The organism is Bacillus cereus group sp. N12 (assembly GCF_016483575.1).
Classification (GTDB): Bacteria; Bacillota; Bacilli; order Bacillales; family Bacillaceae_G; genus Bacillus_A; species Bacillus_A toyonensis.
The window spans coordinates 1-115,343 of the sequence record NZ_JAEHBO010000004.1; the positions used below are offsets into that span (position 1 = coordinate 1).

Below are 115,343 nucleotides of genomic sequence, written 5' to 3' on the forward strand. Positions count from 1 at the left end.
GGAACTGTTGGACCCCCGGGGCCTACTGGGCCTACCGGCATAACTGGAGCTACCGGACCTTCTGGTGGACCTCCAGGACCTACTGGACCTACCGGCATAACTGGAGCTACTGGACCTTCTGGTGGACCTCCAGGACCTACTGGACCTTCCGGTTTGCCAGGAACTGTTGGACCCCCGGGGCCTACTGGGCCTACCGGCATAACTGGAGCTACCGGACCTTCTGGTGGACCTCCAGGGCCTACTGGACCTACCGGCATAACTGGAGCTACTGGACCTTCTGGTGGACCTCCAGGACCTACTGGACCTACCGGCATAACTGGAGCAACTGGACCTACCGGACTTACAGTATCCGGGTTATCTCATTATGCTTATGTTTTCAATACAGCAGCTCAAGTTGTTGCCTTAGAAGCACCTATTCTTTTTAATTCACATGGTAGAATGACATCTGGTTTTACTCATACGCTGGGAACTTCTCAATTAATGGTTCTTAATGCAGGAGATTATAAAATTTCTTTTTCTGTATCAGGAGTTGAGCCTAATCAATTCACACTTTTTTTAAATGGTGCTCCGGTTACCAGCGCAGTTTATGGATCAGGTGCAGGGACTCAACCAAACAACGGCCAAACAATCCTCGCTTTAGCTGCAGGTGATATTATTACCCTTAATAATCATACTTCCGCTGCTGCGGTTACTTTGCAGACTTTAGCAGGTGGAACACAAACAAATATAAATGCTTCGATTGTAATTGAAAAATTAAATTAATTTAATCATTTATTTCTTGAAACTCTGGCAGTAAATAACCTAGAGTGGATTCTTTTTTAACAAGCAGTTAGCTTTTGCTAGCTGCTCTTTTAATTAAAATAACGATTTTGTTCAATTTTTCGATACATTTATGAAACATTCATGTGTTATCTTCAGTAAGTCCTTTTAAAAACAGAAAGATTTATTATGTAAAGGGCCCTAGTCCCCTCTAGGGCTTTTTTACATTCAAATAAAGATTTTGTTTTACTTTTGCTTGCTACCCTTCTCTTGTATAAACGCACCTTTTTTACATACAATATTAAAATCCAAGTAATCCTCTTTTAGGACGGTACTAATATGAACAAGACATTAAAATATATTTTAATCTTCTTTTGTGCGGTGTTTTATATTACGATTATTGGCTATATTGTTTATCTAAACTTTGTTTAAGAGCATTTTATTCCTCCAAGCAAGAAATCTAAGATCGAACATAAGCATTTATAATTAGGCATAAGGAGCGCTCTACAAGGCGCGCTTTAGCTTTAAAATAAGAATTTTGTTTAATTACTATTAACGTTTTAGATTTCTTTGAATACATTAATATCAAAAGAAATTCTATATGGTGCCCTGGTCCAGTTACCTTGAATTTCTTGCAGACCTTGTGTGAAGAATCCGTTTATAACAAACGGGTTCTTTTATTTTGGGTTATAAAATAACTATTTTGTTTAGTTTTCTAGTAACTCTGGATTAAGAAAGATATTCCCAATCACTGTTACTGATAAAATACTTTCATCAATTGGCCAATTTTCACCGTCACCATTTACACTGGCACAAATTCCAATCTGGCCATCTCGTTCTTTGCTACCAATTGACTCTACAACCCATCTATTTTCTGAGGTCTCTATAATATCGCCTTCGTAAATTTTTGTTCCTTTTGAATCATTCTGGCCAATAAATTGAAGCATGTTTAACTCCTTTAATTCTCTGCCCCAATATTCATTAGTTTTGGGATTTTTAATGTGTATAATTTCATTATCGAAATTAATGTTTAAAACATCACACATCACTTTTCTGTGTTTGTCATATGCACGGAACTTAATCATCTCAATACCCTCCCAAATAACGCTTTGGTTAAAATTCATTTGTTTTTATTGGCAAAATACAAGAACACTTCTACCATTTCCTTAATGTTCTCTTCGATGTTGCCTTCAGCATTATTTATATAAGCTAAAGCTTCTGTTTGTGGTCCTGTGCCATCTCCATTGGCTACAAGATTGTCATAAGGAACTCCGTATTCATCTATCATCGTTATTATTTCATGATGTAAATCTCTTGCCTTGCTATTATACTTATCAAACTGTCTTAATTTTTGTTTCAGTGCGTAAGCTATGGTCTTCATCTTTTCACCTACTTTTGTATAAAATTCAAATTTTATTAAAGTAACTGTGTTTTCCGTTCTTCCATACGAATTACTTTTCCACTTTGATATACAAATGATTGTTCGCCAAATCCACCTTGAGGTGGTTCTATTAGTTGGACCTGACCATTTTTAACAACATATATTCCGTTTATTTTCAAATCTATTTCAGCTGTCATTTCTACAAGATTTTCTTTTCTAATCCCCACCAAAATCACTCCCATATGTTATAATTACTTTGTCGAAGTAAGTTGAGAGTGATCTCAGCTTTTTTTATTTGTCTATAGATATTGGACAACATTTTCTGGAACAAATGATTGTTCAAGTGATAGATGGAGCCGTATTGGAATCGGCTTTTTTTCATCCCGTGCTCGCTTACACATTTCTTCTGCTTCTTCCCAATCAAACTTTTTATCCTCCACTCGCTTATAACGCCAAATCCCAATTGTATAATCCTCAAATAATTCGTAACGTTCATCAGGCGCTGTCGTTGGTTTTAATTCATCAATCGCTTTGGCTTGACGTGGTATTTGCACAATCACATCTGCATACCGTAATTTTGAATTCAAACGGTGAATATGAGCTTTCTTAGGATCAAATGATACAACCGGTTCCACGTCAAAAATTGTTAATTGCTTTGGCATTGTTTTTCCCCTCCAATACCTGCAAGCTTGCAATTAAGATTCCTTCAAGCTGCGTTAACGTTAGTTGATCTAATGTTTGTCCGTTAATTTCAGCTAATCCTAATCCCAATAGTTTACGAATGATTGCTAGTTTTCTACGTTCTACTTCCTGACGTAGCAACATAATCAAGCCTCCTGTTGTTGAATGAACTTTTTCTCTAAATTTACAAACTTACTAAATTCTTTAATGAATGCTAGTTCTACAACACCAACCGGGCCATTCCTCTGTTTCGCTAAAATAATTTCCGTTATATTTTTATTTTCTGTCTCGCGGTCATAGTAATCTTCACGGTATAAGAATGCTATTAAATCTGCATCTTGCTCAATTTGACCATTCTCACGTAAATCTGATAGCAAAGGTCTCTTATCTTGCCTACTTTCTACAGCACGACTTAACTGTGATAATGCAACTACACATATATTTAATTCTCTGGCCATCAGTTTTAACTTACGGCTAATCTCACCAATCTCTTGCATGCGGTTCCCTCTATGCTTTGAATCTCCCACAATAAGCTGCAAATAATCAATTGCGATTAACACCTTTTTATCAGGGTACTTACGTTTTAGTTTCCTAGCCTTTGCGTAAATCTCTTGCATTGTTACATTTGCTTTATCGTAAATTTCTAATGGCAAATCATTAATTAATCCCATCGCTTGACTAATCTTTTCCCAATCCTTTAAATTACATAGCTTCTTAGGATTTTTTAATTTCGTAGCATCTATATTTCCGGTACTTGAAATCATACGTTTAAGCAACTGCTCTTCTCCCATCTCTAGTGAAAAGATTCCTGTTGCTGTATGGGCACTTGCTGCATGAAAAGCGACGTTTAATACAAATGCTGTTTTCCCCATTGAAGGCCGGGCACCAACAATAATTAAATCGCCTTCTTGTAATCCTGCTGTCATTCTGTTCAAGTCGTCATAACCAGTTGGTATACCGGTTAAATCTCCTACATCGATTTGCATGTTCTTATACAAATCAACTAGGGTTTCCTTTAAATTAAATTCATCTGAATAACCTGTTTCCTCAATGGCGCTTAACTCATCAATCGAAGTACTAATAGCGCTCATATCTCTTTCTTGCTGAAGACGATTATATAAATTACCAGCAACCTCTTGAGCATGTCTCATTTTCCAAGCTTCGATAATTAAACCTTCGTGATACGAAAAGTTTTTCGTCGTTGGAACAACTTCAGTTAAGTTTACAAAGAACGCAATACCACCAATTTGATTCATAAAACTGTCTTCAAATTTCCCCATGAGAGCAACAAGATCTACTGGCACTTCAGCATCCTCCAGCTCTCTCATTGCCTTGAAAATCACTTGGTGCGTTGGTAAAGAAAACTGTTTTACCTTTAGCTGACAATCTTTAATTAAATCACCTTCTTGGATAATGCTACCTAAAACACTTTGTTCAGCTTCTACGTTACGAATCATATCGTTACTCATTGGGCCAACCACGCATTCTGTTGGTTAAGTACTGCAAGTTCTTCTTCTGTTGCAATGTTCTGCTCCCATGCTTGTTGCTGCTGTATTACGTTTTTAGTAGCTTCCGATAAGCCTTTTTGTTGATAAGGTGCTTGTGTCTGTTGCTTCGCTTTTGTTAATCGCTGAGTACGAAATGCTTTATCAGCTGCCTCAACGTCCATTATTGTTTTCAATCCCTTAAGATGCCAATCTCTTAAAATCGTATTTACGTAATTCATGTTTCTTGTATTCTTCTCTAAAGCAATCTCCATAGCCTTAATAACTAGCTCTGCATTTAAATCATCTATCCATGCATGAATACCATCTGCAATAAAAGGTGTAATCAGTCCGAAGTTTTGTTCGTAAAAAGAAATCGGATTAACCTCAACAACTTCTTCTGCGCTTGTGCGTTCTTCTTGTTGTTGTTCTTTTTCTTTTTCTTTTTCTTCTTCTTTTTCCTTGCTAGGGTCTTGGAAGCCCCTTATAAGCCCCTCCAAACGGACTGATAAATACTCCTTAATACGAGGGATTTTGAAATCTTGTTCACGTTCTAATTGCAAACATGTTTCATAGAAATCAACTAAGAAATCCTGGTCCTTCACAGATTGAATCTCTTTTAAGACGCACTTTTCAATGTTTACATTTTTAATTGGATTAAACTTTAACCAGTTTATTAAGAACAGCTCTTTTGTTTTTTGGTTGTAATTAATTTTTCCGTACTCAGCAAAACGTTCTAATAGCTTCATAACAGTTTCACGATTGTATCCTGTATCATTTTCAATAATACGAAGTGGAAGCTCATAGATTCCTGATTGAGACGTCTTACTGTTTGTCATCAAATATAAGTAGAAATACTTCTCCTCCGGTGTAAGATCTAAAACAAATGAATCCTGCCAAAATGAAACATGTACTGGTCTATAAACTGCCATATTATTCATCCTCCCGTTTACATATCGCGAATCCGTCCTCTACACGTAATAAGCGATAATTCTTGTATCCTGTTTTGAGATATTGTTTTACTAAGTAAATTAGGTGTTGCTTGTTGAAACACTTTAGGGTTCAGCAACACTCTATGTAATGACTTGTCTAAAAGCATGCAACACCCCCCGTTGTTATACGAATGCTAATTTGATATAATTAATCCTAAGATCTTTGCAAGACCATTTATCTATCACTCTGCCAAGTGATAGACTTTTTTATTTTCTACGTGTTACTAGTGATGCACTAACTCCTCTTGCTCTTAAATCTTTAATCACTACACGATAACTCATAGATGCCTCATGTTCTTCTTTTGTATCACGAAGCATTTTAAATTCTTTCATACATCGCTCCAGTTCTTCTTCCCAGCGATTTGATTCTTCAGTTGATTCTGCATGAAACATGTTATGAACGCATGCAACCATACAATTATGAAGTTTATCCGCAAACGAAAAGTCTCCCGGAAGAACTAGATCATGAAGACAATCGTATTTATCGTTCATGAATTACATCTCCTTTCTGATCATAACGACAAGCACAGTGCTTTTCTAATTTTTATAAAAATATTAAAAATCTATTATTTTGGTATATTTTAAATTTAATGGTATAAACTACAAATGCATTAACTTTCCCAAAAAATTAATATAATGATATAATTATTTTGTAAAATATATTGTCAGCTACTGTTCTAGGCGGTAGCTTTTTCTTTTGCCCATTTATGTTTCAAAATGAATGATGCTTCGATAATTTTGATTCGAATCCCCAACAATTTCTTCTCTTGCTTTAACTCAACTGTTTTTAAATTCTCATTAAGTAATTCTGCTATTTTAATTTCACCAGTTAGTTTTGCATCATAGCGAATTAATTCCTTATATTCTCTTAGACTCGGTTTCTTATAATCTACTGTCATTTTCCTTCCTCCTTTACAGCACCTTTGTTAAGGTCATTAAACTATCTACCGATTGAATAATAACGTTTTCTGCCATAGCCTTTTGCAACCAATTTCTTTGTATTTGTTCCATAATGCCAAAATGAACTTGTTCAAGAGCTTGTACTACGCATTGAGTAGCTTGGATTGTATCGAAGATTTCTTTTGCATGAACTGTGTATTCATGTTTCTTCTTTTCATCCAACCTCCATGACCTGGTTGCAACTTGTAAGTTCATGATTTCCTTCGCTGCCGCAATCCCCTCTTCAGCTTGTTTAATGTAGTTCATCAATTGTAGATTTACATCTTGAGTTAAACGTGGATCTGTAGGCGGTAACCCAACCCCATAAATATGTTTAATCGCTTGTTGATTCAACTTTGCTCCTGTTGCATGACACCAATCCATCGCAAGTTCAAATTCTGGTTTAGAAAGTCCAGATTCAATACGGGTTAATCTTTCATGTGTAATACCAAGGTACTTAGATAACCCTTTCTTCGTTTTCAGCTGAACATTATCACAACATTCTCTAGCATTCTGTAATAATTCCCCTATTGCTGAATTGCAGTATATGCTTGTTCCCATATCTGTTCGCCTCCATATTTAGTTTTCAAATGGTTACAATGAATTTAGTACATATGTAACTTGTCTATTATTCATGTAAAAAGAGAGGAACTATTCCTCAATGTTTTCTTTCACTTGTATTTCTTTGATGATGGCCCAACCAGCCTTGTAATATGCTTGACGGATTTTATCGATATCCTTTTGTGATTTTGGCTCAGGAGCCACAACATGGACTTTCGTTTTTCCAAACTCATAAGTCGCCGCATATTCTTCTTGTTGGCTCATGGTGTCACCCCTTGAAGTCCTTTTTATATGTTTATGCGACGAATCTGCTGGTACTGCCATGTTAGTTGATGGCATTTTCCCACCCTCTTTCATTAATCAGATCTTTTTTTATTAATGTACCAATACTTAAATCTTTATCACCCCAAAACTTTGCAAACTGAATAGCGAGTAGGTAAAAAAATATCTTCTTTTCTCTTCCCGTATAGCTTGGCTATTTGATCAGCTCTCTCTGTACTAATTTGCCGCTGTCCATTTTCAATTTGTGATAGATAGCCACCTGAAATACCCAAATTCCTTGCAGCTTCTTCAATACTAATCCCCAATTCTATGCGGATTTCTTTTGGACCACCCATTTCATTATCACCGCCTTAAACTTTGCACTTTGTGTTGTTACCAAAAATATACTACGCATATCGCAAAGTGTCAACGCGTTTTGCAAAGTTTTTGCCAATTCATTTCAATTTTTGCACTTTGCAAAGTATAATTAAACTTAGAAGATGAATAGGAGGATTCCTATGATTGGAGAGAACTTACGCAAATTAAGAAAAAAAAATAACCTAACTATGAAAGAGTTAGGTCAAAAATTAAACCTTGCTGAATCGACAATATCAGGTTATGAAAATGGGAACAGAAAACCTGATTATGATACTTTAAATAAGTTTGCAGATTTCTTTGAGGTTTCAACTGACTATCTTTTAGGTAGAAATGTTACTCAAAAAGACATTGATACCTATAATCCCCTATTAGACCCTGAGCTAGGCATATGGTTCAAAGACATTAAAGATGCTTCTCCTGAAAAACAGGAAGAACTTAAACTATTTTGGGATTTTATTAAAGATAAAGAAAAAAATCGTAAAATTGGGGATAAACAGCGTTAATTGAATAGGGTATATAGTAAATGCGTATTTTTTGCGCAATTCATTGACTATAGTTAATGAATTGCAAATTAAGTTGTAATAAATAATTTACAACTTAATTTGCAATTCTACTTCTAAATTCATCATCTATATAAATACATCAATTTATTTTCTTTTAAACTAGTAACCCCTACGCTTATTGCGTTTTTTTATTTGCATTATCATGGTTAATAATCCCTGAACTACATAATTTTAGTTTTCTATTTATTATTCTATCTATAATCTATTTCTCTGATTAATTTTTTGTAAATTCTTAATATAAAATCATTACACTTTACCAAAAGAAAGGATGAAATAAATGAGCATTTTTCAAACGACAAAACCATTAATTCAAGGGAACCCCAATCTATATTCACCACAAATCGATGCTTATCAAGCAGCCATTTCACATTATGAAGAGTTCTCAGACTTCAAATATAGGGAAAGCTTAATTGTAATGCCTACTGGCTCTGGAAAAACTGGTGTTATGGCGATGCTACCTTTTGGATTAAGTAACGGACGGGTTTTAATTATCACTCCTGGGAAAATTGTCCGAAAAACCGTATTCAAAGAATTTGACTCAATTACAAATCCAGAAGATACATTTTGGTATAAAAGAAAAGTTATTCTTGATAGAAGTAAATTCCCAAAAAGTTACTTATATCAAGGGTTTAACAGTAAAGATGAAGAAGCTAAACAACAAACCCTAAGAAAATTAAACCTTTCAAATATTGTAATTACCAATATCCATAAGATTATTGGTAGTAGTGAAGACGTTAATTTAAAAGAGCTAGTAGATTCTAATTTTTTTGACATGATTATTATCGACGAAGCACATCATGCTGCAGCTGATATGTGGCAAAAAACTTTAGATTATTTTAACGCATCAAAAATTATTAAACTAACTGCTACACCCTTCCGTAGTGATAATTTAAAAATCTCTACTCATGAATATGATCCAATTTTTGAATACACTTTAGCTGAAGCGATTGAAGATGGTTTACTAAAAAATGTTGTAAAAGCCGAAGGAATACCTGGGAAATTAAACTTTCATGATCCGAAAAGTGGTCAGAATTACTCATTAGAAGAAGCTAAAAGAAAACTAGGAAATGACTGGGTTAATAGAACAATTGCAATGGATGAAGCATGCTCTAAACAAGTAATTAATCACACAAAAGAGATTTTAGAGCTAAAAAGAAAAAGCTATCCAAAACATCAAGTCTTAGCAATTACATGTAATGATGAACACGCTCAATTAGTTACAAATTGGTTTGAAGATTGTGGCCTTTCATGCACTTATGTAAGTAGTAGATTATCTCCAGAACAAATAGAAATTCGCTTAAATGATTTTGCAAATGGCCAATATGACGTTATGGTGAGTATCCAAATGTTAGGCGAAGGCTACGATAATCCTAATATTTCTATAGTATCTATTTTCAGACCATTTAAAACACTCTCTCCTTACGCACAAGCTATAGGTCGTGGCTTAAGAAGAATTCATGGACAAGAACACAATACTGTAAATAATTTCTGTAATGTCGTGTATCATCAGGAACTTGGACTTGAAAAACTGTGGTATTACTACAAATCACAAGAAGAATATGGTGAAAAATTAAAAAAACAAGTTGAAGAAATTTCACAACAATTGTCTTTTGCCTTTGATGAAATAGGTTTTATAGAAAAAGAAACAGTACTCGGAAAAATTCATTCTGCTGATCTAGACCCAAATCCTATTACTGTCCAAATTGGATCGGTAAGTTCATATTCATCTAACGGATTAGGTGCACAAGATTCATTTACAACAAATGGATATGAACAATTTAAACATGCTACCTATAATTTGATTATTGAGGAACAGCAACTACTCCAAGAAAAAATCGAGAAAATAAATGATATGAAACGTGATGGTTTAATTGATAAAGATCAAGCAAATCTTCTTATTCAAAATCTAGAATCAACAACTCAAGAACAACATAATAGATCATTTGATGAATACCAAAAATTAATATTATCCGAAACAATTCGTAAAGATTTTACAACATGGATGCACTCAAAATTGGATTCTTTTTTCAGAACATCCGTTCTAGAAAAAGAAGGATTTGAGCTACACGAGAAAGAAAATAGTATTGATAATGACCGTATAAATAATATAGGATATATTGTAAGAAACTTTAAACAAGGATTATATAGTACAACAAAAAAACATTTCAGCTCATATTTACCTGAAGATTTTGCAGTTGCAAAAAAACGTTTCTTAGAAAAATTAGACTACTACTTTAGCCAATACGGTCAAAAATAGTACTAGGAGGAATCCGAAATGATACAATGTAATACAGAAAGGAGCCTTATTTATCAAGGTATGCACTATCTTGATTTAATAGCTAGCAATATTAAAAAAGGCGGAAAACTACTCGATGTATCTTATCAAACAGGTACAAACGGGTACCTGACTGTTAATATCACAACTAGTTATGTTGAGGGTTTAACCAAAACCGTTGAAGAACTAATTTATAAAGATGATTTACTTATCACTTGGAAACTAATAACTTCCCATGATGTTTACACCATCTTTTCTCGAAAAACCTTAAATGAGTATCTTACAAAATTAAACACACATGAGTTATGTGTCTCTTAAACAAAATTCAATTTGTTTAAATATCAAAAAAAGAAAAGTCTTTTCCAGACTTTTCTTTTTTTGATATAATTAGAACTTACGTTCGTATTTTATCTATGGAGTGATATAATATGCATAAAACAAAGCCTTACTACACAACACAAATTGAAGATTCCATCAAAAAATTATATCAATCAGTTTCTATTTTTTTACCTGAAGAGATAGATATGGTAAGGATTTCCGAAAAATTAAATGTTTGGTTACATTTTGCGCCTTTCGGAAGTCGTGCTATATACAGAAATGATTTACCAAGTATTATTATTGATAGTCGAAAATCATTTCACCATCAATGGGAAGATTTTGGACATGAACTTTGTCATATTCTATTTCATGCAGGTAATCAACTACATATACCGAAAACTTTTATAGATTACCAAGAAGCAAAAGCACAAAATTTCATGTTGCAATTTTGTGTACCAACTTTTATGTTAAGAAAAATAGATTTCCCTGGTACAAGAATGGAAGCAATTTACCTGATTGCAAAGACCTTTAATGTATCATTTGAAATCGCACATAAACGCTTATTACATTATGAAAATCAATTATTAGCTAGCCATTTACAAAAAGGATTTTCTAGTGCATGTCTAACTACACCCTAAGTCTATTTAATCCCCTTTTACTTACATAACAATATAGAGGTTCTCAAAAAGCAGTTGATAACAATTAAAGGAATAGAAACTCTACTATTAGAAAACTTTTTCAGTAATTATTTACTTCTTTCTATAAATTACAGTTCGTATAATTTTATAAATGAGGAGGTTTCTATATTATGAAAACTGCAATCTACCTAAGAAAATCGCGTGCCGATCTTGAAGCCGAAGCACGTGGCGAAGGCGAAACGTTAGCAAAGCACCGCTCTACCCTGCTGAAAATTGCCAAGGAAATGAACTTAAATATTTTATCTGTCCGTGAGGAAATCGTTTCTGGTGAGAGCTTAGTGAAACGGCCTGAGATGTTAGCACTGCTTGAAGAAATTGAAGATAACAAATATGATGTTGTTCTTTGTATGGATATGGATCGTTTAGGTCGTGGTGGTATGAAAGAGCAAGGAATCATTTTAGAGACGTTTAAACGCTCGAATACGAAGATTATGACACCTAGGAAGACTTATGACCTTAATGACGAGTGGGACGAAGAATACAGCGAATTTGAAGCGTTTATGGCTCGTAAGGAGTTAAAGATTATTACGCGTCGTATGCAACGAGGTCGTGTTGCTAGTGTAGAGGCTGGTAATTACCTTGGTACACATGCACCATTCGGATATGATATACACCGTTTAAATAAACGAGAGCGTACTTTAACAATTAATTCAGAAGAAGCCTCTGTTGTAAGAATGATATTTGATTGGTACGCAAATGAGGATATGGGTGCGAATGCAATTAGAAGCAAGTTAAATGACCTTGGCTACAAAAGTAAGTTAGGTAATGAATGGAATCCTTATAGCATCTTGGATATATTAAAAAACAATGTGTACATCGGAAAAGTAACGTGGCAAAAACGAAAAGAAGTAAAACGTCCTGATGCTGTAAAACGTAGCTGTGCAAGACAAGATAAATCAGATTGGATTATCGCTGATGGAAAACATGAGCCTATCATACCCGAAAGTTTGTTTGAGCAAGTACAAGAAAAATTAAATTCAAGGTATCACGTTCCTTACAATACGAATGGAATTAAAAATCCACTAGCTGGTATTATTAAATGTAGTAAATGTGGTTATAGTATGGTCCAACGTTATCCGAAGAACCGAAAAGAAACAATGGATTGTAAGCATCGCGGTTGCGAAAACAAATCAAGCTATACTGAATTAATCGAGAAGCGTTTACTTGAGGCTTTAAAAGAATGGTATATCAATTATAAAGCTGATTTTGAAAAACATAAGCAAGATGACAAGTTAAAAGAAACACAAGTTATTCAAATGAATGAAGCTGCGTTACGTAAACTTGAAAAAGAATTAGTGGATGTCCAAAAACAAAAAAGTAATTTACATGATTTATTAGAACGTGGCGTTTACACAGTCGATATGTTTTTAGAACGCTCGAATGTAGTTTCCGATCGTATTACTGAAATTACTTCCACGATGGAAAACTTAAAGAAAGAAATTAAAATCGAAATTAAGAAGGAAAAAGTTAAGAAAGATACAATACCTCAAGTGGAGCATGTTCTTGATCTGTACTTTAAAACAGATGATCCCAAAAAGAAAAACAGCCTCCTAAAGTCGGTTTTAGAAAAGGCTGTTTATAAGAAAGAAAAGTGGCAAAGGCTCGATGATTTCGAACTTGTGCTTTACCCTAAGCTCCCTCAAGATGGCGACATATAAGCGTTTATGCTTTGTCGTCACCTTGTTGGTGTAATTAGATTTACCCCGTTTAATCCTAAAGCATCATTCGTCGAAACCGCCAATACGACAGGCTTACCATTTCTCAGCGTCGCTTTTGCTGCCATTAATACTGGAGAATCTGTCATTGCATTTGCAAATTTACTCATCGAATTTCCTGTTAGTGGTGCAATTACCATACAGTCTAATGGAATTTTAGGTCCTAGCGGTTCTGCGCCAACGATTGAATTAATTGCTTTAAATCCTGTTGTTTCTTCAATCTTTTTAATCCACTCTGCTCCCTCACCAAATCTCGTATTTGTTGATTGAACAGTGTAAGAAACAACGGGACGTACTTCTGCTCCCTCAGCAATTAATTTCTCTAAATGAGGCATCACTTCTTCATACGTACAATGTGAACCTGTAAAACCAAATCCAATTCTTTTCCCTTTTAAATTCATTCCCCATTCTCCTTTCTTGCTATTACGTCTTCTGCTAATAACTGAGAAAGAACGTTCGCTAAAATTTGTCCTGCTGTTTTCGGAGCAACAATCCCTGGCAATCCAGGTGCTAATAGCGCTTTAACTCCTCTTTTTTCTGCGTATCTAAAGTCGGTACCACCTGGTTTAGAAGCTAAATCAATTACTAACGTATGAGCTGGCATTTTTGAAATAACATTCGCTGTCACAACGAGATGTGGAATTGTGTTAATCACAATATCCATATTTCCTACTTCTTTCTCAATGTTTTGCATATGAAAAGGAGAAAACATCATCTCTGTAATACGTGCAATATGTTCCGATCGTCTTGCTCCAACTTTGACGTGGGCTCCTAATGATTGAAATGCTCTGGCAACACTCATCCCTGTTCTACCAAATCCTAAAACCATTACATTGGACCCATGAATTGTATAGTCGGTATGTTGAATTACCATCATTAATGTGCCTTCTACAGTCGGAATAGAATTGTAGATTGCCACATCATCACGATCAAATAATTTAACAAGTTTTCGGTTTGTAGTAGATACGAGATTTTCCAAGAAAGGCGTACCAATACCTGAATATATAGTAAAGTGTTCTGGTGTATTTTCAATTTGTTCTTTCGTTATAGAAACTTTTTCATTTGAAAAAATAGTATCTACTTCTCCTTTGGCATTTGTACCTGCAACTGGCAAAATGATTGCATCTACAGAAGTAAAATCTAAATTTTGTATACTTTCTTTTGCTGCCCCTGTGAAGCCATGATCCAACTGATCAAACCCTATCAATGAAAGTTTCGCATCCAATTCAACTAGTTTACGAATTACTTCTAGCTGCCTTGCATCTCCTCCTATGACAGCAATATGCATCTCAGTCAACATTCCCTAATTCACCTTCTTTTTCTGTCATTTATAAGAAAAGTGCCTACTTTTTCTTTTTCCTCCACATCATATGTAATGTACGAGTTTGAGGTGATTGAAAAACAAAAAGCACATATGATTTATCAGCTTTATATATACAAAAAAAAGACGGCCGAAATGGCCATCTTTCACTCCGAATTTGAATGGTCAGATATATCACAAAGTATCATGTCATGCCCCACTTTCTTAATATCTCTCCATTCCACCCTTACCTCTTGTTGTCCTTTTTTAAAACCTCCCCATTTTGTAACAGGTATGATAAGCGCTTGTATTTGTCCATCGCTCTCATTAATTTCTAAATCTAGATGCCCTAAAATCCCCATTTTTTCCGCTCTTTCTAAATCTACAATTTCTTTACCATTTAATTCACTTAATCGCATACACTCTCCCCCTACCGAATTTTCAATTTAAGTTATCCATTATTAGTACCTATTCTGTATGTCTAAAAAAAATAACCGTATCTCATTTAAAAGAGATACGGTTATTTTCGAGTACATCACAAAAATCAATTATAGTTTTATTCCTTTTGGAAGTTTTCCATCTGGACTAATAAGTGCAGCAGAGAATTCATCCGTAAACATATTGCGGATTAACTCATCTACATTTTGTTTTGTTACAGTGTTTACACTTTCAATAATCTCATCAAGTGAACGATGCTTACGAAGCAGCAATTCATTTTTACCGTTACGGCTCATACGACTATTCGTACTTTCTAAACTTAACATTAAGTTTCCTTTTAATTGCTCTTTACTATTCATAAGCTCTTTTTCTGTAATACCTGTATTTTTCAATGTTTCTAGTGTTTCTTGCATCGTTTCATACAGTGTATCTAATTGTTGGCTACCTGTTCCACCGTACAGTGTTAACATACCTGTATCTTCATAAGAAGAGTGGTAAGAAAATACCGAGTAAGCTAACCCACGTTGCTCACGTACTTCTTGGAATAAACGGCTACTCATACTACCGCCTAAAACGTTATTTAATACGATTAAGTTATAAATATCTTCGTGTCCCATTTGTAAGCCTTTATATCCTAAACATAAATGAGCTTGTTCTGTTTCTTTTTTACGTGCTACCTTATTAAAATGGAAAATTGGGCTATGTACTTGTTCACGGTTTGTTGTTCCTTCATAACTACCGAAATATTGCTCTACTGTTTGTAAAAATGCTTCATCAATATTTCCTGCAACTGAAACAACTACATTTTCAGGTGTATAATGATCTTTTATATATTGACGTAGTGTATCACCTGTAAACGTATCAAGCGTTTCTTCTGTTCCTAAAATAGGATATCCAAGCGGATGCGTTTCATATGTCGCTTTCGTTAACATATCATGCACAATATCATCTGGAGCGTCTTCGTACATTTTAATTTCTTCACATACGACATTCTTCTCTTTTTTCAGTTCTTCCTCATCAAATGTTGAATTAAAGAACATATCTGCTAAAACATCTAAAGCATATTTAGCATGCTCATCTAACACTTTTGCATAGTAACATGTATATTCTTTTGAAGTAAAAGCATTTACTTGCCCACCAATGCTATCAAATGATTCCGCAATTTCGCGCGCACTACGTGTTTCCGTCCCTTTAAAGAACATATGCTCTAAAAAGTGGGAAATCCCGTTATTTTTTTCATTTTCATTTCTTGATCCTGCATGGATCCAAATACCAATCGCAACCGATCTTACAGTTGGTATGTTCTCCATAACTATTCTTACACCATTTTTACAAGTATATTTTTTAATCAAAAACTTTCCTCCTACTACCAGTTTCTCTAAATTAACGCTATTATTTAATGATAACAAGTTTAAGGATGAATGTCATGCAAATGTATTTAATCCACACGTTTTTCATCCAGTAATTCTGTTATATTCCCCACTCTATATCCTTGTTCCTTCAATTTTGTAATCATTGTATCTAATGCTTCTGCTGTAGATGAAGTAGGATGCATTAATACAATGGCACCTGAATGTATTTTTCTCATTACTCTCTGCAATAATACGTCTGGCTCTGGTCGCTTCCAATCAATTGTATCTACTGTCCACATAATCGTTCCCATTTGGAAATCATCTGCAATTTGTACGACTTCATCTCGAAAACTTCCACTAGGCGGGGCAAACCATCTTACTTTTTGATTGGTGGCTGCTTCTATCATTCGATTTGTTTTTTGTAACTGTTCTCGTATTTCATCAGACGATAATGTTTTCATATTAGGATGTGTGTAAGAGTGATTTCCAACTTCTTGATTTGCATCGACAATCATTTTTGCAAATCGTAAATTTTCTTTCACCCAACGTCCTTCCAAAAAGAAAGTTGCCTTCACATCATGTTTTTTCAATATCTCTAATATACGAGGCAAATACTCATTTCCCCATGCCACATTTATTGTTAATCCAACCATCTTTTTATTTGGATGTCCCCTGTAAATTGGGGCTGGTGATAAATCTGCTAAATGGACACTCGGTGATACTTCCTTGAATTCAAGATGTTTTTGATCAAATTTCTTTAGCTTCTTCATATTGTTATAGGATGCTTCAATATCGACTTGTCTTCCATTATATCCAGGTGTTGCTTTCCATATCTTATCAATGATCGCATTTTGAGGTGCAATCTCATATTGTTTTGCATGTTTTTGAATTTCTTCATACAAGTTATCCTGTGCAAAAACGGAATAAGAGCCTAAACTGACATATAAAAAAAATACACATATGTATGCCAATATACGAACTTTCATATAAACCCTCCCATTAACTAAATAAAAAATATTTTTCTTCTTATCTTTGTTAATTTGAGCGTTATAATGAAAACTATACCTATACTGACATAAAAATATGTGTACATCATGTTTTTTACATAACAAAAAAGCCAGTTGAACTGGCTTTTACTTATTGCTGCTCTTGTTTGTTTTCTTCTTTAGCAGCTTCTTTTTCTTGCTCTTCTTTTAGCAATACTTTTCTAGATAGATTTACGCGACCTTGCTTGTCAATCTCGATAACTTTAACTGTAATTACATCACCGATTTTCACAACGTCTTCTACTTTACCTACACGCTCAAGTGCAAGTTCAGAAATGTGAACTAATCCATCTTTACCGCTGAATAATTCAACGAAAGCACCGAATTTCTCAACACGTTTCACTTTTCCTTCGTAGATTTCACCTACTTGTACTTCGCGAACAATATCTTCGATAATTTTCTTAGCTTTGTCATTCATTTCTTGATTTATTGAAGAAATAAATACTGTACCATCTTGCTCGATGTCAATTTTAACTCCAGTTTCTTCAATAATTTTATTAATTTGTTTACCGCTCGGTCCAATAACGTCACGGATTTTATCTGGATTAATTGTCATTGTAATAATCTTTGGAGCGTAAGCTGATAATTCAGTACGTGGCTCTGCAATAACAGATAGCATATGATTTAGAATGTGCACACGACCAACTTTCGCTTGTTGTAATGCCTCTTCTAAAATTTCACGAGATAAACCATCGATTTTAATGTCCATTTGCAGTGCAGTTACACCTTGTGCTGTACCTGCTACTTTAAAGTCCATATCACCTAAATGATCTTCCATACCTTGAATATCAGATAAAATTGTGTAATGCTCACCAGATTTAACTAGACCCATTGCAATACCAGCAACTGGAGCTTTAAGTGGAACACCAGCATCCATCATTGCTAAAGTACTACCACAAATACTTGCCTGTGAAGTAGAACCATTTGATTCTAACACTTCAGATACAAGACGTACTGTATATGGGAAATCTTTTTCAGATGGAATTACAGGCTCAAGAGCACGTTCTCCTAGTGCACCGTGACCAATTTCACGACGACCTGGTCCACGCATCGGTCTTGTTTCACCAACACTAAACGATGGGAAATTGTAATGGTGCATGAATCTTTTTGATTCTTCTACACCAAGACCATCTAAAATTTGCACATCGCCTAAAGCGCCTAATGTACAAATACTTAATGCTTGTGTTTGTCCACGTGTGAATAAACCAGAACCGTGTGTACGAGATAAAATACCAACCTCTGATGCTAAAGGACGAATTTCATCACCTTTACGGCCATCTGGGCGGATTTTTTCAACTGTAATAAGACGACGTACTTCTTCTTTTACAATTTTATATAAAATCTCATTTACTTGTCCTAATGTGTCAGCGTCAGCTTCCTCAGCTTCGTAATGCTCAATTACACGCTTTTTCACTACGTTGATTGCATCTTCACGTGCATGTTTCTCATGTACTTGAATTGCAGAATGCATATCCTTCTCAGCCATCTCACGTACAGCTTGGTTAAGATCAGCATCAACTTCATATAGTTTTATTTCTAATTTCGCTTTACCTACAGCTTGTACAATCTCTTCTTGGAATGCAATTAGACGTTTAATTTCGTCATGTCCAAACATAATTGCTTCTAACATTGTTTCCTCAGGTACTTGATCTGCTCCTGCTTCAACCATGTTAATTGCATCTTTTGTACCAGCTACAACAAGGTGAATATCACTTTGTTCTTGCTGTTCTACTGTTGGATTAATAACGAATTCGCCATTAATACGACCAACTGTTGCACCAGCGATTGGACCTTCAAATGGAATATCTGAAATCGATAACGCTAATGAAGAACCAAGCATAGCTGCCATTTCAGAAGAACAATCTTGATCAACACTCATTACAATGCTGACAACTTGTACTTCGTTACGGAAACCATCTGCGAAAAGCGGACGAATTGGACGGTCGATTAAACGACTTGCCAAAATTGCTTTTTCACTTGGACGACCTTCACGTTTAATAAAACCGCCTGGAATTTTTCCGACTGCATATAAACGCTCTTCATAGTTTACTGTAAGTGGGAAGAAATCTACATTTTTAGCCTCTTTTGATGCAGTTGCTGTAGATAGAACCGCTGTATCGCCATATCTTACTAATACTGCCCCATTCGCTTGTTTTGCAAGCTGACCAGTTTCAACTGTTAGCTGGCGACCAGCTAAATCTATCGAGAAGACTTGCTTTTCTTGACTCATTTAAGTACCCCTCTCAATTTAAAGTATTCAATTCTTCTATGTAAATGGATAGTATATCACAATATTCTACCTCTAGTATTGCCGAAAATTAAGTAAGCTATAAAGCGTAGAAGATATATTTTTACCTAACAAAAAAGCGGGAATATTCCCGCTTCTTTGACTATCGACGTAAGCCAAGCTTTGTGATTAATTCACGGTAACGTGTGATATCGCTATTACGAAGGTAAGTTAGTAAGTTACGACGTTTACCAACCATCTTTAATAGACCACGACGTGAATGATGATCTTTCTTGTGAGTACGTAAGTGCTCGTTTAGAGTGTTAATTTGCTCCGTTAGGACAGCAATTTGAACCTCTGGAGAACCAGTATCAGTCTCATGAGTTCTAAATTGTGCAATGATTTCATTTTTACGTTCTTGTGTTAAAGCCATCCTATTTCACCTCCTATTAATTAAACCCCCAATTACCGAGCAAGCGTCGGTGAGTCGCAATGCCAAGCAATGGTTGTCATAAAGTACATAACATAGAATACTACTTTTCATTTGAAAAAGCAAGTATATTCTTTTCACTCGCAAAATATTCTTGTGCTGTTTTCTTATCTTTTGCGATTTGTTCAACTAGCTCATCAATACCATTGAATTTCTTCTCTTCTCTTATACGCATATGCCACTCAACTGTAACACTTTGATCATATATGTCTTTGTTGAATTCAAATAAGTGTACTTCAATAGATAATTGACGCTCATTTTCTTTAAAAGTTGGTTTATATCCAATATTACATACACCATCGTACCATTCATCGTGAACTTTTAATCTCACTGCATAAACACCTACAGGTGGCAATAAATACTCATCACTTAAACCTACATTAGCGGTTGGAAAACCAATTTGTCGTCCACGTTTATCGCCATGTACAACCGTTCCTCCCACTGTATAGGCTCTACCTAAAATAGATGGAATTTGTTCCATTTCACCATTTCGAATTAACTTTCGTAATGCTGTAGAACTTACCTTCTCTTCTTGAAATTCAACTTTTTCAATCACAGTTTGTGTAAACTCCCCTCTTGCATGAAATGGTAAAGTCTCCATCTTCCCTTTTCCTAAACGTCCATATGAATAATCAAACCCTGCTACTACATGCTTTACATTTAAACCAATAATATAATCATCTACAAATTGCTGTGGCAATAAACCTGCAAACGATTCATCAAATTTAATAACATATAATATATCGATTCCTAAGTTTTCGACTATTTTTTCTTTATCACGCATCGGTGTAATATACTCCACATGCGCTTCCTTTTTCCCTAAAATAACAGATGGATGGGGATGAAATGTCATAACTGCACTTTTATATCCGCGTTCATCCGCTATTTGTTTCGCAGTTCGAATCACACACTGATGCCCTAAATGAATGCCATCAAAAAATCCTAATGCCATTACAGTAGGTGGTAATTCTAATTTATTTTGTTCATGTGGATGAGTTAAATGAATAAGTTTCACGCTTGAATTCACCTTTTTCTGTAATAATCCTTCCAATAATTCATTATAGCTTTAGTTCTTGATTATTCACAAGTACTTTCATTGGCTTTAGCATACCAGGGTGTTTTGGATGATGCTCATAAATCGCTAAGCAACGGTCATTTTTATCAAATACTGTAATGAATGGTGCTGTTATTTCTAATTCATTCTTTAAGAACATACCATTTTTTATTTTTTCTGCTTGCTTTTCATCTACAACCATTTTTGGGAATTTACTTAACGCTTCATCAATTGAAATGAAGATAGACTCTACTGTTCCATTTTGCACGTTTTCTTCAATTTCTTCAAATGATATGCAATCTTCTAGTAAAAATTCACCAGATGCCGTTCTTACAAGATGGGACATGTGTGATGGAAAACCTAGTTTTTCACCAATCATTACTGCTAGCGTTCTTACATATGTCCCTTTACTACACGTTACACGGAAACGGAATGAAATGTTTTCCCCTTCAAACATTTCACGGTCATCAAGTAATACGAATTCATGAATTGTAATGGTACGAACTGGACGTTCAACTTCTTGTCCCGCTCTTGCATATTCATATAATTTTTTTCCGTTAACTTTTACAGCTGAAAACATTGGAGGCGTTTGTTCAATCGTACCTGTTAATGCTGCGAGAACTCCTTCTACTTCCTTACGAGTAATACTACGATCTACATTTGTCGTTTCAACAACTTCACCAGAAGCATCTTCAGTTGTTGTTGAAAATCCTAATGTTACTTCACCTTCATATGTTTTTGTTTCACTCGTTAAAAACTGTGCAATCTTCGTTGCTCGTCCAACACAAATCGGTAATACCCCTGTTACATCTGGATCTAATGTTCCCGTATGACCAATTCGTTTCTCACGTAATATCTTTCTTAATTTAAATACACAATCATGTGATGTCATGCCTTTTGGCTTATGTAATAATACTACACCTTCCATATATGTTCACCTCATCATAATTCTTTCATAATAATTATCCAAACTTATTTTTCATTGAAAAAATGGATAGACAAATGTCTATCCATTATTCTTCACGTTTACCGTCTTTATTAATTTCATGTAAAAGTGTATCAATTCGATGACCATATCCAATAGACTCATCAAATTCGAAAGAAATTTCCGGTGTTTTACGAAGACGAATACGTTGGCCGATTTCTGAACGAATGAAGCCTTTTGCCTTCGCTAAACCTTTTAATGTACTTTCTTTCTGTTCATCGTCACCTAAAACAGAAATATACACTTTAGCGATTTGTAAATCTCCACTCACTTGCACATCTGTTACTGTAACAAATCCGACACGTGGATCTTTAATTTTACGACTGATAATGTCGCCTAATTCTTTTTTCATTTGCTCGCCTACACGGTTTGCACGTAATTTCATAACTCTTCACCTCATTCAGTACCATTCCAATTGTGTTATCGTACGTTCAATTTCAGGAAATGAATCGATGTACTCAAGTACACGATTCATTTCTTTTTCACAGATAACACGATTTGAGGATACGGAAACAATTGCAATTTCTGTACGTTGCCATACATCTTGATGCCCTACTTCTGAAACAGCTACGTTATAACGCTGCTTCACACGAGTGAGCACCCTTTGCAAAATTGCTCGTTTCTCTTTTAAAGAATGCACATCGTAAATCATACACTCGAATGAGAGTGAAGCGATAATCATCGCTTCACTTCTTCCATAATGTATGCTTCAATGATGTCCCCTTCTTTAAGATCATTATATCTCTCAATTGTAATACCACACTCATAGTTTTGTGCAACTTCTTTTACGTCGTCTTTGAAACGTTTTAACGTATCAAGTTGTCCTTCGAAGATTACTACGCCATCACGGATAATACGAACGCCACTATCACGTGTGATTTTACCGTCTATTACGTAACAACCTGCAATTGTTCCAACTTTTGTTACTTTGAACGTTTGGCGTACTTCCGCTTGACCGATTACTTTTTCTTCGAATTCTGGATCCAGCATCCCTTGCATTGCTGATTCGATTTCTTCTATTACTTTATAGATAATACGGTGTAAACGAACATCAACGTTCTCTAATTCAGCTGTACGCTTCGCATTCACATCAGGGCGTACGTTAAATCCAATTACAATTGCATTAGATGCAGAAGCTAAAATAATATCAGATTCTGTAATCGCACCTACACCAGTGTGAATGATTTTTACTTTTACGCCTTCAACATCGATCTTACGAAGTGATGCAGCCATTGCTTCAACAGAACCTTGTACGTCTGCTTTCACAATTAAGTTAATTTCTTTTACATCTCCCTCTTGGATTTGTTGGAATAAATCTTCAAGGCTTAATTTAGATTTTTCACCACGTTGAGCAACTAACGCTTCTTGTGCACGTGATTCACCGATTTGACGAGCTTTCTTCTCATCAGCGAATGCCATGAAACGATCTCCCGCTTGTGGTACTTCATTTAAACCTGTAATTTCAACAGGAGTTGATGGACCAGCAACTTTTACTCGACGACCAATATCACTTACCATTGCACGAACACGACCGAATGATGTTCCAACAACAATTGGATCTCCAACTCGAAGTGTACCGTTTTGAACAAGTAATGTCGCGATAGTTCCTTTACCTTTATCAAGCTGCGCTTCAATTACAGTACCAGTTGCATAGCGATTTGGATTTGCTTTATATTCTTCTACTTCACTCACAAGAAGAATCATTTCTAGCAAGTTGTCAATTCCCTCGCCTTGAATTGCAGAGATTGGTACGAAAATTGTGTCTCCGCCCCATGCTTCTGGAACCAATTCATATTCTGTTAATTCTTGCATTACGCGATCAGGATTTGCCGCTGGTTTATCCATTTTATTCACAGCAACAATAATTGGTACTCCAGCTGCTTTCGCATGGCTAATTGCTTCCACTGTTTGTGGCATAACACCGTCATCAGCTGCAACAACAAGAATTGTAATATCCGTTACTTGTGCCCCACGAGCACGCATCGTTGTAAATGCTGCGTGACCAGGCGTATCTAAGAATGTAATTTTCTTATCGTTTACTTCAACTTGGTATGCACCAATATGCTGAGTAATCCCACCAGCTTCGCCAGCAGTTACTTTTGAATTACGAATAGAGTCAAGTAAAGTTGTTTTACCATGGTCAACGTGTCCCATAATTGTAACAACAGCTGGACGCTCTTTTAAGTTTTCTTCATCATCTTGCTCATCGATGAATGTTTCGAATTCAGTTTCACTTACAACTACTTCTTCTTCTACTTCAATACCGTAATCAGTAGCAATTAACTCAATTGTATCTTTATCTAAGTCTTGGTTAATTGTTGCCATAATTCCTAGCATGAAGAGCTTCTTAATAATTTCAGACGGCTCTTTGCTTAATTTTTTAGCAAGCTCACCCACTGTAAGGCTTCCAGAGAAAGTAATTTTATCTGGTGTTTCTACAATTTGCGTTTGTTGTCTTCCAGCAAAGTTATCTTGACGCTTGTCTTCGTTATCTTTGCCTTTTTTCTTCTTCTTATTACTGTTCTTTTTACTGCGAACAACTTTCTCTTCTACTTCAAACTCATCTGCAACAGAAGGTTTTTCTTCTTGGTACTCATTATCTAATTTGTTTACTACTTCATCGTCTAACATTGTCATATGATTCGAAACCTCGATATTCATTTCTTTTAGTTTTGTCATAAGATCTTTACTTGAGATATTATGTTGTTTTGCATATTCATGCACTCGAATTTTACTCATACCTTCACCCCCGGTAATTTGTATCGAGCATGCTACGCAGCTTTTTCGCAAAGCCTTCATCTAACACAGCTACAACGACTCGCTCATCTCTCCCAATCGCATGCCCTAATTGTTGTCGATTTTCGACCTTTCTCATTGGTACGTTGTAATACGTCGTTTTATCCGTCATGCGTTTTGTTGTATTCACTGACGCATCTTCAGATAGCAACACAAGCTTTGCTTTGCCACTTCGTACTTCTTTTAAAACAAGTTCTTCACCCGAAATAATTTTCCGAGCCCGGTTTGCTAGTCCTAAAAACGATTTCCAATCGGACACTTATTTCGACTCCTTCTCAACAAGCTCAAGAAGCTCTTCGTATAGAGAACCGTCGATTTTCGCTTTTAGATGATGTTCCAAAACATTTTTCTTTTGAGCTTGAAGAATACTTTCTTTATCTTTCGATAAATAAGCACCTCGTCCTGATTTCTTTCCAGTTAAATCAATGGACACTTCTCCCTCTTTGGAACGAACAATGCGAACGAGCTCTCGTTTTGATTTCATTTCTTGCGTTGCAACACATTTTCGTAACGGAACTTTTCGATTGCTCATACTCAACACCTCTATTCGATTTCGTCTTCAACTGAATCGAATCCGAATGCGATTACGCTATCTTCTTCTGTTACAATACCTAGTTGTTTCGCATCAGACTCACTCTTAATATCAATTTTCCAACCTGTTAATTTAGCTGCAAGACGCGCGTTTTGTCCACGCTTACCGATAGCTAATGAAAGTTGGTGGTCTGGAACAACAACAGTTGTTGCTTTTTCTTCTTCATCTACAAGTACTTTAACAACTTGTGATGGGCTTAAAGCATTTGCAACATATTCTACTGGATCATTTGACCAGCGAACGATGTCAATCTTTTCACCTTTTAATTCATCTACAATGCGTTGTACACGTTGTCCTTTCGGTCCTACACAAGAGCCTACTGGATCAACATCAATGTTCTCTGCATGTACAGAAATTTTAGAACGATCGCCTGCTTCACGTGCCACAGAACGAATTTCAACAGTTCCATCATAAATCTCAGGAACTTCCATTTCGAATAAACGTTTTAAAAGACCAGGATGTGTACGTGATACGTAAATTTGTGGTCCCTTCGTTGTTTTTTCTACTTTCGTAATGAATACGCGAATGCGATCATGTGGTTTGTATTGTTCGTTTGGCATTTGCTCACTTACAGGTAATAAAGCTTCTACTTTCCCTAAGCTTACATAGATGAAACGAGCATCTTGACGTTGTACAATACCAACCATGATGTCTTCTTCACGGTCACTAAACTCCGAGTAAATAACACCACGCTCTGCTTCACGCACTCGTTGTGTTACAACCTGTTTTGCAGTTTGTGCTGCAATGCGGCCGAAATCTTTTGGTGTTACTTCAATTTCTAGTACGTCACCATCTTGATAGTTTGGATTAATTTGTCTTGCTTCTTCAACAGAAATTTCAAGACGTGGATCAAACACATTATCAACAACGTCTTTACGTGCTAAAACTTGAATTGTTCCCACTTCTGGGTTAAAGCTCACACGAACGTTTTGTGCTTGGTTAAAATTGCGTTTATAAGCAGAGATTAATGCTGCTTCAATCGCATCAATAATAATATCTTTGCTAATTCCTTTTTCTGACTCTAATACGAGCAAGGCATCTAACAACTCAGTGCTCATGAAGATCCCCCTTCTAACTAAAACGTAACAGCAAGTCGCGCATTTGCAACTTTATCCATTGGAATTTGGATTTCTTTTTTACGTGTTTTAATTGTTAATAATAGTGTAATTGTAGTACCATCGTAGGAAAGTAGCTTTCCTTCAAACATTTTTTCACCATCAATCGGCTCATATGTTTTAATTGCCACTTGTTTTCCTACCGCTTGCTGGAAGTCTTTCTCTTTCTTTAATGGGCGTTCTGCTCCAGGAGATGATACATCCAAAAAGTAAAGATGAGGAATTGGATCCTCTTTATCTAAAGCTTCGCTTAAACGTTCACTTACCGCACCGCATTCTTCAATGTCGACTCCCTTTTCAGAATCGATGAATACGCGTAAGAACCAGTCCTGTCCTTCTTTCACATACTCTACATCTACAAGTTCAAGATTTAACTCTTCAACGATCGGCTGCGCAAATGCTTCTACAACTTCTGTGACTTTCTTATCCATAAACAGCCTCCTTCCTGCCGCCATGTACCATTTACAAGAAAAGATTCCGTCCATAAAAACGGTCTATCTTATTCTTTCTCGTTAGCTAACAAAAGCCCCTGCCGTTAAGCAGGGAATATCTGTCTTAGTATTACCAAATTTAAGAAGTAAAACTTGTAACAAAATATGTATATACGACAGAAATTTCTTACCTCTCTACATCAATAAAACGTAGATAGTAACACGAAAGAGTGGGTTTCCCCACTCTTTTTTTCACACAATATACATGACATGGTTATCTCGGTTAATAGTATACCATAGCAAATACTGATTTGCAAAGACTTTTCCTACCTGCTAGAACAGTGATAATTGGTTTTGATCAGGTAGATCACCTAAGCAACCTTGACTATCTAAATACTCAATAATCGTTTTAGAAACCTTACTGCGCTGCTGTAAATCTTCTTTTGATAAGAAATCTCCATTTTTACGAGCTTCTACGATACTTAAAGCTGCGTTTGTACCAAGACCAGGCACCGCATTAAATGGAGGAATTAATGAGTCTCCATCAATAATGAATTCTGTTGCATGCGAGCGATATAAATCAACCTTTTGGAATGAGTATCCACGCTCACACATTTCAAGTGTCATTTCTAGTACCGTTAATAAACTCTTCTCTTTCGGCGCTGCATCTAATCCTTTTTGCGCAATTTCATCAATCTTTACACGTATTGATGCTGAACCTTTTGCCATCGCCTCTACATCAAAGTCATCTGCACGAACCGTAAAGTATGCCGCATAGAATAAAAGTGCAAAATGTACTTTAAAATATGCGATACGTACAGCCATAAGTACGTAAGCAGCCGCATGGGCTTTAGGGAACATGTATTTAATCTTCTTACATGAATCAATATACCAACCTGGTACATTATTACTTTTCATGTCCTCTTCCCATTCTTCCGGTACACCTTTACCTTTACGAACCGACTCCATAATTTTGAAGGCTAGTGATGGATCTAAACCTTGATAGATTAAATATACCATGATGTCATCACGACAACCGATAACTTCACTCAGCGTACATGTACCGTTATAAATTAACTCGTTTGCATTACCGAGCCATACGTCCGTACCATGTGATAGTCCAGAGATTTGGACTAACTCTGAGAATGTCGTTGGTTTTGTCTCTTCTAACATTTGTCTTACGAATTTCGTACCGAATTCCGGTATACCAAGTGTACCTGTTTTACAGTTAATTTGTTCTTCCGTTACTCCTAATGATTCCGGACCTGAGAAAATTTTCATTACTTCCGGATCATCTGTTGGGATTGTTTTCGGATCAATACCACTTAAATCTTGTAACATACGAATAACTGTCGGATCATCGTGTCCTAGTATATCAAGTTTCAATAAATTATCATGAATTGAGTGGAAATCAAAGTGTGTCGTTCTCCACTCAGCCCCTATTGAATCTGCCGGATACTGTATTGGTGAGAAATCAAAGATGTCCATGTAATCTGGCACAACGATAATACCACCTGGATGCTGTCCAGTTGTACGTTTTACACCGGTACACCCTGCTACTAAGCGGTCAATTTCTGCATTTCGTATCGTTAAATTATGATCATTTGCATAACCTTTTACATATCCATAAGCCGTTTTTTCTGCAACTGTACCAATCGTTCCTGCACGATATACATAATCTTCACCGAACAGTATTTTCGTATAGTTATGGGCACGTGGTTGGTATTCGCCGGAGAAGTTCAAATCGATATCGGGTACCTTATCTCCTTTAAATCCAAGGAACGTTTCGAACGGAATATCATGTCCATCTTTTACATATGAAACATTACATGTTGGACATTCTTTATCTGGTAAATCAAAACCAGAACCTACCGAGCCGTCATTAAAGAATTCTGATTGCTTACACTTCGGACATACATAATGTGGTGGTAATGGATTTACTTCTGTAATTTCCATCATCGTTGCAACGAATGATGAACCTACAGATCCACGCGAACCTACTAAATATCCGTCTACTAACGATTTTTTCACCAGCTTATGTGAAATTAAATAAATTACAGCAAATCCATGTCCGATAATACTTTTTAATTCTTTTTCCAATCGGGCTTCTACGATTTCTGGTAGCTCTTCCCCATAAATGCTACGCGCCATTTTATAACTCATATCACGCGTTTCATCATCAGCACCTTCAATTTTCGGTGTGTATAAATCATCTTTTACTGGATGAACATCACCAATTAATGACGCAACCTTTTGTGTATTCGTTACTACAATTTCTTTCGCTTTGTCTTCACCTAAAAATGAAAAACACTCTAACATCTCATCTGTTGTACGGAAATGTACCGGCGGTAATGAATGTCGATTTAACGGATTTGCTCCGCCCTGCGAACTCACTAAAATTTTACGATACATAGCATCCTCTTGATCTAAATAATGCACGTTCCCTGTAGCGACAACCGGTTTATCTAACGTCTCACCCAGTTTTACTAAGTTAGAAATAATTGTTTTTAATTGTCCTTCATCTCGAACAAGTTCACGTTCTACTAAATGACGTAACACCTCTGGAGGCATTACTTCAATGTAATCATAGAATTGCGCAATTTCTTCTACTTCTTCAGGTGCTTTTTGCATCATTGCCTCAAACACTTCACCTTTATCACAAGCCGTTCCTACTAAAATTCCTTCACGATATTTTTTTAATAGTGACCTTGGTACACGTGGCACACGGTAAAAATAATTCAGGTGAGAATATGAAACAAGTTTATATAAATTTTTCAATCCAACATCTGATGTAGCAAGTAATGTCATATGACTTGGACGCCCACGTTTATACGCATCCCCTTGTCCCATACTATCATTTAATTGATCATGATATTCAAATCCCTTTTCAATTACATCTTTTAGCATTTTCACAAGTAAGTATCCCGTTGCTTCAGTATCATAAATCGCACGGTGATGTTGCGTTAATTCAATATCAAGCTTTTTACACATCGTATTTAATCGATGGTTTTTCATTTCCGGGAATAAGAACCGCGCAAGTTCTAACGTATCAATAACAGGGTTATTCGTTTTTGCTAGCCCTGCCTTTTTAAAACCTACGTTAATAAAGCCCATATCAAAGCTTGCGTTATGAGCAACAAGTGTATGGTCACCCATCCATTCCTCAAACTTTTTAAACACTTCGTCCACTTCTGGTGCATCAGTTAACATATCATCTGTAATACCTGTTAATTCAATAATCGTCGCAGATAATGGTTGATGCGGATTTGCGAAAGATTCAAAACGATCAATGATTTCGCCACCTTTTATCTTTACGGCAGCTAACTCAATGACTGTATCGTATACAGCTGATAAACCTGTCGTCTCAACGTCGAAAACAACATACGTTTCCTCTGCAAGTAAACGATGCGCTTCGTTATATGCGATCGGTACACCATCATTAACTAAATTTGCCTCTACACCGTATATAACTTTAACCCCAGCCTTTTTACCCGCAGAGTATGCTTCCGGGAAAGACTGAGCAACAGCATGGTCTGTAACTGCAATAGCCTCATGTCCCCATTTACCAGCTTGAGCAACAAGCCTAGAGACAGGCGTAACAGCGTCCATTTGACTCATTGGGGTATGAAGGTGAAGCTCTACACGTTTTTCACCTTCTGGCGCCTTATCTTTACGAGATGGTCCTGTTATTTCATTAATATCGTTTGCAATCATTACTAAATCTCGAACGAATGTATCATTTTGAACAGAACCACGTGCTTTCACCCACATTCCTTTTCTCAAGGATTGCAGCATTGGAATATCTTCTTTGTCACGCGAAAACATTTTGATCATAATAGAATCCGTATAGTCCGTTATTTTTAAAGTTAATAACGTACGCCCACTACGAAGCTCTTTTGTTTCTACATGGAATACATACCCTTGAACCGTTTTTCTTCGTTCTTCATCTTGAATTTCTCGCATCGGTGTAATCTCTTCATCTGGTTTAATAAGATATCCGAGTACAACCGGTCCTTCATGCACAACGCTACTTTCTTCAGCTTGCTTCTTCGCCATTTCTTCCATAGCTTGTATTACACGCTCACGGTCTTCTTGCTGAGTTTGCTCACGAAACTTTTGCATTTCTTCTGCATTTTGCTTTATATGTGTGTCTAACTGAAAACGTGGGAATCCAAAAGCTTCGTATTGATCACCTACTGGTTTCGTAACATTTTTCTTTAAAGCAGTAGATTCTAACTCGTTATTCACATTTATTAACAACTTCACTCCATTTACCTGAGGTAGTTGCTTCTTTAAGTAAGCAAACATAGGTGAAAATGTAATTCGCTCCGTACAAAGCGGCCAATATGCCTTCACTTCTTCTTCTGTAAATTGTTTATTCTCTGCTTGTAATGCAAATGTTGTTCTTGCAATATGAGAAAATGATTGCTTAAGCTTCACTTCTAGCAATTCATATAATTCTGTCGGCAAAATACGTGGCACTTGTAAGTCAAAATGCCAACCTTTATTCGCTTTATCAATAACTAGCTTTTCAATACCACCGCCCTGTAAATATTGATTTATAAGGTCTTCTGGTATTTGCAACTGCTGGAGCAAAATTTGAAATCGCTCTTGTTGTTCATTTGTTAATGACATAAGCACTCTCCTTCCATTTGCTATTATAAATTGAAACGTACTACAAAGAAAGATGTCTCCCTTCTTCTTTTACAAAATACGTTTACAAAGAAAGAGAAGGTACCTCATTACGAGGTACCTCTTCTTATTTTAAAATATTAGCAATATATGTTTGAAGTTCTTCTACTTTCACTTCTTCAGACTCGCCTGTAGCACGTACTTTCACTTCTACAATACCTTCATCTGCTTTTTTACCAACCGTAACGCGAACTGGAAGGCCAAATAAATCTGCATCTGCAAATTTAACACCTGCACGTTCTGCACGATCATCTAGTAATACTTCATATCCTTGCTCTTGTAATGAGTTGTAAATATTTTCACCCATTTCACGTTGTGCATCAGATTTCATATTTACTGGAATTACATGCACATGGAACGGTGCTACAGCTTTTGGCCAAACTAAGCCGTTCTCATCATTAAACTGCTCTGCAATTGCTGCCACTGTACGAGATACACCGATACCGTAACAACCCATAATAAGTGCTTGTGTTTTCCCGTTTTCATCTAGGAATGTTGCGTTCATCGCTTCACTATAGCGAGTTCCTAATTTAAATACATGACCAACTTCAATTCCGCGTGCGAAAAGAATTGTTCCGTTTCCATCTGGAGATTGGTCTCCTTCTTGGATGAAGCGTAAATCTGTATATTGACTTACTTTAAAGTCACGTTCTGGATTTACATTTACATAATGGAACCCTTCTTCATTCGCTCCTGAACATCCGTTTACAATTGATGCTACAGCATGGTCAGCAATAATTTCGATATCACCTGTTACACCAATCGGTCCTAATGAACCAACTTCACAATTTAATAATTCTTTTACTTCTTCATGAGAAGCAAGCTCAACAACTGAAGCGCCGTATACATTTTTCACTTTTACATCGTTTACTTCATGATCACCACGAACAAGTACAACTACTAATTTCTCGTCTACTTTAAATACCATAGACTTAATACACTGTTCTGCTTCAATGTTTAAGAATGCAGATACTTCTTCAATTGCTTTTTGATCTGGCGTTGCTACTTTTTCAAGTGCCTTTTCTGCTTCGTCACTCTTCGTATACGTAGCTACAACAGGAGCCATTTCGATGTTCGCTGCATAATTGGATGTATCCGAGTATGCAATAGTATCTTCACCAACATCAGATAATACCATAAATTCATGTGTATCTTTTCCGCCCATTGCTCCAGAGTCAGCAATAACCGCACGGAAATTTAAGCCACAACGAGCAAAAATGTTAGAGTATGCTTTATATAAGCGATCATACACTTCATCTAAGCTCTCCTGCGTAGCGTGGAAAGAATAGGCATCTTTCATTAGAAACTCTCTTCCACGTAATAAACCGAAACGAGGTCTTTGTTCGTCACGGAACTTTGTTTGAATTTGGTATAGCGTTAACGGTAATTTTTTATATGATTTTACTTCATCACGTACAAGATCAGTAATTACTTCTTCATGTGTCGCTCCTAAAGCAAATTCACGAGCGTTACGATCTTTCATACGCATTAATTCAGATCCGTAAGAATACCAACGGCCTGATTCTTGCCATAATTCTGCAGCTTGCATCGCTGGCATTAATAATTCTACAGCTCCTGCGCGTTCCATTTCTTCTCGAACGATACGTTCTACTTTGTGTAGTACTTTTAAACCAAATGGTAGAAAACTATAAATACCAGAAGCATTTTGACGCATAAAACCTGCGCGAAGTAATAATTGATGACTCTTAATTTCAGCATCAGCTGGAACTTCACGTAATGTAGGACTGAATACCATACTTTGTTTCATTTATTCGCACCTCTTCATTTTACTCTTACACGCAGTAAAACCCCTCACCTCGGGTTAGGTGAGGGATTTTATTCTACGAGCTCTATTTCATTATAAGTTTCACTTTATTTTACAAGAAAAACTTACGAATGTCATTCCATGTTACAACTAACATTAGTAACATTAATAATGCAAAACCAATAAAGTGGACCATTCCTTCTTTTTGACGGTCAATCGGTTTTCCTCGTAACGCTTCGATTAAGAAGAAGAATAAACGTCCACCGTCTAAAGCAGGGACTGGTAATAGATTAAATAAACCAAGGTTTATACTTAAAACTGCCGCTAAACTTAGCACACGCGTAAATCCATAATCTACGACTTGATCTGTTAGATTATAAATTCCTACTGGACCTGACAACTCATTAATAGAAAATTGACCAGTTACTAATTTCACAAGAGACTCAAAAATTAGTTTCGTCCATTCGTACGTTTGTTCAAATCCTGATTTAATCGAACCCATCACTGTTTTCTCTACAGGAGAGTAAACACCAATTCTACCAACTTCTTCTTTACCTTCTTTATCGAGTGTTGGAGTTACTTTTACATTAAGCTGTTCATTATCACGCTTTACTTGTAACGTAATTTCTTTATTCGGGTTTTCACGTACAATGGCAACAACATCTTTCCATGTACTTGTACTTTTCCCATCAATTGCTTGAATTGTATCGTTTTCTTTTAATCCAGCTTGCTGCGCTGCACTATTTTCCATTATTTTTCCGACCATTGGTTTGTCAATGGGAACCCCTTGTACAAATCCAAGAATCACAAAAATAACAAATGCTAAAATGAAGTTCATTGCAGGACCCGCAAAGATTGTTAAAGCACGTTGACCCAATTTTTTAGAGCCAAATTGCCTGTTATACGGAGCAATTTGAATTTCTTCTCCAGCAGTAATGATACGAGCCTTTTCATTCACTCGGAATGTTTGAAGCTCTTCCTCATACTCTTCATAGCCTGAAATCGTTAGATTATGCTCTAAATCGGCTTGTTCGACTTCAATAACACGAACATTTGGATATTTTTCATATCCATCAAAAACTAATTTCACAGCTTCATCTTTTTCATTTAGCACAAGGCCAACCTTTTTCCCTGGCTTTAACTCAACTGTGTCCGCATCCTCGCCAGCCATTCTTACATAGCCACCAAGGGGCAGTAATCGAATCGTATACACCGTTTCATTCTTTTCAAATGAGAATATTTTCGGACCAAAACCAATCGCAAACTCGCGGCATAAAATGCCTGCTCTTTTCGCGAAATATAGATGCCCTAGCTCATGGAAAAATACGAGTGCACCGAAAATTAATATAAAGGCAATCGCTGTATTCAATTCCATAACCACCTTTGCTAAATTTGTTCCATCACAAACCGTCTTGTGGCTGCATCAATTTCCAGAATTTCCTCTAAGCTCGGACGTGCAATGACATTGTGATGGTTCATTGCTTTTTCAATGAGGTCTTCCACTGTTAAGAAACCAATTCTCTTTTGTAAAAAAGCTTCAACAGCTACTTCATTTGCAGCGTTCATTACAGCTGGCATACTTTCACCTGTTTTCCCAGCCTCATACGCAAAACGTAGACAACGGAAACGTTCTTGGTTCATTTTTTCAAAATGCAATGTTCCCATTTCCCATAAGTTTAACTGTTTTGTATCTGAAAGAGGTAATCTATCAGGATATGTAAGCGCGTATTGAATTGGTACTCTCATATCAGGTGAGCCAAGCTGCGCCATTACACTACGATCTTCAAATTCAACCATAGAATGAATAATACTTTCTTTATGTAAAACAACATCAATTTGCTCATAAGGGATACCAAAAAGCCAATGTGCTTCAATTACTTCTAGTCCCTTATTCATCATTGTAGCAGAATCAATTGTAATTTTCGAACCCATTGACCAGTTTGGATGTCGAAGCGCATCTTCTACGGTCACATGATGCAATTCATCTCTCGTTTTATCACGGAAACTTCCACCAGAAGCCGTTATAATGAGTCGAGAAATTCTTTTTTCATTTTCACCATTCAAGCATTGAAAAATAGCTGAATGTTCACTATCTACCGGAAGTAACGAAACATTATGTTTTCGCGCCGCTTCCATTACTAGATGCCCTGCAGTTACTAACGTTTCTTTATTTGCAATTCCAATTGTTTTTTTCGCCTCAATTGCACGAAGTGTTGGTAACAACCCTACGCTACCTACAACGGCATTTACTAAAATCTCCGCATCTGGATGTAATGCTACTTCTAAAAGACCTTCACTACCATACACAACTTTTGTATTACCAGAAACAGCTTGTAATTTTATAACATCTTCTGCTCTTTGCACAGAAACGATTTGCGGAGAGAATTCTTGAATTACTTTTACTGCGTAGTCAATATTTTTCCCTACAGAAAAAGCAACGAGACGGAATTGGTCTGGGTGCGAGCGTAACACATCTAAAGTTTGTGTACCAATTGATCCGCTTGCACCTAATAAACTAATGTTTTTCATGACTCCAACCCCTCGTTCATTTATTAATTGTATTGCAATAAGAAGTAGAGAATTGGTAACACAAATAACCAACTATCTGTTCGATCTAATATACCACCATGTCCAGGTAAAATTGTACCTGAATCTTTTACGCCATAATGACGTTTAAATGCAGATTGTACTAAATCACCAATTTGTCCAAAAATAGAAATGATAATTGTCAGCACAATTAAAATTACTACATTCGATTCAACTGGGAAGAACACGTTGTATACAAGTGCCACAATAATTCCACAAACGATGCCACCTACTGAACCTTCAATCGTTTTATTTGGACTAATTTCTGGCCATAATTTTCTTTTTCCTAATGCTTTTCCTACGAAATATGCACCTGAATCAGTAGCCCATATAACAAATAATGCGCAAAACACATATTTAATTCCTAATATTCTCGTTTCATTCAGATATAAGAATCCCATTGCAACATATGTTGTTGCCATAAGTAAAAATGAAGCATTATCAAAAGTAAATGTATTCTTAGAAAGGACTGTATATGATAAAAGTAATAAAACAATCACAAACGTAATTTCTAATTTACCTAATCCAATCCACCTAAATAGTTCTGATGCACTACTTGGAACTAAAATAGTCCATAATAATACCGCAGCTAAAACTGTTGGTACTGAAATAAGCGTAAGCTTATTCATTCGAATTAACTCATATAAACCTATAGAAGCAAGTGCATACACTAAAACCGTAAAAGGCACGCCACCGTAAATTACGATGGGAATGAATAGCGCGGCAGCAACCACTCCAGTAATAATTCTCTGTTTCACTACCAAACCCTCTCTTTCTACACGCCTCCGAATCTGCGCCCTCTATGTTGAAAGTCTGTAATCGCACTAAGCAAATGTTCTTCCGTAAAGTCTGGCCAATACACATCCGTAAACCAAAATTCCGAATATGCAATTTGCCATAACATGAAATTACTAATACGTAGCTCTCCGCTTGTACGAATTAACAACTCTGGATCAGGTAAAGAACCCGTCATTAAGTAGGAAGAAATCATTTCTTCACTTATCTCTTCAGCACGAATTTTTCCTTCCTCACTATCTTTCATCATATGTTGCACAGCAGAAACGATTTCATCTCGACTTCCATAGTTTAACGCGAAATTGAGAATTAATCCCGTATTCTCTTGCGTATCTTCCATGGCTTTTTCCATCGCTCTGCGTGTATGCGTAGGAAGACGATCTTTTTGCCCTATTACTCGGACTTGTACGTTTTCTTCAATCAATTCTGGTAAAAATGTACCTAGAAATTCTTCTGGAAGCCTCATTAAATAGTCAACTTCCTTTTTCGGTCTTTTCCAGTTCTCAGTTGAAAAAGCATAAAGAGTTAACACTTTCACATTAAGCTTACTTGCAAATTTTGTGATTTTCTTTACAACTTGCATACCTTCATGATGTCCCGCAATACGAGGCATAGCTCTCCTCTTTGCCCATCTTCCATTACCATCCATAATGATGGCAATATGTTCTGGTATATACCCTTTTTTCACTTCTTCAACGAGATGATCAAACGATGCGTCCTTTTTACTTTTAAAAAAAGGAAAGTTTTTAAACATCATTCATACCCTCCAGCAAGCAGACATATGCCTAAAAGTGTAAAAAGACCCCCTTAAGAAGAGGGTCATATTTGCGAAGTTATCGCTATTACACTTCCATGATTTCTTTTTCTTTGTTTTTTGCGATTTCGTCAACTTTTGCAATATATTTATCTGTTTCTTTTTGGATATCTTCAGTATATCCTCTTAAATCATCTTCCGTAATCTCGCCAGCTTTTTCAAGCTTCTTAAGATCATCGTTACCGTCACGACGTACGTTACGAACCGCAACTTTTGCTTCTTCAGCATATTTTTTCACAACTTTTACAAGATCACGACGACGCTCTTCTGTTAATGCAGGGAATGCAATACGAATTACAGTTCCGTCATTAGAAGGGTTTAAGCCTAAATCTGCTTTTAAAATTGCTTTTTCAATATCACCGATAGAAGTTTTATCATACGGTTGAATTACAAGCAAACGTGCTTCTGGAACTGTAATGTTCGCTAATTGAACAACTGGTGTTGGTGCACCATAGTAATCAACTTGTACCTTATCTAATACAGACGAGCTTGCACGACCAGCGCGAACTGTTGCTAATTCACGAGAATAAGCAGCAACTGCTTTTTCCATTTTTTCATTTGAAGACTTCAATACTTGTTGTCCCATAATTATTTCCCCCTTACGACTGTTCCGATATTTTCGCCTAAAACGGCACGTTTAATATTACCTTTTTCCATAACCGAGAATACAATTAATGGAATATCATTATCCATACATAGAGAAGAAGCTGTAGAATCCATTACACCTAAACCTTCTTTTAATACATCTAAGTAAGTAAGCGTTTCGTACTTCGTAGCAGTTGGATCAATAGATGGATCTGCACTATATACGCCATCCACATTATTTTTCGCCATTAAAATAACGTCCGCTTCGATTTCCGCTGCACGTAATGCTGCTGTCGTATCTGTAGAGAAGTATGGGTTACCAGTACCTGCGGCAAAGATAACAACACGTTTTTTCTCTAAGTGACGAATTGCTTTACGACGAATGTAAGGCTCTGCCACTTGACGCATCTCAATTGAAGTTTGAACGCGAGTTTGAATTCCAATATTCTCTAAACTATCTTGAAGAGCTAGTGAATTCATAACTGTCGCTAACATGCCCATGTAATCTGCTCCTGCACGATCCATGCCCATTTCGCTTCCAATTTTCCCACGCCAAATGTTACCGCCACCAACAACAACAGCAACCTCTACATCAAGTTCTGCAATTTCTTTCACTTGTTCCGCAACTGACTTGATAACAGCTGGGTTAATTCCAAATCCTTGCTCGCCAGCTAAAGCTTCTCCGCTCAGCTTTAAAACGACACGATTATATTTCGGTTTACTCATAATGAACCTCCAATTGCTTACATCTTTATTTTAAAAAAGGGAACACAATGTGTTCCCTAATCTGTATTAGTTGTTACCTTTTACTTGGTTCATTACTTCTTCAGCAAAGTTGTCTTCGCGTTTTTCGATACCTTCACCAACAGCGTAGCGAACGAATCCTTTTAATGTTCCGCCTTTAGACTCAACGAATTGACGAACTTTCATATCAGGGTTTTTAACGAATGCTTGGTCAAGTAAGCAAATTTCTTCGAAGAATTTGCCAAGACGGCCTTCTACCATTTTTGCAACGATTTTTTCAGGCTTGCCTTCGTTTAAAGCTTGTTGTGTTAATACTTGACGCTCATGCTCAACTTCTTCAGCTGTTACAGCATCACGGTCAATGTATTTAGGGTTAACTGCTGCAATGTGCATTGCTACATCTTTAGCAGCTGCTTCGTCAGTAGAACCTTCAAGAACTGTTAATACACCAATACGTCCACCCATGTGTAGGTAAGCGCCGAATGCATCAGCATCCGTTTTTGATACGATTTCGAAACGACGAAGTGTAAGTTTTTCACCAATTTTAGCAATTGCTTCATTGATGTGCTCTTCTACTGTTTTACCGCCTTCAATTGTTTGAGCCATAGCTTCTTCAACGTTAGCTGGTTTGTTAGCTAATAAGTGAGCAGCTAATTCTTTAATTAAAGCTTGGAAACCTTCGTTTTTCGCAACAAAATCAGTTTCAGAGTTTAATTCTAAGATTAAACCGTCGTTACCGTTTGTTTCGATGAAAGTTAAACCTTCAGCAGCGATGCGGTCAGCTTTTTTAGCAGCTTTCGCAATACCTTTTTCACGTAAGAAGTCAATTGCTTTCTCCATGTCGCCGTTTGTTTCAGTTAAAGCCTTTTTGCAGTCCATCATACCTGCGCCTGTTTTTTCACGAAGTTCTTTTACCATTTGTGCAGTGATTGCCATGTTTTTCATCCTCCTAAAATATGTATTTATACCTTTTAAAAAGGTTTTTATACCTTAAAAAAGGTGATAAAAGGCCGAACCCCTTATCACCTTTCCAAATTTGTTACGCAGTAACAGTTTCTTCACCTTGTTTTGCTTCAAGGATCGCGTCTGCCATTTTAGATGTAAGAAGTTTTACAGCACGAATTGCATCATCGTTTGCTGGGATAACGTGATCGATTTCGTCTGGATCACAGTTTGTATCAACGATACCGATGATTGGAATGTGTAATTTGCGTGCTTCAGCAACTGCAATACGCTCTTTACGAGGGTCTACTACGAATAATGCACTTGGAAGACCTTTCATATCTTTAATACCGCCTAAGAATTTCTCAAGACGCTCTAACTCTTTTTTAAGTTGAACAACTTCTTTCTTAGGAAGTACTTCGAAAGTACCATCTTCTTGCATTCTTTCGATGTCTTTAAGGCGCTTGATACGCTTTTGGATTGTTTGGAAGTTTGTTAAAGTTCCACCTAACCAACGTTGGTTAACGAAGTACATACCAGCACGAGTTGCTTCTTCTTTAATAGCTTCTTGTGCTTGTTTTTTAGTACCTACGAATAAAATGTCTCCGCCTTCAGCAGCGATGTCGCGCATCGTTCTGTAAGCTTCCTCAACTTTTTTCACAGTTTTTTGTAAGTCGATGATGTAGATACCGTTACGCTCTGTGAAAATGTAACGCTTCATTTTTGGGTTCCAACGACGTGTTTGATGTCCGAAATGAACACCAGCTTCAAGCAATTGCTTCATAGAAATTACTGACATAATATAGTTCCTCCTAAATGGTTTTTGATATCCTCCGTTTACTTCATCTCTAAGCGAAACTACAACCGTAGCACCAACACTTAAATCAGTAAACGTGTGTACTTTGTACTGACACCACTGCTTACTATATCATACTGAAATATTACAATCAAGTCGAAAATGCGAACAATGTAAAACTTTCTTTATTCACACTCGAATTCTAGTATTACCAACCTGTATTTCTTTTAAGCGAAAAAATAAAATTCAATTCATAGTTTTCCAAAGAACACGATTATGGCGCTTTTCACAAACAACATCAATCTCTTATATACAAAAAACTCTCCTCATTTGAGGAGAGTTTTTATAAATTAGTTTGTTTTTAATTTAGCAAGTTCATGTAAAAATTTGTCGTTTAATACTTTAATGTATGTTCCTTTCATACCTAAAGAACGAGACTCGATTACACCAGCACTTTCTAATTTACGTAGTGCATTTACAATCACAGAACGAGTGATTCCTACACGATCAGCAATTTTACTTGCAACAAGTAGACCTTCTGTTCCGTTTAACTCTTCGAAAATGTGCTCAATTGCTTCTAACTCACTGTAAGATAATGAGCTAATCGCCATTTGAACAACAGCTTTACTACGTGCTTCCTCTTCGATTTCTTCTGCTTTTTCACGTAAGATTTCCATACCTACTACAGTTGAACTGTATTCAGCAAGGATTAAATCATCATCTAAGAACTCTTGACCAAGACGAGCTAACACTAATGTACCTAGACGCTCACCTCCACCAACGATTGGTACGATTGTAGTTAAACCTTGACCGAATAATTCTCTATTTTCTACTGGGAATGCTGTGTAAGCACTGTTTACATCTAAGTTTGAAGATGTTTCCGTTACATTGAATAAGCTTTGCGTATATTCTTCTGGGAATTGACGCTCTGCAAGCATTTGTTTCATACGCTCGTTCTCGATTTGTTGGTGAATTGCATAACCTAGTAATTTACCACGACGACTTACTACGAATACGTTCGCTTCGATTACTTCACACATTGTGTCAGACATTTCTCTAAAGTTTACAGGCTTTCCTGCTGCGCTCTGTAATAACGCATTTAATTTTCTTGTTTTTGCTAATAATTCCATTTCAAAAGTTCCTCCTACATGTTACTCACATATTTTTTCATCACTTGGAAACTAGGGCGAGTCACCTGATGACACTATTACAAAATAAACTGGCTCACATCTTTATTTTTAGCAATTGTTGCTAATTTCTCCTCAACGTATTGAGGTGTTATCGTTATTTTCTCTAACGTAATTTCAGATGCTTCAAACGATAAATCTTCAAGGAGCTTCTCCATAATCGTATGGAGTCTTCTTGCTCCAATATTATCTGTATCCTGATTAACTTGATAAGCAATCTCAGCAATCTTACGAATAGCTTCGTCTGAAAATTCAATTTCTATACCTTCAGTCGCTAATAATGCCATATACTGTTTAATTAACGCATTGTCAGGCTCGATTAATATTTTAACAAAATCATCTGTCGATAATTTCGTTAATTCTACTCGAATCGGAAATCTCCCTTGCAATTCCGGAATTAAATCCGACGGTTTAGACATATGAAACGCTCCAGCTGCAACGAATAAAATATAATCCGTTTTTACTGATCCGTATTTTGTCGCAACATTCGATCCTTCTACAATTGGTAAAATGTCACGTTGCACACCTTCACGTGATACATCTACGCTATTCGACTGCTTACCAGCAATTTTGTCAATTTCATCGATAAAAATAATCCCGAGCTGTTCAGCACGATAAACAGCCTCTTGTGTAACTTCATCCATATCAATTAAGCGCTGTGCTTCCTCATTTGTCAAGAGTTTTCTTGCTTCTTTTACAGAAAGTTTACGTTTTTTCGTTTTTTTCGGCATAAAACTTCCTAATGCATCTTGGAAATTCATTCCCATTTGTTCCATACCAGTTCCTTGTAACATATCAAACATTGAAGACTGTTGCTCAGTCACTTCAATCGATACAATTTCATCTTCAAGAAGTCCTGCAGCAAGCTTTCTTTCCACGTCTTGACGTTTCTTTTCGATTTCAACATCTTCTTGCTCATCGGATGTTTGATTCGAATTTTGAGCACCGCCAAAAAGCATTTCTAATGGATTTTTAAATCCAGATTGCTTCTCCGGACTTGGCACTAAAATTTCAACAAGACGTTGGTTCGCTTGCTCTTCTGCTTTATCTTGAACTTTAACTACCATTTCTTCTTTCACGATGCGTACTGACGTTTCTACAAGGTCACGTACCATCGACTCTACATCTCTCCCTACATATCCAACTTCTGTGAATTTAGTAGCTTCAACCTTAATAAAAGGTGCTCCAACGAGTTTCGCCATTCGTCGTGCTACCTCTGTTTTACCAACACCTGTCGGTCCAATCATTAAAATATTTTTAGGTGCAATTTCATCACGTAAATTTTCAGCTAGTTTACTGCGACGATATCGATTTCTCAAAGCTACAGCAACCGCTTTCTTTGCATCTTTTTGACCGATGATGTATTGATCTAATTTTTCCACAATTTGGCGCGGAGTAAAATGTAAATGCATATAAAATGCCTCCCTTACGATTCTACAATTCTTCAACAATTATGTTGTGGTTCGTATAAACACAAATATCGCCTGCAATTTCTAGACTCGCTTTCGCAATCTGCTTCGCAGTTAAATGTTCACTTGCATATTGTTTTAAAGCACGACCTGCAGAAAGTGCATAATTTCCACCAGATCCAATTGCTAAAATACCATCATCCGGTTCAATTACTTCTCCTGTGCCCGAAACAAGGAGCATAGTTGTTTTATCCATGACAATGAGCATCGCTTCTAACTGACGCAGCATTTTATCCCCACGCCATTGTTTCGCCATTTCAACTGCAGCACGCTGCAAGTTCCCGTTATACTCTTCTAATTTCCCTTCAAACATTTCAAAAAGAGTAAATGCGTCCGCAACTGAACCTGCAAAACCAGCTAAAACTTTCCCTTGGAAAAGTCTACGAACTTTACGAGCTGTATGTTTCATTACAACAGCATTCCCCATCGTTACCTGGCCATCTCCAGCCATTGCACATTCTCCATTATGATGAACTGCAAATATCGTTGTAGCGTGGAAATTTCCCATAGAAAAAACTCCTTTATATGTTTTTATAGCTTTAAAAGCAATTTATGCCCGCGGGTGATGCTTCATGTAAACAGAACGCAATCTTTCTTTAGAGACATGCGTATAAATTTGTGTCGTCGACAAATTTTCATGACCTAACAGCTCCTGTACAGTACGTAAATCTGCCCCTTCATCTAACATGTGTGTAGCAAATGTATGCCTTAACATATGGGGACTTATCCGCATTGTCAATGAAGCCTTCTTAATGAGTTCGTTTAATACATAGCGCACACCACGACTTGTTAGCGGCGTACCTTTCGCATTTAAAAATACCATATGAGATTGTTCTTCAGTCTTGTTAGCTAACTGTTTTCTCCCGTTCTCCATATAAGTAATTAAAGCATCTTGTGCATAACTTCCGAACGGAATATACCTTTGTTTTTTTCCTTTTCCCATCACTAAAATTGTTCCCACTGCAAAGTCAATATCGGTAAGTTGTAGGTTGACACATTCACTCACACGGATCCCCGTCGCATACATCAACTCTAATAAAGCTTGATTCCTTTGACCTAGCGGCGTTTCCGTATCAGAAACTTCAAATAATTCCTCTAATTCTTCAGCATATAAAAACTTTGGGATTGACAATTCTTTTTTGGGGAGTGACGCAAGTGCAAACGGGTTATCTTTCCGATAACCTTCACGCATTAAAAAACGATATAAACTTCGTAAGCTTGACACTTTTCTTGCGACAGATTTACGGGCTAACTTTTCATCGTGCAACGTCGTTAAGTACAAACGAACATCCGCGTATGTAACATCTAAAAAAGAGGATATGCCTTCTCGCTCCATAAATTGCACAAAATGTTCTAAATCATTTTGATAACTTGCAATTGTATATTTTGAATAATTTCTTTCAATTTGTAAATATCCAACGAATAATTGTAACAATTTCTTCACATTCACATAACTCACCTCAATAAAGGCTACTAAATCGTATCACAACTTAGTAGCCTTTGCAAGAAATTTAACTAAATATTTACAAAATTTTGAATTGTTTCTAAAGCGCGTGTAGCATACGCTTCATTTCGTTCTGCCTTCTTTTTGATCTTCTTCTCTAACGGTGCAAATAGACCGAAGTTTGCATTCATAGGCTGGAAGTTTTTCGCATTTGTCGCAGTAATATAATTTGCCATACTTCCCATTGCAGTTACAGGTGGTAATACAACTGGCTCTTCGCCTTTTACAAGTCGAGCAGCGTTAATACCTGCTAATAACCCTGATGCCGCCGATTCAACATATCCCTCTACTCCAGTCATTTGACCAGCAAAGAATAAATCATCACGTTGTTTATATTGATACGTCGGACGAAGTAAATTAGGTGAATTAATAAACGTATTACGATGCATTACACCGTAGCGTACAATTTCTGCGTTCTCCAGTCCTGGAATTAACTGTAACACTTCTTTTTGTGGTCCCCACTTTAAATGCGTTTGGAAACCTACGATATTGTATAACGTTCCCGCTGCATCATCTTGACGTAACTGAACAACAGCATATGGCGTTTTCCCTGTTTTCGGATCTTCTAATCCAACAGGTTTCATTGGTCCAAATACTAGCGTCTGTCTTCCTCTGCTTGCCATAACTTCCACTGGCATACAACCTTCAAAGAAAATTTCCTTTTCAAATTCTTTTAAAGGTACTGTCTCAGCAGCAATTAAAGCCTCATAAAAACGATCAAATTCTTCTTCTGTCATAGGACAGTTTAAATATGCCGCTTCTCCTTTATCATAACGAGACTTTAAATATACTTTGTTCATATCAATGCTGTCTTTTTCAACGATTGGTGCTGCTGCATCGTAGAAATAGAAATAATCTTCACCTGTTAGTTCTTTTAATTGTGCAGCAAGATCAGGAGATGTAAGTGGACCTGTTGCAATAATTGTTGGTCCTTCTGGAATTTCAGTAAGCTCTTCATTCACTACAGTTACATTCGGATGATTCTTTACGTATTCAGTCACTTTAGCTGCAAACTCATGACGGTCAACTGCTAAAGCTCCTCCAGCTGGTACAGAGCACTCATCAGCTGCACGAATAATGACAGAATCCATTAAACGCATTTCTTCTTTAATAACTCCAACGGCATTTGTTAATGTGTTTGCACGTAATGAGTTACTGCACACTAATTCAGCAAACTTATCTGTGTGATGAGCTGGCGTTTGCCTTACTGGTCTCATTTCATATAATTTTACTTGGACACCACGTTTTGCAATTTGGTAAGCTGCTTCACTTCCTGCAAGACCTGCGCCAATGACGTTTACTACTTGTGTTGTCATATATATATCACCTTTCCTTTTCTTCCCGAAAAAAATGTGAGCAGTTACGCTCACATTTGTTGTTCTTCTTCATAATCACACGAAATACATTGTACTTGCACGCCTTTTTTCAACTTCTTCTCTACAAGCATCCCTTCACACTTCGGACATTTACGGCCAATCGGCTTATCCCAAGATACAAAGTCGCATTCTGGATACGTACCGCATCCGTAGAAAAGACGTTTCTTTTTGTTACTACGACGTTCAATAATTTGTCCTTCTTCACACTTCGGACAAATTACACCGATTTCTTTCACAATCGGTTTTGTATTACGACAATCAGGGAAATTCGAGCAAGCCATAAACTTCCCATATTTGCCCATTTTAAAGACCATTGGATGACCACATAATTCACAGTCTTCCCCAGCTGGTTCATCTTTAATTTCCACTTCACGCATTTCTTTTTCCGCTTTTTCTAAGCGCGGTTCAAATCCTACGTAGAAATCATCAACAATTTTCACCCAATTCGCATTTCCTTCTTCCACTTCATCAAGGCTTTGCTCCATGTTAGCTGTGAATTCAATGTTAATAATTTCTGGGAAAAACTCTAAAATAAGTTCGATTACTATTCCACCCAATTCAGTTGGAACGAAACGTTTATTATCTAAAGCAACATAACCGCGTTTTTGAATTGTTTCAAGTGTCGGCACATAAGTGGATGGTCTTCCAATCCCAAGTTCTTCAAGTGTTCTTACTAAACGAGCCTCTGTATAACGTGGCGGTGGCTGGGTATAGTGTTGTTTCGGCTCTATATCTTTTGAAAATACCGTTTCTCCCACTTCTAACGGTGGCAACATCTTATCCTTTTCTTCCGCACCATCATCTTTTGACTCAACATACACTTTCATAAACCCCGGGAACTTTACAACCGAGCCACTTGCACGGAACTGAACATTGTTATTAATGAGTTTCGCTGTAACAGTATCCATTATAGCAGACGCCATTTGACTTGCAACAAATCGCTCCCAAATCAATTTATACAACCGAAGTTGGTCACGACCTAAGAAACTTTTTAGTTCCTCTGGCTTTCTCATTACCGAAGTAGGACGAATTGCCTCATGCGCATCTTGTGCATTTGATTTTTTCGTTTCTTTCTTCTTCTCTGTTCCTATGTATTCCGCACCATACGCCTCAGTAATGTAAGTACGAGCCTCTGTTTGAGCTGTTTCTGAGATACGCGTTGAGTCAGTTCTCATATACGTTATAAGACCCACAGTCCCTTGTTTCCCAAGATCTATCCCTTCATACAGTTGCTGTGCAAGCATCATTGTTTTCTTTGCTCGCATATTTAACTTACGTGCTGCTTCTTGTTGCAAGGAAGATGTTGTAAACGGTAAAGCAGGATTACGTTTTCGCTCTTTTCTCGTTACATTTTCAACTGAAAACGCATTATCTTTCATCTGTTCAATTATTTCATTCACTTGCGTTTCATTCGTTAATTGAACCTTTTCACCATCTACACCGTAAAAGCTTGCTTCAAATGTATCTTTCCCTTTTACAAACTCTGTTTTAATTGTCCAGAATTCTTCAGGCTCAAAGTTTTGAATCTCCCTTTCACGTTCGATAATTAAACGAACTGCTACAGATTGTACACGACCTGCACTTAATCCTTTTTTTACTTTCTTCCATAATAAAGGACTAATATTGTAACCAACTAGACGATCAAGTATACGTCTTGCTTGTTGTGCATCTACTAAATCCATATTAATTGCACGAGGATGTTTAAATGATTCTTTTATTGCATCTTTTGTAATTTCATTGAAGACAACTCGACAATCTGATTCAACATCCACATTTAACGTATTCGCTAAATGCCAAGCAATTGCTTCTCCTTCACGGTCTGGATCGGCCGCGAGATAGACTTTCTTTGCTTTTTTTGCCGCTGATTTTAAATCTTTTAAAACGGGACCTTTACCACGAATGGTAATATACTTCGGGGTGAAGTTGTTCTTTACTTCTATCCCCATTTGGCTTTTAGGTAAATCGCGAACATGTCCCATGGACGCAACGACTTTGTATTTTTTCCCTAAATATTTCTCAATGGTCTTCGCCTTAGAAGGCGACTCCACGATTACGAGGTAATCTGACATGCTAGTGCCTCCTTAAGAGGTGGATTCAAGTCTTCATTAATCTTATTGATTTCTCTTGTTTTTGTCAATCAAGAATGAATATACCATACAGTGCCAATCTACCATTTGTCAATAATTGTTTAATAAAAACATAAAAATATAAGGTTAATTTATTATTTCTTCAAAGATATCCTCTGCATTTCGTACTAGTTTTGCACCTTGTTGAATAAGCTGATTCGTTCCCGATGCACTATCAATAAATATTGGTCCAGGAAGCGCAAATACCTCTCTATTTTGCTCTAATGCAAGGTCTGCCGTAATAAGTGACCCACTTCTTGATTTTGCTTCTACAACTAAAACCCCTTTACTTATCCCGCTAATAATTCGATTTCTTTTTGGAAAATACCATTTTTTCGGTGCATAGTGCGGAGGATACTCTGTTAATAGCAATATATATTCCTCCCACTTTTCATATAAACGTCTATTCTCTTTCGGATACATATAAGATAATCCGTGTCCCAATATCGCAATAGTCGGACGATGTTTCTTTACTGTAACTTCATGAGATATTGTATCTATCCCTTTTGCAAATCCGCTCACAATAAGCCATTCTCTTTCTAATAAAGGATGTAAAATAAACTCCATACTCTCATGACTGTATAACGACGGTTCTCTCGTTCCAACAACCGCTAATTTATTTACTTTATTTAGAAAATTCTTCTCTCCTTTTCCATATAAAACAAAAGGAGGGTCTTGTATTTCACGTAATAATTGCGGGTAATTTTCATCCCATATAGTCACATAAAAGATTTGATTTCTCTCTAAATAAGATATATATTGCAAAAGGTTTGAATTTTGGAGGAAATGTACTAGTTCTGCAGATTTTTTCGGGGATATTCCAGTGTAGTTTTCTATTTGTTTTTGGTTAAAATTGTATATTACCTTCAATTCTGGATCGACATATAGCAGCCTCTCCATCGCCTTCCAATGATCCGCTAACACGTAATGCAGATGTAATAATCGCTCTCTTTTCATCCTAATTCTCCTTACCCATAATTTTTATTATGTAAACAGAAAAATTGTAAAAAGACACCCTCAAATAAGAAGGTGCCTTTCAAAAAGATTAATAGTTTTTACAAGTTTCAAATAATCCCTTTTCTTTTAAAACAGAGATTAACGTTTCACCCATAACAGCTGGTGTTTCAGCCACTTTAATACCACAAGCTTCCATTGTTTTAATCTTTTCAGCAGCAGTTCCTTTGCCGCCAGAAATGATTGCCCCCGCATGACCCATACGTTTGCCTTCAGGCGCTGTTTGGCCACCAATGAAGCCTACAACTGGTTTTGTCATATTAGCTTTTACCCATTCAGCTGCTTCTTCTTCTGCTGTACCTCCGATTTCACCAATCATAATTACAGCATGTGTTTCTTCATCTTCATTAAATGCTTTTAACGCATCAATAAAGTCTGTACCGTTAACAGGGTCCCCACCGATACCTACAGCAGTAGATTGGCCAATACCTTCTTGTGTTAACTGGTGTACAGCTTCATATGTTAATGTACCAGAACGAGATACGATACCTACATGACCTTTTTTGTGAATGTATCCTGGCATAATACCGATTTTACATTCATCAGGTGTAATGACACCTGGGCAGTTTGGTCCAAGTAAACGTGTATGTTTACCAGCCATATATCTCTTTACGTTAACCATATCTAATACAGGAATTCCTTCAGTAATACATACTACTAAATCAATCTTCGCATCAACTGCTTCCATAATTGCATCAGCAGCAAAAGCGGGTGGAACGTATACAACTGAAGCGTTTGCGCCTGTTGCTTTCACAGCATCTTCTACTGTATCAAATACTGGTACACCTTCAATATCAGTGCCGCCTTTACCAGGTGTTACACCACCGACAATTTTCGTACCGTATTCAATCATTTGTTTTGTATGGAATAATCCTTGAGAACCAGTAATACCTTGAACAATAACTTTTGTATCTTTATTAACTAATACGCTCATTTTTCTCCCCCGCTTTCTATTAGCCCACTAGTGAAACAATTTTCTGTGCACCGTCTGCCATAGATTCTGCTGCAACAATATTTAAGCCAGACTCATTTAAAATTTTCTTACCTAATTCTACGTTTGTACCTTCAAGACGTACAACTAAAGGTAATTCAAGACCTACTTGCTTCGTTGCTTCAATAACACCTTCTGCGATAACATCACACTTCATAATGCCACCAAAAATGTTAACGAAGATACCTTTTACATTTTTGTCAGAAAGGATAATTTTGAATGCTTCTGTTACTTTTTCAGCCGTTGCACCGCCACCAACATCTAAGAAGTTAGCTGGGTCACCATGGTAATGTTTAATGATATCCATTGTAGCCATCGCTAAACCTGCACCATTTACCATACAACCGATATTTCCATCTAAAGGAATGTAGTTTAAGTCATATTTAGATGCTTCAACTTCTTTTGAATCTTCTTCATCAAGATCACGCAGCTCTAAAATGTCTTTATGACGATATAATGCATTAGAATCAAAGTTTAATTTTGCATCTAACGCCATTACTTTACCGTCACCTGTTGTAACAAGTGGATTAATTTCAGCGATAGAGCAATCTTTTTCAATAAACGCACGATATAAGCCCATCATAAACTTCACAGCTTGTCCTACAAGCTCTTTTGGAATATTGATGTTAAATGCGATTCGACGCGCTTGGAAACCTTGTAAACCTACTGCTGGATCAATATATTCTTTAAAGATTTTTTCAGGTGTTTTTTCTGCTACTTCTTCAATTTCTGTTCCACCTTCTTCAGATGCCATTAAAACAACTTGAGAAGTTGCACGATCTAACACTAGACCTACATAATATTCTTTCTTAATATCGCAACCTTCTTCGATAAGTAAGCGTTTTACTTCCTTACCTTCAGGACCTGTTTGATGCGTTACAAGTGTAGTTCCTAAAATGCTTTCTGCATATGTACGAACTTCTTCTAAATTTTTCGCAACTTTTACACCGCCAGCTTTGCCGCGTCCACCAGCGTGAATTTGCGCTTTAACTACACATACATCCGTTCCTAATTCTTTCGCTGCTTCTACAGCTTCTTCTACTGTAAATGCAACTTTCCCGTTCGGAACGCTAACCCCATAGCTTTTAAGGACTGCCTTACCTTGGTACTCATGGATATTCATGGTCCCATCCTCCCCTGTTTTCCTGTTTTACTCGAAAAGTTTTTTAATGTTTAAAAAACATTACATTGCCATTGTATAAGATGATTGGCACGCTGTCTACAATAAAGTGTCAGAAAACTGAAATCGCTTTATTCTTTTTCGAAAATAATAATGTTCATATACCAAAATAAAAAAATAAGCTGTATATTCACAGCTTATTTTTGAATCATATCTTTAATTGGCGCAAATGATTTCCGGTGTTCCTCTAATACTCCATGCGCTTCAATCGCTTCTAAATGCTGTTTCGTTCCATACCCCATATGTTGTCCAAATCCATATGCAGGATACTTTTCCCCAAGCTCTTTCATCATACGATCTCTCGTCACCTTCGCAATAATAGATGCAGCTGAAATAGAAACACTTTTCGCATCACCTTTAATAATGGATGTTTGTGGAATTGATGTAGGAAGCTTCATCGCATCAATTAATAAATATTGTGGTGTACAAGATAAATTCGCAACAGCATCTAACATCGCTTGTTTCGTCGCTTGATAAATATTTATCTCATCTATGACTTGCGGTGATACAATTCCAACTCCAATCGCAATTGCTTGTGCTTTTATTTCATCATAAAAACGCTCTCGCTTCGCTTCACTCAGCTTTTTTGAGTCATCTAACCCTGGAATATAAAAATTATCTGGAAGAACGACAGCTGCCGTCACAACGGGCCCAGCTAATGGTCCACGCCCTACTTCATCAATGCCAGCAATATATGTGATTCCTTTTTCACGTAACGCATTTTCATACTTAGACATTTCTAGAAATTTTTCTTTTTCCTTTTGTGCTAACTCTTTTTGTTTGTACCACTTCAAAATAAGTTTTTGAATGCCCTTTCGTTCATCTTTCATTAACATTTGAAAGCGATCATCTTCTTCACTCATAATTTCTTGCAGTAAATTCTCCGCTTCTTGTATTGTCATTTTTTGCATATAAGTACACTCCTTTATAAACGTATACAAAAAGAAAAGACGCACAAACGCACGTCTTATACTTCTTCTATTTTCTCTACCTCTTCTACTTGCTCCACAAACTCTTCTGGTGTTTCAAACGTCATTTTACCAAGTTTTCCACCGCGAAGTTCACGAAGTACCAGTTCAGATGTTTTATCATAATCAATCATTCCGCCGCCCATTAAACAGCCTCTGTATTTTCCAATTGCATCAAATAACTCTACAATATCTTCTGGAATTTCATCTAAATTATATCGCTCTTTTAAACGTTCTGGATAGTGTTTCTCCATAAAACGTAATGCATAAACAGCTACATCTTGTAAATTTAAAATTGAATCTTTAATTGCACCCGTTGTCGCTAAACGAAGACCCACTAATTGATCTTCAAATTTAGGCCACAGAATACCTGGTGTATCTAACAGTTCCATTTCTTTCCCAACTTTAATCCATTGTTGAGCTGTTGTCACACCTGGACGATCTCCTGTTTTAGCAATGTTTTTCTTCGCCAATTTATTAATTAACGTAGATTTACCAACATTCGGTATACCGACAATTAAAGCACGAATTGCTCTCGGTCTAATCCCTTTCGCAACCATCTTATCAAACTTCTCTTTAACAAGCACTTTACAAGCCGCAGTAATTTCCTTCATACCTTGTCCAGCTTGCGCATTAATTGAAATTGCCATATGCCCTTTTTCTTTAAAATATGCAATCCATTCTTTCGTTAGACGATCATCTGCCATATCCGCTTTATTTAAAACAACAAGCCTTGGCTTATGTGTAATAATCTCATCAATCATCGGGTTTCTAGATGATAATGGTAATCGAGCATCTACAAGTTCAATTACAACATCAATTAATTTTAATTTTTCTGTTACTTGGCGTCTAGCCTTAGCCATATGCCCTGGAAACCATTGAATTACCATGTTGCCACCTTCTTTTTCATTTATTTCACAATACGTGCATCTTTTAACGGCCAATATAGCATATTGGCTTTACCAAGTACTTGATCCATTGAAATCGTACCAATCGAACGGCTATCTTTACTAAAACGACGATTATCCCCTAAAACAAATAATTGATCTTTTGGAACAGTTTTCTTTCCCGTCATTTCTTCAAGAGTAAAATCATATGTAAGCGGTCCATCAGCAAGCTGTTTTTTCTGCTTATCTAAATACGGCTCCTCATAAACCTTTCCGTTAACATATAGTTTGTCATTCCGATACTCTATTTCATCGCCTGGCAGGCCAATAATACGCTTTATATAATCTTTATCTTCCGTTGCACGGAATACGATAATATCGAAGCGTTTTGGGTCTCCTATGTGATAACCAATTTTATTTACAATCATTCGATCTCGATCATGTAAAGTTGGCGCCATTGATACCCCATCTACGAGAATTGGTGCAAAGAAAAACTGTCTAATAACACCAGCTAATACAACAGCAATCAAAATTGCTTTGATCCATTCCCAAAGTGAACTCGTCTCTTTTTTCATGTATTTCCCCTCCACGGTTATGTAAGCTGCTCGTATTATACCAAAATTTTATATAGATTGGAAAAAGGGAGCTTGCGCATTTACAAGCTCCCATACATGTCTTATCGAATTTCTTTAATACGTGCTTTTTTACCGCGAAGGTTACGTAAGTAGTATAACTTAGCACGACGTACTTTACCACGGCGAAGTACTTCGATGTTCGCGATTCTTGGCGTGTGAACTGGGAATGTACGCTCAACACCTACACCGTAAGAAATCTTACGAACTGTGAATGTTTCACTGATTCCGCCACCACGACGTTTGATTACAACACCTTCGAAAAGCTGAATTCTTTCACGAGTTCCCTCAACTACTTTTACGTGTACACGTAAAGTGTCTCCAGGACGGAATGAAGGAAGGTCAGTTTTTAATTGGCCTTTTGTAATTTCTGCGATTAATTGTTGCATATTAAATTCTCTCCTTTAAACAGATGCTCTTATAAAGTCTTATTAAATTACAGCGGAACATCGTTAATACGGCTACTGATTTCAGTAGCACAAATGTTATAATAGCATATTGCTAGGACTGTTGCAATAGAAAATATATGAAGCCCTTATTGTTCTTCTTTAATCTGTTCCAACCATTTCTTTTCTTGCTTAGATAATTCTCTTTCTTCCAATAAATCCGGTCTACGTGTGTACGTACGACGCAAAGATTCTTTATGGCGCCATTCATCAATATTTTTATGATTTCCTGACATTAAAACATCTGGTACCTTCATACCACGAAAATCAGCAGGACGTGTATAATGTGGATGTTCCAATAACCCTGTACTAAACGAATCTTCCACTTGTGAAGCATGATTTCCTAGTACTCCTGGCAGGAGACGTACTACACTATCAGTAATAACCATAGAGGCTAATTCTCCACCTGTTAATACGTAGTCACCAATAGAAATCTCATCAGTTACGAGATGCTCACGAATCCGTTCATCATACCCTTCATAATGCCCACATACAAAGATTAAATGTTCTTCCTCTGCAAGCTCTTCCGCTTTCTTCTGAGTAAATCTTTCCCCTTGCGGACACATTAAGACAACTCTCGGCTTACGCTCTGTTTCTTTCGTTAAATCTTCCACCGCATCAAAAATAGGCTGAGGAGTAAGCACCATACCAGCACCTCCGCCGTAAGGATAATCGTCTACACTATTATGCTTACTCGTTGTATAATCACGAAAGTTAACAACACGAAGGCTTACCGCTTCTTTTTCTTGCGCCTTCTTTAAGATGGAAGACCCAAATACACCGGTAAACATGTCTGGAAACAACGTTAAAATATCAATTTTCATTATAGTAGCCCTTCCATTACATGAATGGTTACTAATTTATTTTCAATATTAACTTGAAGTACAACATCATCAATGTAAGGAATTAAAAGATCTTGGCCCTTTGGACGTTTAATTACCCAAACATCATTTGCACCAGGAGATAGAATCTCTTTAATCGTTCCTAACGCTTCTCCTTCTTCCGTAACAACACTGCAACCAATAATTTCATGATAGTAGTATTCACCTTCAGCAAGTTCGCCTAACTGCTCTTCTGGTACTTTTATTAAAGAACCTTTAAACTTTTCTGCTTCATCTACATTGTTGTATCCTTCAAATGTTAATAAATCAAATGTCTTATGTTGACGATGAGAAGTTACCTTCACCGGAAGGAAGTCTGTACTTTTCTCATTCGATATGTATAGAGTGTTTCCTACTTTATATCGCTCTTCCGGAAAATCAGTACGAGAAATAACACGAATTTCTCCTCTTACGCCATGAGTATTTACAATTTTCCCTACATTAAACCATTTTGTCATAAATAGTATGTCACCCCTGGTTTCTATATAAATTAAGCATCTCCATTTCACATATGGAACATGCAACTTCTCTTTAAATGTTAAAAAAGGGAGAGGATGTAACTCCTCGCCCTTTTTACGTTTATTGAATTTCCAGTGTTACTTTTTCATCATTATGATGTCCCACTGAATACAAGAGCATTCGAATCGCTTTCGCAACTCTCCCTTGCTTACCAATGACTTTTCCAACATCCTCAGGATGTACAGTTAATCGATACTTTATCTCTCCGTTGTAAAGTTCCTGTGTAACTTTTACATCTTCAGGATGATCGACAAGAGGCTTGACAATCGTCTCGACTAACTTCTTCATTGTCATTGCCTCAATTACTTACCTTGTTTAGATAAGTGGAATTTCTCCATGATACCTTGGTTAGAGAATAAGTTACGAACTGTATCAGATGGTTTAGCACCGTTTCCTAACCATTTTAATGCTGCTTCTTCGTTGATCTTAACTTCAGCTGGTTGAGCAACCGGATTATAAGTACCGATTTCCTCAATGAAACGTCCGTCACGAGGAGAACGAGAATCTGCAACAACTACACGATAGAAAGGAGTTTTTTTAGCTCCCATACGTTTTAAACGAATTTTAACTGCCATTTTATAAAGCACCTCCGAATTTATTTCACACAGATAATTATATTAGCAAAAAGACTATTGCTTTGTAAAGTATTTTTTCTTAACAGAGCCATCTTTTTTTCTTACATGAATGGAAACTTCATTCCACCTAGTCCTTTTTTCTTACCTTTTTGCATTCCAGTCATCGTTTTCATCATTTTCTTCATATCATCGAATTGCTTGATTAGACGATTGATTTCTTGTACGGTTGTACCGCTACCTTTGGCAATGCGTTTTTTTCGACTAGCGTTAATTATTTCCGGTTGTTCACGTTCTAATTTAGTCATAGAACGAATAATTGCCTCAATATGCCCAATTTGCTTTTCATCAACTTGCGCATTTTTCAGCCCTTTAATTTTATTTGCACCAGGAAGCATCCCTAACAATTCGTCAAGTGGTCCAAGTTGACGCACTTGTCCAAGTTGTTCTAGGAAATCGTCAAGTGTAAACGAAAGCGTACGCATTTTTTGCTCAAGTTCTTTTGCTTTCTCTTCATCAACTGTAGCTTGCGCTTTTTCAATTAATGTTAAGACGTCGCCCATCCCTAAAATGCGGGATGCCATACGTTCTGGATGGAACGCTTCAATCGCATCTAGTTTTTCACCCATACCAGCAAATTTAATTGGTGTATTTGTTACAGCCTTAATAGATAATGCCGCACCACCGCGCGTATCACCATCTAGTTTCGTTAATACAACACCCGTTAACCCTAACTGATCATGGAAACTTTGTGCAACATTTACCGCGTCTTGTCCTGTCATCGCATCGACAACAAGGAAAATTTCATCCGGATTCGCAACTTCTTTCACTTTCGCTAATTCATCCATTAGTTCTTCATCAATATGCAGGCGACCTGCTGTATCGATTAAAACATAATCGTGATGATCTTCTTTTGCCTTTGCAATCGCTTGTTTCGCAATTTCAACAGGACTTACTTGATCTCCTAAAGAGAAAACAGGCATGTCCAATTGCTTCCCTAATGTTTCAAGCTGTTTAATCGCTGCTGGACGGTAAATATCCGCTGCAACAAGCATCGGTTTACGATTATGCTTTTTACGAAGCAAATTCGCAAGCTTACCTGTTGTCGTCGTTTTACCCGCACCTTGCAGACCAACCATCATTATAACAGTCGGTGGCTTATTAGCAACAGCAATTTTGCTTTGCTCTCCGCCCATAAGTTCTGTAAGTTCTTCCTGTACAACTTTAATTACTTGTTGTCCAGGTGTCAAACTTTTCATTACATCTTGTCCGACAGCACGCTCAGACACACGCTTTACAAAATCTTTCACTACTTTAAAGTTAACATCCGCTTCTAAAAGAGCTAGACGAACTTCTCTCATCATTTCTTTCACATCGGCTTCAGAAACTTTTCCTTTGCCGCGGATTTTTTGCATTGTCTGTTGAAGTCGGTCGGCTAATCCTTCAAATGCCATATTGCCGCCCTCCTAATCTAATTTTTCGATAGCTTCAACAACTTGTTTCATTTCTTCATTCACATGCTCTTCTTCGCTGATTAGCTGTTTTAGCTTTGCAACAAGTCGCTGTCGCTCTTGAAACTTTTGAAGTAATACTAATTTATCTTCATATTCTTCAAGCATCGCTTCAGTCCGTTTAATGTTATCATACACGGCTTGGCGACTTACATCAAATTCTTCCGCAATTTCACCAAGAGATAAATCATCTAGATAATAAAGCGACATATAACTTCTTTGTTTTTGCGTTAACAACGATTGATAAAAATCAAATAAATAGTTCATTCTCGTTGTTTTCTCGAGCATGTTGGATCATCCTTTGTTAAGTGATTTCCCTTTACATCAATTAGTTTACATGGAGTATAAAAGAGTGTCAAGTTTTTTTCTTAACATCACTTATTTTTTATAGAAAAAGAAGCGGTAATACCGCTTCTTTCATTTATACTTCTTCTGTTTCTACTAAATTTGCAAATAGACCATACACATATTGTTCTGGATCAAACTGCTGCAGATCATCCATTTGCTCTCCTAAGCCAACAAATTTCACCGGTACATCCATTTCGTTACGAATTGCTAATACGATACCACCTTTAGCAGTTCCATCTAACTTCGTTAAAACAATACCAGTAACATTCGTTGCTTCACGGAATGTTTTCGCTTGACTTAAACCGTTTTGACCTGTTGTTGCATCAATAACTAGTAACACTTCATGAGGAGCTCCTGGTACTTCACGCTCAATTACACGCTTCACTTTCTCTAACTCTTTCATTAAGTTCACCTTATTTTGCAAACGTCCTGCTGTATCACATAGTAATACATCTACTTTACGCGCTTTTGCAGCTTGTACAGCGTCATACATTACCGCTGCAGGGTCAGAACCAGACCCTTGTTTAATGACTTCTACACCAACGCGATCGCCCCATACTTCTAATTGTTCAATCGCGCCAGCACGGAACGTATCTCCTGCTGCCAATAGGACTGACTTACCTTCTGATTTAAATCTATGTGCCAGTTTACCAATTGTCGTCGTTTTCCCTACACCGTTAACACCTACAAATAAAACAACTGTTAATTGATCTTCTTGCATATTGATTTCATTACTAAAGTCGCTGTCACCTTTATAAATGCCAACTAACTTTTCCGAAATAACAGCTTGTACTTCTTTTGGGTCCTGAATATTTCGGCGCTGCACTTCTTCTTTCAACTGATCAATTAATTCCATTACAGTCGAAACCCCTACGTCTGCGCCGATTAAAATCTCTTCTAACTCTTCAAAGAAATCTTCATCTACTTTACGGTAACGATAGACTAAATCATTTACTTTATCCGCAAATGAATTTCTCGTTTTTTCCAATCCGTGTTTAAATTTCTCTGTTACTGTATCCGTTTGTTTTGAAATTTTTTCTTTAAGTTTTTTAAAAAAGCTCATGCTTCCCATCCTTCCTATTTACTCGCCACAAGTTCTTCCCCGTCATCTAAACGAACAGAAACAAGCTTAGATACACCTGATTCTCGCATCGTTACACCATACAATACATCAGACTCTTCCATTGTACCTTTCCTGTGTGTAATTACAATAAACTGCGTCTCATCACTAAATTTCTTTAAATATTGCGCAAAACGAGCAACATTCGCTTCGTCTAGAGCCGCTTCTACTTCGTCTAGTACACAGAATGGTACTGGGCGTACTTTTAAAATACCAAATAAAAGCGCTATTGCCGTTAAAGCACGTTCTCCACCTGACAGTAAACCTAAGTTCTGCAATTTCTTTCCTGGTGGTTGTGCAACAATATCAATACCAGTATTTAATATGTCTTCAGGATCCGTCATTACTAAATCCGCTCTACCGCCTCCGAATAATTCAGTAAATACAGATTGAAACTCCGTTCGAATCCCTTCAAAAGTAGTAGAAAAACGTTTCTTCATTTCTTCATCCATCTCAGTAATAAGTTGGTGCAATGTCGCTTTCGCTTCTTCTAAATCATCTCGTTGCTCTAGTAAGAACGTATGACGTTCCGCTACTCGCTCGTATTCATCAATTGCACCCAAGTTTACTGTACCTAACTCTTCTATGGATAGTTTTATTAATTTCACCTTTTTACGCGCATCTTCTGCAGGCATCGTCATTGTATACTTCAGTTTTGCTGCTTCAAATGAAATCGTATATGTTTCACGTAAATGTTGCAATCTATTTTCCAACTCAACATCAAGTCGGTTAATTTTCACTTCTTGATCTTTCAACAACTCAAGAATATATTTATGTTTGCCTAACGTTTCCTTCACATTGCGTTCTAAATGCTCCACTCTCTCTTGTAATGATATACGTTGTTCACGGCGAGAGCGAATTAATTCTGAAGTTTGATTACGATCATATGCTTTTTTCTCAATCATATTCGTAATTTGTTCTTCACCACTTGAATTAGATGTCATTTCTTGCTTTAAGAATGCTAAATCTTCTTTTGTTTTTACAAGTGTTGTATCAGTTTCTTCTTTTTCCTTCGTTAATCGTTCAACTTTTTCTTTTTGATTAGACAAACGTTGTTGTTGTTCAGCCGCTTGTACTTTCAGCTCAGTCATTTCCTTCTGAACTTTTTCTTTTGAAGAATGTTGCTCACTTTTTTGTTTCGTTAACGCGACGATTTTGCTATCTAATTCCGAAATCTCTGCTTGAAGAGTTGCTAAAATCTTTTCTAACTCTCCTTTACGTCCTTGCATTTTCACTTGATCTTGTAAAAATCCTTCTATCTCTAAGTCGTATATAGATAAGCGATCATTAATTCGATGTTCTTCTAATTCTAATTGATTAATTTCTTCTCTTAATTTTTGTTCATCTGCACGCTCAGTTTCTACACCTTGGCGTAGTTCGCGTATTTGTACTTCTTTTTCTTGAATCTCTTGCTTTACTGCTTTAACAAAGTTTTCTAGCTTCGTTGTTTTTTCTTCCATATCAGTGAGCTTTTTAGTCCATTCTTCAAGTTCACGCTGACGTCCTAATAAAGAAGATTTCGCCTGTTTTACAGCTCCACCAGTCATTGAACCCCCAGGATTCACTACGTCACCTTCAAGTGTTACAATACGATAGCGATATTGTAATTGTTTCGCTAATTCATTTGCACCGCGTAAATCTTTCGCAACAACAACTGTACCTAATAGGCTCGAAACGACATTCTCGTATTTATTATTGTACTGCACAAGTTCTGCCGCTACTCCTACAAACGATGGATGTTGATTCACAACACGTAACTGTTCAAATGATAACGATCTACTTTTAATAACAGCTTGCGGTAAAAACGTTGCACGTCCATGTTTATTCTGCTTTAAAAATGCAATTGCATTACGAGCATGTTCCTCTGTTTGTACAACGATATGCTGCATTGCTGCACCTAGAGCAATTTCCATTGCAACTTCATATTCTTTCGGTACCGTTAACAGTTCCGCAACAGCACCCTCGATACCTCGCAACCTATTTTCTCTAGCTTTCAATACTTCACGTACACCTTGGTAGAAACCAGAATAGTCCTCTTGCATCTCTTCTAGCATTTCTTTTCGTGAGCGCGCCTGTTGTACGAATTGATATGCTTGATACAGTTTTGTTTCATTTTCACTATACTGCGCCTTACATTTCCCAAGCGCCGCTTCTGTTTTCTGTATGTTCGAAATGATACCAGCTATTTTTTCTTTCACTTGTTCATAACTTTCAACAAGTTTCGTCTTTTTCGCTGTGATTTCCATACGCATTTCTACATATTTCGCATTCTCTTCATCAAGACGTTCATTTTTAGAGTTTTGCTGTTTAGACTGTTCTTCAATCATAGATAATTCATTACGCTGACTAGCTTGTTGATTTAAAAGTTCAATATAATCCCCTTTTAAATTCTCAATCTGTTCCTCTAAATTATCCGCAAAAGTTGCAAGCAGTTGTTCATTATCAAGCAAATTTCTCTCCAATTCTTTTACTTGATCTACAAATTGCATTAACACTTCTGTACTTGATTCAATTTCACCATCATAACTTTTAGCTTTTTCTGTCAATTCAACAATTAACTGTTCAAGTTGTGCACAATGCGTCGTAGCATTTTGCTTCCTCTCTTTTAACAGCTCACGTTGTCCTTCTAATTTTTCTAGCTCTTTGCTAGAAAGAAGAAGAACTTCTTGCAAGGAATCTACAGACTCATCTACCGCTTGTAATTGTCCACGTAACTCCTCAAGCTCTTCTTCACTTTTTTGTAAATGCGTTGACATTTTAGCTTCTTCGTTTTTATTATGCCCAAACTGACTTCGAAGCGCTTCCCATTTCTCATGCAATTCTTCAATTTCATGTACAATAAGCGCAGCTTCTACTTTCTCTAACTCTTCTTTTTTCTCGAGATAATCTTTCGCAATAGAAGCTTGTCTCTCTAACGGTTCTACTTGAATACTCAATTCATGAATAATATCTTGTACACGATTTAAATTTTCTTGTGTATCCGCTAATTTCCCTTCAGCTTTCTTTTTGCGAAGTTTGTATTTCAGCACACCTGCCGCTTCTTCAAATACACCGCGACGTTCTTCTGATTTACTACTTAAAATCTCTTCCACTTTCCCCTGACTAATAATTGAAAAGGCTTCTCTTCCCATGCCAGAGTCCATAAATAAATCGATAATGTCTTTCAATCTACAAGATTGTTTATTTATATAAAAGTCACTATCACCTGAACGAGATACACGGCGCGTTACACTCACCTCGTTATATTCAATCGGTAAACGTTGATCTTCATTATTTAAAGTTAATGTTACTTCAGCTACATTAACCGCTCTCCTCGTTTCACTACCAGCAAAAATAACATCCTCCATCTTTGCACCACGTAATGATTTTGCAGATTGTTCACCAAGTACCCAGCGAATTGCATCAGTAATATTACTTTTTCCGCTCCCATTAGGCCCTACTACAGACGTAACACCTGGAACAAAATCGACAGATACACGCTCAGCAAAAGATTTAAATCCTGCTATTTCTAATCTTTTTAAAAACACGAAAGGTCTTCCTCCTATTCTCCGTTGTTATATACGTTGTCTGTACGAAACCAAGCTATAATACGGATTTACTTTCCTTTCATTTATCTACAAAAGAAAAGTTTCATTCTATGCATAAGGAATCCCCCTATTCAAAGGGGGATTCCTTATAGTTGTTCTTTTAATTTTTTCAATGCTTCTGCAGCAGCTTGTTGCTCTGCTTCTTTTTTCGACTTACCACTACCAAGACCTAACGCTACATTATTTAATGTAACACGTGACACAAATTCTCGATTATGGGCTGGTCCTTTTTCTTGCAAAATTTGATACTCAATGTTGCCACTACCATCACGCTGGATCAATTCTTGCAATTGACTCTTATAATCCATCACATGAGAAAAAGCACCTTCATTAATTTTCGGATACACAATTTCTTTTAAGAATCCCCAAACTGTTTCTAGCCCTTGATCAAGATAAAGGGCACCAATAAACGCTTCAAAGACATCCGCTAATAAAGCTGGTCGTTCACGTCCACCTGTCATTTCTTCACCTTTCCCTAATAAAACAAGGCTTCCAAATGACAGCTCATTTGCAAAACGAACAAGAGATGGCTCACATACAATAGCTGCACGTAGTTTTGTTAACTCTCCTTCGCTCATTGTCGGATATTTTTGAAACAGATACTGCGATACAGTAAGTTCCAATACTGCATCTCCAAGAAATTCGAGACGCTCATTGTCTTCATGCGGTTTTTTTCGATGCTCATTCACATACGATGAATGCGTAAATGCTTGAGTCAATAATTTTTCATCTGTAAACGTAATACCTATCTTTTCTTGAAACACTTTAAACGCTTCACGATATTTTGTTTCGTATTTTTTTTCTCTATATTTTCGGTACGGCATAGGTCCCTCCAGATATAAGCCGAGAAAGCCCCGCTAAATAACGGGACTTCACTTAAGCATTATAGATGACTCTCTATGTAAGTCACAGCATCGCCAACAGTAGCAATCTTTTCAGCATCTTCATCAGAAATTTCCATTTCGAATTCATCTTCTAATTGCATTACAAGTTCTACTACATCTAGGGAGTCTGCGCCTAAATCTTCTTTAAAGCTTGCAGCTGGTACTACTTCAGTTTCTTCTACACCTAAACGATCAACGATGATTTTTGTTACACGCTCTAAAACATCTGCCATTCCATTCACCTCCCCTCAAATATTATATTAAATATTGTCCAAAAAAACTAGATGAAATCGATTCTTTTATTACATTACCATTCCGCCATCAACATTTAACGTTTGTCCTGTAACATATTTGCTTTGCTCCGAAGCAAAAAACGTTACAGCATTCGCGATATCTTGCGCTTCACCAAACTGTGCAGCCGGAATAACTTTTAACATTTCACCTTTTATATTTTCATCTAATACGTCCGTCATATCAGTTGCAATAAATCCAGGAGCAATTGCATTAACAGTTATATTTCGACTTGCTAATTCTTTTGCTGATGTTTTTGTTAATCCAATTACACCAGCTTTAGCAGCAACATAATTAGCCTGCCCTGGATTTCCTACAACACCAACAACAGAAGCAATATTTATTATTCTACCATGACGTTGGCGCATCATATAACGAGATACTGCTTTTGTACATAAGAATACACCTTTTAAGTTTGTATTAATAACTGTATCCCATTCTTCTTCTTTCATACGCATTAATAAATTATCTTTTGTTACGCCAGCGTTATTTACAAGAATATTGACTTGTCCAAATGTATCTACTGTTTGTTTCACCATATTTGTAACATCTTCAGCATTTGCAACATCTGCTCTTACCGCAATTGCATCTGAACCTAATTTCTTGATTTCATCTACTACTTCATTCGCCTTTTGTTCATTACCAGCATAATTTACTACTACATTTGCCCCTTGTTTCGCTAAATCGATTGCAATCGCGCGACCAATTCCACGTGAAGCACCAGTTACTAATGCTACTTTCCCTTTTAACATCAGTTTTCTCCTCTCAAATTTGAAATGGTATCTTTTAATGTCGCTTCATCATATATGGCATATGCTTTCACTGATGAATCAATCGACTTCATAAGCCCAGCAAGTACTTTTCCAGGTCCAATTTCAATAAATATATCCACACCTTGTTTCACCATAGTTTCAATAGATGGGTACCATAATACAGGTGAATACAGTTGTTCAATTAGCTTCTCTTGAATATCTGCACCACGTGTAATAACATCTGCTGTAACATTTGCTATAACAGGAATATTCGTATCCTGAATTGTAATTTCATCTAACACACTTTGAAACTTCTCAGCAGCTGGCTTCATAAGAGAGGAATGAAATGGTCCACTTACTTTAAGCGGAATTGCTCTTTTAGCACCATTTTCTTTCGCTCTTTGAGAAGCAAGTTCTACCCCTTGATTTGTTCCAGAAATTACAATTTGCTTCGTACTATTCATGTTTGCAATCTGTACTGCATACCCTTCACTTGTTACTTCTTCTGTAACTCGTTTCAGCATATCTGGATCAGCACCTAAAATAGCTGCCATTGCCCCTTCCCCACCAGGAACGGCTTCTTCCATATATTCGCCACGTTTTCTTACAGCATATACAGCATCTTCAAAAGTTATAGCACCAGCTGCCACAAGAGCGCTATATTCACCTAAACTATGTCCTGCTACAAAATCAGGTGTAATGTCATACTCTTTCAAAGCTGTCAAAATAGCAAAACTCGTTGTTAATAATGCAGGTTGTGCATTTGTCGTTAATGTAAGCTTTTCCTGCGGCCCTTCAAAAATCACCTCTGAAAGTGAATCGTGTAACACCTCATCTGCTTTCGCAAACACTTTCGCAACCTCGTTATTATTCTCCGCTAACTGTCTACCCATTCCAACTGCCTGTGAACCTTGGCCCGGAAAAAGAAATGCTATTTTTCCCATTTCAAATCCTCCTCTTATTGAAGCGGCTCCTTCTCCATTACACTTGAAATTGTAGGAATTACTTCTTTCGCTACCATTTCTCTCGTTTGACGAATCGCACTAAATATCGATTGGTCATTTGAAGAACCGTGAGCCTTAATGACAGGAGCTTTCAATCCAAACAATGCCGCTCCTCCATACTCCGAATAATCCATTTTATCTTTTAATACCATAAGTTTTGGTTTTAATACCGCTGCTGCTAATTTGCTCGTAAACGAACTCATTAATTGCTCTTTTAACATAGAGAATAGCGCAAGCGCGGTTCCTTCTAGTGATTTTAGAGCTACGTTCCCTGTAAAACCATCACACACAACAACATCTGCTACACCTTGCAATAAATCTCTTGATTCAACGTTTCCAACAAAATTAATTGGTGCATCTTTGAGCATAGCAAAGACCTGTTTTGAAAGCTCGTTTCCTTTTCCATCCTCTGTTCCAACATTTAAAAGTCCAACACGAGGGTTTTTAATTCCTCTTACCTTCTCTGCGTAAACAGAACCCATCACTGCATATTGATATAAATGAACTGGTTTTGCATCAACGTTTGCTCCAACATCTAACATAACAAAACCTTCTCCATCAACAGTTGGCATTGTCGGTGATAAAGCTGGTCGTTCAATTCCTTCCATACGACCGACAACAAATAATCCTGCTGCCATTAAAGCCCCTGTACTACCTGCTGATATACAAGCATCTGCAATACCATCTTTCACTTGCTGCGCTGCTAGTACCATTGAAGCTTGTTTTTTTCGACGAACCGCCCTTACTGGCTCATCTGTCGATTCAATTTTTTCGTCTGTATGAAGGATAGTAATTCGCTCTTCACTCGTTAAGTATTGACGGATTTCTGCTTCTTTCCCTACTAACGTAATATGTAAATCTGAATATTCCTTAATAGCTTTCATTGCTCCTAATACTACAGCCTTTGGAGCGTGATCTCCGCCCATTGCATCTATTGCGATTTTCATAAGTTGTTACCTTCCTCACTATTATTACTAGATCGATACATTTCAAAAGTGCCTGTAAAAACAAGTTCTTCTCCAACAAAGCTACGCACTTTGACAACCGTCCGTCCTTTATCATTCTCTACATCTTCAACGCGCGCTTTTGCAACTACACGTTCTCCTAATTTTACAGGACGAATGTATCGAATGGTAGACTTTGCAGTTAAAGCTAATTCTTCATCAATAACTGCAACAGCTAGTGAGTTTGCTTGCGCAAACAAATGATGCCCACGAGCAATTTGATTTCTTTTAAATACATGTTCTACCTTTACTTCAAAGATAGATATCGCATGTCTATCTAATTCTATATCGATAATTTCTCCGACAACCTCTTCTAACGGTAAAGATTTCACGTCTTCTTCATGTTGTTTTGTAGCCACATGCTTAATTCGTTCTCTCAATTCAGGAATAGATAACTCCATACGATCCAGACGAACAGTCTGTATGCTCACTTGAAATTTTTCTGCTAAATCTTCATCCGTTATAAAAGGATTCGTTTCTATTGTTTGTTGTAATAATTCTTGTCTTTCTTTTTTACTTCTTCTCTTTTTCATACCGCACCATCCATTTTTATGACTAGGTACTAACAGTAGTATATAATCATTAAAAGTAGAATGCAACAAAAACTTTTGCAGACTACTTTTAATCGAGCTTCTCTCCCTGGAACACACCTGTTCCGTCAAGATAAGTACGCAACGAAGCATACTGATCATTATGCCAAAACGCTTCTGAATCAACTAGTATCGCCGCATCTTGTCTCGCTGTTTCTAACGCCCGATAATCATGTACCATATCAGCAACCTTAAATTCTGGTAGACCACTTTGCTTACTTCCAAAGAAATCCCCAGGACCTCGTAACTCTAAATCTTTTTCTGACAATACAAATCCATCATTTGTTTCAGTCATAATACGCATTCTTTCTTTTCCTGTTTCTGATTTCGGGTCTGCAATTAATAAGCAATATGATTGTTCACTACCACGCCCAACACGCCCCCTGAGCTGATGAAGCTGCGATAAACCGAAACGCTCCGCGTCATAAATAACCATAACAGTCGCATTTGGTACATTCACACCTACTTCAACAACTGTTGTCGAAACAAGAATTTGCACTTTATTTTCACTAAACTGTCCCATTATCTCTTCTTTTTCTTGAGATGATAGTCTCCCATGCATTAATCCAACTTGGCACTTACCTTGATAATGATGAGTCAGCATACTATGTAAATCGATAGCATTTTGTACATCAAGTTTCTCAGACTCTTCAATAAGAGGACAAATAACATATGCCTGTCTTCCTTTTTTTATCTCTTTCTCCACAAAGCCGAGAACACGGTCTAACATATCATGTTTTGCCCAATACGTTTCGATTACCTTTCTACCAGCTGGCATTTCATCGATAATAGAAACGTCCATCTCTCCAAATGCCGTAATAGCTAACGTTCGCGGAATTGGGGTTGCCGTCATAAACAATACATCTGGACTTTCACCTTTCTCACGTAAAACCCGGCGCTGCGCTACACCAAATCGATGCTGTTCATCGGTAATAACGAGACCTAACCTATGAAATATAACTTCATCTTGAATTAAAGCGTGCGTCCCAACAAGGATATCTACTTCTCCCTGCTCTAATCTCGCCAAAATTTCCCGACGTCTCGCACCCTTAACAGAACTCGTTAACAGTTCAACCGTCATACCGAAATGAGAAAACGTCTCCGCAAGCGACTGATAATGTTGTTCGGCTAAAATTTCTGTAGGAACCATTAAAGCACCTTGATAATGAGCTAATTTTGCGGCATAGAGACCAATCGCAGCAACAACTGTTTTCCCAGAACCAACGTCACCTTGCAACAGCCTGTTCATCCGATAAGGAGATGTCATATCTTTTAAAATTTCATCTACAACCCGGCGCTGTGCACCAGTTAACGGAAACGGAAGTGCATCGATAAATTCTTGTAATTCTGTTGACGGGATTTCCTTCTTCGTACCTTTTGAATTTTCTCTCTCCATTTTCCTTAGTGTTTGCATTTTTAGCTGAAATAAGAAAAACTCCTCATATACAAAACGGCGACGAGCTTGCTTTAAATCTTCTTGCCCTACCGGAAAATGCAACGCCCTGAGTGCTTCATAACGTGGTAATAATTTATACCGATTTAACAAACCATCTGGTAGCACTTCGACTATAGAATCTCCATACTCCTTTAGCGCTTGTGCAATAAAACGGCGCATCTGTTTTACTGTAAGCTTTCCTTTCACTGAATATACAGGCTCTACTTCTTGTTGACGAACAACCGGTCCAAAATGAAGCTCTGATACAGCAATTGTTTGACGATGTTGATCCCATTTACCAGTAATCGTTACCGTTTCATCCAAATTTAACTTTTGCTTATAGTAAGGTCTATTAAAACATACAGCCGTAATTAAATAACGACCGACGAGAACACGAACTGTAAGACGTGATTTTTTCTTACCATAGTATTGTAGTAACGGAGCACTATGAACTTTCCCTTCAACTGTTACACGCTCATCATGCTTTACTTCAGCAAGATCTTTCATCGCATAATCTTCATAACGGTACGGAAAATGCTCTAATAGATGAGAAACTGTATAAATTCCCATCTCGTGTAGTAATTCAGATGTTTCTCCTCCGATTCCCTTTACATCTGTAACAGGAACTTGTACAACTTCATTCAAGATTCTCACACTCCGTCACATTATTTTCTTTGTTACACTCTATTTGAGTATCAATTAACATCTGCAATCGCTATCTTTCACCTTATATATTCTATCATAGGCATTCTAAGAGAAACTACTCAAATCCCTTATACACAACAAGTAAAAAAGAGCCTCACTATTAGCAGCAAGGCTCTTTTCTTTATTCCATATGCTAGCCTTTTGAATAAAAACTAGTAATAACGTTCACATTACTACTTCTGATCCATTAGCAAGTAAGTGATCCATTTATTTTCAAAACGAATCTTTTTTATTCTACAGAGAAGATGAAAGAATACACCGGTTGATTCCCAGCATGTACTTCTACTTCAGCATCTTCAAATTTCTCTTCTACAAATGCAACTAACTCAGCTACTTCTTCATCAGTTGCATCTTCACCTTGTAGAATCGTTACGATTTCAGACTCTTCATCAATCAATGCTTCTAATAATTGCTTTGCAGCTCCTACTTTTTCAGCATTTGTTGATACGATTTTTCCATCTGCAATGCACATGAAATCGTCTTTTTGAATTGCTACACCGTCAATTTCCGTATCACGAACAGCATACGTAATTTGACCCGTTTTCACATGAGATAAAGCTTCTTTCATGTTTTCTTCATTTTCTTCTAACGTTCCAACTGGATTAAATGCTAACATTGCAGCCATACCTTGAGGAACTGTTTTTGAACGAATAACAATAACTTCTTGATCAACAACTGACGCTGCTTGTTCTGCTGCCATCACGATGTTTCCGTTATTTGGTAAGATGATGATTTTTTCAGCATTCGCCTCTTCAATCGCCTTCACAATATCCTCCGTACTCGGATTCATCGTTTGGCCACCTTCGATTACTTTCGTTGCACCAATGCTCTCAAATAAAGTTTTAATACCAGATCCCATAGCTACAGTTACGATACCATATGGTTGTTTTTCTTTCGATTGAGTTGTTTGCTCAGGAACCATAGTAGGTTCATCTAATAAAGCGGTATGCTGTTCACGCATATTTTCTACTTTAATCTTAATTAAACTACCATAGCGTTGCCCATAATTCATAGGATCTCCAGGATGTTCCGCATGAATATGAACCTTAACAACCTCATCATCTGATACAACAAGTAGTGAATCTCCGTATACACTAATATCTTCACGGAATTTTTGTTCAGAGAAATTATGTTCCTTCATTTTTTCAGGCTCTAATTTCACCATGAATTCCGTGCAATATCCATACTTTATATCTTCTGTACTCAATTGGCTTTGTACACTACGGTGATGTTCTGCGCGTACCATGTCATTCATAGATGGTTGGGCAGACACATCAGAAGAAATTGTTTCTCCTTTTAAGTCAGCTAAAAATCCTTCATATACAACAACAAGACCTTTACCACCGCTATCTACAACGCCAACTTGTTTTAATACAGGTAATAAATCTGGCGTACGATTTAACGATGCATTGGCTTCTTTCACAACGTCTTCCATAAACAAAACAAAGTCGCGCTGTTTTTTCGCAACTGTCACTGCATATTTACCCGTTTCTCTTGCAACCGTTAAAATCGTTCCTTCAATCGGTTTCATAACCGCTTTGTAAGCCGCTTCTACCCCAGCATCTAAAGCTGCAGCAAAATCAACTGTTGTTAATTCTTCTTTTTGTTCAATGGATTTTGAAAAACCACGGAATAACTGAGATAAAATAACACCAGAGTTACCACGAGCTCCCATTAATAATCCTTTGGCTAAACTTACACCGACTTTACCAGCGTGCTGTGAAGGATTTGCTTTCACTTCACGTGCGCCTGAAGTCATTGATAAGTTCATGTTTGTACCGGTATCGCCATCTGGAACTGGAAATACGTTTAATGCATCAACAAGCTGAACATTATTTGTTAAATTATTCGCTCCTTGCATGATCATTTGTGATAAACGTTTCCCATCAATTTTTTGAATTGACACAGATTTTCCTCCTTAATGCACATTACAAGTTTATTACTTTAACTCCTTGTACGTAGATGTTTACAGAATCTACTGCTAGTCCTACAGTTTGATCTAATGTATATTTCACTTTCGTCTGCACGTTATGTGCTACTTCTGAAATTTTCGTACCATAGCTCACAATAATATACATATCAATATGTACTTCATCTTCATCTTTACGAACAATAACACCTCTAGTGAAGTTTTCTTTTCGTAAAATGTCTGTTAATCCATCTTTTAACTGATTTTTTGATGCCATACCTACGATACCGTAGCAATCTACCGCGGCACCTCCAGCAATTGTTGCAATTACATCTGTACTAATATCAATTTGACCGTACTTCGTTTTAATTTCAATTGACATCTCGTTTCCCCCTTCATAAATGGTGAAAGTGAGCTAGACTACTTTAGTTACTATCATATAATCTTTTCAAAGAAAATTCCATCGTTCTTTCTTTTCACTCTCATATTTTATGTTTTATACTACACTTTTCTATGATGAGCAAAATAGTCCATTGTTATTATACAACATGTACCACTATAATATGTCAAGCAAATTTTCTTGATTTCAACTTTTCTTCACTTACATATAGTGTCAAGTAATTTTTCTTGATTTCTTTTTTCTACAGTGTTGCATTCTCTTTTTAGTTGTGTTAAATTATAGTAGTGTTTTTAGCATCGCAAAAAAGACTAACATTGAAAAATTACGTATGGTAAGGTGTCAAGGGAGGGAAATATAAATGGCTCGTGTTTGTGCTATCACTGGAAGAAAAGCTCGTTCTGGTAACTCTCGTTCTCACGCAATGAACGCTACAAAACGTAAATGGGGCGCTAACCTTCAAAAAGTTCGCGTACGCATCGACGGTAAAGTTCAACGTGTTTACGTTTCTGCTAGAGCATTAAAATCTGGCAAAATCGAACGTGTTTAATAATAAAAAAAAGAGCCGCTAGGCTCTTTTTTTACTATGCCAATGGAAAAAGCACCTATTATCGGTGCTTTTTTTAGTCTTTTTTGAAGGTGTTTAACATCGCACGAACAATTCCACCAAGAAATTTAGGTAACTTAATTGTATAAAATCTCATGGTTTCCCTCCTAATCCCCTTTACTCCACTTGCCCACTATATGATGCAAGGAGCAAAATTGTTTCTTCAATCAGTGCTTCTTATCATCATTAATATGCCAGATGCGAATGAAAAAGTACCTTTTTCCTCAATGAGTTCATTACTAATACAAAGTGTCGATCCCCACTCTATCGTTTTATTAGTAAGAGGGTACTTAAATCCTTGTAGTGTAATACCTTCTACACTTTCAGTAACTGGCACAAATGATACATAGGGGAAATTTTTATTTATTCCAATTGTATATGTACCAACTTTTTTCACCATTATTTCATTTTTATTATCCACAATACACATTTCCACTTTTGCTTCTAAACCCTTTAAAAGCATCTGTATATTTGCTAAACCATGATCCAACCGCCCACCAGTTGCACCAAAAATACGAATTAATTTGGGTTTCTGTTCTAAAGCCCAACTAATTGCAATCTCTAAATCCGTTTGATCTTTTTCTCGTGGAACAATATGTAATTCATCTGTTTGCTGTCCCATCCATACTAATTCTTCTTCAGTTACTGAATCGTAATCTCCGAACGCAACAGATGGAGTAATCCCTCTTTTTAGTAAATGGTACACTCCTCTATCAACCGCCGCCCACACTACTTCTTCATTTTCATATCGAGAAAAATCTGCGCAATATTCTGCAGGGCCTCCTGCTAAAATATGAATAATCATTTTTCCTTCCCCTTCTATTGTAAAAAGGCAATCTGCCATTCGGTAGATTGCCTTTTTACATATTTTTCGCTCTATCCTGTCTAAATAGTGAAGTCTTACTAAACCCGAAACTTCACTAGGATAGGGATCTGTTCATTCATTATCCACGAATGATACGGATCGCTTCACCGCGGTCTTTTTGATTGTATACCGCTGATCCAGCTACAAGTACATTTGCTCCTGCTTCAACACAAAGTCTTGCCGTTTCAGCGTTGACACCACCATCAACTTCAATTTCGACTTCTAGATTTCGCTCTTTAACCATTTCTGCAACTTGTTTAATTTTCGGTAATACAGAATGGATAAATTTCTGTCCACCAAATCCAGGATTCACCGTCATAAGTAATACCATATCTATATCTTCTAACACATGCTCAATCACCGAAACTGGCGTATGTGGATTTAATACAACCCCTGCTTTAATGCCATGAGATTTAATTAACTGAATTGTACGATGTAAATGAGGACACGCCTCTACATGAACAGTAATAATATCCGCTCCCGCTTTCGCGAAAGTTGGGATATAGTTATCAGGATTTTCAATCATTAAATGCACATCTAACGGTAATGATGTAATCGGACGGATCGCTTCTACAATTAATGGCCCAATCGTAATATTCGGTACAAAATGCCCGTCCATTACATCGACATGAATGTAATCAGCTCCGCCTTTTTCTACATCTTTAATTTCTTCCCCTAATTTTGAAAAATCTGCTGATAAGATCGATGGTGCAATTTTAATCATAACTAATACCTCGGCTTTCTCTCTCTAATTTCTTCTACGAATTGTTGGTAATTCTTATAACGATATTCTGTAATCTTTCCTTCTTCAACCGCAGCTTTCACCGCACATTTCGGTTCAGAAAGATGTGTACACCCTCTAAATTTACAGTATTGGCTCGCTTCTTTCAACTCAGGAAAACAATATGTAAGATCTTCTACCTCTATATCTATGAAATCAAGTGAACTAAAACCAGGTGTATCCGCAACAAGTCCACTTCCAACTGCAATTAATTCCACGTGTCTTGTCGTATGTTTTCCGCGTCCTAAATGTGAGGAAATATCATTTGTTTTTAGTTCTAAATCCGGACGTAATACGTTAAGCATCGAAGATTTCCCAACACCTGATTGGCCAGCAACGACAGAAACACAACCTTCTAAAAATGGTTTTAAAATAGCAATACTTTCCGATGTATTTATAGAAGTAAATAATACATCATAACCCATTTCACGATAATCATTTGCATAAGCTTCAACGGTTTCTCGCATCTTTTCATCCACTAAATCCATCTTACTAATACAAATAATCGGCTTAATGTTATGATATTCAATCAGCACTAAAAATCGATCTAACAGTCCAGGATTAAAATCTGGTTCTACTGCAGAGAAAACAAGGATTGCTTGATCCACATTAGCAATAGGAGGCCTAACAAGTTCATTTTTTCGATCAAATACTTCAAGCACGTAGCCTTCCGTTGGGTTATCTGCTTGAAAAACGACTTGGTCTCCTACAAGTGGTGTAATTTTATTTTTTCTAAATACACCACGCCCACGACATTGTGTAATCCCTTCTTCATGTTGTACATAATAAAATCCACTTAAAGCTTTTACAATTTTTCCTTCTGGCATATAATTCTCCTTTATTTTGTATAAAGTGAAGCTGTAATTAAAACGAATAGACTAGAGTTCTTTAAACAATTATTTTAAAACCCACCAATATATAACCAGGTTCATATATTTAATCTCTACCATCAATTCGAAATATTTTTTACAACAATATCACTTGTATAGCTTTTTGAATCATATATTTTTGCCTGTTATACAGTCCACCTTGTAGACAGCATAACAGGCAAGGGTAATGCATTCCATTCTCTATAAAAAGAAAATGGAATTCACTATTATTGAGTTGGATATGGTACTTCCTTATCGATAATCGTTACTCCATCCCGTACGATTTTATAGTGACCCTTTGAGCCTTCTTGAATTACAAATTCTAAAGAAATTGTTGCCGACTCTGAAATCGTTCTAGTTTCAATTGGTCTATCCATCTTTTGTTGCATATCTTCTTTATAAATTTCTATTGTTTGCGGTTTTTTCTCACCTATTATAGAAGACTCATATGGGATAGAAATGTTATCCACCTTCACTGTTTTTGTTACTTTCGGCTTAGGGCCATTCGAGATGATAAGTGTCACTTTATCTCCTTCTTTTAACGGAGTTCCTGGTTTTGGCGATTGCGAAATTACAAGACCTTTATCAACCGTATCTGAATACTCTCGTTTTATATCTGGAGTTAATTTTCTCTCATTCAAATCACCAGTTGCACTATTTTCAGTCCATCTTGAAAAATCACCTGGTCTATTTTGATAAGGACCTTTACTTATCCAAACTTTCAGTTCTTGCTCCGCCTCTACAACCATTTGATCAGGTGTCGGTATTTGTTCTACAATTTCACCTTTTGGTTTATCATTTTCAATATAATTTTCAGTAACCTGTTTATATCTTTCTTCTAACTCGGGTTTTACACTCTCAAAGTTTTGACCTGTAAAATCCTTCATCTTACTTTTCTTTTTTCCACCTGATTGATAGATAGTAATTTTAGAACTTTCCTTCACTACTCTTCCTGCTACAGGATCAGTTTTTATTACATCTCCAGCTTCCACATCATCTGTATATACAATATTAGGTTCTGTCACTTCAAAACCTTTTTCTACCAATTTATTTACAGCTGTCGTATATTTCATACCAGCCACATCAGGAACTTTTACATCTTTCGGAATAAAGAATCCCGGAATAACAGTAAGAGCTAATGTTATTCCAATTGCTAAAAGTAAAAATGTCGTAATTAAAACCTTAATCCATTTATTACTTCGTTTTTTCTTCTTATCTAATTCAGTATGTTCTTTTCTTTTTGGTTCATCCACTTTACTTCCACTTAAAACAATCGTTTCATCAGTTACATTTTCAAATAATTGTTCTTGTTGGATAATTGGAATCGCTTTCGTCGCTTCCATATCTTCTGGTATGTAAAATGGCTGTTCATTAATTCGTTCTGGATATAAAGCCGTTTCAATATCTCGTTTCATCGCATTAGCAGATTGGTATCGATGGAACGGATCTTTAGCAGTTGCCTTTAATATAATATTCTCAACACTTTGCGGAATATTTTCATTCCATCTTCTTGGAGACGGTATTTCACTTTGTAAATGTTTTAAAGCTATTGCAACAGCAGATTCACCAGAAAACGGTTGTCTTCCTGTTAACAATTCGAACATAACAATACCAAGCGAATAAATATCTGATTGTTTATTTGCTATCCCGCCGCGCGCTTGTTCTGGTGATAAATAATGCACCGAACCAAGTACTGAATTTGTATGTGTAATAGTTGTTGCACTTGTAGCTGTCGCAATTCCAAAATCTGTTACTTTTACTACTCCATCAGCTCGAATTAAAATATTGTGCGGTTTTATATCACGATGCACAATTTCAAAATGATGAGCGTGTGCCATGGCGGATGTTAATTGCTCCATAATATCAAGAGCTTCCCCTATAGGTAACATCCCTTGCTCAATTATGTATTGCTTTAATGTTTGTCCAGGTACATACTCCATTACAAGATAATATATACCATCTTCTTCTCCAACATCATACATATTCACAATATTTGGATGCGACAACGTTGTAACAGATTGCGCTTCTCGATGGAAACGTTTAATAAACTCTTCGTTATTGGAATAGTCGAGTCTTAATATTTTCACCGCTACATCTCGGCCGAGTATGTCATCATGAGCTAAATATACATTGGCCATCCCTCCACCGCCAATCATTTTTAGCAGCTTATAACGGTCATTTAAGCGTTTTCCAATCAGCACGTTGCACTTCACCTACTTTCGTTTGTCGAATCCGCATAATCAATAAGAACAAGAGTAATATTATCCTCTCCACCACGATCATTCGCCAATTGAATGAGACTTTGCACCTTAGCTTCGAGCTGTTCATTTAACTGTAAAATTTGTTGCATATCAGTCATAGGGACTTTATTAGACAATCCATCAGAGCAAAGAAGCAATTGATCATCTTCTTCAAGTACCAATGTTTTAACATCTAATCCGACTTTTTCTTCTGTTCCTAGCGCTCTTAACAAAACATTTTTTTTCGGGTGGTATTCTGCATCTTCCTTTGAAATTTCACCATGTCTCACAAGTTCATTTACAAGTGAATGATCTTCCGTTACGAGCGACATTACTCCCTCTGATACCATATAACAACGACTATCTCCTATATGACCTATTGTTACAAAATTAGGCGTACAAATTGCTATGATAATCGTTGTTCCCATACCATCACACTCTACGTGTTGTTTAGAATATTCAAAAATGCGTTCATTAATAATTCCAACACTAGTATGTAACCACTCTTCTACTTTTTTAGGCTCATTCATATTATGCGTTTGCTTCCAATAATCATGGAATAATTGAATGGCCATCGAACTAGCTACATCGCCAGCTCGATGACCTCCCATTCCATCTGCTACTACCGCTAAAATATTTCCATCTAAATTGTGAAAAACTCCTGCACTATCTTCATTATGTTGACGAACTTTCCCTTTATCCGATAGAAACACGGCTTTCATCTCGTCACCTCGTCTCTTCTTTGCGCTCCTTCGCACGCAACTGACCGCAGGCAGCATCAATATCGTGACCTTGTTCACGGCGAATTGTTACATTCACTCCACGATCTTTAAGCGTTTTTTCAAATAAGAAAATTTGCTCACGTGGTGTTCGTACGTAATCACGTTCTGGTACGTAGTTAACCGGAATTAAGTTCACATGACACTTTACACCTTTTAAGAGCGCAGCAAGTTCTTCAGCGTGCTCAACTTGGTCATTTTCTCCTCCAAATAGTCCATATTCAAATGTAATACGACGCCCTGTTCTATTTACATAGTATTTAATAGCTTCCATTAAATCAGGTAGCTTATAAGCACGGTTAATCGGCATTAATTTTGAACGTAATTCTGAATTTGGAGCATGCAATGAAATCGCAAAATTAATTTGTAACTCTTCTTCAGCAAACTTGTAAATTTTCGGAATAATACCACTCGTCGAAACTGTCATATGTCTTGCACCAATATGAAGTCCTTTTTCATGGTTAGTGATGCGTAAAAATCCCATTAAATTATCATAGTTATCAAATGGTTCTCCAATTCCCATAACAACAAGAGAACTTACACGTTCTTCCGTTTCATCAAGCGCGCGTTGCACTTCTACTACTTGCGCTACAATTTCTCCAGCTTCTAGGTTTCGTTTTAACCCGCCAAGTGTAGAAGCACAGAACGTACAGCCAATACGACAACCAACTTGTGTTGTTACACAAATAGAATTTCCGTATTCATGTCGCATTAATACCGTTTCAATAGAATATCCATCATATAACTGGAATAAGAATTTAATCGTTCCATCCGAAGACGTTTGTTTTACTAACGTGTTTAAAGTAGTAATATCAAAGGAATTCGACAATTTATCACGCAATCCTTTAGAAAGGTTTGACATATCCTCATAATTTTTTACACGTTTTTTATATAGCCAGTCAAAAATTTGTCCAGCACGGAACTTCGGTTCTCCTTGTTCCTTTAACCAATCTTGCATTTCATGAAGTTGTAAAGAGTAAATTGATGGTTTTTTCGTTTCTACATTTTTCTTTTGTTTTTTTACAGTCGTTTCCATGATGCTACACCTTCTTCCTTAAACAAGCAATATAAAAGCCATCCGTTGCAAAATAATGCGGTAAAATTTGTACTTGACCTTCATTAATATACGGACTTAATTTTTCTGGCATACGTTCTTTTATCGTAGTATCCCATTCAAATTCAGGATGTTCTTTTAAAAATTTATCTATTACTTGTTCATTTTCTATTTTCTCAATTGTGCACGTACTATAAACAAGACGACCGCCTTGTTTTAATAATGGTGCTATCTTTTCTAATATCACGAGTTGAATCGTCGATAATCTTTCACTATCGCCTTTATCTTTTCCTAACTTAATATCAGGTTTACGTCTAATTACCCCAAATCCAGAACATGGTGCATCTACTAATATTTTATCAAAAGTTTCATTTGCAAAGTGCTCTTGCACTTTTCTAGCATCTAACGCTTTTGTTTCTATATTTTCTAGACCAAGTCGCTCTGCTTGTTGTTTAATTAAACGCACTTTATGCGCGTGTAAATCAAGAGACATTACTTTACCAGTTCCCTTTAAACGCTCAGCTATATGCGTAGTTTTACCACCAGGAGCAGCACAACTATCAAGAACTGTCTCTCCCTCATTCGGGTCTAAAGCACGTGCAACAAGCATAGAGCTTTCATCTTGAATAGAAAGGAACCCTTTTTTAAACGCTTCTGTATGCGCTACATTCCCTCTTTCAATTTGAATTGCATCATCTGACAAATCGCCAGACTTTGCTTCTATTCCTTCACTTGCCAACAACTCAATTGCTTCTTCTACCGTTACTTTATCAACGTTCACACGTGCTGTAGGTACTGGTGGTAACATGTTTATTTCACACATTTTCTCTGCTGTCTCTAAACCATATTCAGATGCCCAGTCTTGTACTAACCAAACTGGGTGACTCGTTGCAATTGCAAGACGTTCCACTGGATCTTTGATTTCATCTAATGAAGGTACACCTTCTCGCTGAATTGAACGCAACACTCCGTTCACCATGCCTGAAATCCCTTTATGCCCACGACGCTTTGCTATTTCAACCGCTTCATGAATAGCCGCTCTTTCTGGCACTCGGTCCAAATATATCATTTGATATAAAGATAAGCGAAGCAACACTCTTACCCACGCCTCAACCTTCTTTTTTAAAAAGGGCTGTAAATAATAATCTAATGTGTCACGACGTTGAATCGTTCCATATACAATTTCAGTTAATAAACCAATATCTTTTCTATCAATTGCATTTTTTTCAATTAGATTATTTAAAAGTAAGTTACTATATGCACCACTTTTTTCTACTTGAATTAAACCATCAAGAGCTAATTCACGAACATTTTGTCTCATGCATTTTCTCCTAACTTCGTGCCAATTTCAGGTTTTGTCCCACGTAAAAATTGTGAACAACTCATACGCTTTTTACCCGACGGTTGCAATTCAGTAATTTTAACACCTGTTTCATTCCCTGTTGCAACAACAAATCCATCTTCTTCAAGACCAACTATTGTACCTGGTTCAGCTTTCGCTTCTAGAGAAACTTTCTCTCCCCACCATACTTTAACAACTTGTTCTGCTAAAGTCGTATATGCAACTGGCCATGGGTTCAATCCGCGAATGTGATTGTATACTTCTTCACCTGTTTTTGTCCAATCAATTTTCTCTTGCTCACGTTTTATATTATATGCGAATGTCACTTCATCTTCATTTTGTTTAATCGGTTCTAACTTACCTTGAATTAATAAAGGTACTGTTTTAGATAGAAGATGTGCACCGGCTTCACTTAACTTATCAAATAACGAGCCCGTCGTTTCACGCTCTTCAATTTCCACTTCTACTTGCGTTAAAATATCACCAGCGTCTAATTTTTCTACCATATACATAATTGTAATTCCTGTTTTTTCTTTACCTTCCATAATTGCATAATGAATCGGTGCACCACCGCGTAGTTCTGGAAGTAAAGAGGCATGGACATTAATACATCCGTACTTTGGCGCTTCTAAAATTTCGTTTGGTACAATCTGACCGAACGCAGCTGTTACAATTAAATCCGCCTCTAATGCTAATACTTTTTCATATTCGTCTTTTTCACGAATTTTCAGTGGTTGTAACACCGGAATACCATGTTTCTCCGCTTCAACTTTAACAGGTGTAGGTGTTAATACTTTTTTTCTACCTACCGGACGATCTGGTTGCGTCACAACACCTACTACATCATAGCCATCTTCGATAAGACGACGAAGCACCGGCACTGAAAAGTCCGGTGTTCCCATAAATACTACTTTAATCATTTAAAAACCGCTCCTTTTAACACCTATTCTAATTCGTTTTCTTCATAATATCTTGTCACTTTCGATGTAAATAGAACACCGTGTAAATGATCGATTTCATGTTGAATTGCACGCGCTAAAAATCCTTCCGCTTCTAATAAAAACACTTTACCTCGGCGATTCTGTGCTCTTACTTTAATATAATCTGCACGTTCCACTTCACCATAAAGTCCCGGGAAGCTTAAACAGCCTTCGGGACCTACTTGTTCACCACGTTTTTCTAATATTGATGGATTGATTAACTCGATTTTCCCAGTATCATCATCGACATCAACAACTGCTACTTGCAAGCTTACCCCTACTTGAGGTGCAGCTAAACCGACTCCGTCCGCCATTAACATTGTTTCATGCATATCTTTCAACAATTTCACTAACTTTTTATCAAAGTTAATTACTCTTTCACATGGTGTTTCTAACACTTCATTTGGATGCTTTACTATTTCTAAAACTGCCATATTTCCCTCCGCTACATTAACATTGTTGGATTAAAATCAATTGAGATTTGTAGCTCTTTTTGCATTTCTGCTTGATAATGTTCATTTACCATTTTGAGCACGTTCTTTAAGTTTGGTTCCCGTTTGTATTTTATCATGCATTGGTAACGATATCTATCTTTTATCCTTGGAATTGCTGAAGCAACTGGCCCTAACACCATCGTTTGCTGCGAACAATGCATTCGTAAATGACCGACAATTTTTTCCGTCACTTGCACTGCCTTTAATAATTCTGGATGAGATACCGTTACAAGTACAACATAGTAATAAGGTGGATATTGTCTTGTTCGTCTCATTTGCATTTCTTGGTCAAAAAACACATCATATTGCTGGTTCTTTGCTAACTCTATACTATAATGTTCTGGCGTATACGTTTGAATTACAACTTCCCCTGGCAATTCATGTCTACCTGCCCGTCCACTTACTTGCGTCAATAATTGATATGTTTTTTCACTCGCCCGAAAATCAGGTAAGTGAAGCATCGTATCTGCAGTTAAAACACCAACGAGCGTTACTTTCGGAAAATCAAGTCCTTTGGCGATCATTTGTGTCCCAAGTAATATATCTGCTTTCTCTTCACCAAATGCCTTTAATAACTTCTCATGCATTCCTTTGCGACTTGTCGTATCTACGTCCATTCGAATGACTCGCGCTTCTGGAAATAGTTTTGTAATTTCTTCTTCTACTTTTTGTGTGCCTGTACCAAAGAAACGAATATATGTACTTTGACAAGCTGGACACGCAGTTGGCATATTCTCCTCATAACTGCAATAATGACATTTTAAACGATGGTTCATTTTATGATACGTCAGCGAAATATCACAATGTGGACATTGTACAACATACCCGCAATCACGACACATCACAAATGTTGAATGACCTCTCCTATTTAAAAAGAGAACCATTTGTTCTTTCTTTTCTAGTCGATCTGCTATTTTTTCATGCAACGCCTTCGAAAACATCGATCGATTCCCGTCGCGAAGTTCTTCACGCATGTCAACAATTTCTACTGTTGGTAAAGCTTGTTCGTTCATACGTTTTTCCATCGTTAATAGTTCATAAACACCTTTTGTCGCTCTTGCAAATGATTCAAGTGTAGGCGTTGCACTTCCAAGAACGATTGGACATTTATGATATTGCCCTCTCCACACCGCTACATCTTTTGCATGATACTTCGGGTTATCTTCTTGCTTATAACTCGATTCATGCTCTTCATCAATAATAATAATCCCTAAATTTTCAAAAGGAGCAAAAATAGCTGAACGGGCACCAACTACCACTTTCACTTCTTTTCTTAAAATCTTACGCCATTCATCATATTTTTCACCAACAGACAGTGCACTATGAAGAACCGCTACTTGCGAGCCAAATCTACCTTTAAAACGATCTACCATTTGAGGCGTTAGCGCAATTTCAGGAACGAGTACAATAGCTTCTTTTTCCTTCTTCAGCACCGCTGCTATAGATTGTAAATATACTTCTGTCTTTCCGCTTCCTGTAACACCATATAGTAAAAATGGATTGTAAGTTTCATTTGTAATTGATGATAAAATAGGTGTAATAACTTGCTTTTGTTCCTCTGTAAGTGGAAATGGTTTCGTTTGTTCAAAATCATCATCGTCATACGGATTCCGGTATATTTCCACATATTTTTCTGAGATTAGCCCCTTTTTAACAAGTGATTTTATTGGAGCATCTGTTATTTGTAGCTCTTCTGTTAACAATTTCAACGGTACACTTTTATAATTTTCCACAAAATAATAGAGTACATCTTGTTGTTTTTTACTTTTCAATTCAAATGCAGCTAATTCTAATTTATCTTCCGGCAACTCTGGCTGAACGACTCTTTGTTTCTTCTTCTGCACTTTATCTTTCACTTGATATACGACTTCCATCGTACCATTTTTAATTTCTTGTTGAATAGCGCGGTATAAATGTGGCTGCGCCTCAATAACTTCCCAATCGATTGCTTCCTTATCCTGAAATAAATACAGTATTGCAGGTGCTACTTCTTCTTGTTTACGAAGTTGTAGACGCTTTTTATACGTTGCTTTTATCGCTGTCGGAAGCATGACTTGAAATGCTGAAATCATATAACATAACGTTTCACTTGTAAGCCAATATCCAAGCTTTAATAATTCATCATTTAAAACCGGTGTTACATCTAATATTTCATGGATTGTCTTTAATTTCTTACTTTCCACGTCAACCGAATCTTTAATCTCAATAATAAAACCTTGCAATTTTCTTGGACCAAATGGAACTACTACACGCATTCCTGTCTGTACAATATCTTCCCATTTTCTAGGGATAATGTAATCAAACGGTCTATCTGTCTGACGGGCAGGTACATCAACAATTACACTTGCAAATTTCATAAACGATCATCTTCTAACATCATTTCAATTTGCTTTAATATTTCGCGAGCTACCTCTTTCTTCGTTAAAAGTGGCAACTCAATAACTTTTCCATCTTTTCTATACATTGTTACAATGTTCGTATCTGTGCCAAATCCAGCTCCTTGCGCTTTTACATCATTCGCAACAATCATATTCGCATTTTTCTCACGTAACTTTTTCGTTGCGTATTCCTCTACATTTGTCGTTTCAGCAGCAAAACCGATAAGTAACTGTTTACCCTTCTTCTCACCTAGCGTTTTTAAAATATCTACCGTTCTCTCTAATTCAATTACAGCATCACCATTCTGCTTTTTCATTTTATTATCATGAACATATTTCGGGCGATAATCTGCAACAGCTGCTGTTTTGATGACAACATCTACATTTTGATAATGTTGAAGGACTGCTTCTAACATATCCTGCGCTGAATCCACTTGTATCGTTGTTACATGTAGTGGCGGATTTAATGCCGTCGGCCCCGAAACAAGTATGACATCAGCCCCTAAGTTCGCTGCTACTTCTGCAATCGCATACCCCATTTTTCCAGAAGAGAAATTCGTCATAAAACGAACTGGATCAATCTTTTCACGCGTCGGGCCAGCAGTTATTAACATTTTCTTACCTTGTAGTGGTTTTTGTTCCGTGAATGCTTCTTCTAACCGCGCAATAATTGCTTCAGGTTCCTCTAGTCTTCCCTTCGCTACATAACCACACGCTAAAAAGCCTTCCCCAGGCTCAATAAATGTATATCCTAACGTTTTTAACGTCATCATATTTTTTTGAACAATTTTATTTTCGTACATATGCACATTCATAGCAGGTGCAATCCATACTGGAGCTGTAGTAGCTAATAAAGTAGTTGTAATCATATCATCCGCAATACCACCAGCTAACTTCCCGATACAATTGGCTGTAGCAGGTGCAACAAGTACTACATCTGCCCAATCTGCTAAATCGATATGAGCAATAACAGCTGAATCTTTCTCATCGAATGTATCTGTATATACATCATGACGAGAAAGTGCTTGGAATGTAAGAGGCGTAACAAATTTTATTGCCGACTCACTCATGATCACCTTTACAATAGCACCAGCTTGTGTCAATTTACTAGTTAACGCAGCCGCTTTAAAGACCGCAATGCCTCCTGTTACACATAGGAGTATCTTTTTCCCTTTTAGCATATGGCTCGTCCTCTTTCTTTTTCAAACTTATAATACTGAAACAGGTTTCTCAGCTCTTCAGTACCAATATTTCATCCTATCGTAAAAAAATAACAACCTACTTGTAAATAGGTTGTTACCGTTACATAGAAAATTATAAAGTCTATGTTTTAATTTGTCGAAAATAATATCTTAATCAATTATTTTGCCTTCGCTTGGTACATATTTTAACACTTCTACATCGATTTCTTCTAATGCTTTACCTACACATTTATGAGAAACAGGCTGTTCAATAACACAGTTGTTAGCAAGTTGCATTTCACGTGCACGCTTTGCAGCTACTGTTACAAGTGTATATTTAGAATCGATTTTTGTTAATAATGAATCAATTGATGGATTTAACATAATTATAGACCCTCCGTCATTTCTTTATAATATTTTGCTACTCTTTCGCGGCGGCAATGTTCACCAACCACAATTGCTTTAATTCTATCACAAGCTAATTCAACTTGATCATTTTCTACAACATAGTCGTAAGCGTCCATCATTTCGATTTCTTCTTTCGCTACAGTTAAGCGATTTTCAATAACATCTTCAGTTTCTGTACCACGGCCGACAATTCGGTTTTTTAGCTCAGATAAACTTGGGGGTGCTAAGAAAATAAATACACCTTCTGGGAAAGCTTTCTTAACTTGAATTGCTCCTTGCACTTCAATTTCTAAGAATACATCTTTTCCTTCTTGTAATGTTTTTTCAACATAGTCAATCGGTGTTCCGTAATAATTACCTACGAACTCAGCCCACTCAAGTAATTTTTCATTACGAATCATTTCCTCAAATTCTTCTCTCTCTTTAAAGAAATAATCCACACCATCTACTTCACCTTCACGCGGCTTACGTGTCGTTACTGAAATAGAGTATTGAAAACGTGTATCCTCATGGCTAAACAGCTCTTTTCGAACCGTTCCTTTACCAACCCCAGAAGGTCCTGAAAGAACGATGAGCAATCCTCTTCTACTTCTCATAAATATGTAAAACCTACCCTTCCTCACTTAAATCTTCTTTATTATTCAAACGATGTGCAATCGTCTCTGGCTGAATTGGACTTAATACAACATGCCCATCATCCATAACAATAACCGCCCTTGTTTTTCTCCCATACGTAGCATCTAGTAAAGCATTATGTTCACGTGCTTCCTGTACTGTTCGTTTAATAGGAGCTGACTCCGGACTTACAATAGCAATAATTCGATGAGCAGATACAATATTTCCGTATCCAATATTTAAAAACCGCATGGCCATAGTTTGCGCCTCCTAGTAAGTCTATCCGATTTCTCCACCACGTATAACTTTATATATTTTTTGAAAGCTACTCAATATTTTGTACTTGTTCACGAATTTTTTCAAGGTTATTTTTCATTTCTACAACATATTTTGAAATTGTTAAGTCATTTGCCTTCGAACCAATCGTATTAATTTCTCGATGCATCTCTTGCACGATGAAGTCCATTTTTCTTCCAACAGGCTCTTCAATCTGCAGTGTTTCACGAAATTGTTCTAAATGACTTTGTAAACGAACTAACTCTTCATGAATATCACAACGCTCTGCAAACATCGCGACTTCTGTTAGCAATCTTTGTTCGTCTAGATCTTGATTATGTAATTCCTTTAAGCGATTTTCTAATCGTTCACGATATTTTTGTGTAACAATCGGTGCATGTGGAATAATTGCATTTACACAATTGTGAATCTCTTGTAAACGATACGACATATCTTTATGTAATCGTTCTCCTTCGCCATCTCTCATCGTTTTCAACATATGAGCAGCTTGGCGAACAGCCTCATATAAACTATTCTCAAATTGTTCATTTACGTTTTCTATTTCTTCAATTGCCGTTACTTCTGGCATTGCCATTAATTGCCCAAGTGTAATAGAATCTTGCAATTGAAATTTTCCTTTTATATCTTCCATCATCGATTGGTACTGCTTGAGAAGCGACCAATTCACACTTAATTTTCTTTCAACAAGCCCTTCACCCGTTATACTAATAGACACTTCAATGCGCCCACGTCGAACTTGCTGTGCGATTATTTTACGAATTTTGTCTTCAAATACCATCATTTGCTTCGGAAGTCGAATACTCATCTCAAGAAAACGGTGGTTCACCGATTTCATTTCTACTGTAATCTGAAAAGTATCACTTTCTACTTTCGACCTTCCAAACCCTGTCATACTAGAAATCATTTTTATCACATCCAAGCCATGAAATAACTCAATGAAAAAGGTAATAGAGACAAGGCTCTACTACCTTCTGTAAATTATATCACATTTTCATATCATTGACTATTTCAAGTTTAATCCCTTCTTATATAAAAGTGGCTTTTTCTCCTTACCTTTTTTCCTTGTTAATAAAGAACCTACTAATAAGAAAGTCGGAATTGATGACAAACCTCCAATTAACAACCAATCTCTTGCTTGTATTGGCATTGTACTAAAAATTGGTTGTAACGGTGGATAATAAATAACAACGAGCATTAACAACAATGAAATGATAACAGCCCCTACTAAATACACGTTCCCAAATGGATTGCGATGAAAGACAGAATGTTCACTTCGGCAATCAAACACATGAATAAGTTGCGCAAGTACCAAAGTCGCAAATGCTACTGTCTGTGCATATTTCAGTTCATTCGGATGTTGATTATATGCGATAATAAACGCTACTAACGTCACTGCTCCAATGAGGAACCCTCGACTTATAATTTTCCAGGCAAGCCCTCTGGCGAATACCCCCTCTTTCGGATGCCGCGGCGTTCTCTTCATCACATCTCCTTCCGCCTTATCCAAACCTAATGCCATCGCTGGTAAACCGTCGGTAACTAAGTTCACCCATAATATTTGAATTGGAACCATCGGCAATGGCAGTCCCAGTAACATCGCAAATAACATAACTAAAATTTCGCCGACGTTTGATGCTAACAAATATCGAATAAACTTTCGAATATTTTCGTATATGTTTCTACCTTCTTTAATCGCTGATTTAATCGTCGCAAAGTTATCATCTAACAATACAAGCGAAGAAGCTTCTTTCGCAACGTCTGTTCCTGTAATACCCATCGCTATCCCAATATCCGCTGTTTTTATAGCTGGTGCATCGTTTACTCCATCTCCTGTCATCGCTACTATATGCCCTTTATTTTGCAATGATTTAACAATTTTTAATTTATGTTCTGGTGATACACGAGCAAATACGTAAGTATCTTCTACAACATTTTCTAGTTCCTCTATATCCATATTTGCTAGCTCAACACCTTCCACCACACGACCTCCTGGTGGTAAAACCCCTAATTGTTCCGCAATCGCCATCGCTGTTACTTTATGATCTCCTGTAATCATCACTGTTCGAATACCAGCTTCTTTACACTCTTTTACCGCCTGCGCTACCTCTGGTCTTGGCGGATCGATCATACCTTGTATCCCGATTAACATAAAATCTTTTTCAACATCTCTCTCATGTTCAGTGGAATCTGTTACTTTTAATGGCTTAAATGCAACCGCAATTGTTCGAAGCGCTTGGCTACCTAAACTATGAATAGCCGCCTGTACTTCTTTTCTATATAACTCACTCATCGGTTGCTGCTTATCACCCCATAAGATTGTTTGGCTCATTTGCAGGAGGACGTCTGGAGCTCCTTTCGTAACAACAAACTTTTTCCCATCTCGATCACGGACAATAACACTCATCATCTTTCGAGTCGAATCAAATGGGAACTCACGAATAATCTCGAACTTCCCTTTCAGTGCATCACGTGTTATTCCCGCTTTCATTGCTGCAGCTACAAGTGCTCCCTCTGTTGGATCCCCATCTAATACATACGCCTTTTTCTTTTGAATAATATTCGCATTGTTACATAGTGAACCGAATGTAAGTAGCTGATAAAGCGCTTTTGTCTTAGCTGGATTAACTTCTATTTCACCTTTCATAAAAGATCCATTAGGTTCATATCCTTGACCAGTCACTTTCCACAACTCTCCACCTGACCACATATGTGTTACCATCATTTTGTTTTGTGTCATTGTTCCTGTTTTATCAGAACAAATTACAGAAGCACAACCTAATGTTTCTACAGCTGGTAACTTTCTTACAATTGCTCTCTTTTTTATCATACGCTGTACACCAAGTGATAAAGCTACTGTAACGATTGCGGGCAATCCTTCTGGAATAGCAGCAACAGCTAAGGATACACCTGCTAAAAACATATGGTATACTTCATTCCCTTGATACACACCTGCTAATACAACGAGTGCTGTCAAAATAAGAGCTACAATAATTAATATTTTCCCGAGTTGCTCTAATCTTCTTTGCAGTGGTGTTTCCATTTGCTCTGCATTTTGCAACATATTTGCAATTTGGCCCATTGCGGTATTCATACCAGTCGCTACAACGACTCCTGTTCCAGATCCTCGCGTAATCATCGTACCCATAAAAGCCATATTTTTTTGATCACCAATTGAAACATCTTGCCCTTGCAATGCTTCTATCTTCTTTTGTACAGGTACTGACTCTCCTGTCAGGGCAGACTCTTCGATATATAAACTCGATGCCTCAACGAGACGGACGTCAGCCCCAATACGATCACCACTGGAAAATTTAATAACATCACCTAAAACAAGTGCTTTAGATGGTGCCTTTACCCACTTTCCATTCCTCATTACCGTAACTTGCGGGGCGGCTAGTTCTTTTAAAGCTTCCAATGATTTTTCAGCCTTTCTTTCTTGAAAAAAACCTAGAATACCATTGATAATGACAATGGCAACAATAGCTATAGAATCAATATATTCACCTAAAAATGCAGAAACAATTGTTGCTCCAAATAAAACAAGTACCATAAAATCTTTAAATTGTGCTAAAAATACCATTAGTGCAGAAGGCCTTTTTGCTTCTTCTAATTCATTTGTACCAAATTTCTTAATTCGGCCTTCTGCTTCTTTCTCTGTAAGTCCAACTTTTACATTCGTATTCGTTCTTTCTTCCACTTCATGTGCCCGCATTCCATACCAGTTCATCCTGCCATCGACCTCCTGATTCCAGACATACTCTATTGAAAGCTTATTCAGCCTCGTCCAAAAAAATGCTATAATTAACTTTTAGTTAGAAAGGAGTGTTCATTTATGGCATTCGATGGATTATTTACAAGAGCAATTACACATGAAATTGCAAATTCTCTTTACACAGGAAGAATTTCCAAAATATATCAACCTTCAAAATACGAGATTTTATTACATATTCGAGCAAACAGAAAGAACCAAAAACTAATTCTTTCGTCTCACCCTACATATGCGCGTATGCACTTAACGAATCAAAACTACGATTCACCAGCAATACCGCCGATGTTTTGTATGCTTCTTCGTAAACATTTAGAAGGCGGATTTATTGAAAAAATTGAACAAATTGACTTAGAACGTATTATTCAAATTACAGTTCGCAGTCGGAATGAAATCGGAGACGAATCATTAAAAACATTAGTAATCGAAATAATGGGACGACACAGTAACATTATCTTAGTAGATACGAAAACAAATGTTATTTTAGATAGCTTAAAACACATATCTTTAGCGGTAAACCGCCATCGTACTGTATATGCTGGAGCTGAATATGTTGCCCCTCCAGCACAACATAAGGTTAATCCGCTTCTTATCGAAACAGCAGCTGATTTTATTAGACCGCTAGACTTTTTATCCGGAAACATGGACAAACAACTTGTCGGAGCATTTATGGGAATTTCCCCATTATTCGCAAAAGAAGTTGTAAAAAAAGCAGGTATGGCAAATGAAAAAGCATTATCTGAAGCGTTTTTCTCTATACAAAAACCATTACTAACTCATACATATTCACCAACAATGATTACTGCAAACGGAAAAGAATTCTTTTATCTTTTCCCTCTTACACACTTGCAAGGAGAAGAAAAAACATTCTCATCTGTTAGTGAATTGTTAGACCGTTTCTTTTTCGGAAAAGCGGAGCGAGACCGTGTAAAACAACAAGCTCATGATTTAGAACGCTTTATGCAAAACGAAAAAAACAAAAATGAGAAAAAACTTATTAAACTTGAAAAAACATTACAAGATGCTGGAAAAGCAGATAAATATCAACTATTTGGAGAGCTACTTACAGCCAATATGTACGCTTTGAAAAAAGGCGATAAAGATATTGAGGTCGTTAATTATTACGATGAAAATGGCGGTACTGTAAAAATCACATTAGATCCTTTAAAAACACCGTCTGACAATGCACAACGCTATTTCCAAAAATACCAAAAAGCAAAAAATTCAGTTGTTGTGGTAGAAGAACAAATCGAAAAAACCAATGAAGAAATTCTTTATTTTGATAGCTTACTTCAACAAATGGAAGCTGCTTCTTCAAAAGATATTGAAGAAATTCGTGAGGAATTAGCCGAAGAAGGATATGTGCGTAATCGTAAGACGAAAAATGCAAAGAAAAAGCCTACAAAACCAGTATTAGATAAATATGTGGCTAGTGACGGTACAGAGATTTTCGTTGGTAAAAACAATAAGCAAAATGATTATTTAACAACGAAATTTGCCCGTCGGGATGAAATTTGGTTACATACGAAAGACATACCTGGTTCTCACGTTGTCATTCGTTCTTTAGAACCTGCTGAAGAAACTTTACTAGAAGCTGCAAAAATTGCCGCTTATTACAGTAAAGCAAAAGAGTCTAGCTCTGTACCTGTTGATTTTACAAAAATACGCCATGTGAAAAAACCGAGTGGTGCAAAGCTTGGATTCGTTACGTACGATAACCAACAAACAGTATATGTAACACCAGATGCTGACATCGTAATGAAATTAAAAGCGTAAATATAAAAAATGCGTTGCTATCTAGCAACGCATTTTTTATATTCATTCACATTCGTTCCTATATCCATTAACTAATTCACACTATCTTTCTTTTGTCATTTTATATATTGTCAAAAAGATTGACAGTGTCATTACGCATTTGTATAAATTTTTTTACAGTATGTATATAAAGTTCAACTCAAGTCAATGTTTTTATCCCCTACTAATTGCAATCTGAATTTTATTAACGGCACGCTTCCTACAAAATAGCTGGATAATCGTTTATTTTCCCTAATATATATTTTGGCACGCTATTTGCTTTATTCAATACTGTGAAAAGGAGGAATTAACATGACTTTAAAAATTGATAAAATCCAAAATCAACTACATCATTATGGACTTGACGGATTACTTATTACAAAAAAAGAAAATCGCCAATATGCAACAGGCTTTACAGGTAGTGCTGGTGTCGTCTTACTCTCTGCAGATCAAGCTGTTTTCATAACTGATTTTCGCTATGTAGATCAAGCCCAAGTACAAATAAAAGACGCGGAAATCATTATGCATAAAGGGAATTTGGAAGAAGAAGTTGCCAATCAAGTATCCAGATTAAACATTCAAAAACTTGGAATTGAAGAAAATAACATGACATTGCAACAATATAAAAACTTACAAAAATACGTACATGCGGAAATGATTCAAGTGTGCGAAATCATCGAAAATATTCGTATTATTAAAGACACGCCTGAAATAGAAACAATGAAAATTGCAGCTACTATTGCTGACGAAGCATTTCACCACATCCTTACCTTTCTAAAACCAGGAATAAGTGAAACTGATGTACGAGATGAGTTAGAATTTTTCATGCGAAAAAAAGGAGCTACATCTTCATCATTCCAAATCATTGTAGCTTCTGGCGTTCGTTCTTCTCTTCCTCATGGCGTTGCATCAAATAAAATAATCGAACGAGGCGATATCGTTACATTAGACTTCGGTGCACTTTACGACGGATATTGTTCCGATATAACACGTACTGTAGCGATCGGAGAACCGTCAGAAGAATTCAAAAAAATATACAATGTTGTACGAGAAGCATTAAAACGTGGAACTGAAGCAATTAAGCCTGGAGAAACTGCGAAAAGTATCGATGATGTAACGAGAGATTACATTACAGAACATGGATACGGTCAATACTTTGGCCACTCTACCGGGCACGGTCTTGGGTTAGAAATACATGAACCGCTTCGCCTATCCCAAGAAAGTAAGGCAACTTTACAAGAAGGTATGGTTGTTACAGTTGAGCCGGGCATTTACATACCAAACTGGGGCGGTTGTAGAATTGAAGACGATATCGTCATTACAAAAGAAGGCTATGAAGTTATTACAAAATCAAATAGAGAACTAATTGTTATCCCTTGTTAAAATCATGGCCCTTTTTAAAAGGAGTTTTTCTCTACACATAGAATTCCTTCTCTGGAGTATTCGTTTAAAGAGGGGGAATTTAAATTGAATTTTGTAATCGATAAGATAGATGGTTTACAGCTTGAATTTTCAAAACTTGTTTCCATGATGAATTACGCCCGTTACACAACGATGCAAGCAGTGGAAGGTTTAACAATTGATGAACTTGATTATTTATATGACGAAGAAGCAAATTCAATTGGCATGCTATTATATCACTTGGCTGCTATTGAATTTTATTACCAAATTCATACCTTTGAGGATCGTGAACCGACAGATGCCGAATTAGAACGTTGGTTACCTGCTGTAGAGTTAGGGGCTATTGGACGAGAAAAAATAAAAGGAAACTCCATCGAATTTTACATCCATACATTACAAGAAGTACGCTCTAAAACAATTGAAACTTTTCAATCCTTACCTGAGGAATGGTTATTTAAAACGACAGACTTTTGGCATGACAAACCAGCAAATAACTACTTTAAATGGTTCCACGTATTTGAAGATGAAATTAACCATCGTGGACAAATTCGTTTAATAAAAAAGATGCAAAAAGCTCATTCAGTAAAATAAGAAAGTGCCACCTTATCCGGTGGCACTTTCTTTTATTCATTTACAAATATTTTCCTGTTTTCTTTTTTAGCAATAGCTGTTACCACTATTAAAATGAATAGTAAGTATAACCATTTTGCAACAAGTAACCACCCTTGAAAAATTGCTATGTCATTCATTTGTTCATAACCTTTTTTTAGCAAGAACGGAATTGTACTAATTATAATAACAAACTCAATGCTATAAATAATTTTCTTTTTCCGACTATACGTTTTCCACTCTTTCCAGCGGTACAAGGGAGCAAAAATGAATATGCCTATACATAATATAAATGGTGTCCATTCACTTTTTAAAAATTGTGCTGAAATGATAGATACTATTAAACAACCGAGCACACCATAATACCCTACTTTCTCTCTCATTCGTACTACCCCCATTCTATTCGCTCTTTACTATATAACTCCCTATTCTTATCATGACTCTTAGGAAAATAACGACTACAATTACAAAATAAAGACCTTTCGCAGACGACATCCATTGTTGAAAAATAGACATTTGCTCCATTTGCTTCTGACCTTCTATTAAAATAAAACCTACTACAAATGAACTAACAACAATGATATCTATCATAATTCCAATACTTTTCTTACTATGCTGTTTCATGTCATCACAGCGAGATAAAAGCAAAAACACAAACCCGAGAACAGGCATAATACTTATCCATTCATTGTTTGTAAATAGATCTAAAATGATTAATGGACTACAAGAAATGATAAAGTGAAACTTTAATCCGTGGGGGTGTCCCCCACGGATTATTAGTTGAACCAATCGGGCTTTTACGGGCAGTTGATTTCCTACCTAACTCCCTCGCATTCGCCAACTTTTAAAGTGGGAATCTTACTGCCCGTTAATGCGGGATAAATCCCTAAAAACCAACTTTTTTTGCGCATACGCCCTCCTCCAATTCCATTTTTAGGATTAATTGTATTGTAACATCCATTTTATACCCTTATCATTACAGTACATGAAATTTTATTTTTTTCCCTATACTCACATACATTCACCGCTTTCATACAATGAACTACACGAACGCCTAAAGGATGTGAATGTTGTGGGAGTTGAATTAACGCTTTTACATGCTCTCTATATTCTTTGTTTACTCACTATTATTACCTTTTTTATTTTTAGAAAAGATACAACGATCATTTGTATCATTTTTATCTTTTTATTAGCATTAACCGCTACAAGTTCTATCCCTCTTGCCGTTAGCGGTATCTTTCAAAGTTTTATTTATGCCATAACTGAACTATTACCAACTATATTGATCATCTCCATTATCGTATCGATGAGTAACCTACTCGTTCATACTGGCATAAATGATACGATGATTTCACCATTTACAAAGATGATTCGTACACCTACACTTGCCTACTGGATTATCGGCCTTTTAATGATGACAATTTCTTTCTTCTTTTGGCCTTCCCCAGCTGTCGCGTTAATGGGGGCTATTTTATTACCCGTCGCTGTACCCGTCGGCCTGCCACCAATTGGGGTTGCAATTGCTATGAACTTATTTGGACACGGAATTGCTTTATCCGGCGACTTCGTTATTCAAGGTGCCCCGAAATTAACAGCGGATGCAGCTGGTTTACCAGTTTCTAGCGTCGTATCCGCAAGTGTCCCCCTCGTTATCGTTATGGGCGTTGTTACAACTTCTGTTGCTTTTTTCTTCTTACGAAAAGAATTTCATACAGGCTTATCGTTGCAAGACTCTTCTTCAGCAACTGAACCATCCAAAACTATCATTTTATTATCTCCTCACATAAAGAAATGGCTCGCCATATGTATCCCTATCGTATATATCATTGATATCCTTTGCATGATTCAATTTAAACTACAAGGAAGCGATGCAACAGCACTTATTGGCGGGACGACTGTTATTATGATTATCATTATTGCTCTCATCGCCTACAAAGGTAATGGACTAAATAAAACGACCGATTATTTTATAGAAGGGCTCCAATTTGGATTTAAAATCTTTGGTCCAGTTATCCCAATTGCTGCACTTTTTTATTTAGGGGATAGCGGATTTGTAAAAATTATCGGGGACTATTTACCGAAAGGTTCACACGGAATCATTAACGACTTAGGAATCGCCTTATCTCAAACTGTTCCTTTAAACCAATATGTATCAGCGGGAACACTAACTATCGTTGGTGTCATAACAGGGTTAGATGGATCTGGCTTTTCCGGTATATCACTTGCTGGTTCGATTGCCAATCTTTTCGGCACAGCACTGAGGCATGGAACAGCTACATTAACAGCACTTGGGCAAATTGCTGCAATCTGGACCGGAGGCGGGGCTTTAATTCCTTGGGCGCTTATTCCTGCCGCTGCCATTTGTAAAGTAGATCCATTTGAACTTGCACGCCGAAACTTTTTACCAGTTATAATTGGCTTAATTGTCACCACAATCGTTGCGATGTTTATTCTATAAAGTAAGCAGGTGTTCTCTTGCTTACTTTTTTATTGTGAAATCAATCATTTATTACGGACTTTCAAAAGGGATTATGTATATGTTAGCGAAGTTATATTAGGAGAGTATTTATTTCAAAACGTTTACGAGAAACAGATTACTTCCATTCGAAAAGGGGACATAACTATGAATGAATTGATTTTCGTCTTATTAATTTGTCCATTACTTATCTTTATCGTTTCTGTTATTGGAACCCGCAAGACGCAAACATATTACGTAATGCCGATTGTAACGTTTGCTAGTTTTTTAATACTAGGTGTCATCGCTTTTACTCCAAAATTTTTCTTTTGGATTGGCATGTATAGCATTTTCTCATTTATTGTTTCTTATATGACTCTCTTGTTTGTGAAAGGATATGAATTTGTAGAAAGCACTAAGTAGTTAGTAGTAAGAGGCTTTGATATTGATGGGAATTTGCTTGAATTTATATAAAAAGACGACCGCGTTCCCCCGCAGTCGTCTTTTTTCATATTACGCTGTGATCCAAGCTTCGTTAGCTGGATTTTTACGCCACTCTTGTAATTTTTTCGTTTCAGCTTGTCCGATCATACCTTTTTCTGCTGCTACTTCAGTTAATGCACTGTAGTCGCTTAAAGAGTATGATGCTACGTTAGCTGCTTCTAGTTTTTCTTTTCCTGCTTCTAACTCGTATGTGAAGATTGATACGATTCCTAATACTTCACAGCCTGCTTCGCGAAGTGCTTCTACACATGTAATTGCACTACCACCAGTTGAAATTAAGTCTTCTACTACTACTACTTTCTGACCTTTTTCAGCTTTTCCTTCGATTTGATTCCCTTTACCGTGACCTTTTGCTTTACTACGTACGTAGCACATTGGTAAATCCATACGATCGCTTACCCATGCAGCGTGCGCAATACCAGCAGTTGCTGTTCCTGCAATAACTTCTACAGTTGGGAAGTGCTCTTTAATTAACTCTTCTAATCCAGCTGCAATCGCTTGACGTACTTTTGGATATGATAAAGTTAAGCGGTTATCACAATAAATTGGTGATTTCATACCAGAAGACCATGTGAATGGATCATTCGGTTGTAAAAATACTGCTCCAATTTCTAATAAATGCGATGCGATTTCTTTTTTCATACTGTTACACCTTCCCACTGTTGTTTTACTGTTTTATACGCTTCAAGCGGATTTTCTGCTTTTGTAATACTACGTCCAACTACGATATAGCTTGAGCCAAGTTCCCTCGCACGTTTCGGTGTTGCTACGCGCACCTGATCATTCACATCATCGCTTGCAAGACGAATCCCCGGTGTTACTGTTACAAATTCATTCCCGCATACTTCACGTAATTTTGGAACTTCAAGTGTTGAACAAACAACTCCATCAAGTCCACTTTCTGTCGTTAATTTTGCATAATGAGCAACCGCTTCTTCTAACGTTTTCTCGATGCCGATCTCTTTTTTCATCATAGCTTCCGAAGTGCTTGTTAGTTGTGTAACTGCAATACAAATCGGTCTCTCTTTTCCTTCTTGCTTACCTTCCTCTAATCCCTCAATCGCAGCTTTCATCATACTGCTTCCCCCAGCAGCATGAACATTTACCATATCAACATCTAGACTAGCTAGGCTACGCATTGCGCTTTTTACTGTATTCGGAATATCATGAAGTTTTAAATCTAGAAAGATTTTATGTCCTTTTTCTTTTAAGTACGTAATAATCGCAGGGCCTTCTTTGTAAAATAACTCCATACCAACTTTGACAAATAACTCTTCCCCTTCAAAGTGGCGCAAGAATTGTTCTACATCTTGTTTCCCCGGAAAATCTAGTGCAACGATTAACGACTGTGACATGTTTGCTTCCAGCTCCTTCCTTGACATTCCGAAATGTGATCAAATCCTAATTCATCTAGTAATGCTGGTAACTCTTCAATAATTGTCGGACATACGAACGGATCTATGAAGTTCGCTGTACCTACTGCAACTGCGCTTGCACCAGCGTAGAAGAACTCAATTACATCTTCTGCTGACTCAATACCACCCATTCCGATAATTGGAATGTTAACCGCTTGGCTTACTTCATGTACCATACGAATTGCTACTGGCTTAATCGCAGGACCTGATAGTCCGCCCGTACGGTTTGCTAAAATTGGTTGAGCTGTTTTTAAATCTAGACGCATACCAAGCAATGTATTAATCATCGTTAAACCGTCCGCACCTGCATTTTCAATCGCTTTTGCAATTTCCACAATGTTTGCCACGTTCGGTGACAATTTCACGTATACAGGTACTTCAGAAACCTCTTTTACTCGCTTCGTTAAATCAGCAGCAATTTCAGGATTTGTACCAAAAGCGATACCACCTGTTTTTACGTTCGGACAAGAAATATTTAATTCTAGTGCATGGACATTAGGCGCTTTAGAAATTTCCTTTGCAACTGCTACGTAATCCTCAGCTTGTGAGCCCGCAACATTCGCAATAATTGGAAGATCAAATTGTTCTAACCATGGTAATTCAGAATTCATTACTTTTTCTAAACCTGGGTTTTGAAGTCCGATTGCATTTAACATGCCGCCTGGTGTTTCAGCAACACGAGGCGTCGGATTTCCATAACGTGGTTGTTCTGTCGTCGCTTTAATCATGATTGATCCTAGTACACTTAAATCGTAAAACTGTGCATATTCACGACCAAATCCAAAGCATCCAGATGCCGGTATAATTGGATTTTTTAATGACAATCCTGGTAATTCAACTTGCAATCTGTTCATAGTACAACCTCCCCAATTGGAAATACTGGTCCGTCGCTACACACCTTCTTGTAAGAATGTCCACTTGGATCTTCTTGTAAGTGGCATACACATGCGAAACAAGCTCCAATACCACAACCCATACGTTCTTCTAATGAAATATAGGCTTTTTTCTCTTTGTAACGTCCTTCTAATGCACGAAGCATCGCTAACGGGCCACATGAATAAAGAATGTCAAAGTCGATTCCGTAATTATCAATTACATCTGTAACAAATCCCTTTGTACCGTGTGTGCCGTCTACTGTTGCAACGTACGTATCACCAAGTTCTGCAAATTTTTCTTCATAGAAAACAACATCTTTCGTTTGAAAACCTAAGATGTGAATCACACGTACACCTTTTGCAACGAGGCGCTGTGATAATTCATAAAGTGGTGGTACCCCAATTCCCCCGCCTACTAATAAAGCCGTTTGTCCTGTTTCTGCTTCTTCTACAGGAAAACCGTGTCCTAGTGGTCCTAGTACATCTACCATTTCACCTTGTTTTCTAGTTGCTAATGTTTTTGTCCCTTGTCCTTCCGCACGATATAGCATTGTAAACTCGTTCTTCTCTTGATCTACATTACAAATACTAATCGGGCGGCGCAGAAGGGGCGCAATGCCCTCTGCTACCTTAATGTGTACAAACTGCCCTGGTTCGTTCATTTGCTGTACTAACGTTCCTTGAAGCACTAATTCGTAAATGTTTTTTGCGATTTCTTTTTGGTTAACGACGATCATATTTTGCTTTTGCATCATGCATGTACCACCTCGTGACGCTTTGTTTGCGTAATTTCTTTCATTGAATGAGCTGAGAATGTCATAGATTCTAATACTCGTAAGATTGCTCTCGTTGTATCAAGTGATGTTAAGCAAGCCACACCGTTTTCTACTGATTCACGGCGAATGCGGAAACCATCACGCGCTGGTTGTTTTCCTTTTGTTAATGTATTGATTACAAACTGTGCTTTTCCTTGGCGGATAATATCTAGTAAGTTGTAGTCTTCAGAATCAATTTTGTTTACAACTTGTACTGGGATATTTTGCTCTGCTAATGTTTGTGCCGTTCCAGCTGTTGCTAATAAGTTATAGCCGATTTCATGGAAACGTTTTGCAATTTCCATCGCCTCTTCTTTATCTTTATCCGCTACAGTGATGATTACGGATCCGTGCGTTGGGATGTTAATTCCTGAGGCAACTAGCCCTTTGTATAATGCTTTTTCAAGCGTTAAGTCTTTCCCCATTACTTCCCCTGTTGATTTCATTTCAGGTCCTAATGTTGTATCAACTGAGCGTAGTTTCGCAAATGAGAATACTGGTGCTTTTACATACACTTCTTTCTCTTCTGGGTGATAACCCGTTCCGTATCCTTGCTCTATTAGGTTTTGACCTAAAATAACTTTCGTTGCAACATTCGCCATCGGTACGCCTGTAATTTTACTTAAGAATGGTACTGTACGGCTCGCACGTGGGTTTACTTCAATTACATACACTTGATCTTTGAATACTACAAACTGGATATTTAGTAATCCAACAATGTTTAATCCTTTTCCAAGTGCAATTGTATGTTCAATAATTTGTTCTTTTAGTTCGTCAGATAAGCTTTGTGGTGGATATACTCCAATTGAATCCCCAGAGTGAACTCCAGCGCGTTCAATATGTTCCATAATACCTGGAATGAACACATTCTCACCGTCTGAAATTGCATCTACTTCAATTTCTTTACCAACCATGTAACGGTCGATTAATACCGGATGCTCTGCATGAACTTTAACTGCATTTTTCATGTAGTGCAGTAGTTCTTCTTGACGATATACGATTTCCATCGCACGTCCACCTAGTACGTAAGATGGCCTTACTAATACTGGGTAACCAATTTCTTCAGCGATTGCTACCGCTTGTTCTACAGTTGTTGCTGTTTTACCAACTGGTTGCGGGATGCCTAGTTTTGTTAATGCAGCTTCGAATTTATCTCGATCTTCTGCGCGGTCTAAATCTTCAAGTGATGTTCCTAAAATTTTCACACCGTGTTCTTCTAATTTCGCCGCTAAGTTAATTGCCGTTTGTCCACCGAACTGAACGATAACACCTTCTGGCTTTTCTAAATCGATAATGTGCATTACATCTTCAATCGTTAATGGTTCAAAGTATAATTTGTCAGAAATACTAAAGTCTGTTGAAACTGTTTCTGGGTTGTTATTTACAATGATTGCCTCATATCCAGCTTCTTTAATTGCCCATACAGAGTGAACTGTTGCGTAGTCAAACTCAACACCTTGACCGATACGGATTGGACCAGACCCTAGTACAACCACACTCTTACGATCTGTTATAACCGATTCATTCTCGTCACCGTATGTGCTGTAGTAGTAAGGTGTTGCAGATTCAAACTCTGCCGCACAAGTATCTACCATTTTATAAACAGGAGTCATATTACTTTCTTTACGCATATCGTAAATTTCACGCTCTGTTTTGTTCCAAGCATTGGCGATGTAATGATCACTGAATCCCATTTCTTTTGCAGATTGTAACACTTCCATATTTCCTGCATTTTCTTTTACTTCATGTTCCATGTTTACGATATTTTCAATTTTTTGTAAGAAGAAGAAGTCCATTTCACACCATGAATTAATTTCTTCTTTCGTTACACCTTGACGGATTGCTTCTGCTACAACGAACAGACGCTCATCGTCAGCTTTTATAATACGTTTTTTCATTGTTTCTTTATCAAGTTCTTTTAAATGGTCTAATTCTAAGTGATAAATCCCTAGCTCTAAAGAACGAACCGCTTTTAATAATGATTGCTCTAAGTTACGTCCAATTGACATAACTTCACCAGTTGCCTTCATTTGTGTACCAAGCGTTCTGTTTGCTGATTCGAACTTATCAAATGGCCAACGTGGAATTTTTGAAACGACATAGTCTAATGCTGGCTCGAAGCAAGCGTATGTTTTTTGTGTTACTGGATTTACAATTTCATCTAATGTTAAACCGACTGCAATTTTCGCTGCTAACTTCGCAATTGGATATCCAGTTGCTTTAGATGCTAGTGCAGATGAACGACTCACACGCGGATTTACTTCGATTACATAGTATTGGAAGCTATGCGGATCTAGTGCAAGCTGAACGTTACAGCCACCTTCGATTCCTAATGCACGAATAATTCGTAATGAAGTGTTTCGTAACATTTGATACTCACGGTCACTTAATGTTTGACTCGGTGCTACAACGATTGAATCACCTGTGTGAACCCCAACTGGATCGATATTTTCCATGTTACATACTACAATCGCGTTATCATTCGAATCACGCATTACTTCATATTCAATTTCCTTACAACCAGCAATGCTCTTTTCTAATAAACATTGTGTTACTGGACTATGTTTTAATCCACCTGATACGATTTCAATTAGTTCTTCTTCATTACTACAGATTCCGCCACCTGTTCCCCCCATTGTAAATGCTGGGCGAACAATAACTGGATAACCAATTTCTTTTACAAATTCATGTGCTTCTTCTAGCGTATGAATAATGGTACTAGATGGAATTGGTTCATTTAATTCCTGCATTAATGTACGGAATAAATCACGATCTTCCGCTTGCTCAATTGCTGATAATTTTGTTCCTAAAATTTCAACTCCGCATTCTTCAAGTATGCCTGATTTCGCAAGTTCAACAGCCATATTTAGGCCTGTTTGACCACCTAATGTTGGTAGAATTGCATCTGGACGTTCTTTACGAATGATACGGCTTACGAATTCTAATGTTAATGGTTCTATATATACTTTATCTGCTGTTGCAGTATCTGTCATAATTGTTGCTGGGTTAGAGTTAACAAGGATTACTTTGTAACCTTCTTCTCTAAGAGATTGACAAGCTTGTGTACCAGAGTAATCAAACTCTGCTGCTTGCCCAATTACAATTGGTCCTGATCCGATTACTAAAATTGTGTTAATGTCTAGGCGTTTTGGCATAACTCTTCCCCTTCTTTCTTGAAGTTTTCAATCATTTCTAAGAAATCTTCGAATAAATCATTTGCATCTTCTGGTCCCGCTGAAGCTTCTGGATGGTATTGTACTGTAAATGCTGGAAACTTCGTATGACGAAGACCTTCTACTGTTCCATCATTTAAAGCAACATGTGTAATTTCAAGATTTGTATTTTCAACTGACTCTTCTTCTACTGCGTATCCATGGTTTTGAGAAGTAATTGCTACTTTTCCAGTTGCAAGATTTTTTACTGGATGATTTAAACCACGATGACCGAACTTCAACTTACTTGTATTTGCACCAGATGCTAATGCGAATAACTGATGCCCTAAGCAAATCCCGAATAAAGGAACTTTACCGATAATGTCTTTTAACATTTCAATTGCTTCTGGTACATCTTTTGGATCCCCAGGTCCATTACTTAACATAATTCCATCTGGGCTAAGGCGTAAAATCTCTTCTGCTGTTGTATTGTAAGGTACTACAATTACATCACAGTCACGCTTATTTAATTCTCTTAAAATACCATGTTTCATTCCGAAGTCTACAAGTACAACTCGATGACCACGGCCTGGGCTTGGGTATGGGTCTTTCGTTGATACGCGTTTTACATGATCTGTAAATACTGTCGCTTTTAATTGGCCCACAATGTACTCTACATCTGCATCCATGTTACAAAGTCGTCCGCGTAATGTACCGTATTGACGAATTTTTCTCGTTAATTTTCTCGTATCAATTCCTGCTAATCCCGGAATGTTTCTTTCTTTTAAGTAATCATTTAACGAAATTTCATTACGGAAGTTTGATGGATGATCACAAATTTCATTTACGATTAAACCATTTACAGATGGGTGAATGGATTCAAAATCGTCACGGTTAATGCCGTAGTTTCCGATTAATGGGTACGTAAATGTTACGATTTGACCGCAATATGATGGATCAGATAATGTTTCTTGATATCCAGTCATTCCTGTTGTAAATACAACCTCACCTGACTTTTCGATTTCGCCTCCGAAACCTTTTCCAATTAATACTGTTCCATCTTCTAAGATAAGTTGTCTTTTCATACTAATGCACTCTCCTTTTGCCATGCGATCTTACCGCCAACGATTGTCATTACCGGCCATCCTTGGCATTTCCAACCTGCGAATGGTGTATTTTTTCCTTTTGATAAGAATGTTGTTGGATCAATCTCTTCTTCTTGTTCTAAATCAATGATTGTAATATCAGCTACTCTACCTTCTTTCAGGCGACCTGCTTCTAAACCGAATGTATCAGCTGGTTTTTCTGTTAAGAATTGAATTAACTGTTCTAATGTAATAATTCCTTTTTTCACAAGGTTTGTGTATAGAAGTGGGAATGCTGTTTCAAAACCAGTAATTCCGAATGGTGCTCTTTCAATTCCTTGTACTTTCTCTTCCGCTGTATGCGGTGCATGGTCAGTTGCGATCATATCGATCGTTCCATCTAATAGCCCTTCAATTAACGCTGCGTGGTCTTCTTTTCCACGAAGCGGTGGGTTCATTTTAAAGTTAGGATCAGCTGATGGGATATCATCTTCACATAACACTAAGTGATGCGGTGTTACTTCTGCTGTTACTTTAATTCCAGCACGTTTTGCATCACGGATTACACGTACAGACCCTTTCGTACTTACGTGACATACGTGATAGTGACAATCTGCCGCTTCAGCAAGCAGTATATCCCTTGCAATATGTACAGATTCACATACTGATGGGATACCGTTTAATCCGTGTTTCTCAGAAAACTTCCCTTCATGTACACAACCTTTATTAATAAGTGTATTTTCTTCACAGTGTGCAACTACTGCCATATTCAACTTCGCTGCACGCTTCATAGCAGCTAGCATCATGCTCGCATCTTGTACGCCTACTCCATCATCAGTGAAAGCGAATGCTCCAAGCTCTTTTAACGTTTCGAAATCTGTCATTTCAGAACCTGCTTGACGTACTGTAATTGCTCCATATGGTAATACATTTACGTGTGCTTTTTCTTTAATACGTTTTTGTAAGTCTTCCATATGTTCCCTGCAATCTGGTACTGGACGTGTATTTGGCATTGCGCAAATTGTAGTGAATCCACCTTTTGCCGCTGCTAGTGTGCCTGTTGCAATTGTTTCTTTATGTTCACCACCTGGCTCACGAAGATGTACATGTACATCTACTAATCCAGGTGCGATTAACTTTCCGTTCACATCGATTACTTCAGCATTATCTGCCGTAATATTTTCTGCTACTTTCGCAATTTTACCGTCTTGTACGAGAAGATCTGTTGCTACAATTATTCCTTCTTCATTCATATAACGACCATTTTTAAACAAATAATTCATGTTTCATTCCTCCTAATACATTTGGTAAGGCGCGTTTTAGTACAGCCATTCTTACGTAAACTCCATTTTCCATTTGTTTAAATATGCGTGAACGCTCACACTCAACAAGTTCACTTGCAATTTCCACATCCCGGTTGAAAGGAGCTGGATGCATAATAATGCTTCCTTCTTTCATACGTTTTTCTCTTTCAAGCGTTAATCCGTGTTTTTCATGATACTCTTTCATAATGTCTGTTTCATAATGATCATGACGCTCATGCTGTACACGAAGTAACATCATTACATCAACTTCTGGAACTAGCTCATCTAAGTTTTTGTACGTTCCAAATGTGTTTTTTTCATCTTTCCACTCTTCTGGGCTTGCAAAATAAATCGTTGCCCCAAGCTTCGTTAATGTTTCAGCATTGGATCGTGCTACTCGGCTATGGCGAATATCTCCAACAATTGCAATCTTTAAACCTTCAAAACTTCCAAACTCTTGTTTAATTGTTAGAAGGTCGAGCAGACATTGCGTTGGATGATTTCCGCATCCATCTCCAGCATTTAAGATTGGAATGTTTACTTTATCTTTTAGCTCATCGAAGTAACGATCTTGCTCGTGGCGGATGACTACCGCTTTTGTTCCGATTGATTCCAGTGTTTTTATCGTGTCGTATAACGTTTCTCCTTTTTGTACGCTAGATGAATCTGCTGAAAAGTTTAATACGTCAAGTCCTAATCTCTTCTCAGCAACTTCGAAGCTAAATCTCGTTCTCGTACTATTCTCAAAGAACAAGTTCGCAACAAAAGTTTGCTCTGTTGTTTTGCTCTCTTTCCCATTCGCGAAATCTTCTGCGTCTTTTAGGATTTCTGAAATTTCTAGTTCCGATAATTCACTCATCGTTAACAAATGGCTCATCGTCATCCCTCATCTTTCTGATTTTTATGATAGCATTTATGGATATTTATAACAACATTTGTATAAAAATACCCTAGTCATGTGAGACTAGGGTGCAAGGAAGAAGCCACCCTTTTCTGTCTCACAGGACTGAATTAAAAGGTTGTTTTTATGAAGCAATCTGCTTAGATTGTTTTATTTGTTTCGTTTCTGGTAGTAGTAGATTTAACAGTACACCTACAATTGCTGCTAGTGCCATTCCTTCTACTTGGAACGATTCTCCTACGTGAAGTACCGCTCCGCCAATACCAATTACTAGTATAACTGATGCAATCATTAAGTTTCGTTTGTCACTTAAATCTGTTCTATCATCTACCATCATGCGTAAACCACTTGATGCGATTACACCGAATAGTAAGATTGATACACCACCCATAACTGGTGTTGGAATCGAGTGGATCAGTGCTGAAATCTTCCCGATAAATCCAAACATGATTGCGAATACTGCTGAACCGATGAATAAGTATACACTATACGCTCTCGTAATTGCTAGCACACCAATGTTTTCACCGTATGTTGTATTCGGTGGTCCACCGATTAGTGATGCGATTAATGTTGCTACCCCATCCCCAAAGATTGAACGATGTAAACCTGGTTTTTCAATTAAATCTCTTTTAATAACATTTCCAAGTACAATTTGATGTCCGATATGTTCTGAAATTGTTACTAGTGCTACTGGCACCATTAAGAGTACAATCTTCCACGAAAACTCTGGTGTGTATGTTACAAACGGTACTGTGAAATCAGGTACGACAAACCATTTCGCCTCAGCTACCGGTTTTAAATCTACTAGCCCTTGGAAGTAAGCGAAGATATATCCGCCGATGATTCCAAGTAACACCGGTATGATGCTGAAAAATCCTCTTCCAAATATGGAGCAAATGATTGTAATTGCTAATGTTACTAGTGCTACTGAAAAGTGTGTAATGCTATACTTACCATCCGCACCGTTCATCGCCATGTTCACTGCTGTATGTGCTAAAGCTAAACCGATTACCATTACTACCGGACCAACTACGATTGGCGGAAGTAATTTCATAATCCACGCTGATCCAGATTTCTTAATTCCGATTGAAATTAAGATGTACACCAGTCCTGCAAGTAAACCACCAAGCATCGCTGCTCCGGGGCCACCTGCTGTTTTTGCTGCAATAATCGGTGCGATAAAGGCGAATGATGATCCTAAATACGCAGGTACTTGACCTTTCGTTATAAGAAGAAACGCTAGCGTTCCTAATCCACTTGATATTAACGCTACTGACGGATTCAATCCTGTTAAAAATGGAACAAGCACTGTTGATCCAAACATCGCGAACAAATGTTGTATACTTAAAAATAACCATTTTCCCGGTTTCGGTACTTCATTAACGTCTAACACTGGCTTTTGTTCCATTGTTACATCCTCCTTCAGTTTAAATCTTTGCAATAAAAAAACTCTTTGTGCCTGTGCACAAAGAGTCCTATACTTTCGTATGCCAAATTCGACATATGAAAGCCAAGACCCTTTGGCAGCCTCACAGGACTACATTTAAAAGGGCTTTACTTATCGTATATACTTACTCGATCTTGTTGATCTGTCTCTTGCAAATCAACTTCGATACGCTCTTCACTTGATGTTGGAATGTTCTTTCCTACATAATCAGCGCGAATTGGTAATTCACGATGTCCTCTATCTACAAGAACAGCTAATTGAATTTGTGATGGTCTTCCTAAATCCATAAGAGCATCCATCGCAGCTCGAACTGTTCTTCCTGTATACAATACATCATCTACAAGGATTACTTTTTTCTTCGTAATATCTACTGGAATATCTGAACCTTTTACTAGTGGTTCTTTATTCTTTGATTGAAGTGTTAAGTCATCACGATATAAAGTTATATCTAACTCTCCTACTTCCATCTCTTTTCCTTCAATTTGACCAATTCGTTCTGCCAAACGTTGTGCAATAAAAATTCCACGTGTTTTAATTCCGACAAGAACACAATTATCGACACCTTTATTTCGTTCCACGATTTCATGACTAATTCGTGTTAAAGCGCGGCGAATCATTTGGTCATCTAAAACGACAGCTTTTTCCTGCATGCTCTACACCTCCAAGCTATTTTTCTTGCGTGAGAGTAATGGTATAAAAAAAGTCCTCTCAGCGTGTGCGAGAGGACTTTTGAAAAAAGGGTACAACATACCCTAAGTATTTCAAACCGTTACCTTCTCAACCTCACGGGGCTGTGTTAAAGGATCATTATTTAACTGTTGTCAGTATCTCAGTTTTCTCATGATTTGTCAATACTATTTCCGTAAAATATTTAAAGTCTCTTCAAACACTTCTGGAATCGGTGCCTCAAACTGAATATATTCACCAGTACGAGGGTGGTCAAATCCTAAAATACCTGCATGAAGTGCCTGTCCATTCATGTCTAACGTTTTCTTTGGTCCATACTTTGGATCTCCTGCAAGTGGATAGCCAATATATTTCATATGAACACGAATTTGGTGTGTACGTCCTGTTTCTAAGCGACATTCTACAAGTGTGAAATCTTTGAAACGCTCTAACACTTGGAAATGCGTAACAGCATGCTTACCATTTTCATCAACTGTCATACTTTGACGTTCTTTCTTATCACGAGCAATCGGAGCATCAATCGTTCCCTTATCATGCGGAATAACACCGTGTACAATCGCTTTGTAACGTCTTGTTACTGTTTTTGCTACAAGTTGATTTACAAGTGATTCGTGTGCCATATCATTTTTAGCAACCATTAATAGGCCAGATGTATCTTTATCAATACGATGCACGATACCAGGACGCATTACACCGTTAATGCCTGATAAATCTGTACAATGATGCATAAGACCATTCACAAGTGTACCACTTGTATGACCTGGTGCTGGATGTACAACCATACCACGTGGCTTATTTACAACAAGTACATCTGCATCTTCATAATAAATTTCTAAGTTCATATCTTCCGCTTGAATATCTAACTCTTCCGGATCAGGAATCGTTACTGTAATTTCATCATTTTCTTTAACTTTATAATTTACTTTTACCGATTTCCCATTCACTGTTACAACATCATCTTTAATCCATTGCTGTACTTGTGAACGTGACCATTCACTGTTAATTTCTGCAACGAATTTATCGATTCGCTCACTTTTTTGTTCTTCTGCAACTGTTACCTGTACTACTTCACTCATTCAATTACTCCTTCGTTTTCTTGCCTTCTAATAATGTTTGAATAATAATTAATACAACACCAATACATAACGCTGAATCAGCTACATTGAATACTGGATAGTTGTACGAGAAAATATACACGTGAATGAAATCCACTACTTCTTGTCTAAATACACGATCAATAAAGTTACCAATTGCTCCACCTAAAATTAGACCTAATGAAATTCCTAGAAGCTTGTCTGTTTTTGCATATTTTTTCATATACATTACGATAAATACTACAAAGACAACCGTAATAATGTAGAAAAACCACATTTTATTTTCTAAAATCCCCCAGGCAGCTCCTCTATTTCGATGTGATGTTATGTATAATACATTATCGATTATCGGAATGCTCATACCCAATTCCATGTTCTTTACAATTAGCCACTTCGATATTTGATCGATGGCAATGACAAATAACGCTATTACATAATATATCATTTTCATTTCCCCCACAAAGACAGTGTACCTCAAAATTTTAGCATAGCTGCTACCTTTTCACAATGAACCTTTATAGAAGAATAAAATAAATTAAAAAAAGGTAATATAATATCGTTGTGCGTATTCATACATTTACCTTTTCATAGAAAAATTCATGAATCGTACGGGCAGTCGGCATTGTTTTCATTTGCTTTGTCGAAATTACTCTCCCCGTCTCTTCACAAATACCGTACATATCTATTTCCATTTTAAATAATGCGCGTTCTACATCCTTTAAGTCCTCTTTTATATCATGTAATAGCAATTTTTTCTTTATCTCTTCCTTAATTTCATATCCAAGCTCTTGGCTGAACTCAGCATCATATTTGTGCATTACTTCTTTAGCTAGTCTCTCTTGCAACTCTTTTCTCATCAATTGCAATTCTTCTTTTATTTCCATGTAAATTTCATTCACGTGTACATTCCTCCTAGCTGTAATGTACAGTTAGTGTGTCCGAAATTTATTTGCTTACCTCACACACATTTTTCCTTCACAGGAAAGAGCCTGAAAGTTATTTCGATATACCATCAATAAAAAAACTGACTGCATCAATAGCAGTCAGTTTTTTATTATTTTACATAGTTTTCTTTAACAACTGATGCACAACGCTCACATAATGTTTCATGTTCAGCATCTTTACCAATTGTTTCTGAAACTACCCAACAACGTTCGCATGTTTCACCAGTTGCTTGAGAAACGACAACCGCTGTATGCTCATACTTAGGCGCATCTGCTGGAGCTTCTTCCATCATACCACCAAGTTTATATTCAGAAACGATGAATAATTGCTTCAAGTCTTCGCTAATAGACTCTAACATTACTTTCATTTCTGCAGTTGGATAAAGAGTAATGCTCGCATTTAATGACTTACCAATTACTTTCTCATTACGAGCTACTTCTAACGCTTTTAATACGTCATCACGTAATGTCATAAATGCATCCCATTTCGCTTTTAACACTTCCGAACCCTCTACTTCTGTAGCTTCTGGCATGTTAGTTAACTGTACGCTTTCTTCTGTTACACCTGGAACATATGGCCATACTTCATCAGCTGTATGAGGTAGGATTGGTGTTACAAGTTTCGTTAATGCAACAAGAACGTCATATAATACAGTTTGAATTGCACGACGATCCGCGTGATTTGCACCTTCAATGTATAAAATGTCTTTTGCAAAGTCTAAGTAGAATGAACTTAGATCAATTGTACAGAAGTTGTGAATAGCATGATATACAGCAGCAAAGTCATATGTTTCATATGCTTCTTTTACTTTTGTAATTAAGTCATTTAACTTCACTAACATGTAACGATCTACTTCACGAAGTTCAGCTACCGCTACTGTGTTTTCACTTGGCTTAAAGTCATCTAAGTTGCCTAATAAGAAACGGAATGTGTTACGGATTTTACGATACACTTCTGCTACTTGTTTTAAAATATCATCTGAAATACGTACGTCAGATTGATAGTCAACAGATGATACCCATAAACGTAAAATATCTCCGCCTAATTGATCCATAATTTTCTTCGGTACGACGATGTTTCCAATCGACTTACTCATTTTACGTCCTTCACCATCTAGTACGAAACCATGGCTTAGTACGCCTTTATATGGAGCTTTACCTGTTACAGCAACTGCTGTTGATAATGAAGAGTTAAACCAACCACGATATTGGTCAGATCCTTCTAAATATAAATCAGCTGGACGTTGTAAGTCATCGCGCTCTTCTAATACCGCTTGGTGAGATGAACCTGAGTCGAACCATACATCCATGATATCTGTTTCTTTACGGAATTCACCATTTGGGCTACCTGGATGTGTAAATCCTTCTGGTAATAGATCTTTCGCTTCACGCTCAAACCATACGTTAGAACCGTGTTCACGGAATAAATCTGCTACATGGTTAATTGTTTCATCTGTAATAATTGGATCACCATTCTCAGCATAGAATACAGGAATTGGCACACCCCATGCACGCTGACGAGAAATACACCAGTCACCACGGTCACGAACCATGTTATGAAGACGAGTTTCGCCCCATGCTGGTACCCATTTCGTTTCCGCAACAGCTTCTAATAACTCTTTACGGAATGCTTCAATAGATGCAAACCACTGTGCTGTCGCACGGAAAATAATTGGTTTTTTCGTTCTCCAATCATGTGGGTATGAATGCGTAATGAATGTTAGTTTCAGTAACGCGCCTACTTCTTCTAATTTTTCTGTAATTGGCTTGTTAGCTTTATCATAGAATAAGCCTTCAAATCCAGGTGCTTCATTTGTTAATACACCTTTATCATCAACTGGGCAAAGTACTTCTAATCCATACTTTTTACCAACAACGAAGTCATCTTCCCCATGTCCTGGTGCTGTATGAACACAACCTGTACCTGCATCTGTTGTTACGTGATCTCCTAGCATAACTAATGAATCACGCTCGTAGAATGGGTGTTTTGCAACTGTATACTCAAGTTCGCTACCTTTTACCGTTTTCACAACTTCAGCATTTTCCCACTCTAACATTTTTGCAACTGTCTCAAATAATTCAGAAGCGATAATATATTTCTCGTCATTTACTTTTACAATGCTATATTCAAGCTCTGGATGAACAGAAATACCTAAGTTTGCAGGTAATGTCCAAGGAGTTGTTGTCCAAATGATAAATTTCTCATCACCTTCTAATACGTTCTTTCCGTCTTTTACAGGAAACGCTACATAAATAGATGCTGATTTTTTATCTTGGTATTCAATTTCAGCTTCTGCTAAAGCAGACTCACTTGTTGGAGACCAGTAAACTGGTTTTTGCCCTTTATAGATGTAACCTTTTTTCGCCATATCACCAAACACTTTAATTTGTTGTGCTTCATAAGCTGGCTCTAAAGTAATATATGGATTATCCCAATCTGCACGTACACCTAGGCGCTTAAATTGTTCACGTTGACGTTCTACTTGTTCATATGCATACTCTGCACATAACTTACGGAACTCAGCAACTGTCATCTCTTTACGTTTTACACCTTTATTCGTTAACGCTTGTTCGATTGGTAAACCGTGCGTATCCCAACCTGGAACATATGGTGCACTGAAACCAGTCATTGACTTATAGCGAACAATAAAGTCTTTTAACACTTTATTTAATGCATGTCCCATATGAATGTCACCATTCGCATATGGAGGTCCATCATGCAACACAAATAAAGGACGGCCTTTTGTATGTTCTTGTACTTTTTCATAAATATTCATTTCAGCCCATTTTTCTTGCATTGCAGGCTCACGTTTTGGTAAATTCCCACGCATTGGGAACTCTGTTTTTGGCATCAGTAATGTATTTTTGTACTCCATGCTCAATTCCTCCTTACATGTATAAAAGAAATACTTAAAAAACGGAATAAAAAAGAGACCTTCTCATCCCAAAAAGGGACGAGAAAGTCTCCCGCGGTACCACCCTAGTAGATTCTATACATATGTATAAAACCCTCTTTATATTCTTAACGCGAATACACGCCTACGCTTACTCTATTTGTTCAGCGCGGAACTCCAGGGTGATATTCCCACTAATCTCCTTATCCTGAGCTTACACCATCCTCAGTTCGCTATATAAGGTTTGAAAAGGTACTTATCCCTATCTTCGTTTTTCTTAATAAATATGTTGTTTAAAATTATATGTAATAATGAGAAAAACGTCAAGCTTACACTGTTTCTTCTTTTTTCAACAGCTCATCTACTTCGTCTTCTAACTCAATTAGTTTATCCCAATCATCGTTGTTTAGCATTTCAAGCTGTGTCTCTAATAACATACGGAAACGAGTTCGGAATACTTTCGCTTGTTTCTTTAGCTCTTCAATATCAAAAGCAACTTTTCTTGATTTTACTAAAGCTTCGTTAATGATACGATCTGCATTTTTTTCAGCTTCACGTACGATTAATTTCGCTTCTTTTTGCGCATTACGTTTTACTTCTTCCGCTGCTTCTTGTGCAACAACGATAGATTTGTTTAACGTATCTTCAATGTTAGAAAAATGATCTAACTTTCCTTCTAATTGCGCAACTTTTTCTTCTAAAGCTTTTTTCTCACGAATGACTAATTCATAATCTTTGATAATTTGATCAAGAAACTCATTTACTTGATCTTCATCATAGCCACGGAATCCGCGACCAAATTCTTTGTTATGAATATCTAATGGTGTTAACGGCACAACGCCACCTCCAAGTAGTTATCTAAATTTCCTCTTTCAATTATATCTTTTCTTCGACAAAATAGGAGGATTTCCTTCTAAAAAACCAATCATTTTAGTATACCATACAAAATTCTCCATTTGTCGCGTTTTGTTCTACCTTCTACAGAAAACAATTTACTTCGCCCATATCCTCTCACCGAAAACACATCTCCTGGATAACATTCATAAGAAGTTTGCTCTACTGTTTTCCAATTGACTTTTACTAAACCATTTTTTATGAAAGGTTGCACTTTCTGTCTGGATATATGTAACATTTCAGCCAACATAACATCTAAGCGAAGTGAAGAAACCGTTCCAGATTTCTCTCCCCACGTTTCATGAGTCTGTAGAATTTGTTCTCCTTGTACTGCTGATAAGGAGACTTTTACTTTCCCTATTGCTTGTAAGTTCATCTCAATGTAAGATACGATTTCTTTCGCAACTACAATTTGGGCACGATTTTCTTGAAGCAAAATATCACCACATTTTTCTCTCGTTAAACCAAGTGACATAAATGTACCTAATATTTGCCTATGTTCTAGCGTATAAAACTTGGAAGGATAGTCAATTTCTAATACTTCTACTTGAAATTCTTCTTCATTTAATTCTAGATAG

At 37.0% G+C, this 115,343-nt stretch carries 115 protein-coding genes, 1 pseudogene and 1 other annotated feature (1 of these 117 running past the window's edge); of the genes and pseudogenes, 12 read left to right on the forward strand and 104 right to left on the reverse strand.

What is annotated here, in order from left to right; all coding sequences use genetic code 11:
* Window positions 1-762: BclA C-terminal domain-containing protein (locus JDS92_RS03180; RefSeq protein WP_206772946.1), on the forward strand; the 762-nt coding region annotated here is incomplete at its 5' end.
* A gap of 704 nt (window positions 763-1,466) precedes the next feature.
* On the opposite strand, the gene JDS92_RS03185 is transcribed toward JDS92_RS03180, so the two are convergent.
* The 13 genes from JDS92_RS03185 to JDS92_RS03245 form a co-directional block, all read right to left on the reverse strand.
* Window positions 1,467-1,844, reverse strand: a complete 378-nt coding sequence (locus tag JDS92_RS03185) for a YopX family protein (protein ID WP_097956986.1) — start codon at window positions 1,842-1,844, stop codon at window positions 1,467-1,469.
* 35 nt (window positions 1,845-1,879) lie between these two features.
* Window positions 1,880-2,140, reverse strand: a complete 261-nt coding sequence (locus JDS92_RS03190) for a hypothetical protein (RefSeq protein ID WP_097956985.1) — start codon at window positions 2,138-2,140, stop codon at window positions 1,880-1,882.
* 35 nt (window positions 2,141-2,175) lie between these two features.
* Window positions 2,176-2,367 (reverse strand): DUF3954 domain-containing protein, encoded by a 192-nt coding sequence (locus JDS92_RS03195; protein ID WP_000512853.1) that lies wholly within the window; start codon window positions 2,365-2,367, stop codon window positions 2,176-2,178.
* 72 nt (window positions 2,368-2,439) lie between these two features.
* Complete coding sequence (locus JDS92_RS03200; RefSeq protein WP_097838158.1) at window positions 2,440-2,802, reverse strand: cell division protein SepF; 363 nt, start codon at window positions 2,800-2,802, stop codon at window positions 2,440-2,442.
* Window positions 2,777-2,965: a hypothetical protein gene (locus tag JDS92_RS03205; RefSeq protein ID WP_016109007.1), complete on the reverse strand. Its 189-nt coding sequence runs from the start codon at window positions 2,963-2,965 to the stop codon at window positions 2,777-2,779. The genes JDS92_RS03200 and JDS92_RS03205 overlap by 26 nt, the downstream gene beginning before the upstream one ends.
* 2 nt (window positions 2,966-2,967) lie before the next feature.
* The gene (gene dnaB / locus JDS92_RS03210) at window positions 2,968-4,290 is read right to left on the reverse strand and encodes a replicative DNA helicase (RefSeq protein ID WP_097956983.1); all 1,323 of its coding nucleotides are present in this window, start codon (window positions 4,288-4,290) and stop codon (window positions 2,968-2,970) included.
* Window positions 4,287-5,237 (reverse strand): DnaD domain-containing protein, encoded by a 951-nt coding sequence (locus JDS92_RS03215; RefSeq protein WP_097956982.1) that lies wholly within the window; start codon window positions 5,235-5,237, stop codon window positions 4,287-4,289. The genes dnaB and JDS92_RS03215 overlap by 4 nt, the downstream gene beginning before the upstream one ends.
* 17 nt (window positions 5,238-5,254) lie before the next feature.
* Window positions 5,255-5,404: a hypothetical protein gene (locus tag JDS92_RS03220; protein WP_179861517.1), complete on the reverse strand. Its 150-nt coding sequence runs from the start codon at window positions 5,402-5,404 to the stop codon at window positions 5,255-5,257.
* Between the two features lie 100 nt (window positions 5,405-5,504).
* Window positions 5,505-5,789: a hypothetical protein gene (locus JDS92_RS03225; RefSeq protein ID WP_097956980.1), complete on the reverse strand. Its 285-nt coding sequence runs from the start codon at window positions 5,787-5,789 to the stop codon at window positions 5,505-5,507.
* Between the two features lie 185 nt (window positions 5,790-5,974).
* Entirely contained in the window at window positions 5,975-6,196 is a 222-nt protein-coding gene (locus JDS92_RS03230; RefSeq protein WP_097956979.1) for an RNA polymerase subunit sigma, read from the reverse strand.
* A 13-nt stretch (window positions 6,197-6,209) separates the two neighbouring features.
* On the reverse strand, window positions 6,210-6,797 hold the full coding sequence (locus tag JDS92_RS03235; protein ID WP_097956977.1) for a sporulation sigma factor-processing peptidase: 588 nt from the start codon (window positions 6,795-6,797) through the stop codon (window positions 6,210-6,212).
* Window positions 6,798-6,887: 90 nt separating this feature from the next.
* Complete coding sequence (locus JDS92_RS03240; RefSeq protein ID WP_097956976.1) at window positions 6,888-7,136, reverse strand: hypothetical protein; 249 nt, start codon at window positions 7,134-7,136, stop codon at window positions 6,888-6,890.
* Between the two features lie 62 nt (window positions 7,137-7,198).
* Complete coding sequence (locus JDS92_RS03245) at window positions 7,199-7,414, reverse strand: helix-turn-helix transcriptional regulator (RefSeq protein WP_097872870.1); 216 nt, start codon at window positions 7,412-7,414, stop codon at window positions 7,199-7,201.
* Between the two features lie 162 nt (window positions 7,415-7,576).
* Between JDS92_RS03245 and JDS92_RS03250 the strand changes: the two genes are divergently transcribed.
* The 5 genes from JDS92_RS03250 (at window position 7,577) to JDS92_RS03270 (ending at window position 12,948) form a co-directional block, all read left to right on the forward strand.
* Window positions 7,577-7,939 (forward strand): helix-turn-helix domain-containing protein, encoded by a 363-nt coding sequence (locus JDS92_RS03250; protein ID WP_097872869.1) that lies wholly within the window; start codon window positions 7,577-7,579, stop codon window positions 7,937-7,939.
* Window positions 7,940-8,276: 337 nt separating this feature from the next.
* On the forward strand, window positions 8,277-10,256 hold the full coding sequence (locus JDS92_RS03255; RefSeq protein ID WP_097956974.1) for a DEAD/DEAH box helicase: 1,980 nt from the start codon (window positions 8,277-8,279) through the stop codon (window positions 10,254-10,256).
* Between the two features lie 18 nt (window positions 10,257-10,274).
* A complete protein-coding gene (locus tag JDS92_RS03260) occupies window positions 10,275-10,592 on the forward strand; it encodes a hypothetical protein (RefSeq protein ID WP_097956973.1) in 318 nt (105 codons plus the stop codon).
* Between the two features lie 110 nt (window positions 10,593-10,702).
* Complete coding sequence (locus tag JDS92_RS03265; protein WP_097956971.1) at window positions 10,703-11,230, forward strand: ImmA/IrrE family metallo-endopeptidase; 528 nt, start codon at window positions 10,703-10,705, stop codon at window positions 11,228-11,230.
* 170 nt (window positions 11,231-11,400) lie between these two features.
* The gene (locus JDS92_RS03270) at window positions 11,401-12,948 is read left to right on the forward strand and encodes a recombinase family protein (RefSeq protein WP_098140019.1); all 1,548 of its coding nucleotides are present in this window, start codon (window positions 11,401-11,403) and stop codon (window positions 12,946-12,948) included.
* Between the two features lie 32 nt (window positions 12,949-12,980).
* On the opposite strand, the pseudogene dpaB reads toward JDS92_RS03270, so the two are convergent.
* The 56 genes and pseudogenes from dpaB to JDS92_RS03550 all read right to left on the reverse strand — a co-directional run.
* Window positions 12,981-13,406: pseudogene (dpaB, locus tag JDS92_RS03275) on the reverse strand (dipicolinate synthase subunit B); the annotation flags it as partial.
* Window positions 13,403-14,305 carry a dipicolinic acid synthetase subunit A gene (gene dpaA, locus JDS92_RS03280; protein ID WP_199631495.1) on the reverse strand — a complete coding sequence of 301 codons (903 nt, stop codon included), beginning with the start codon at window positions 14,303-14,305 and terminating at the stop codon, window positions 13,403-13,405. The pseudogene dpaB and the gene dpaA, both read right to left, overlap by 4 nt.
* A 167-nt stretch (window positions 14,306-14,472) precedes the next feature.
* Window positions 14,473-14,724: a YlmC/YmxH family sporulation protein gene (locus tag JDS92_RS03285; RefSeq protein ID WP_199631497.1), complete on the reverse strand. Its 252-nt coding sequence runs from the start codon at window positions 14,722-14,724 to the stop codon at window positions 14,473-14,475.
* Window positions 14,725-14,853: 129 nt separating this feature from the next.
* Entirely contained in the window at window positions 14,854-16,095 is a 1,242-nt protein-coding gene (locus JDS92_RS03290) for a M16 family metallopeptidase (RefSeq protein ID WP_000592990.1), read from the reverse strand.
* Window positions 16,096-16,181: 86 nt separating this feature from the next.
* Window positions 16,182-17,081: a polysaccharide deacetylase family protein gene (locus JDS92_RS03295; protein ID WP_000868234.1), complete on the reverse strand. Its 900-nt coding sequence runs from the start codon at window positions 17,079-17,081 to the stop codon at window positions 16,182-16,184.
* A gap of 151 nt (window positions 17,082-17,232) precedes the next feature.
* The gene (gene pnp / locus JDS92_RS03300) at window positions 17,233-19,371 is read right to left on the reverse strand and encodes a polyribonucleotide nucleotidyltransferase (RefSeq protein ID WP_000076735.1); all 2,139 of its coding nucleotides are present in this window, start codon (window positions 19,369-19,371) and stop codon (window positions 17,233-17,235) included.
* Between the two features lie 160 nt (window positions 19,372-19,531).
* The gene (gene rpsO / locus JDS92_RS03305; RefSeq protein WP_001229392.1) at window positions 19,532-19,801 is read right to left on the reverse strand and encodes a 30S ribosomal protein S15; all 270 of its coding nucleotides are present in this window, start codon (window positions 19,799-19,801) and stop codon (window positions 19,532-19,534) included.
* A 100-nt stretch (window positions 19,802-19,901) separates the two neighbouring features.
* On the reverse strand, window positions 19,902-20,873 hold the full coding sequence (ribF, locus tag JDS92_RS03310) for a bifunctional riboflavin kinase/FAD synthetase (RefSeq protein WP_000766713.1): 972 nt from the start codon (window positions 20,871-20,873) through the stop codon (window positions 19,902-19,904).
* A gap of 43 nt (window positions 20,874-20,916) precedes the next feature.
* Entirely contained in the window at window positions 20,917-21,840 is a 924-nt protein-coding gene (gene truB / locus JDS92_RS03315) for a tRNA pseudouridine(55) synthase TruB (RefSeq protein ID WP_000399360.1), read from the reverse strand.
* Window positions 21,841-21,925: 85 nt separating this feature from the next.
* Window positions 21,926-22,282 (reverse strand): 30S ribosome-binding factor RbfA, encoded by a 357-nt coding sequence (gene rbfA / locus JDS92_RS03320; RefSeq protein ID WP_000776439.1) that lies wholly within the window; start codon window positions 22,280-22,282, stop codon window positions 21,926-21,928.
* Window positions 22,283-22,297: 15 nt separating this feature from the next.
* Window positions 22,298-22,579 carry a DUF503 domain-containing protein gene (locus JDS92_RS03325; RefSeq protein ID WP_000582364.1) on the reverse strand — a complete coding sequence of 94 codons (282 nt, stop codon included), beginning with the start codon at window positions 22,577-22,579 and terminating at the stop codon, window positions 22,298-22,300.
* Window positions 22,576-24,636: a translation initiation factor IF-2 gene (gene infB, locus JDS92_RS03330; RefSeq protein WP_000036352.1), complete on the reverse strand. Its 2,061-nt coding sequence runs from the start codon at window positions 24,634-24,636 to the stop codon at window positions 22,576-22,578. The genes JDS92_RS03325 and infB overlap by 4 nt, the downstream gene beginning before the upstream one ends.
* Before the next feature lie 4 nt (window positions 24,637-24,640).
* On the reverse strand, window positions 24,641-24,952 hold the full coding sequence (locus tag JDS92_RS03335; protein WP_001286525.1) for a YlxQ family RNA-binding protein: 312 nt from the start codon (window positions 24,950-24,952) through the stop codon (window positions 24,641-24,643).
* Window positions 24,953-25,225, reverse strand: coding sequence for an RNase P modulator RnpM (gene rnpM / locus JDS92_RS03340; RefSeq protein WP_000071127.1), 273 nt, complete (start codon window positions 25,223-25,225; stop codon window positions 24,953-24,955).
* 11 nt (window positions 25,226-25,236) lie between these two features.
* Complete coding sequence (nusA, locus tag JDS92_RS03345) at window positions 25,237-26,343, reverse strand: transcription termination factor NusA (RefSeq protein ID WP_000102596.1); 1,107 nt, start codon at window positions 26,341-26,343, stop codon at window positions 25,237-25,239.
* Between the two features lie 17 nt (window positions 26,344-26,360).
* Entirely contained in the window at window positions 26,361-26,831 is a 471-nt protein-coding gene (gene rimP, locus JDS92_RS03350) for a ribosome maturation factor RimP (protein ID WP_000359095.1), read from the reverse strand.
* 333 nt (window positions 26,832-27,164) lie between these two features.
* Window positions 27,165-31,466, reverse strand: coding sequence for a PolC-type DNA polymerase III (locus JDS92_RS03355; RefSeq protein ID WP_000060011.1), 4,302 nt, complete (start codon window positions 31,464-31,466; stop codon window positions 27,165-27,167).
* 124 nt (window positions 31,467-31,590) lie between these two features.
* Window positions 31,591-33,291: a proline--tRNA ligase gene (locus JDS92_RS03360; protein ID WP_000814324.1), complete on the reverse strand. Its 1,701-nt coding sequence runs from the start codon at window positions 33,289-33,291 to the stop codon at window positions 31,591-31,593.
* A 109-nt stretch (window positions 33,292-33,400) separates the two neighbouring features.
* Window positions 33,401-34,657, reverse strand: a complete 1,257-nt coding sequence (rseP, locus tag JDS92_RS03365) for an RIP metalloprotease RseP (protein ID WP_001090232.1) — start codon at window positions 34,655-34,657, stop codon at window positions 33,401-33,403.
* Window positions 34,658-34,674: 17 nt separating this feature from the next.
* On the reverse strand, window positions 34,675-35,817 hold the full coding sequence (gene dxr, locus JDS92_RS03370; RefSeq protein ID WP_199631499.1) for a 1-deoxy-D-xylulose-5-phosphate reductoisomerase: 1,143 nt from the start codon (window positions 35,815-35,817) through the stop codon (window positions 34,675-34,677).
* Window positions 35,818-35,840: 23 nt separating this feature from the next.
* On the reverse strand, window positions 35,841-36,632 hold the full coding sequence (gene cdsA / locus JDS92_RS03375) for a phosphatidate cytidylyltransferase (RefSeq protein ID WP_000813595.1): 792 nt from the start codon (window positions 36,630-36,632) through the stop codon (window positions 35,841-35,843).
* Between the two features lie 17 nt (window positions 36,633-36,649).
* Entirely contained in the window at window positions 36,650-37,426 is a 777-nt protein-coding gene (gene uppS, locus JDS92_RS03380; protein WP_000971308.1) for an isoprenyl transferase, read from the reverse strand.
* Between the two features lie 85 nt (window positions 37,427-37,511).
* The gene (gene frr, locus JDS92_RS03385; RefSeq protein ID WP_000531505.1) at window positions 37,512-38,069 is read right to left on the reverse strand and encodes a ribosome recycling factor; all 558 of its coding nucleotides are present in this window, start codon (window positions 38,067-38,069) and stop codon (window positions 37,512-37,514) included.
* 2 nt (window positions 38,070-38,071) lie between these two features.
* On the reverse strand, window positions 38,072-38,794 hold the full coding sequence (gene pyrH / locus JDS92_RS03390; protein WP_000042662.1) for a UMP kinase: 723 nt from the start codon (window positions 38,792-38,794) through the stop codon (window positions 38,072-38,074).
* A 66-nt stretch (window positions 38,795-38,860) separates the two neighbouring features.
* Window positions 38,861-39,748 (reverse strand): translation elongation factor Ts, encoded by an 888-nt coding sequence (tsf, locus tag JDS92_RS03395; protein ID WP_001018579.1) that lies wholly within the window; start codon window positions 39,746-39,748, stop codon window positions 38,861-38,863.
* A gap of 103 nt (window positions 39,749-39,851) precedes the next feature.
* Complete coding sequence (gene rpsB / locus JDS92_RS03400; protein WP_000111485.1) at window positions 39,852-40,553, reverse strand: 30S ribosomal protein S2; 702 nt, start codon at window positions 40,551-40,553, stop codon at window positions 39,852-39,854.
* 347 nt (window positions 40,554-40,900) lie between these two features.
* Window positions 40,901-41,680 carry a GTP-sensing pleiotropic transcriptional regulator CodY gene (codY, locus tag JDS92_RS03405; RefSeq protein ID WP_000421291.1) on the reverse strand — a complete coding sequence of 260 codons (780 nt, stop codon included), beginning with the start codon at window positions 41,678-41,680 and terminating at the stop codon, window positions 40,901-40,903.
* 77 nt (window positions 41,681-41,757) lie between these two features.
* Window positions 41,758-43,149, reverse strand: coding sequence for an ATP-dependent protease ATPase subunit HslU (gene hslU, locus JDS92_RS03410; protein ID WP_000550076.1), 1,392 nt, complete (start codon window positions 43,147-43,149; stop codon window positions 41,758-41,760).
* A 22-nt stretch (window positions 43,150-43,171) separates the two neighbouring features.
* Window positions 43,172-43,714, reverse strand: coding sequence for an ATP-dependent protease proteolytic subunit HslV (gene hslV / locus JDS92_RS03415; protein ID WP_000526274.1), 543 nt, complete (start codon window positions 43,712-43,714; stop codon window positions 43,172-43,174).
* 42 nt (window positions 43,715-43,756) lie between these two features.
* Window positions 43,757-44,656 (reverse strand): tyrosine recombinase XerC, encoded by a 900-nt coding sequence (gene xerC / locus JDS92_RS03420; protein ID WP_001101240.1) that lies wholly within the window; start codon window positions 44,654-44,656, stop codon window positions 43,757-43,759.
* Window positions 44,657-44,721: 65 nt separating this feature from the next.
* The gene (gene trmFO / locus JDS92_RS03425) at window positions 44,722-46,026 is read right to left on the reverse strand and encodes an FADH(2)-oxidizing methylenetetrahydrofolate--tRNA-(uracil(54)-C(5))-methyltransferase TrmFO (RefSeq protein WP_000212000.1); all 1,305 of its coding nucleotides are present in this window, start codon (window positions 46,024-46,026) and stop codon (window positions 44,722-44,724) included.
* A 50-nt stretch (window positions 46,027-46,076) separates the two neighbouring features.
* On the reverse strand, window positions 46,077-48,155 hold the full coding sequence (gene topA / locus JDS92_RS03430) for a type I DNA topoisomerase (protein WP_001286961.1): 2,079 nt from the start codon (window positions 48,153-48,155) through the stop codon (window positions 46,077-46,079).
* 144 nt (window positions 48,156-48,299) lie between these two features.
* Window positions 48,300-49,169, reverse strand: coding sequence for a DNA-processing protein DprA (gene dprA / locus JDS92_RS03435; RefSeq protein ID WP_097956961.1), 870 nt, complete (start codon window positions 49,167-49,169; stop codon window positions 48,300-48,302).
* Between the two features lie 88 nt (window positions 49,170-49,257).
* A complete protein-coding gene (sucD, locus tag JDS92_RS03440; protein WP_000115185.1) occupies window positions 49,258-50,160 on the reverse strand; it encodes a succinate--CoA ligase subunit alpha in 903 nt (300 codons plus the stop codon).
* A gap of 19 nt (window positions 50,161-50,179) precedes the next feature.
* Window positions 50,180-51,340, reverse strand: a complete 1,161-nt coding sequence (sucC, locus tag JDS92_RS03445; protein WP_001020779.1) for an ADP-forming succinate--CoA ligase subunit beta — start codon at window positions 51,338-51,340, stop codon at window positions 50,180-50,182.
* A gap of 194 nt (window positions 51,341-51,534) precedes the next feature.
* On the reverse strand, window positions 51,535-52,308 hold the full coding sequence (locus tag JDS92_RS03450) for a ribonuclease HII (RefSeq protein ID WP_001171133.1): 774 nt from the start codon (window positions 52,306-52,308) through the stop codon (window positions 51,535-51,537).
* Window positions 52,309-52,364: 56 nt separating this feature from the next.
* On the reverse strand, window positions 52,365-53,255 hold the full coding sequence (gene ylqF, locus JDS92_RS03455) for a ribosome biogenesis GTPase YlqF (RefSeq protein ID WP_000236689.1): 891 nt from the start codon (window positions 53,253-53,255) through the stop codon (window positions 52,365-52,367).
* Window positions 53,256-53,275: 20 nt separating this feature from the next.
* Entirely contained in the window at window positions 53,276-53,827 is a 552-nt protein-coding gene (gene lepB / locus JDS92_RS03460; RefSeq protein WP_000712442.1) for a signal peptidase I, read from the reverse strand.
* Window positions 53,828-53,928: 101 nt separating this feature from the next.
* Window positions 53,929-54,273, reverse strand: coding sequence for a 50S ribosomal protein L19 (gene rplS, locus JDS92_RS03465; RefSeq protein WP_001186517.1), 345 nt, complete (start codon window positions 54,271-54,273; stop codon window positions 53,929-53,931).
* A gap of 146 nt (window positions 54,274-54,419) precedes the next feature.
* Window positions 54,420-55,154 carry a tRNA (guanosine(37)-N1)-methyltransferase TrmD gene (gene trmD / locus JDS92_RS03470; RefSeq protein WP_000686907.1) on the reverse strand — a complete coding sequence of 245 codons (735 nt, stop codon included), beginning with the start codon at window positions 55,152-55,154 and terminating at the stop codon, window positions 54,420-54,422.
* Window positions 55,154-55,669 (reverse strand): ribosome maturation factor RimM, encoded by a 516-nt coding sequence (gene rimM / locus JDS92_RS03475; protein WP_000170280.1) that lies wholly within the window; start codon window positions 55,667-55,669, stop codon window positions 55,154-55,156. The genes trmD and rimM overlap by 1 nt, the downstream gene beginning before the upstream one ends.
* A gap of 121 nt (window positions 55,670-55,790) precedes the next feature.
* Window positions 55,791-56,018, reverse strand: coding sequence for a KH domain-containing protein (locus JDS92_RS03480; RefSeq protein ID WP_000737399.1), 228 nt, complete (start codon window positions 56,016-56,018; stop codon window positions 55,791-55,793).
* 14 nt (window positions 56,019-56,032) lie between these two features.
* Entirely contained in the window at window positions 56,033-56,305 is a 273-nt protein-coding gene (gene rpsP / locus JDS92_RS03485) for a 30S ribosomal protein S16 (RefSeq protein ID WP_000268750.1), read from the reverse strand.
* Between the two features lie 101 nt (window positions 56,306-56,406).
* On the reverse strand, window positions 56,407-57,756 hold the full coding sequence (gene ffh / locus JDS92_RS03490; protein WP_000863463.1) for a signal recognition particle protein: 1,350 nt from the start codon (window positions 57,754-57,756) through the stop codon (window positions 56,407-56,409).
* Window positions 57,757-57,768: 12 nt separating this feature from the next.
* Complete coding sequence (locus tag JDS92_RS03495; RefSeq protein WP_000891061.1) at window positions 57,769-58,101, reverse strand: putative DNA-binding protein; 333 nt, start codon at window positions 58,099-58,101, stop codon at window positions 57,769-57,771.
* 133 nt (window positions 58,102-58,234) lie between these two features.
* Window positions 58,235-59,224 carry a signal recognition particle-docking protein FtsY gene (ftsY, locus tag JDS92_RS03500; RefSeq protein WP_000007643.1) on the reverse strand — a complete coding sequence of 330 codons (990 nt, stop codon included), beginning with the start codon at window positions 59,222-59,224 and terminating at the stop codon, window positions 58,235-58,237.
* A 14-nt stretch (window positions 59,225-59,238) separates the two neighbouring features.
* A complete protein-coding gene (gene smc / locus JDS92_RS03505; RefSeq protein WP_199631501.1) occupies window positions 59,239-62,808 on the reverse strand; it encodes a chromosome segregation protein SMC in 3,570 nt (1,189 codons plus the stop codon).
* Between the two features lie 146 nt (window positions 62,809-62,954).
* Window positions 62,955-63,692, reverse strand: a complete 738-nt coding sequence (rncS, locus tag JDS92_RS03510) for a ribonuclease III (protein ID WP_001146877.1) — start codon at window positions 63,690-63,692, stop codon at window positions 62,955-62,957.
* 59 nt (window positions 63,693-63,751) lie between these two features.
* Window positions 63,752-63,985: an acyl carrier protein gene (gene acpP / locus JDS92_RS03515; protein ID WP_000786062.1), complete on the reverse strand. Its 234-nt coding sequence runs from the start codon at window positions 63,983-63,985 to the stop codon at window positions 63,752-63,754.
* 69 nt (window positions 63,986-64,054) lie between these two features.
* Complete coding sequence (gene fabG / locus JDS92_RS03520) at window positions 64,055-64,795, reverse strand: 3-oxoacyl-[acyl-carrier-protein] reductase (protein ID WP_199631503.1); 741 nt, start codon at window positions 64,793-64,795, stop codon at window positions 64,055-64,057.
* The gene (fabD, locus tag JDS92_RS03525; protein WP_061529569.1) at window positions 64,795-65,739 is read right to left on the reverse strand and encodes an ACP S-malonyltransferase; all 945 of its coding nucleotides are present in this window, start codon (window positions 65,737-65,739) and stop codon (window positions 64,795-64,797) included. The genes fabG and fabD overlap by 1 nt, the downstream gene beginning before the upstream one ends.
* Before the next feature lie 14 nt (window positions 65,740-65,753).
* Window positions 65,754-66,746, reverse strand: a complete 993-nt coding sequence (gene plsX, locus JDS92_RS03530; RefSeq protein WP_000684090.1) for a phosphate acyltransferase PlsX — start codon at window positions 66,744-66,746, stop codon at window positions 65,754-65,756.
* On the reverse strand, window positions 66,743-67,336 hold the full coding sequence (gene fapR / locus JDS92_RS03535) for a transcription factor FapR (protein ID WP_000747351.1): 594 nt from the start codon (window positions 67,334-67,336) through the stop codon (window positions 66,743-66,745). The genes plsX and fapR overlap by 4 nt, the downstream gene beginning before the upstream one ends.
* 88 nt (window positions 67,337-67,424) lie before the next feature.
* A complete protein-coding gene (recG, locus tag JDS92_RS03540; RefSeq protein ID WP_001006879.1) occupies window positions 67,425-69,473 on the reverse strand; it encodes an ATP-dependent DNA helicase RecG in 2,049 nt (682 codons plus the stop codon).
* Between the two features lie 289 nt (window positions 69,474-69,762).
* Window positions 69,763-71,439: a DAK2 domain-containing protein gene (locus JDS92_RS03545; protein WP_000027119.1), complete on the reverse strand. Its 1,677-nt coding sequence runs from the start codon at window positions 71,437-71,439 to the stop codon at window positions 69,763-69,765.
* Between the two features lie 22 nt (window positions 71,440-71,461).
* Window positions 71,462-71,824 (reverse strand): Asp23/Gls24 family envelope stress response protein, encoded by a 363-nt coding sequence (locus JDS92_RS03550; protein WP_000021109.1) that lies wholly within the window; start codon window positions 71,822-71,824, stop codon window positions 71,462-71,464.
* A gap of 376 nt (window positions 71,825-72,200) precedes the next feature.
* Here JDS92_RS03550 and rpmB point away from each other — a divergent pair, with 376 nt between their 5' ends.
* Window positions 72,201-72,389: a 50S ribosomal protein L28 gene (gene rpmB, locus JDS92_RS03555; protein ID WP_000124776.1), complete on the forward strand. Its 189-nt coding sequence runs from the start codon at window positions 72,201-72,203 to the stop codon at window positions 72,387-72,389.
* Between the two features lie 73 nt (window positions 72,390-72,462).
* Here rpmB and spoVM read toward each other — a convergent pair whose 3' ends face one another.
* The 17 genes from spoVM to JDS92_RS03640 all read right to left on the reverse strand — a co-directional run bounded on the left by spoVM (window position 72,463) and on the right by JDS92_RS03640 (window position 90,456).
* The gene (spoVM, locus tag JDS92_RS03560) at window positions 72,463-72,543 is read right to left on the reverse strand and encodes a stage V sporulation protein SpoVM (protein ID WP_001213599.1); all 81 of its coding nucleotides are present in this window, start codon (window positions 72,541-72,543) and stop codon (window positions 72,463-72,465) included.
* A gap of 66 nt (window positions 72,544-72,609) precedes the next feature.
* A complete protein-coding gene (locus tag JDS92_RS03565) occupies window positions 72,610-73,290 on the reverse strand; it encodes a thiamine diphosphokinase (protein WP_002039429.1) in 681 nt (226 codons plus the stop codon).
* Between the two features lie 100 nt (window positions 73,291-73,390).
* Window positions 73,391-74,035 carry a ribulose-phosphate 3-epimerase gene (gene rpe / locus JDS92_RS03570; protein ID WP_000589965.1) on the reverse strand — a complete coding sequence of 215 codons (645 nt, stop codon included), beginning with the start codon at window positions 74,033-74,035 and terminating at the stop codon, window positions 73,391-73,393.
* Between the two features lie 2 nt (window positions 74,036-74,037).
* On the reverse strand, window positions 74,038-74,919 hold the full coding sequence (gene rsgA, locus JDS92_RS03575) for a ribosome small subunit-dependent GTPase A (protein WP_001113944.1): 882 nt from the start codon (window positions 74,917-74,919) through the stop codon (window positions 74,038-74,040).
* A 269-nt stretch (window positions 74,920-75,188) separates the two neighbouring features.
* Window positions 75,189-77,162 carry a serine/threonine protein kinase PrkC gene (prkC, locus tag JDS92_RS03580; protein WP_000904738.1) on the reverse strand — a complete coding sequence of 658 codons (1,974 nt, stop codon included), beginning with the start codon at window positions 77,160-77,162 and terminating at the stop codon, window positions 75,189-75,191.
* An 8-nt stretch (window positions 77,163-77,170) separates the two neighbouring features.
* Window positions 77,171-77,923 (reverse strand): Stp1/IreP family PP2C-type Ser/Thr phosphatase, encoded by a 753-nt coding sequence (locus tag JDS92_RS03585; RefSeq protein ID WP_000648690.1) that lies wholly within the window; start codon window positions 77,921-77,923, stop codon window positions 77,171-77,173.
* Window positions 77,924-77,927: 4 nt separating this feature from the next.
* Entirely contained in the window at window positions 77,928-79,016 is a 1,089-nt protein-coding gene (gene rlmN, locus JDS92_RS03590) for a dual-specificity RNA methyltransferase RlmN (RefSeq protein WP_000450536.1), read from the reverse strand.
* A gap of 4 nt (window positions 79,017-79,020) precedes the next feature.
* The gene (gene rsmB / locus JDS92_RS03595) at window positions 79,021-80,355 is read right to left on the reverse strand and encodes a 16S rRNA (cytosine(967)-C(5))-methyltransferase RsmB (protein WP_199631505.1); all 1,335 of its coding nucleotides are present in this window, start codon (window positions 80,353-80,355) and stop codon (window positions 79,021-79,023) included.
* Window positions 80,352-81,296: a methionyl-tRNA formyltransferase gene (fmt, locus tag JDS92_RS03600; RefSeq protein WP_000598798.1), complete on the reverse strand. Its 945-nt coding sequence runs from the start codon at window positions 81,294-81,296 to the stop codon at window positions 80,352-80,354. Before fmt ends, rsmB begins: the two co-directional genes overlap by 4 nt.
* 23 nt (window positions 81,297-81,319) lie before the next feature.
* A complete protein-coding gene (def, locus tag JDS92_RS03605) occupies window positions 81,320-81,790 on the reverse strand; it encodes a peptide deformylase (RefSeq protein ID WP_000279472.1) in 471 nt (156 codons plus the stop codon).
* An 11-nt stretch (window positions 81,791-81,801) separates the two neighbouring features.
* Complete coding sequence (gene priA, locus JDS92_RS03610) at window positions 81,802-84,207, reverse strand: primosomal protein N' (protein WP_199631506.1); 2,406 nt, start codon at window positions 84,205-84,207, stop codon at window positions 81,802-81,804.
* A complete protein-coding gene (gene coaBC / locus JDS92_RS03615) occupies window positions 84,204-85,409 on the reverse strand; it encodes a bifunctional phosphopantothenoylcysteine decarboxylase/phosphopantothenate--cysteine ligase CoaBC (protein WP_000911716.1) in 1,206 nt (401 codons plus the stop codon). Before coaBC ends, priA begins: the two co-directional genes overlap by 4 nt.
* A 171-nt stretch (window positions 85,410-85,580) precedes the next feature.
* Window positions 85,581-85,793, reverse strand: a complete 213-nt coding sequence (rpoZ, locus tag JDS92_RS03620; RefSeq protein ID WP_000933967.1) for a DNA-directed RNA polymerase subunit omega — start codon at window positions 85,791-85,793, stop codon at window positions 85,581-85,583.
* A gap of 2 nt (window positions 85,794-85,795) precedes the next feature.
* Entirely contained in the window at window positions 85,796-86,413 is a 618-nt protein-coding gene (gene gmk / locus JDS92_RS03625; protein ID WP_001257739.1) for a guanylate kinase, read from the reverse strand.
* A 13-nt stretch (window positions 86,414-86,426) separates the two neighbouring features.
* Entirely contained in the window at window positions 86,427-86,690 is a 264-nt protein-coding gene (remA, locus tag JDS92_RS03630) for an extracellular matrix/biofilm regulator RemA (RefSeq protein ID WP_001251456.1), read from the reverse strand.
* A gap of 67 nt (window positions 86,691-86,757) precedes the next feature.
* Window positions 86,758-87,633: a YicC/YloC family endoribonuclease gene (locus JDS92_RS03635; RefSeq protein ID WP_087969798.1), complete on the reverse strand. Its 876-nt coding sequence runs from the start codon at window positions 87,631-87,633 to the stop codon at window positions 86,758-86,760.
* 99 nt (window positions 87,634-87,732) lie between these two features.
* Window positions 87,733-90,456, reverse strand: coding sequence for a calcium-translocating P-type ATPase, SERCA-type (locus tag JDS92_RS03640; protein ID WP_199631508.1), 2,724 nt, complete (start codon window positions 90,454-90,456; stop codon window positions 87,733-87,735).
* A gap of 105 nt (window positions 90,457-90,561) precedes the next feature.
* Between JDS92_RS03640 and JDS92_RS03645 the strand changes: the two genes are divergently transcribed.
* From JDS92_RS03645 to JDS92_RS03655, 3 genes are all read left to right on the forward strand, one after another.
* Window positions 90,562-92,271: an Rqc2 family fibronectin-binding protein gene (locus JDS92_RS03645; protein WP_199631510.1), complete on the forward strand. Its 1,710-nt coding sequence runs from the start codon at window positions 90,562-90,564 to the stop codon at window positions 92,269-92,271.
* Between the two features lie 330 nt (window positions 92,272-92,601).
* Window positions 92,602-93,672, forward strand: a complete 1,071-nt coding sequence (locus tag JDS92_RS03650; protein WP_199631511.1) for a M24 family metallopeptidase — start codon at window positions 92,602-92,604, stop codon at window positions 93,670-93,672.
* A gap of 84 nt (window positions 93,673-93,756) precedes the next feature.
* A complete protein-coding gene (locus tag JDS92_RS03655; RefSeq protein WP_199631512.1) occupies window positions 93,757-94,281 on the forward strand; it encodes a DinB family protein in 525 nt (174 codons plus the stop codon).
* A 32-nt stretch (window positions 94,282-94,313) separates the two neighbouring features.
* Here JDS92_RS03655 and JDS92_RS03660 read toward each other — a convergent pair whose 3' ends face one another.
* Both JDS92_RS03660 and JDS92_RS03665 read right to left on the reverse strand, forming a co-directional pair.
* Window positions 94,314-94,682 carry a YoqO family protein gene (locus JDS92_RS03660; protein WP_199631513.1) on the reverse strand — a complete coding sequence of 123 codons (369 nt, stop codon included), beginning with the start codon at window positions 94,680-94,682 and terminating at the stop codon, window positions 94,314-94,316.
* Between the two features lie 16 nt (window positions 94,683-94,698).
* Window positions 94,699-95,073 (reverse strand): YoqO family protein, encoded by a 375-nt coding sequence (locus JDS92_RS03665; RefSeq protein ID WP_199631535.1) that lies wholly within the window; start codon window positions 95,071-95,073, stop codon window positions 94,699-94,701.
* A gap of 298 nt (window positions 95,074-95,371) precedes the next feature.
* On the opposite strand from JDS92_RS03665, the gene JDS92_RS03670 reads away from it, so the two are divergent.
* Window positions 95,372-96,757, forward strand: a complete 1,386-nt coding sequence (locus JDS92_RS03670; RefSeq protein ID WP_199631514.1) for a hypothetical protein — start codon at window positions 95,372-95,374, stop codon at window positions 96,755-96,757.
* Window positions 96,758-96,922: 165 nt separating this feature from the next.
* Window positions 96,923-97,177: a YbeF family protein gene (locus JDS92_RS03675; protein WP_001003941.1), complete on the forward strand. Its 255-nt coding sequence runs from the start codon at window positions 96,923-96,925 to the stop codon at window positions 97,175-97,177.
* Window positions 97,178-97,267: 90 nt separating this feature from the next.
* Here JDS92_RS03675 and pyrE read toward each other — a convergent pair whose 3' ends face one another.
* The 16 genes from pyrE to JDS92_RS03755 all read right to left on the reverse strand — a co-directional run.
* Entirely contained in the window at window positions 97,268-97,900 is a 633-nt protein-coding gene (pyrE, locus tag JDS92_RS03680) for an orotate phosphoribosyltransferase (RefSeq protein ID WP_000711449.1), read from the reverse strand.
* Window positions 97,897-98,613 carry an orotidine-5'-phosphate decarboxylase gene (gene pyrF, locus JDS92_RS03685; RefSeq protein WP_199631515.1) on the reverse strand — a complete coding sequence of 239 codons (717 nt, stop codon included), beginning with the start codon at window positions 98,611-98,613 and terminating at the stop codon, window positions 97,897-97,899. The genes pyrE and pyrF overlap by 4 nt, the downstream gene beginning before the upstream one ends.
* Window positions 98,598-99,527 (reverse strand): dihydroorotate oxidase B catalytic subunit, encoded by a 930-nt coding sequence (gene pyrD / locus JDS92_RS03690; protein ID WP_001081058.1) that lies wholly within the window; start codon window positions 99,525-99,527, stop codon window positions 98,598-98,600. The genes pyrF and pyrD overlap by 16 nt, the downstream gene beginning before the upstream one ends.
* The gene (pyrK, locus tag JDS92_RS03695) at window positions 99,524-100,303 is read right to left on the reverse strand and encodes a dihydroorotate oxidase B electron transfer subunit (protein ID WP_000983363.1); all 780 of its coding nucleotides are present in this window, start codon (window positions 100,301-100,303) and stop codon (window positions 99,524-99,526) included. Before pyrK ends, pyrD begins: the two co-directional genes overlap by 4 nt.
* Window positions 100,300-103,518 (reverse strand): carbamoyl-phosphate synthase large subunit, encoded by a 3,219-nt coding sequence (gene carB / locus JDS92_RS03700; RefSeq protein ID WP_001126140.1) that lies wholly within the window; start codon window positions 103,516-103,518, stop codon window positions 100,300-100,302. Before carB ends, pyrK begins: the two co-directional genes overlap by 4 nt.
* Entirely contained in the window at window positions 103,503-104,600 is a 1,098-nt protein-coding gene (locus JDS92_RS03705; RefSeq protein WP_000828665.1) for a carbamoyl phosphate synthase small subunit, read from the reverse strand. The genes carB and JDS92_RS03705 overlap by 16 nt, the downstream gene beginning before the upstream one ends.
* Window positions 104,597-105,883: a dihydroorotase gene (pyrC, locus tag JDS92_RS03710; RefSeq protein WP_199631516.1), complete on the reverse strand. Its 1,287-nt coding sequence runs from the start codon at window positions 105,881-105,883 to the stop codon at window positions 104,597-104,599. Before pyrC ends, JDS92_RS03705 begins: the two co-directional genes overlap by 4 nt.
* Window positions 105,867-106,781: an aspartate carbamoyltransferase gene (gene pyrB / locus JDS92_RS03715; protein WP_199631518.1), complete on the reverse strand. Its 915-nt coding sequence runs from the start codon at window positions 106,779-106,781 to the stop codon at window positions 105,867-105,869. The genes pyrC and pyrB overlap by 17 nt, the downstream gene beginning before the upstream one ends.
* A gap of 148 nt (window positions 106,782-106,929) precedes the next feature.
* Window positions 106,930-108,213: a uracil permease gene (gene uraA, locus JDS92_RS03720; protein WP_000435916.1), complete on the reverse strand. Its 1,284-nt coding sequence runs from the start codon at window positions 108,211-108,213 to the stop codon at window positions 106,930-106,932.
* Window positions 108,214-108,359: 146 nt separating this feature from the next.
* Window positions 108,360-108,902, reverse strand: coding sequence for a bifunctional pyrimidine operon transcriptional regulator/uracil phosphoribosyltransferase (gene pyrR / locus JDS92_RS03725; protein WP_001156491.1), 543 nt, complete (start codon window positions 108,900-108,902; stop codon window positions 108,360-108,362).
* A 204-nt stretch (window positions 108,903-109,106) separates the two neighbouring features.
* Window positions 109,107-110,015 carry an RluA family pseudouridine synthase gene (locus JDS92_RS03730; RefSeq protein ID WP_000005848.1) on the reverse strand — a complete coding sequence of 303 codons (909 nt, stop codon included), beginning with the start codon at window positions 110,013-110,015 and terminating at the stop codon, window positions 109,107-109,109.
* A 4-nt stretch (window positions 110,016-110,019) separates the two neighbouring features.
* Complete coding sequence (gene lspA, locus JDS92_RS03735) at window positions 110,020-110,478, reverse strand: lipoprotein signal peptidase LspA (protein WP_000642175.1); 459 nt, start codon at window positions 110,476-110,478, stop codon at window positions 110,020-110,022.
* Between the two features lie 124 nt (window positions 110,479-110,602).
* Window positions 110,603-110,932: a TraR/DksA C4-type zinc finger protein gene (locus JDS92_RS03740; RefSeq protein WP_001002952.1), complete on the reverse strand. Its 330-nt coding sequence runs from the start codon at window positions 110,930-110,932 to the stop codon at window positions 110,603-110,605.
* A 155-nt stretch (window positions 110,933-111,087) separates the two neighbouring features.
* Window positions 111,088-113,853, reverse strand: coding sequence for an isoleucine--tRNA ligase (gene ileS2 / locus JDS92_RS03745; protein WP_199631519.1), 2,766 nt, complete (start codon window positions 113,851-113,853; stop codon window positions 111,088-111,090).
* 71 nt (window positions 113,854-113,924) lie between these two features.
* Window positions 113,925-114,149 (reverse strand) — a binding site (T-box leader).
* Between the two features lie 51 nt (window positions 114,150-114,200).
* Entirely contained in the window at window positions 114,201-114,707 is a 507-nt protein-coding gene (gene divIVA, locus JDS92_RS03750; protein ID WP_001131611.1) for a septum site-determining protein DivIVA, read from the reverse strand.
* Between the two features lie 89 nt (window positions 114,708-114,796).
* Window positions 114,797-115,343, reverse strand: the 3' portion of a protein-coding gene (locus JDS92_RS03755) for a YlmH family RNA-binding protein (RefSeq protein WP_000029703.1). Its footprint extends 221 nt past the window's final position; 547 of the gene's 768 nt are visible here — the last part of the coding sequence; its start codon lies off the right edge, out of view — the gene reads right to left on this strand; its stop codon occupies window positions 114,797-114,799.

Bases quoted from the DNA above. Each gene is read 5' to 3' on its own strand.
- JDS92_RS03185 (WP_097956986.1), bottom strand. From the start codon at position 1,844: ATGATTAAGTTCCGTGCATATGACAAACACAGAAAAGTGATGTGTGAT.
- JDS92_RS03190 (WP_097956985.1), bottom strand. From the start codon at position 2,140: ATGAAGACCATAGCTTACGCACTGAAACAAAAATTAAGACAGTTTGAT.
- JDS92_RS03200 (WP_097838158.1), bottom strand. From the start codon at position 2,802: ATGCCAAAGCAATTAACAATTTTTGACGTGGAACCGGTTGTATCATTT.
- JDS92_RS03205 (WP_016109007.1), bottom strand. From the start codon at position 2,965: ATGTTGCTACGTCAGGAAGTAGAACGTAGAAAACTAGCAATCATTCGT.
- dnaB (WP_097956983.1), bottom strand. From the start codon at position 4,290: ATGAGTAACGATATGATTCGTAACGTAGAAGCTGAACAAAGTGTTTTA.
- JDS92_RS03215 (WP_097956982.1), bottom strand. From the start codon at position 5,237: ATGGCAGTTTATAGACCAGTACATGTTTCATTTTGGCAGGATTCATTT.
- JDS92_RS03220 (WP_179861517.1), bottom strand. From the start codon at position 5,404: ATGCTTTTAGACAAGTCATTACATAGAGTGTTGCTGAACCCTAAAGTG.
- JDS92_RS03225 (WP_097956980.1), bottom strand. From the start codon at position 5,789: ATGAACGATAAATACGATTGTCTTCATGATCTAGTTCTTCCGGGAGAC.
- JDS92_RS03230 (WP_097956979.1), bottom strand. From the start codon at position 6,196: ATGACAGTAGATTATAAGAAACCGAGTCTAAGAGAATATAAGGAATTA.
- JDS92_RS03235 (WP_097956977.1), bottom strand. From the start codon at position 6,797: ATGGGAACAAGCATATACTGCAATTCAGCAATAGGGGAATTATTACAG.
- JDS92_RS03240 (WP_097956976.1), bottom strand. From the start codon at position 7,136: ATGCCATCAACTAACATGGCAGTACCAGCAGATTCGTCGCATAAACAT.
- JDS92_RS03245 (WP_097872870.1), bottom strand. From the start codon at position 7,414: ATGGGTGGTCCAAAAGAAATCCGCATAGAATTGGGGATTAGTATTGAA.
- JDS92_RS03250 (WP_097872869.1), top strand. From the start codon at position 7,577: ATGATTGGAGAGAACTTACGCAAATTAAGAAAAAAAAATAACCTAACT.
- JDS92_RS03255 (WP_097956974.1), top strand. From the start codon at position 8,277: ATGAGCATTTTTCAAACGACAAAACCATTAATTCAAGGGAACCCCAAT.
- JDS92_RS03260 (WP_097956973.1), top strand. From the start codon at position 10,275: ATGATACAATGTAATACAGAAAGGAGCCTTATTTATCAAGGTATGCAC.
- JDS92_RS03265 (WP_097956971.1), top strand. From the start codon at position 10,703: ATGCATAAAACAAAGCCTTACTACACAACACAAATTGAAGATTCCATC.
- JDS92_RS03270 (WP_098140019.1), top strand. From the start codon at position 11,401: ATGAAAACTGCAATCTACCTAAGAAAATCGCGTGCCGATCTTGAAGCC.
- dpaA (WP_199631495.1), bottom strand. From the start codon at position 14,305: ATGTTGACTGAGATGCATATTGCTGTCATAGGAGGAGATGCAAGGCAG.
- JDS92_RS03285 (WP_199631497.1), bottom strand. From the start codon at position 14,724: ATGCGATTAAGTGAATTAAATGGTAAAGAAATTGTAGATTTAGAAAGA.
- JDS92_RS03295 (WP_000868234.1), bottom strand. From the start codon at position 17,081: ATGAAAGTTCGTATATTGGCATACATATGTGTATTTTTTTTATATGTC.
- pnp (WP_000076735.1), bottom strand. From the start codon at position 19,371: ATGAGTCAAGAAAAGCAAGTCTTCTCGATAGATTTAGCTGGTCGCCAG.
- rpsO (WP_001229392.1), bottom strand. From the start codon at position 19,801: ATGGCTTTAACACAAGAACGTAAAAATGAAATCATTGCACAATTTAGA.
- truB (WP_000399360.1), bottom strand. From the start codon at position 21,840: ATGGAAGGTGTAGTATTATTACATAAGCCAAAAGGCATGACATCACAT.
- rbfA (WP_000776439.1), bottom strand. From the start codon at position 22,282: ATGAAATTACGTGCAAACCGTGTAGGCGAGCAAATGAAAAAAGAATTA.
- JDS92_RS03325 (WP_000582364.1), bottom strand. From the start codon at position 22,579: ATGATTATCGCTTCACTCTCATTCGAGTGTATGATTTACGATGTGCAT.
- infB (WP_000036352.1), bottom strand. From the start codon at position 24,636: ATGAGTAAAATTCGAGTGCATGAATATGCAAAACAACATAATATCTCA.
- rnpM (WP_000071127.1), bottom strand. From the start codon at position 25,225: ATGAGCAATCGAAAAGTTCCGTTACGAAAATGTGTTGCAACGCAAGAA.
- nusA (WP_000102596.1), bottom strand. From the start codon at position 26,343: ATGAGCACTGAGTTGTTAGATGCCTTGCTCGTATTAGAGTCAGAAAAA.
- rimP (WP_000359095.1), bottom strand. From the start codon at position 26,831: ATGGATAAGAAAGTCACAGAAGTTGTAGAAGCATTTGCGCAGCCGATC.
- JDS92_RS03355 (WP_000060011.1), bottom strand. From the start codon at position 31,466: ATGTCATTAACAAATGAACAACAAGAGCGATTTCAAATTTTGCTCCAG.
- JDS92_RS03360 (WP_000814324.1), bottom strand. From the start codon at position 33,291: ATGAAACAAAGTATGGTATTCAGTCCTACATTACGTGAAGTTCCAGCT.
- dxr (WP_199631499.1), bottom strand. From the start codon at position 35,817: ATGAAAAACATTAGTTTATTAGGTGCAAGCGGATCAATTGGTACACAA.
- uppS (WP_000971308.1), bottom strand. From the start codon at position 37,426: ATGATGTTTAAAAACTTTCCTTTTTTTAAAAGTAAAAAGGACGCATCG.
- frr (WP_000531505.1), bottom strand. From the start codon at position 38,069: ATGGGACAACAAGTATTGAAGTCTTCAAATGAAAAAATGGAAAAAGCA.
- pyrH (WP_000042662.1), bottom strand. From the start codon at position 38,794: ATGAGTAAACCGAAATATAATCGTGTCGTTTTAAAGCTGAGCGGAGAA.
- tsf (WP_001018579.1), bottom strand. From the start codon at position 39,748: ATGGCAATCACTGCACAAATGGTAAAAGAACTTCGTGAAAAAACAGGC.
- rpsB (WP_000111485.1), bottom strand. From the start codon at position 40,553: ATGTCAGTAATTTCTATGAAGCAATTGCTTGAAGCTGGTGTTCATTTC.
- codY (WP_000421291.1), bottom strand. From the start codon at position 41,680: ATGGAATTATTAGCAAAAACAAGAAAATTAAATGCGTTATTACAGAGC.
- hslU (WP_000550076.1), bottom strand. From the start codon at position 43,149: ATGCATTTACATTTTACTCCGCGCCAAATTGTGGAAAAATTAGATCAA.
- hslV (WP_000526274.1), bottom strand. From the start codon at position 43,714: ATGGGAAATTTCCACGCTACAACGATATTTGCAGTTCATCATAATGGA.
- trmFO (WP_000212000.1), bottom strand. From the start codon at position 46,026: ATGACAACACAAGTAGTAAACGTCATTGGCGCAGGTCTTGCAGGAAGT.
- topA (WP_001286961.1), bottom strand. From the start codon at position 48,155: ATGTCAGATTACCTCGTAATCGTGGAGTCGCCTTCTAAGGCGAAGACC.
- dprA (WP_097956961.1), bottom strand. From the start codon at position 49,169: ATGAAAAGAGAGCGATTATTACATCTGCATTACGTGTTAGCGGATCAT.
- sucD (WP_000115185.1), bottom strand. From the start codon at position 50,160: ATGAGCGTATTAGTTAATAAAGATACAAAAGTTATTGTTCAAGGTATT.
- sucC (WP_001020779.1), bottom strand. From the start codon at position 51,340: ATGAATATCCATGAGTACCAAGGTAAGGCAGTCCTTAAAAGCTATGGG.
- JDS92_RS03450 (WP_001171133.1), bottom strand. From the start codon at position 52,308: ATGCAAAAAATGACAATACAAGAAGCGGAGAATTTACTGCAAGAAATT.
- ylqF (WP_000236689.1), bottom strand. From the start codon at position 53,255: ATGGTAATTCAATGGTTTCCAGGGCATATGGCTAAGGCTAGACGCCAA.
- lepB (WP_000712442.1), bottom strand. From the start codon at position 53,827: ATGAAAAAAGAGACGAGTTCACTTTGGGAATGGATCAAAGCAATTTTG.
- rplS (WP_001186517.1), bottom strand. From the start codon at position 54,273: ATGCAACAATTAATCGCAGAAATTACAAAAGGCCAATTAAAAACTGAC.
- trmD (WP_000686907.1), bottom strand. From the start codon at position 55,154: ATGAAAATTGATATTTTAACGTTGTTTCCAGACATGTTTACCGGTGTA.
- rimM (WP_000170280.1), bottom strand. From the start codon at position 55,669: ATGACAAAATGGTTTAATGTAGGGAAAATTGTAAATACTCATGGCGTA.
- JDS92_RS03480 (WP_000737399.1), bottom strand. From the start codon at position 56,018: ATGAAGAAGTTAGTCGAGACGATTGTCAAGCCTCTTGTCGATCATCCT.
- rpsP (WP_000268750.1), bottom strand. From the start codon at position 56,305: ATGGCAGTTAAAATTCGTTTAAAACGTATGGGAGCTAAAAAAACTCCT.
- ffh (WP_000863463.1), bottom strand. From the start codon at position 57,756: ATGGCATTTGAAGGATTAGCCGACCGACTTCAACAGACAATGCAAAAA.
- JDS92_RS03495 (WP_000891061.1), bottom strand. From the start codon at position 58,101: ATGCTCGAGAAAACAACGAGAATGAACTATTTATTTGATTTTTATCAA.
- ftsY (WP_000007643.1), bottom strand. From the start codon at position 59,224: ATGAGCTTTTTTAAAAAACTTAAAGAAAAAATTTCAAAACAAACGGAT.
- rncS (WP_001146877.1), bottom strand. From the start codon at position 63,692: ATGCCGTACCGAAAATATAGAGAAAAAAAATACGAAACAAAATATCGT.
- acpP (WP_000786062.1), bottom strand. From the start codon at position 63,985: ATGGCAGATGTTTTAGAGCGTGTAACAAAAATCATCGTTGATCGTTTA.
- fabG (WP_199631503.1), bottom strand. From the start codon at position 64,795: ATGTTAAAAGGGAAAGTAGCATTAGTAACTGGTGCTTCACGTGGAATT.
- fabD (WP_061529569.1), bottom strand. From the start codon at position 65,739: ATGGGAAAAATAGCATTTCTTTTTCCGGGCCAAGGTTCACAGGCAGTT.
- plsX (WP_000684090.1), bottom strand. From the start codon at position 66,746: ATGAAAATCGCAATAGATGCAATGGGCGGAGATCACGCTCCAAAGGCT.
- fapR (WP_000747351.1), bottom strand. From the start codon at position 67,336: ATGAAAAAGAGAAGAAGTAAAAAAGAAAGACAAGAATTATTACAACAA.
- JDS92_RS03550 (WP_000021109.1), bottom strand. From the start codon at position 71,824: ATGTCAATTGAAATTAAAACGAAGTACGGTCAAATTGATATTAGTACA.
- rpmB (WP_000124776.1), top strand. From the start codon at position 72,201: ATGGCTCGTGTTTGTGCTATCACTGGAAGAAAAGCTCGTTCTGGTAAC.
- spoVM (WP_001213599.1), bottom strand. From the start codon at position 72,543: ATGAGATTTTATACAATTAAGTTACCTAAATTTCTTGGTGGAATTGTT.
- JDS92_RS03565 (WP_002039429.1), bottom strand. From the start codon at position 73,290: ATGGCAGATTGCCTTTTTACAATAGAAGGGGAAGGAAAAATGATTATT.
- rpe (WP_000589965.1), bottom strand. From the start codon at position 74,035: ATGATTAAAATTGCACCATCGATCTTATCAGCAGATTTTTCAAAATTA.
- rsgA (WP_001113944.1), bottom strand. From the start codon at position 74,919: ATGCCAGAAGGAAAAATTGTAAAAGCTTTAAGTGGATTTTATTATGTA.
- JDS92_RS03585 (WP_000648690.1), bottom strand. From the start codon at position 77,923: ATGAAAGCCGTGTTTCTATCGGATAAAGGGAAAGTTCGTCAACATAAT.
- rlmN (WP_000450536.1), bottom strand. From the start codon at position 79,016: ATGGAAACGACTGTAAAAAAACAAAAGAAAAATGTAGAAACGAAAAAA.
- rsmB (WP_199631505.1), bottom strand. From the start codon at position 80,355: ATGAGACAAAATGTTCGTGAATTAGCTCTTGATGGTTTAATTCAAGTA.
- fmt (WP_000598798.1), bottom strand. From the start codon at position 81,296: ATGATTAAAGTAGTATTTATGGGAACACCGGACTTTTCAGTGCCGGTG.
- def (WP_000279472.1), bottom strand. From the start codon at position 81,790: ATGGCAGTTTTAGAAATAGTAAAGCATCCAAATGAAGTGTTAGAAACA.
- priA (WP_199631506.1), bottom strand. From the start codon at position 84,207: ATGAAATTTGCAAGTGTAATTGTTGATGTACCTGCCCGTCAGACAGAT.
- coaBC (WP_000911716.1), bottom strand. From the start codon at position 85,409: ATGCTAAAAGGGAAAAAGATACTCCTATGTGTAACAGGAGGCATTGCG.
- rpoZ (WP_000933967.1), bottom strand. From the start codon at position 85,793: ATGTTAAATCCATCAATTGATTCATTATTAACAAAAATCGATTCTAAA.
- gmk (WP_001257739.1), bottom strand. From the start codon at position 86,413: ATGAGAAGTAGAAGAGGATTGCTCATCGTTCTTTCAGGACCTTCTGGG.
- remA (WP_001251456.1), bottom strand. From the start codon at position 86,690: ATGGCCATGCGGTTTTTAAATATTGGATACGGAAATATTGTATCTGCT.
- JDS92_RS03635 (WP_087969798.1), bottom strand. From the start codon at position 87,633: ATGATTTCTAGTATGACAGGGTTTGGAAGGTCGAAAGTAGAAAGTGAT.
- JDS92_RS03640 (WP_199631508.1), bottom strand. From the start codon at position 90,456: ATGAACTGGTATGGAATGCGGGCACATGAAGTGGAAGAAAGAACGAAT.
- JDS92_RS03645 (WP_199631510.1), top strand. From the start codon at position 90,562: ATGGCATTCGATGGATTATTTACAAGAGCAATTACACATGAAATTGCA.
- JDS92_RS03650 (WP_199631511.1), top strand. From the start codon at position 92,602: ATGACTTTAAAAATTGATAAAATCCAAAATCAACTACATCATTATGGA.
- JDS92_RS03660 (WP_199631513.1), bottom strand. From the start codon at position 94,682: ATGAGAGAGAAAGTAGGGTATTATGGTGTGCTCGGTTGTTTAATAGTA.
- JDS92_RS03675 (WP_001003941.1), top strand. From the start codon at position 96,923: ATGAATGAATTGATTTTCGTCTTATTAATTTGTCCATTACTTATCTTT.
- pyrE (WP_000711449.1), bottom strand. From the start codon at position 97,900: ATGAAAAAAGAAATCGCATCGCATTTATTAGAAATTGGAGCAGTATTT.
- pyrF (WP_199631515.1), bottom strand. From the start codon at position 98,613: ATGTCACAGTCGTTAATCGTTGCACTAGATTTTCCGGGGAAACAAGAT.
- pyrD (WP_001081058.1), bottom strand. From the start codon at position 99,527: ATGAACAGATTGCAAGTTGAATTACCAGGATTGTCATTAAAAAATCCA.
- pyrK (WP_000983363.1), bottom strand. From the start codon at position 100,303: ATGATGCAAAAGCAAAATATGATCGTCGTTAACCAAAAAGAAATCGCA.
- carB (WP_001126140.1), bottom strand. From the start codon at position 103,518: ATGCCAAAACGCCTAGACATTAACACAATTTTAGTAATCGGATCAGGA.
- JDS92_RS03705 (WP_000828665.1), bottom strand. From the start codon at position 104,600: ATGAAAAGACAACTTATCTTAGAAGATGGAACAGTATTAATTGGAAAA.
- pyrC (WP_199631516.1), bottom strand. From the start codon at position 105,883: ATGAATTATTTGTTTAAAAATGGTCGTTATATGAATGAAGAAGGAATA.
- pyrB (WP_199631518.1), bottom strand. From the start codon at position 106,781: ATGAGCCATTTGTTAACGATGAGTGAATTATCGGAACTAGAAATTTCA.
- uraA (WP_000435916.1), bottom strand. From the start codon at position 108,213: ATGGAACAAAAGCCAGTGTTAGACGTTAATGAAGTACCGAAACCGGGA.
- pyrR (WP_001156491.1), bottom strand. From the start codon at position 108,902: ATGCAGGAAAAAGCTGTCGTTTTAGATGACCAAATGATTCGCCGCGCT.
- JDS92_RS03730 (WP_000005848.1), bottom strand. From the start codon at position 110,015: ATGAGTGAAGTAGTACAGGTAACAGTTGCAGAAGAACAAAAAAGTGAG.
- lspA (WP_000642175.1), bottom strand. From the start codon at position 110,478: ATGATATATTATGTAATAGCGTTATTTGTCATTGCCATCGATCAAATA.
- ileS2 (WP_199631519.1), bottom strand. From the start codon at position 113,853: ATGGAGTACAAAAATACATTACTGATGCCAAAAACAGAGTTCCCAATG.